This is a genomic window from Burkholderia sp. BCC1640, assembly GCF_902833125.1.
Classification (GTDB): domain Bacteria; phylum Pseudomonadota; class Gammaproteobacteria; order Burkholderiales; family Burkholderiaceae; genus Burkholderia; species Burkholderia diffusa.
In genome coordinates this window covers 1-112060 of record NZ_CADFEF010000012.1, presented here as the reverse complement: position 1 = coordinate 112060, position 112060 = coordinate 1, and the positions used below count along the sequence as shown (strand labels likewise).

Annotated in this window: 107 protein-coding genes and 11 pseudogenes (1 of these 118 cut by a window edge); 46 read left to right on the top strand and 72 right to left on the bottom strand. The window is 66.7% G+C overall.

All coding sequences use genetic code 11. The features are described from left to right. From HWX25_RS15420 to HWX25_RS15390, 7 genes are all read right to left on the bottom strand, one after another. Positions 1–62 carry the beginning of a hypothetical protein gene (locus HWX25_RS15420; RefSeq protein ID WP_175909001.1) on the bottom strand. 394 nt of this gene lie to the left of the window's left edge, so only the first 62 of its 456 coding nucleotides appear in the window; it begins with the start codon at positions 60–62; the stop codon falls past the left edge of the window. 181 nt (positions 63–243) lie between these two features. Next, on the bottom strand, positions 244–483 hold the full coding sequence (locus HWX25_RS15415; RefSeq protein WP_059452422.1) for a hypothetical protein: 240 nt from the start codon (positions 481–483) through the stop codon (positions 244–246). Further along, entirely contained in the window at positions 467–976 is a 510-nt protein-coding gene (locus HWX25_RS15410; RefSeq protein ID WP_244135254.1) for a hypothetical protein, read from the bottom strand. Before HWX25_RS15410 ends, HWX25_RS15415 begins: the two co-directional genes overlap by 17 nt. Before the next feature lie 90 nt (positions 977–1066). Further along, positions 1067–1516 (bottom strand): CBS domain-containing protein, encoded by a 450-nt coding sequence (locus HWX25_RS15405; protein ID WP_059536698.1) that lies wholly within the window; start codon positions 1514–1516, stop codon positions 1067–1069. A 61-nt stretch (positions 1517–1577) separates the two neighbouring features. Next, the gene (locus tag HWX25_RS33735; protein WP_279610116.1) at positions 1578–1766 is read right to left on the bottom strand and encodes a BON domain-containing protein; all 189 of its coding nucleotides are present in this window, start codon (positions 1764–1766) and stop codon (positions 1578–1580) included. Positions 1767–1832: 66 nt separating this feature from the next. After that, the gene (locus tag HWX25_RS15395) at positions 1833–2240 is read right to left on the bottom strand and encodes a hypothetical protein (protein ID WP_175909000.1); all 408 of its coding nucleotides are present in this window, start codon (positions 2238–2240) and stop codon (positions 1833–1835) included. Positions 2241–2744: 504 nt separating this feature from the next. Then, positions 2745–3266 carry a flavodoxin gene (locus tag HWX25_RS15390; protein WP_175908999.1) on the bottom strand — a complete coding sequence of 174 codons (522 nt, stop codon included), beginning with the start codon at positions 3264–3266 and terminating at the stop codon, positions 2745–2747. A gap of 145 nt (positions 3267–3411) precedes the next feature. Between HWX25_RS15390 and phaZ the strand changes: the two genes are divergently transcribed. Beyond that, entirely contained in the window at positions 3412–4626 is a 1215-nt protein-coding gene (phaZ, locus tag HWX25_RS15385; RefSeq protein ID WP_175908998.1) for a polyhydroxyalkanoate depolymerase, read from the top strand. Between the two features lie 51 nt (positions 4627–4677). Here the strand turns inward: phaZ and ppsA are convergent, their stop codons facing one another. Further along, positions 4678–7089, bottom strand: a complete 2412-nt coding sequence (gene ppsA / locus HWX25_RS15380) for a phosphoenolpyruvate synthase (RefSeq protein ID WP_175908997.1) — start codon at positions 7087–7089, stop codon at positions 4678–4680. Positions 7090–7412: 323 nt separating this feature from the next. After that, complete coding sequence (locus HWX25_RS15375; RefSeq protein WP_151047986.1) at positions 7413–8186, bottom strand: class I SAM-dependent methyltransferase; 774 nt, start codon at positions 8184–8186, stop codon at positions 7413–7415. A gap of 433 nt (positions 8187–8619) precedes the next feature. Here HWX25_RS15375 and HWX25_RS15370 point away from each other — a divergent pair, with 433 nt between their 5' ends. Both HWX25_RS15370 and HWX25_RS15365 read left to right on the top strand, forming a co-directional pair. After that, positions 8620–8940, top strand: a complete 321-nt coding sequence (locus HWX25_RS15370; protein WP_063552892.1) for a hypothetical protein — start codon at positions 8620–8622, stop codon at positions 8938–8940. A gap of 287 nt (positions 8941–9227) precedes the next feature. Beyond that, positions 9228–11417: an ATP-binding protein gene (locus HWX25_RS15365; RefSeq protein WP_175908996.1), complete on the top strand. Its 2190-nt coding sequence runs from the start codon at positions 9228–9230 to the stop codon at positions 11415–11417. A 43-nt stretch (positions 11418–11460) separates the two neighbouring features. Here the strand turns inward: HWX25_RS15365 and HWX25_RS15360 are convergent. Continuing rightward, positions 11461–12149: pseudogene (locus HWX25_RS15360) on the bottom strand (MgtC/SapB family protein). A 425-nt stretch (positions 12150–12574) separates the two neighbouring features. On the opposite strand from HWX25_RS15360, the gene HWX25_RS15355 reads away from it, so the two are divergent. Together HWX25_RS15355 and HWX25_RS15350 are read left to right on the top strand one after the other, a co-directional pair. Beyond that, complete coding sequence (locus HWX25_RS15355; RefSeq protein WP_175908995.1) at positions 12575–12859, top strand: helix-turn-helix transcriptional regulator; 285 nt, start codon at positions 12575–12577, stop codon at positions 12857–12859. Beyond that, positions 12849–14153, top strand: coding sequence for a HipA domain-containing protein (locus HWX25_RS15350; RefSeq protein WP_175908994.1), 1305 nt, complete (start codon positions 12849–12851; stop codon positions 14151–14153). Before HWX25_RS15355 ends, HWX25_RS15350 begins: the two co-directional genes overlap by 11 nt. A gap of 181 nt (positions 14154–14334) precedes the next feature. Here HWX25_RS15350 and HWX25_RS15345 read toward each other — a convergent pair whose 3' ends face one another. Next, on the bottom strand, positions 14335–16026 hold the full coding sequence (locus tag HWX25_RS15345; RefSeq protein WP_175908993.1) for a phage integrase family protein: 1692 nt from the start codon (positions 16024–16026) through the stop codon (positions 14335–14337). A 342-nt stretch (positions 16027–16368) separates the two neighbouring features. Between HWX25_RS15345 and HWX25_RS15340 the strand changes: the two genes are divergently transcribed. Both HWX25_RS15340 and HWX25_RS15335 read left to right on the top strand, forming a co-directional pair. Beyond that, positions 16369–18999, top strand: coding sequence for a glycoside hydrolase family 15 protein (locus HWX25_RS15340; RefSeq protein ID WP_175908992.1), 2631 nt, complete (start codon positions 16369–16371; stop codon positions 18997–18999). Positions 19000–19560: 561 nt separating this feature from the next. After that, positions 19561–21726 (top strand): glycoside hydrolase family 70 protein, encoded by a 2166-nt coding sequence (locus HWX25_RS15335; RefSeq protein ID WP_175908991.1) that lies wholly within the window; start codon positions 19561–19563, stop codon positions 21724–21726. 316 nt (positions 21727–22042) lie between these two features. Here HWX25_RS15335 and HWX25_RS15330 read toward each other — a convergent pair whose 3' ends face one another. Beyond that, on the bottom strand, positions 22043–22219 hold the full coding sequence (locus tag HWX25_RS15330; protein WP_175908990.1) for a hypothetical protein: 177 nt from the start codon (positions 22217–22219) through the stop codon (positions 22043–22045). 180 nt (positions 22220–22399) lie between these two features. Here HWX25_RS15330 and HWX25_RS15325 point away from each other — a divergent pair, with 180 nt between their 5' ends. Next, entirely contained in the window at positions 22400–25381 is a 2982-nt protein-coding gene (locus HWX25_RS15325) for a Tn3 family transposase (protein WP_175890818.1), read from the top strand. Positions 25382–25665: 284 nt separating this feature from the next. Here HWX25_RS15325 and HWX25_RS15320 read toward each other — a convergent pair whose 3' ends face one another. The 5 genes from HWX25_RS15320 to HWX25_RS15300 form a co-directional block, all read right to left on the bottom strand. Next, positions 25666–26088 (bottom strand): ACT domain-containing protein, encoded by a 423-nt coding sequence (locus HWX25_RS15320; protein ID WP_175908989.1) that lies wholly within the window; start codon positions 26086–26088, stop codon positions 25666–25668. A 96-nt stretch (positions 26089–26184) separates the two neighbouring features. Then, on the bottom strand, positions 26185–26664 hold the full coding sequence (locus tag HWX25_RS33445) for a hypothetical protein (protein WP_244138773.1): 480 nt from the start codon (positions 26662–26664) through the stop codon (positions 26185–26187). A gap of 183 nt (positions 26665–26847) precedes the next feature. After that, positions 26848–27069 (bottom strand): hypothetical protein, encoded by a 222-nt coding sequence (locus tag HWX25_RS15310; protein WP_175908988.1) that lies wholly within the window; start codon positions 27067–27069, stop codon positions 26848–26850. Positions 27070–27202: 133 nt separating this feature from the next. After that, positions 27203–27442, bottom strand: a complete 240-nt coding sequence (locus HWX25_RS15305) for an HPr family phosphocarrier protein (protein WP_175908987.1) — start codon at positions 27440–27442, stop codon at positions 27203–27205. 35 nt (positions 27443–27477) lie between these two features. After that, positions 27478–27924, bottom strand: coding sequence for a hypothetical protein (locus tag HWX25_RS15300; RefSeq protein ID WP_175908986.1), 447 nt, complete (start codon positions 27922–27924; stop codon positions 27478–27480). Between the two features lie 206 nt (positions 27925–28130). Here HWX25_RS15300 and HWX25_RS15295 point away from each other — a divergent pair, with 206 nt between their 5' ends. Together HWX25_RS15295 and HWX25_RS15290 are read left to right on the top strand one after the other, a co-directional pair. Beyond that, positions 28131–28445 (top strand): alkylphosphonate utilization protein, encoded by a 315-nt coding sequence (locus HWX25_RS15295; protein ID WP_175908985.1) that lies wholly within the window; start codon positions 28131–28133, stop codon positions 28443–28445. An 88-nt stretch (positions 28446–28533) separates the two neighbouring features. Further along, positions 28534–29370: a spermidine synthase gene (locus tag HWX25_RS15290; protein WP_175908984.1), complete on the top strand. Its 837-nt coding sequence runs from the start codon at positions 28534–28536 to the stop codon at positions 29368–29370. Positions 29371–29383: 13 nt separating this feature from the next. Here HWX25_RS15290 and HWX25_RS15285 read toward each other — a convergent pair whose 3' ends face one another. Both HWX25_RS15285 and HWX25_RS15280 read right to left on the bottom strand, forming a co-directional pair. Then, positions 29384–29581, bottom strand: coding sequence for a ribbon-helix-helix protein, CopG family (locus HWX25_RS15285; RefSeq protein ID WP_059536760.1), 198 nt, complete (start codon positions 29579–29581; stop codon positions 29384–29386). Between the two features lie 109 nt (positions 29582–29690). Beyond that, positions 29691–30458, bottom strand: coding sequence for a YoaK family protein (locus tag HWX25_RS15280; protein WP_175909057.1), 768 nt, complete (start codon positions 30456–30458; stop codon positions 29691–29693). 246 nt (positions 30459–30704) lie between these two features. On the opposite strand from HWX25_RS15280, the gene hyfB reads away from it, so the two are divergent. The 6 genes from hyfB to HWX25_RS15250 are packed head-to-tail and all read left to right on the top strand — an operon-like array spanning position 30705 to position 37852. Continuing rightward, positions 30705–32711 (top strand): hydrogenase 4 subunit B, encoded by a 2007-nt coding sequence (gene hyfB, locus HWX25_RS15275; protein WP_175908983.1) that lies wholly within the window; start codon positions 30705–30707, stop codon positions 32709–32711. Continuing rightward, the gene (locus tag HWX25_RS15270; protein WP_059816879.1) at positions 32705–33655 is read left to right on the top strand and encodes an NADH-quinone oxidoreductase subunit H; all 951 of its coding nucleotides are present in this window, start codon (positions 32705–32707) and stop codon (positions 33653–33655) included. The genes hyfB and HWX25_RS15270 overlap by 7 nt, the downstream gene beginning before the upstream one ends. Continuing rightward, on the top strand, positions 33656–34315 hold the full coding sequence (locus HWX25_RS15265; RefSeq protein ID WP_175908982.1) for a formate hydrogenlyase: 660 nt from the start codon (positions 33656–33658) through the stop codon (positions 34313–34315). Then, positions 34308–35771, top strand: coding sequence for a hydrogenase 4 subunit F (locus tag HWX25_RS15260; protein WP_175908981.1), 1464 nt, complete (start codon positions 34308–34310; stop codon positions 35769–35771). The genes HWX25_RS15265 and HWX25_RS15260 overlap by 8 nt, the downstream gene beginning before the upstream one ends. Before the next feature lie 3 nt (positions 35772–35774). After that, positions 35775–37337: an NADH-quinone oxidoreductase subunit C gene (locus HWX25_RS15255; protein WP_175908980.1), complete on the top strand. Its 1563-nt coding sequence runs from the start codon at positions 35775–35777 to the stop codon at positions 37335–37337. Beyond that, the gene (locus HWX25_RS15250; protein WP_059816890.1) at positions 37337–37852 is read left to right on the top strand and encodes a formate hydrogenlyase; all 516 of its coding nucleotides are present in this window, start codon (positions 37337–37339) and stop codon (positions 37850–37852) included. The genes HWX25_RS15255 and HWX25_RS15250 overlap by 1 nt, the downstream gene beginning before the upstream one ends. Positions 37853–37924: 72 nt before the next feature. Here the strand turns inward: HWX25_RS15250 and HWX25_RS15245 are convergent, their stop codons facing one another. Then, a complete protein-coding gene (locus tag HWX25_RS15245; protein ID WP_059511443.1) occupies positions 37925–38137 on the bottom strand; it encodes a DUF2909 domain-containing protein in 213 nt (70 codons plus the stop codon). Next, positions 38134–38484 carry a hypothetical protein gene (locus HWX25_RS15240; RefSeq protein ID WP_175908979.1) on the bottom strand — a complete coding sequence of 117 codons (351 nt, stop codon included), beginning with the start codon at positions 38482–38484 and terminating at the stop codon, positions 38134–38136. The genes HWX25_RS15245 and HWX25_RS15240 overlap by 4 nt, the downstream gene beginning before the upstream one ends. 420 nt (positions 38485–38904) lie before the next feature. Here HWX25_RS15240 and HWX25_RS15235 point away from each other — a divergent pair, with 420 nt between their 5' ends. Next, entirely contained in the window at positions 38905–39090 is a 186-nt protein-coding gene (locus tag HWX25_RS15235; protein WP_059452402.1) for a ribbon-helix-helix protein, CopG family, read from the top strand. 35 nt (positions 39091–39125) lie between these two features. On the opposite strand, the gene HWX25_RS15230 is transcribed toward HWX25_RS15235, so the two are convergent. Continuing rightward, positions 39126–39962 (bottom strand): hypothetical protein, encoded by an 837-nt coding sequence (locus HWX25_RS15230; protein ID WP_059693000.1) that lies wholly within the window; start codon positions 39960–39962, stop codon positions 39126–39128. A gap of 46 nt (positions 39963–40008) precedes the next feature. After that, positions 40009–40353 (bottom strand): zinc ribbon domain-containing protein YjdM, encoded by a 345-nt coding sequence (locus HWX25_RS15225; RefSeq protein ID WP_031401187.1) that lies wholly within the window; start codon positions 40351–40353, stop codon positions 40009–40011. Between the two features lie 367 nt (positions 40354–40720). Between HWX25_RS15225 and HWX25_RS15220 the strand changes: the two genes are divergently transcribed. From HWX25_RS15220 to HWX25_RS15210, 3 genes are all read left to right on the top strand, one after another. Next, positions 40721–40984, top strand: coding sequence for an HPr family phosphocarrier protein (locus tag HWX25_RS15220; RefSeq protein ID WP_059536796.1), 264 nt, complete (start codon positions 40721–40723; stop codon positions 40982–40984). A 65-nt stretch (positions 40985–41049) separates the two neighbouring features. Then, on the top strand, positions 41050–41271 hold the full coding sequence (locus HWX25_RS15215; RefSeq protein WP_059536799.1) for a hypothetical protein: 222 nt from the start codon (positions 41050–41052) through the stop codon (positions 41269–41271). 197 nt (positions 41272–41468) lie between these two features. Then, positions 41469–42023, top strand: a complete 555-nt coding sequence (locus HWX25_RS15210) for a GNAT family N-acetyltransferase (protein ID WP_244135252.1) — start codon at positions 41469–41471, stop codon at positions 42021–42023. A 24-nt stretch (positions 42024–42047) separates the two neighbouring features. On the opposite strand, the pseudogene HWX25_RS15205 reads toward HWX25_RS15210, so the two are convergent. Beyond that, a pseudogene (locus HWX25_RS15205) lies at positions 42048–42686 on the bottom strand (TolC family protein); the annotation flags it as partial. Positions 42687–42714: 28 nt separating this feature from the next. Then, the gene (locus HWX25_RS15200; RefSeq protein WP_175908977.1) at positions 42715–43197 is read right to left on the bottom strand and encodes a BON domain-containing protein; all 483 of its coding nucleotides are present in this window, start codon (positions 43195–43197) and stop codon (positions 42715–42717) included. Positions 43198–43776: 579 nt separating this feature from the next. Here HWX25_RS15200 and HWX25_RS15195 point away from each other — a divergent pair. Then, the gene (locus HWX25_RS15195; protein WP_175908976.1) at positions 43777–45603 is read left to right on the top strand and encodes a thiamine pyrophosphate-requiring protein; all 1827 of its coding nucleotides are present in this window, start codon (positions 43777–43779) and stop codon (positions 45601–45603) included. 74 nt (positions 45604–45677) lie between these two features. Here the strand turns inward: HWX25_RS15195 and HWX25_RS15190 are convergent, their stop codons facing one another. Continuing rightward, positions 45678–47456: a glycoside hydrolase family 15 protein gene (locus HWX25_RS15190; protein ID WP_175908975.1), complete on the bottom strand. Its 1779-nt coding sequence runs from the start codon at positions 47454–47456 to the stop codon at positions 45678–45680. A gap of 22 nt (positions 47457–47478) precedes the next feature. After that, positions 47479–47574: pseudogene (locus tag HWX25_RS15185) on the bottom strand (SDR family NAD(P)-dependent oxidoreductase); the annotation flags it as partial. A 281-nt stretch (positions 47575–47855) separates the two neighbouring features. On the opposite strand from HWX25_RS15185, the gene coxB reads away from it, so the two are divergent. Genes coxB through HWX25_RS15165 form a run of 4 tightly spaced genes read left to right on the top strand, consistent with a single transcriptional unit; the run spans position 47856 to position 53560 of the window. After that, positions 47856–48905 (top strand): cytochrome c oxidase subunit II, encoded by a 1050-nt coding sequence (coxB, locus tag HWX25_RS15180; RefSeq protein WP_244138772.1) that lies wholly within the window; start codon positions 47856–47858, stop codon positions 48903–48905. Positions 48906–48918: 13 nt separating this feature from the next. Next, positions 48919–51555, top strand: a complete 2637-nt coding sequence (ctaD, locus tag HWX25_RS15175) for a cytochrome c oxidase subunit I (protein WP_175908974.1) — start codon at positions 48919–48921, stop codon at positions 51553–51555. Next, positions 51552–51953: a hypothetical protein gene (locus tag HWX25_RS15170; RefSeq protein WP_059692974.1), complete on the top strand. Its 402-nt coding sequence runs from the start codon at positions 51552–51554 to the stop codon at positions 51951–51953. The genes ctaD and HWX25_RS15170 overlap by 4 nt, the downstream gene beginning before the upstream one ends. After that, the gene (locus tag HWX25_RS15165) at positions 51944–53560 is read left to right on the top strand and encodes a cytochrome c (RefSeq protein ID WP_175908973.1); all 1617 of its coding nucleotides are present in this window, start codon (positions 51944–51946) and stop codon (positions 53558–53560) included. Before HWX25_RS15170 ends, HWX25_RS15165 begins: the two co-directional genes overlap by 10 nt. A gap of 73 nt (positions 53561–53633) precedes the next feature. On the opposite strand, the gene HWX25_RS15160 is transcribed toward HWX25_RS15165, so the two are convergent. The 10 genes from HWX25_RS15160 to HWX25_RS15115 form a co-directional block, all read right to left on the bottom strand. After that, complete coding sequence (locus tag HWX25_RS15160) at positions 53634–54032, bottom strand: RidA family protein (RefSeq protein ID WP_059693185.1); 399 nt, start codon at positions 54030–54032, stop codon at positions 53634–53636. Between the two features lie 115 nt (positions 54033–54147). Continuing rightward, positions 54148–54918: a benzoate diol dehydrogenase BenD gene (gene benD / locus HWX25_RS15155; RefSeq protein WP_175908972.1), complete on the bottom strand. Its 771-nt coding sequence runs from the start codon at positions 54916–54918 to the stop codon at positions 54148–54150. Positions 54919–54920: 2 nt separating this feature from the next. Beyond that, complete coding sequence (gene benC, locus HWX25_RS15150; RefSeq protein WP_175908971.1) at positions 54921–55943, bottom strand: benzoate 1,2-dioxygenase electron transfer component BenC; 1023 nt, start codon at positions 55941–55943, stop codon at positions 54921–54923. Between the two features lie 39 nt (positions 55944–55982). Further along, on the bottom strand, positions 55983–56471 hold the full coding sequence (benB, locus tag HWX25_RS15145; protein ID WP_059700832.1) for a benzoate 1,2-dioxygenase small subunit: 489 nt from the start codon (positions 56469–56471) through the stop codon (positions 55983–55985). After that, entirely contained in the window at positions 56468–57826 is a 1359-nt protein-coding gene (locus tag HWX25_RS15140; protein ID WP_175908970.1) for a Rieske 2Fe-2S domain-containing protein, read from the bottom strand. The genes benB and HWX25_RS15140 overlap by 4 nt, the downstream gene beginning before the upstream one ends. Positions 57827–57950: 124 nt before the next feature. Then, complete coding sequence (gene catA / locus HWX25_RS15135; protein WP_175908969.1) at positions 57951–58895, bottom strand: catechol 1,2-dioxygenase; 945 nt, start codon at positions 58893–58895, stop codon at positions 57951–57953. 73 nt (positions 58896–58968) lie between these two features. Continuing rightward, positions 58969–59259, bottom strand: coding sequence for a muconolactone Delta-isomerase (catC, locus tag HWX25_RS15130; RefSeq protein ID WP_175908968.1), 291 nt, complete (start codon positions 59257–59259; stop codon positions 58969–58971). Between the two features lie 45 nt (positions 59260–59304). Further along, on the bottom strand, positions 59305–60441 hold the full coding sequence (locus HWX25_RS15125) for a muconate/chloromuconate family cycloisomerase (protein WP_175908967.1): 1137 nt from the start codon (positions 60439–60441) through the stop codon (positions 59305–59307). A 319-nt stretch (positions 60442–60760) separates the two neighbouring features. Beyond that, positions 60761–62287 (bottom strand): CYTH and CHAD domain-containing protein, encoded by a 1527-nt coding sequence (locus tag HWX25_RS15120; protein ID WP_175908966.1) that lies wholly within the window; start codon positions 62285–62287, stop codon positions 60761–60763. Between the two features lie 139 nt (positions 62288–62426). After that, entirely contained in the window at positions 62427–63611 is a 1185-nt protein-coding gene (locus HWX25_RS15115; RefSeq protein ID WP_175908965.1) for a sugar transporter, read from the bottom strand. A gap of 189 nt (positions 63612–63800) precedes the next feature. Here HWX25_RS15115 and HWX25_RS15110 point away from each other — a divergent pair, with 189 nt between their 5' ends. Then, positions 63801–64475 (top strand): HAD family hydrolase, encoded by a 675-nt coding sequence (locus HWX25_RS15110; protein WP_044843419.1) that lies wholly within the window; start codon positions 63801–63803, stop codon positions 64473–64475. Positions 64476–64577: 102 nt separating this feature from the next. Here HWX25_RS15110 and HWX25_RS15105 read toward each other — a convergent pair whose 3' ends face one another. Next, the gene (locus tag HWX25_RS15105) at positions 64578–64820 is read right to left on the bottom strand and encodes a DUF6566 family protein (RefSeq protein WP_175908964.1); all 243 of its coding nucleotides are present in this window, start codon (positions 64818–64820) and stop codon (positions 64578–64580) included. A 178-nt stretch (positions 64821–64998) separates the two neighbouring features. Between HWX25_RS15105 and HWX25_RS15100 the strand changes: the two genes are divergently transcribed. The 4 genes and pseudogenes from HWX25_RS15100 (at position 64999) to HWX25_RS15085 (ending at position 67655) form a co-directional block, all read left to right on the top strand. Beyond that, positions 64999–65694, top strand: coding sequence for an MgtC/SapB family protein (locus tag HWX25_RS15100; RefSeq protein WP_059536892.1), 696 nt, complete (start codon positions 64999–65001; stop codon positions 65692–65694). After that, positions 65691–66029, top strand: a complete 339-nt coding sequence (locus HWX25_RS15095) for a hypothetical protein (RefSeq protein WP_175908963.1) — start codon at positions 65691–65693, stop codon at positions 66027–66029. The genes HWX25_RS15100 and HWX25_RS15095 overlap by 4 nt, the downstream gene beginning before the upstream one ends. Continuing rightward, positions 66026–66718, top strand: a pseudogene (locus HWX25_RS15090) (hypothetical protein); the annotation flags it as partial. The gene HWX25_RS15095 and the pseudogene HWX25_RS15090, both read left to right, overlap by 4 nt. Positions 66719–67025: 307 nt before the next feature. Then, entirely contained in the window at positions 67026–67655 is a 630-nt protein-coding gene (locus HWX25_RS15085) for a hypothetical protein (protein ID WP_347879255.1), read from the top strand. Positions 67656–67737: 82 nt separating this feature from the next. Here the strand turns inward: HWX25_RS15085 and arsH are convergent, their stop codons facing one another. From arsH to HWX25_RS15065, 4 genes are all read right to left on the bottom strand, one after another. Next, positions 67738–68460: an arsenical resistance protein ArsH gene (gene arsH, locus HWX25_RS15080; RefSeq protein WP_059536933.1), complete on the bottom strand. Its 723-nt coding sequence runs from the start codon at positions 68458–68460 to the stop codon at positions 67738–67740. Positions 68461–68480: 20 nt separating this feature from the next. Beyond that, positions 68481–69551, bottom strand: a complete 1071-nt coding sequence (gene arsB / locus HWX25_RS15075; RefSeq protein WP_175908962.1) for an ACR3 family arsenite efflux transporter — start codon at positions 69549–69551, stop codon at positions 68481–68483. A gap of 66 nt (positions 69552–69617) precedes the next feature. After that, positions 69618–70112: an arsenate reductase ArsC gene (locus tag HWX25_RS15070; RefSeq protein ID WP_059700817.1), complete on the bottom strand. Its 495-nt coding sequence runs from the start codon at positions 70110–70112 to the stop codon at positions 69618–69620. A 22-nt stretch (positions 70113–70134) separates the two neighbouring features. Beyond that, positions 70135–70470: a metalloregulator ArsR/SmtB family transcription factor gene (locus HWX25_RS15065; protein ID WP_175908961.1), complete on the bottom strand. Its 336-nt coding sequence runs from the start codon at positions 70468–70470 to the stop codon at positions 70135–70137. A 162-nt stretch (positions 70471–70632) separates the two neighbouring features. Here HWX25_RS15065 and HWX25_RS15060 point away from each other — a divergent pair, with 162 nt between their 5' ends. After that, positions 70633–71844: an MBL fold metallo-hydrolase gene (locus HWX25_RS15060; RefSeq protein WP_175908960.1), complete on the top strand. Its 1212-nt coding sequence runs from the start codon at positions 70633–70635 to the stop codon at positions 71842–71844. A 39-nt stretch (positions 71845–71883) separates the two neighbouring features. Here HWX25_RS15060 and HWX25_RS15055 read toward each other — a convergent pair whose 3' ends face one another. Continuing rightward, positions 71884–72135, bottom strand: coding sequence for a hypothetical protein (locus HWX25_RS15055; protein WP_175908959.1), 252 nt, complete (start codon positions 72133–72135; stop codon positions 71884–71886). A gap of 118 nt (positions 72136–72253) precedes the next feature. Here HWX25_RS15055 and HWX25_RS15050 point away from each other — a divergent pair, with 118 nt between their 5' ends. Then, the gene (locus HWX25_RS15050; RefSeq protein ID WP_175908958.1) at positions 72254–73504 is read left to right on the top strand and encodes a phosphatidylserine decarboxylase family protein; all 1251 of its coding nucleotides are present in this window, start codon (positions 72254–72256) and stop codon (positions 73502–73504) included. A gap of 41 nt (positions 73505–73545) precedes the next feature. Here the strand turns inward: HWX25_RS15050 and HWX25_RS15045 are convergent, their stop codons facing one another. The 5 genes from HWX25_RS15045 to HWX25_RS15025 form a co-directional block, all read right to left on the bottom strand. After that, entirely contained in the window at positions 73546–73770 is a 225-nt protein-coding gene (locus HWX25_RS15045; RefSeq protein ID WP_175908957.1) for a hypothetical protein, read from the bottom strand. Between the two features lie 265 nt (positions 73771–74035). Continuing rightward, positions 74036–74377, bottom strand: coding sequence for a DUF1488 domain-containing protein (locus tag HWX25_RS15040; RefSeq protein WP_175908956.1), 342 nt, complete (start codon positions 74375–74377; stop codon positions 74036–74038). Positions 74378–74380: 3 nt separating this feature from the next. Next, positions 74381–74929, bottom strand: a complete 549-nt coding sequence (locus tag HWX25_RS15035) for a type 1 glutamine amidotransferase domain-containing protein (RefSeq protein ID WP_175908955.1) — start codon at positions 74927–74929, stop codon at positions 74381–74383. Between the two features lie 281 nt (positions 74930–75210). Next, a complete protein-coding gene (locus tag HWX25_RS15030; protein WP_175908954.1) occupies positions 75211–75576 on the bottom strand; it encodes a DUF3022 domain-containing protein in 366 nt (121 codons plus the stop codon). 91 nt (positions 75577–75667) lie between these two features. After that, on the bottom strand, positions 75668–76081 hold the full coding sequence (locus HWX25_RS15025) for a hypothetical protein (protein ID WP_175908953.1): 414 nt from the start codon (positions 76079–76081) through the stop codon (positions 75668–75670). 142 nt (positions 76082–76223) lie between these two features. Between HWX25_RS15025 and HWX25_RS15020 the strand changes: the two genes are divergently transcribed. Together HWX25_RS15020 and HWX25_RS15015 are read left to right on the top strand one after the other, a co-directional pair. Next, a complete protein-coding gene (locus tag HWX25_RS15020; protein WP_175908952.1) occupies positions 76224–76592 on the top strand; it encodes a DUF3175 domain-containing protein in 369 nt (122 codons plus the stop codon). Between the two features lie 42 nt (positions 76593–76634). Continuing rightward, positions 76635–78017, top strand: coding sequence for a cation:proton antiporter (locus HWX25_RS15015; protein ID WP_175908951.1), 1383 nt, complete (start codon positions 76635–76637; stop codon positions 78015–78017). On the opposite strand, the pseudogene ligD reads toward HWX25_RS15015, so the two are convergent. The 10 genes and pseudogenes from ligD to HWX25_RS14965 all read right to left on the bottom strand — a co-directional run bounded on the left by ligD (position 77957) and on the right by HWX25_RS14965 (position 86071). Continuing rightward, positions 77957–80759 (bottom strand): annotated as a pseudogene (gene ligD, locus HWX25_RS15010) (DNA ligase D). The gene HWX25_RS15015 and the pseudogene ligD overlap by 61 nt on opposite strands. A gap of 24 nt (positions 80760–80783) precedes the next feature. Next, complete coding sequence (locus HWX25_RS15005; protein WP_175908950.1) at positions 80784–81809, bottom strand: Ku protein; 1026 nt, start codon at positions 81807–81809, stop codon at positions 80784–80786. A 273-nt stretch (positions 81810–82082) separates the two neighbouring features. Further along, positions 82083–82469: a DUF3022 domain-containing protein gene (locus HWX25_RS15000; RefSeq protein WP_175908949.1), complete on the bottom strand. Its 387-nt coding sequence runs from the start codon at positions 82467–82469 to the stop codon at positions 82083–82085. Next, a complete protein-coding gene (locus HWX25_RS14995; RefSeq protein WP_081052496.1) occupies positions 82466–82627 on the bottom strand; it encodes a DUF1328 domain-containing protein in 162 nt (53 codons plus the stop codon). The genes HWX25_RS15000 and HWX25_RS14995 overlap by 4 nt, the downstream gene beginning before the upstream one ends. Before the next feature lie 53 nt (positions 82628–82680). Continuing rightward, the gene (locus tag HWX25_RS14990) at positions 82681–82869 is read right to left on the bottom strand and encodes a DUF3008 family protein (protein ID WP_059536983.1); all 189 of its coding nucleotides are present in this window, start codon (positions 82867–82869) and stop codon (positions 82681–82683) included. 80 nt (positions 82870–82949) lie between these two features. Continuing rightward, entirely contained in the window at positions 82950–84383 is a 1434-nt protein-coding gene (locus HWX25_RS14985; RefSeq protein ID WP_175908948.1) for an RNA polymerase factor sigma-54, read from the bottom strand. Between the two features lie 238 nt (positions 84384–84621). Then, positions 84622–84933 (bottom strand): hypothetical protein, encoded by a 312-nt coding sequence (locus tag HWX25_RS14980; protein ID WP_059536989.1) that lies wholly within the window; start codon positions 84931–84933, stop codon positions 84622–84624. Between the two features lie 49 nt (positions 84934–84982). Then, positions 84983–85294 (bottom strand): hypothetical protein, encoded by a 312-nt coding sequence (locus tag HWX25_RS14975; RefSeq protein ID WP_059536992.1) that lies wholly within the window; start codon positions 85292–85294, stop codon positions 84983–84985. Next, positions 85291–85560 (bottom strand): hypothetical protein, encoded by a 270-nt coding sequence (locus HWX25_RS14970; protein WP_175908947.1) that lies wholly within the window; start codon positions 85558–85560, stop codon positions 85291–85293. The genes HWX25_RS14975 and HWX25_RS14970 overlap by 4 nt, the downstream gene beginning before the upstream one ends. Before the next feature lie 208 nt (positions 85561–85768). Next, positions 85769–86071 (bottom strand): hypothetical protein, encoded by a 303-nt coding sequence (locus tag HWX25_RS14965; protein WP_175908946.1) that lies wholly within the window; start codon positions 86069–86071, stop codon positions 85769–85771. A gap of 154 nt (positions 86072–86225) precedes the next feature. On the opposite strand from HWX25_RS14965, the gene HWX25_RS14960 reads away from it, so the two are divergent. The 5 genes from HWX25_RS14960 (at position 86226) to HWX25_RS14940 (ending at position 89986) form a co-directional block, all read left to right on the top strand. Then, positions 86226–86480 carry a hypothetical protein gene (locus HWX25_RS14960; protein ID WP_175908945.1) on the top strand — a complete coding sequence of 85 codons (255 nt, stop codon included), beginning with the start codon at positions 86226–86228 and terminating at the stop codon, positions 86478–86480. An 88-nt stretch (positions 86481–86568) separates the two neighbouring features. Further along, positions 86569–87000 (top strand): CBS domain-containing protein, encoded by a 432-nt coding sequence (locus HWX25_RS14955; protein ID WP_059537001.1) that lies wholly within the window; start codon positions 86569–86571, stop codon positions 86998–87000. Between the two features lie 91 nt (positions 87001–87091). Then, positions 87092–87574 carry a PRC-barrel domain-containing protein gene (locus HWX25_RS14950; protein WP_059537005.1) on the top strand — a complete coding sequence of 161 codons (483 nt, stop codon included), beginning with the start codon at positions 87092–87094 and terminating at the stop codon, positions 87572–87574. Positions 87575–87856: 282 nt separating this feature from the next. Next, a complete protein-coding gene (locus HWX25_RS14945; RefSeq protein ID WP_059537009.1) occupies positions 87857–89152 on the top strand; it encodes an MFS transporter in 1296 nt (431 codons plus the stop codon). 51 nt (positions 89153–89203) lie between these two features. Next, complete coding sequence (locus tag HWX25_RS14940) at positions 89204–89986, top strand: substrate-binding domain-containing protein (RefSeq protein ID WP_175909055.1); 783 nt, start codon at positions 89204–89206, stop codon at positions 89984–89986. A gap of 24 nt (positions 89987–90010) precedes the next feature. On the opposite strand, the pseudogene dctA reads toward HWX25_RS14940, so the two are convergent. Then, positions 90011–91342, bottom strand: a pseudogene (gene dctA / locus HWX25_RS14935) (C4-dicarboxylate transporter DctA). A gap of 43 nt (positions 91343–91385) precedes the next feature. Further along, on the bottom strand, positions 91386–92309 hold the full coding sequence (locus tag HWX25_RS14930) for a LysR family transcriptional regulator (RefSeq protein WP_059700805.1): 924 nt from the start codon (positions 92307–92309) through the stop codon (positions 91386–91388). A 459-nt stretch (positions 92310–92768) separates the two neighbouring features. On the opposite strand from HWX25_RS14930, the pseudogene HWX25_RS14925 reads away from it, so the two are divergent. Then, positions 92769–93374: pseudogene (locus HWX25_RS14925) on the top strand (NAD-dependent epimerase/dehydratase family protein); the annotation flags it as partial. A gap of 41 nt (positions 93375–93415) precedes the next feature. On the opposite strand, the gene HWX25_RS14920 reads toward HWX25_RS14925, so the two are convergent. The 3 genes from HWX25_RS14920 to HWX25_RS33730 all read right to left on the bottom strand — a co-directional run bounded on the left by HWX25_RS14920 (position 93416) and on the right by HWX25_RS33730 (position 97640). Further along, positions 93416–95722 carry an ATP-binding protein gene (locus HWX25_RS14920; RefSeq protein WP_175908944.1) on the bottom strand — a complete coding sequence of 769 codons (2307 nt, stop codon included), beginning with the start codon at positions 95720–95722 and terminating at the stop codon, positions 93416–93418. Positions 95723–95921: 199 nt separating this feature from the next. Continuing rightward, positions 95922–97289, bottom strand: coding sequence for a sigma-54 dependent transcriptional regulator (locus tag HWX25_RS14915; protein ID WP_175908943.1), 1368 nt, complete (start codon positions 97287–97289; stop codon positions 95922–95924). A gap of 228 nt (positions 97290–97517) precedes the next feature. After that, the gene (locus tag HWX25_RS33730) at positions 97518–97640 is read right to left on the bottom strand and encodes a hypothetical protein (protein ID WP_257127630.1); all 123 of its coding nucleotides are present in this window, start codon (positions 97638–97640) and stop codon (positions 97518–97520) included. Here HWX25_RS33730 and HWX25_RS14910 point away from each other — a divergent pair. Then, a pseudogene (locus HWX25_RS14910) lies at positions 97639–97979 on the top strand (sigma 54-interacting transcriptional regulator); the annotation flags it as partial. The gene HWX25_RS33730 and the pseudogene HWX25_RS14910 overlap by 2 nt on opposite strands. Here HWX25_RS14910 and HWX25_RS14905 read toward each other — a convergent pair. The 6 genes and pseudogenes from HWX25_RS14905 to HWX25_RS14880 all read right to left on the bottom strand — a co-directional run. Further along, positions 97964–98385 (bottom strand): annotated as a pseudogene (locus HWX25_RS14905) (glycosyltransferase family 1 protein); the annotation flags it as partial. The pseudogenes HWX25_RS14910 and HWX25_RS14905 sit on opposite strands and share 16 nt — an antisense overlap. Continuing rightward, positions 98375–98537 (bottom strand): annotated as a pseudogene (locus HWX25_RS14900) (glycosyltransferase family 9 protein); the annotation flags it as partial. The pseudogenes HWX25_RS14900 and HWX25_RS14905, both read right to left, overlap by 11 nt. Continuing rightward, a pseudogene (locus tag HWX25_RS14895) lies at positions 98533–98868 on the bottom strand (alcohol dehydrogenase catalytic domain-containing protein); the annotation flags it as partial. The pseudogenes HWX25_RS14895 and HWX25_RS14900, both read right to left, overlap by 5 nt. 259 nt (positions 98869–99127) lie before the next feature. Then, positions 99128–100663, bottom strand: a complete 1536-nt coding sequence (locus HWX25_RS14890; RefSeq protein WP_175908942.1) for an FAD-dependent oxidoreductase — start codon at positions 100661–100663, stop codon at positions 99128–99130. 359 nt (positions 100664–101022) lie between these two features. Beyond that, complete coding sequence (locus HWX25_RS14885) at positions 101023–101475, bottom strand: phosphate-starvation-inducible PsiE family protein (protein ID WP_175908941.1); 453 nt, start codon at positions 101473–101475, stop codon at positions 101023–101025. Continuing rightward, a complete protein-coding gene (locus HWX25_RS14880) occupies positions 101472–101777 on the bottom strand; it encodes a LysR family transcriptional regulator (protein WP_175908940.1) in 306 nt (101 codons plus the stop codon). Before HWX25_RS14880 ends, HWX25_RS14885 begins: the two co-directional genes overlap by 4 nt. Before the next feature lie 412 nt (positions 101778–102189). Here HWX25_RS14880 and HWX25_RS14875 point away from each other — a divergent pair, with 412 nt between their 5' ends. The 4 genes from HWX25_RS14875 (at position 102190) to HWX25_RS14860 (ending at position 107213) form a co-directional block, all read left to right on the top strand. Then, complete coding sequence (locus tag HWX25_RS14875; RefSeq protein WP_175908939.1) at positions 102190–103263, top strand: Dyp-type peroxidase; 1074 nt, start codon at positions 102190–102192, stop codon at positions 103261–103263. Further along, entirely contained in the window at positions 103256–104071 is an 816-nt protein-coding gene (locus tag HWX25_RS14870; RefSeq protein WP_175908938.1) for a family 1 encapsulin nanocompartment shell protein, read from the top strand. Before HWX25_RS14875 ends, HWX25_RS14870 begins: the two co-directional genes overlap by 8 nt. A gap of 100 nt (positions 104072–104171) precedes the next feature. Next, positions 104172–104441 (top strand): hypothetical protein, encoded by a 270-nt coding sequence (locus HWX25_RS14865; RefSeq protein WP_059537134.1) that lies wholly within the window; start codon positions 104172–104174, stop codon positions 104439–104441. 492 nt (positions 104442–104933) lie between these two features. Further along, positions 104934–107213, top strand: a complete 2280-nt coding sequence (locus HWX25_RS14860; RefSeq protein ID WP_175908937.1) for an FdhF/YdeP family oxidoreductase — start codon at positions 104934–104936, stop codon at positions 107211–107213. Positions 107214–107358: 145 nt separating this feature from the next. Here HWX25_RS14860 and HWX25_RS14855 read toward each other — a convergent pair whose 3' ends face one another. Beyond that, complete coding sequence (locus HWX25_RS14855) at positions 107359–108780, bottom strand: cytosine permease (protein ID WP_059700782.1); 1422 nt, start codon at positions 108778–108780, stop codon at positions 107359–107361. Between the two features lie 324 nt (positions 108781–109104). Between HWX25_RS14855 and HWX25_RS14850 the strand changes: the two genes are divergently transcribed. Next, positions 109105–110028 carry a LysR family transcriptional regulator gene (locus HWX25_RS14850; protein WP_059537143.1) on the top strand — a complete coding sequence of 308 codons (924 nt, stop codon included), beginning with the start codon at positions 109105–109107 and terminating at the stop codon, positions 110026–110028. A gap of 68 nt (positions 110029–110096) precedes the next feature. On the opposite strand, the gene argE is transcribed toward HWX25_RS14850, so the two are convergent. Together argE and HWX25_RS14840 are read right to left on the bottom strand one after the other, a co-directional pair. Next, the gene (argE, locus tag HWX25_RS14845; RefSeq protein ID WP_175908936.1) at positions 110097–111260 is read right to left on the bottom strand and encodes an acetylornithine deacetylase; all 1164 of its coding nucleotides are present in this window, start codon (positions 111258–111260) and stop codon (positions 110097–110099) included. Beyond that, on the bottom strand, positions 111253–111930 hold the full coding sequence (locus HWX25_RS14840) for a DUF1028 domain-containing protein (RefSeq protein ID WP_059817090.1): 678 nt from the start codon (positions 111928–111930) through the stop codon (positions 111253–111255). Before HWX25_RS14840 ends, argE begins: the two co-directional genes overlap by 8 nt. Positions 111931–112060: the final 130 nt, after the last annotated feature.

Genomic DNA, 112060 nt, shown 5'->3' with positions numbered 1-112060 from the left:
GGCACGCAGCACGCGGCCGCGCACACGACGAGCAAGCGGCATGCGCGTCTGAGCCTGTTCATGGTCGTCATTCTTCGCGGAGATGCGATCCATCGTATTGAGGCCGCGCCGCGCAGCTTTGACCGGGATCAACGCATGCCCGCGGCCCGGCGGGACGCCGGCGACGCGGCAATCGGAGGCTTCAGGTCATGCCGTGCTCGCCGGTTCGCATGCGGCGCAGATGACGGTAAGCAACGCCGTCCATCAGTACGTGAACGTGTCCGATTTCTTCATCTCGACCCACGTCATTCCGCTTCGCAACCCCTCCAGCGCTGCCTCGCGTTCGGTCGCGAATACCCGGTGATGCGGGAACACATGCTCGCACTTGCAGTCGGGCGAGCGGACCGTCACGTGGACACGGCAGCGGTACCCGCCGGTCTCGACGCCAACCGTTTCGATCGCCACGGTCCAGTCCGCCTCGTTCAATTCACCGGAAATCGTCATGATTACCCCTTTCCTCGCCGTGCGAGCGCATGCCGCTCCCATCATCAGTCGCGCCACGCCGCGAGCCGCGATGGCGATCTCCGGCCCGCCGCCTGAAGAGCCATATCGGGCCGGCGACGAGGCCCAGGATCGCCGCCCACAGCAGAAGCACGTAGCCGAACAATTGCCAGAATTCGCCGACCCGCTGCTGCAGGATCCATGTGCGGTACGACGCGACGTCGCTCGCGGCATCCGGATACGACGCGCGATAAACGAACAGCGGCAGGCAGACGTCCTGTTCGGGGATCGGTGTCGTCAGCATCGACCCGGCCGGCCGAGCACCCACGCGCCCGCATTCCGGCGCGGTCATGCCGGCCACGACACCGGTGCTCACCGGATGGTCGTGGATCGCGCCGAGCCACGTCGTCGCGCTCGACAGCAGCAGGCAGAGACCGATTGCGCCGAGCCACCGGCGCATCCGGTTGCGCGGGTCGGTGTGCCGGCCGCGTGTCATGGATTCGCGCGCGTCCGGAGGGCGCGTCGCACCGACATCGAGACCGCCGCTGCGCCATGCGCGGCGCGACGGAAGCTGGAATCGACCGGATCAGCCACGCTGCTTCTCCTCGAAATACGGCTGGCGGGCCGCCACGAGCCGCAACTCGTCGAGCAGCGCCGCGGCCGCGCGCAGCAGATCGTCGAGCGAGACGATGCCGACCAGTTCGCCGTCGCCGCCGACGACCGGTAATCGACGGACGCCGTGCTGGCGCATCCGCTTCGCGAGGAGCCAGATGTCGTCGTCGACGTTCGCGGTCGCGACGGGCGCCGACATGATGTCACCGACGAACAGCGAGCCGGCCTGCGCATCGGGGCTGACCACCGTCAGCACGATGTCGCGATCGGTCACCACACCGACCGGCACGCATCGCCCCTCCTGTTCGCGCACGACGATCAGATCGCCGGCGTGCGCGTCGCGCATCATTTCCGCCGCCTCGACGACGGTTGCTTGTGCCGAACACGTGGCAACATCGCGGGTACAGAGCATCGCGGCATTCATGTTCGTTCTCCCGGCCGGGGCGAGGCGGAACATCGATCGATGTCCGCCGCCGCCCGAACCATCATGCAACGGTAAGTTGATCGACCACGTCGCGCACGCCCGCCGCCGACCATGCGGCATCGAAGGCAAGCCGCCGTTCGCCCGGCGAGCCCACCTGGCCGGTCAACGTCACGATGCGTTTGTACGCTTTCACGCCGATGCGCACCACGTCGATCGACGGGTCCCGCTCGCTGTCGCCAGTCATGGCCATCGACTCCGATTCGCAATCGATGAAAGCAACGGTAATTCCCGCGGCGCCGCGTGGAATTGATACAGGTCAGCGCACGGCGTGGTGCACCATCCCGGCCGAGGCCTCCGCCGCGATCGTGCGACACGCAATCGTGACGTCGACATTGCGCCCTCGCCTGGCGCGATCGCGTGTGGCGAGCCGCAACACCATCTGACGGCCGTCGGCCGACAGGCGGGCAGCCGCTTCCGCAAGCGGCGCCGAATCCAGCCGAACGAGACCGCGATCGACGAGGCAGCGCAAGTCGGCGGGGTCGCCCTGCGGGCGCATCGGCTCGCTGGCGAGCACCATCAGGATCGCGATTTCGTGGGGGCTCAGCAGCCGGTCGCCATCGGCGTCGATCGGCTGCTGCAGGTGAGGCGCGACTGCAGGCAGTGCCGATGCTTCGGAACGGGAAATGATCTGGCGATTCGACGTGTTCGTGAACAAGAGGGGCATGTTGATGTCCGTATCATGAACGTGAAGACGTAGACGGCACGCGGCATGTCAATCGTGGTCGAGTTCGACATGCGAGAACGTCGATATTCGCTCCTGCCGGGCAATCGTTCTTGATGCAGGTCATCCTGCTGGCGCGCGAGCAATCGAAACGGTCGCTGATTCGTCTGACCCAATGCCATCGAGGTACCGACGCGCTCGCGGCGCGAGACCAGGCCGGATTGCTGCCCGGTTTTTCATGTGGAATTTTTCGTTCACCCGGTGCGGCACGATCTCGTTCAATCCGGCACTGCGAATCATTTTCTTCAATCGTTGTTGCTCGACGAGCCGCTCGATCGCGATGCGCTCGCCGAGCTCGTGTGCGCGTGGCGGTTCGCAGACAATCCTTGGGGGCTGGACACGGTATGTCGCGTCGCTCGGCGCCGGGATCCCGTGGTTCGGCCAGGGCGTGGGACCGGCATCGACGTCAGCGCGGCACGCACTTCGCCGGTCGTGTGACGTTGCCCGTTACGCGCTCATGCGCCGTTCGCGGTCGGCAAGCCGGTGAGCGATCGACCGTGCGAAATGGGCGAGCTTCCCGGCGGCCAGGCCGCGACCGATATCGCGTCCGGAAATCGCGCACGTCTCGATCGGCGTCTGCCGCGCCAGCGCCTGCATCTGCCCGAATGCTGTCAGGTCGCCGCGCTGGCCCATCGTGCAGAAGAATGCGGTCGCGCGCAGTTCGCTCCCGTGCCGCGCGAGCCAGGTCGAAACCGGCGTCGATGCACGACCCGCCCAGACCGGCGTGCCTATCACGACCACATCGTATGCGGACGGCGAACAGGCCGTCGGCCGGAGGTCCGCGGCACGATCGCGGATCACGTCAGCGAGCGAACGCAGGAAACCGACGGCCCCCGCCCGCCGCCGATCGTCGACTTCCTGAAGCCGTTCGCAATCCGCGTCGAGTTCCGTGGCAAGCCGGCGTGCAATCGCCGCCGTCGTTTCACTGCGCGAGTAGAAAACGACGAGCATGCGTCGAGACGTGTCCATATTCCACTCCGTGCATCCGTCCGGGATCCGTAGACCAGCTTATGCACCGCCGATCGGGGCGACGCTGATGCAGGTCAAACCGTCGCGGCACGTTCGGGCGACAGTAGGCTTGTTCGAATTTCCCGCGATTTTCCGCCCATGTGCCATGTGGTATGACCTGATCGAACAGCAACGGCAATGGTTGCGAACGTGGGAAGCGGCGGCGCGCTTCACGTGCGGTCTCTGGCCCGATGTCGCGTCGTCGTGCTACGCCGACCTGTGCGAACCCCTGCTCGACCTGCATGCCGATGCGCCACGGTTCGCCATCGATTCGGTCGACGTGGACGGCCGTCGCATCGACGTCGACGAAACGATCGTCGCGCACACGCCGTTTTGCACGTTGCGCCGCTTCTCGCGCCCGGGTGCGCGACGCGTGATCCTGCTTTGCGTGCCGCTGGCCGGCCATGCGGCCGTGATGATGCGGGAGACGGTCGAGACGCTGCTTGTCGACGGCGACGTGTGCATCACCGACTGGATCGATGCGCGCGATGTGCCGTGCGACGCGGGTCGATTCGGCCTCGACGAATATGTGTCGATGCTCGACCGCTTCATCGATACCCTGCTGGCGGACGCGCGTCCGGTGCACGTCGTCGCGGTCTGTCAGGCGACGTTTCCGTCGCTTGGCGCCATCGCGCTGCGCGCGCAACGCGACGCCGCGCTGCCGGCGAGCCTGACGTTGATCGGCGGCCCGCTCGATGCCCGCATCAATCCGAGTGCGCTCGGAACCGCGGCCCGCTCGCATTCGCTCGACTGGTGTCGCGCCACGCTGATCGATACGGTGCCGCATGGCTTCGCCGGATGCGGACGACAGGTATTTCCGGCCTATCTGCAGCGCGCCGAGATCGCGCTCACCTACCCGCAACACTACATGGCGCTGGTCAATGGCTATCGGCAAGCGGTGTCGAGCGGCGACGCCGACGCACTCGCAACCGCCCGCCGGGCGCTCCGCGAATACCTGACGCTTCTCGATATGCCGGCCGAATACTTCCTCGATACGGTCGACATCGTTTTCCAGCGCGCATGCCTGGCAAACCGAACGTGGCACGTCCACGGCCAGCGGGTCGAGCCCGCCGCGCTGCGCTCGATCGGGTTGCTGACCGTCGAAGGCAAATGCGATGCCGTCACCGGTGCCGGCCAGACTCATGCCGCGCTGGCGATGTGCAGCGGTCTCGAAGCGAATGCGCGGCAACGCGTCGACATCGACGATTGCGATCACTACGGACTCTTTACCGGCGATCACTGGCGCACCGACGTGCATCCTGTACTGCAGGCGGCGTTCGCCCGCGCCGAACACGGCCGGGCCCGCTCGTGCGCAGCGTGATGCGCCGTCCGCCTGGCCCGGTATGGTCGTCGAACAACCATCCGACACTGTTCAACCCGGCGACGCACGCTCGCCTGGCGCGGCATTTTCCGCGGCGGCCACGCGCCGCTTGACCGCAATAAAGCTGTCGGGGCTGACGGAAACCGAGTCGATGCCGCACGCGACGAGAAAATCGGCGAATTCCGGATGATCGCTCGGCGCCTGGCCGCACAGGCCAACCTTGGCCCCGGCGTTGCGGGCGGACTCGATCACGCGGGCGATCATCCACTTCACGGCTTCGTTCTGTTCGTCGAACAACCCGGCCAGTTCCGCCGAATCGCGATCGACGCCGAGCGTCAATTGGGTCAGATCGTTGCTTCCGATCGAGAAGCCGTCGAAGCGCTGCGCAAACTGGCTCGCCAGAATGACGTTCGACGGGATTTCGCACATCACGTAGATCTGCAATCCGTCTTCGCCGCGCTTCAGGCCGTTGGCGGCCAGGACCTCGAGCACGCGGTCCGCCTCGTCGAGCGTCCGGCAGAACGGGATCATCACGACGACGTTCCTGAATCCCATGTCGTTTCGCAGTCGCGCGATCGCCCGGCATTCGAGCCCGAATCCGTCACGGTAGCGCGGCGAATAGTAGCGTGACGCGCCGCGAAATCCGAGCATCGGATTTTCTTCCTGCGGTTCGAACTGCGCACCACCGACCAGATGCGCGTACTCGTTCGTCTTGAAGTCGCTCATGCGCACGATCACCGGCGCGGGATGACAGACCGCCGCGATACGCGCGAGGCCATGCGCCAACCGGTCGACGAAATAGTTCGACGGGTCGTCGTACCCCGACGTCAGCGCAGCGATCTCGCGCTTCGCATGCGCGTCGGTCAGCGCATCGTAGTGGGCCAGCGCCATCGGGTGAACCTTGATATGGTTGCTGATCACGAACTCCATGCGCGCGAGCCCGATTCCGTCGGCGGGCAGTCGCCACCATCTGAACGCCGCGGCCGGATTCGCGAGATTCAGCATGACCTGCGTGCGGGTGGCCGGCAGATCGGTCAGGTCGATCGCCTCCACGTGGTATTGCGCGATGCCTTCGTACACGAACCCGGCCTCGCCCTCCGCGCACGATACCGTCACTTCCTGTTGATCGTGCAGCATGCGGGTCGCGTTGCCGGTGCCGACGATGGCCGGCAATCCCAGCTCGCGGCTCACGATCGCGGCATGCGACGTGCGGCCGCCATGATCGGTGACGATCGCCGCCGCGCGGCGCATCACCGGCAGCCAGTCGGGATCGGTCGTGTGCGTCACCAGTACCGCGCCGTCGACGAATCGCCCCATGTCGTGCGGACTGTCGATCACGCACACGCTGCCGGCCGCGATCGCCTCGCCGACACTGACGCCGGTGAGCAGCTTGCGGCCGGTCTGACCAAGTTGGTAGGTCTTGATGGCGCTGGCTTCGCGCCGGGACTGCACCGTTTCAGGACGTGCCTGCACGACGAACAGTTCGCCGCTTATGCCGTCCTTTGCCCACTCGATATCCATCGGCTGGCCATAATGCGCCTCGATCGCGCAGGCCCACTTCGCAAGCGCCAGGATGTCGCGGTCCGCCAGCACGAAAGTGGCACGCTCGGCTTTCGAGGTCGGCACGTTGCGGGTCGGTGCATGCTCGTCGCGCGCATAGATCAGCTTGCATGCCTTGCCGCCGAGCGTCTTGCCGATGACAGGCGTGCACGCCGGATCGCCGAGCAATGGCTTGAACACCTCGTATTCGTCGGGGTCGACGGTGCCCTGCACGACATTCTCGCCAAGCCCCCACGCCGCGCTGATCAGCACCACCTTGTCGAATCCGGTTTCCGTGTCGAGCGAAAACATCACGCCGGACGCGCCGAGGTCCGAACGCACCATCCGCTGCACGCCGACCGACAGCGCGACGCGCAGGTGATCGAAGCCCTTTTCTTCGCGGTAGGCGATCGCGCGGTCGGTGAACAGCGACGCATAGCACCGGCGGCACGCCGCGAGCAGCGCATGTTCGCCGCGCACGTTCAGGTAGGTTTCCTGCTGGCCCGCGAAGCTCGCGTCGGGAAGATCCTCGGCGGTCGCGCTCGAGCGCACGGCGACATCGACGTCGTCTCCGCCGGCCTGTCGGCACAGTTGCCGATACGCATTCCGGATCGCGTCGGCGATGTCGTCGGGCCAGTCTCCGTGGAGGATCGCCTGCCGGATCGACGCACCGGCGTCGGCGAGCGCCATCTTGCGTGCGCCGAACGCCTCGAGCGTGCTGCCGATGACTTGCCTCAATCCGTTCGCATCGATGAATCGCCAGTACGCATCCGCGGTCGACGCGAACCCGGGTGGCACGCTTACACCCTGTGCAGACAGGTTGCCGATCAATTCGCCCAGCGATGCGTTCTTGCCGCCGACGCGTGCCACGTCGCCGCGCCGCAGGTCGTCGAACCAGACGACGTGTGCTTTCCCGTGATCCATGACGAGCCCTCCGATGGTCGCGGCCCCGAGTGACATGCGACAGGCGCGGTCCGGCATTGGCCGGCGCGGTCGGCCGAACACGGTCATCGTGGCCCGACACTTCAGCCTCTCTCGTGACCTGCATCAAGAACGGAGGCCGACGCGCGAACGGCGCTGCGTCGCCGGGCGGCATTCGCACTGGAAGCCGCGAACCAGGTCGGTTTCACGCCTGCGGGGCCAGGTGCGTCGGTGCGGATATCCGGCTCGCGATGAGGGTTCGCTTCCGGAGCAATGGCGTCACGGAATCCTGGCGCCCGATGACGCGGGTGACCGAGCCACCCGCCTCACTGAAAGAACTTCGAAAGCCACCCCGGCGCCGCCGCACGATCGAAAACCACGTGCAATTCCGGGCTGAACGAGCCGAATTCGAGCCCGTGCTGAGTCGCCAGCAGCGTCAGCGCCTGGCTCGTGTAGAACGAAATATGCCCGTTGCGCGGCACGCAATACCACCATTGCTCGATCCCGCGCGCAAGGATCTCCGGCGTGATCAGGGACGTCTGAAACAGCAGTGCCCCGGCAGGCCCCCTGTAGCGGATGATGTCGGCGAACAGGCTTCGGGGATCCGGATGATGCTCGAAGACTTCGAACGACAGGATCGCATCGAACTGCCCCTGCGGCGCGACGGGATGGCTGAACGGATCGTACGAGGTCACATCCGCGAACCCGCGCGCGGACAGCTTCTTTTCCAGCAGCCCGAGCCCCGAGCCGAAATCAAGAATGCGGTTCTCCCGCATCGACGGAAAGCTCGTGCAGATCAGGTCGGCGTGCTGCTGCGGACGATGCTCGAGATACTCGGGATCGTGGCGCGCGTAGTCGTCGTTGTACACGTGACGCGCGAAATCGTCATGCGTCCAGTGGTCGAAGGCCGGCGTGCACGTGAAGCCGCACTGCCTGCACGCGTAGTAGTAGATCGGCACGCCGACGAACGGATCGACTTTTTTCCCGGCAATCATGTCCGCGCCGCAACGCGAGAAATCGACCACGCCGCAGATGTCCGCGTCGGCACCGCACACCTTGCAGGCGATCGTCGCCGGATGATTGGTCAGATGTTCAATCATGTTGCAGTCCCCTGGTTGGTTTCAAGCGCGCCGGCCGCGAAATTGATTGGCAATGCTTCGCGACTGAACGCGCGCTGTCGAATCGTATTCGGATCGTATTCGGATCGGGTTTTCGGGCCAGAGCGGTGTGCGGTCGGGTCCTTGTCGTTAGCTGACCGCCGCCGCTCAGGCCGGCCGACGCGCGGCGCCGGCGTACCGCGTCGCGTCGCGCGCCGAGCTTGCGAAGCCCGACTTGTACCACGGCGCGACCGTCCCGTGCCGCGCACGATACCCGGTTTCCGTCGAACATTTGTTAAATAGCTTGAATGGCCGACAACCGGTCGACAATTTGCCTTAACATCCGGCCACACGATCGACCGAGGCCTCCAACAACGGTCGCCCTTTTCAACCGCGCGCAAACGGGCGCGGCTTTCATTCGAACGGACGAACGACCATGTTCCAGTCACCGGGAGACTCCTTCGTCGGCGGATCGCTGCTCGGCCTGTGCGTCGAGGTGCCGCTCGCCGTGCTCGTTTCGCTGATGATGCATGGCGTCGACTGGAACGGGCCGCGTATCGCGATGCTCGTCGCGACACCGGTGCTGATTGCATGCACCGTGCTGCTGACCCGTCCGGTGGCATTCAGCACGGTATGGAAGCACAAGCGCTCGCCGTTCGAGCTGGACGACAATGTGCGCGCATCCATCTACGGCCGGCTGACCGGCATCGCGCTCGGCCTGGTGTTCGGCATCATGGTCGCGACGACGTTTTCCTGATGACAGGCTTTCACGCGTAACGCGTACCATCGAGCCCCCTCCACCGCGCCATCCCGATCGCGCATCCGTCCTGCAATCCGCGGCAGAATTTACAAACGCAGCGTCACCCGGCGCCGCCCGCGCGTGCCGGGCTCATGCCGCACGGCCGTCGGGCGTGGGGACGCGCGCGGCACGCGGCTTGCTCGCGTCGGCCCGGATATGGCCGCGGCACGGAATCGCCGGCCGCCAACGGCATTGCCTGGTCGTGAGCTATGAAAACTACGCCTCCCCTGCTGGAATCGACACCGATGCGGGCCGATCACTTCGTCCAGTTCTACGAGTCCGATGCGCAGCTCGTGTCGGAAGTCGCACTGTTCGCGGCTGAGGCGCTGCGCGCGGGCGGCAGCGCGATCGTGATCGCGCGACCCGATTGCCTTGCGGCGGTGCACGAACGCCTGCGTACGCTCGATGCGTCGATCGGCGACGCGGCCCGCGAGCGCATCTTCATGTCGAGCGCGCAGACGCTGCTCGACAGCTTCATGGACGGCGACCTCCCCGACCCCGCGCGCTTTCGCCGCTCGATCGGTACGATCGTCGAAGCGGCGATCCGCGCCGGCCGCCCCGTGCATGCGTTCGGCGAGATGGTCGCGCTGCTGTGCGCGCAGCAGCGGTACGCCGGTGCGCTGCGGCTCGAAGCGCTATGGAACGAACTGGTCGAGCAACACCGCTTCTCGCTTTACTGCGGCTATCCGGTCGACGTGTTTCCCAGCACCGAGCAGTCGGAGACGTTCCGCCATGTCTGCGCGCTGCATCGCCGCATCCTGCCCACCGCATCGCTGCCCAACGACGAAAACGAGTTGCACCTGACGCTGGCGCTGTCGCAACAGCGCTCGCGCGCGCTGAGCGACGAGATCCGCCGTCGCGAGGACGCCGAACAGCAACGCAACGGTGTTCTGATGCACGCGCCGTTGCCGATCGCGCTGCTGTCGGGCGCCGCGCACCGGATCGTGCTCGCGAATCACCGCTTCTCGGCGCTGTGCGGCCGGACCGACATCGTCGACCAGCCGCTGACGGCCGTGCTGCCCGGCGGCGATACGCCGGCGATCGTGCGCGCGCTCGAAACCGCCCGCGCGCACGGCCGCTCGACGACGATCGCCGAGCACCGCGACCGTCCCGAGCCGGACGGGGCCCGCGTGTATCGGCTGCATTTCAATCCGCAGCCGCTTGCCGACGGGCTTGGCGTGATCGTCAGCGCGGTCGAGGTGACCGAGCACGTCGCCGCGCGCGAGAAGCTCGTCGCCGCGAATGCCGAACGCGACCGGCTGCTCGGCGAACTGCGCGACGCGAATCAGGCGAAGGACCAGTTTCTCGCGGTGCTCGGCCATGAGCTGTGCAATCCGCTGACGCCGATCTCGCTCGCGCTGGAGCTGATCCGCAACCGCGACGGCCACGCGACGCCGAACGAGATCGCGATCATCCAGCGGCAGCTCGATCACATGGTCCGGCTGATCGACGACCTGCTCGACGTGTCGCGCATCACGCGCGGCAAGATCACGCTGAAGAAGGAAGTCGTGCAACTCGCCGACATCGTCGACCATGCGGTCGAGGTCGCGAGCCCGCTGCTCGAGCAGCGCCGTCACCGCCTGCATGTCGACGCCGATCCGGACGCACGCTGCCACGGCGACCCGGTGCGGCTGTCGCAGGTCATCGCGAACCTGCTGACCAACGCGGCGAAATACACGCTGCCGGGCGGCGACATCACGGTGCGCACGGCCCACGGTTCAGACGGCACCGCGCTCGTCGAGGTATGCGACAACGGCGCCGGCATTCCGCGCGACCGCCTCGACAGCATCTTCGAGCCGTTCTACCGGCTCGACGGAGACGCGAAGCAGGCGCACGGCGGCCTCGGTATCGGCCTCGCGCTCGTGCGCAGTCTGGTGACCCTGCACGGCGGCACGGTGCGCGCGGACAGCGCCGGACCCGGCTGCGGCAGCACGTTTACGATCTCGCTGCCCGAGTACCGGCCGAAAGCCGTGGCGATCGCCGCGCCGCAGCCGCCGCTCGGCATCCGCGACATGGCGCCGGGCCGCACCGGCCGGCGCGTGATGCTGGTCGACGACAACGAGGATGCCGCGTCGACGCTCGCGCAATGGCTGCGCGAGGCCGACCACGAAGTCGCCGTCGTGCACGACCCGGTGACCGCGCTGGCCGCGTACCGCGCTTACCGTCCCGACGTCGCGATCCTCGACATCGGTCTGCCGGTGATGGACGGCTACGAGCTGCTGAGGCGGCTGAAGGCGATCAACGAAGTCACGCCGTGCATCTTTCTCGCGCTGACCGGCTATGGCCGCAACGCGGATCGCGAACGTTGTCTCGCGACCGGGTTTCTGCAGCATTTCGTGAAACCGGTCGACCCGGCCGCGCTTCATCTCGCGATGAGCCCGCCCGGAACGAACGGCGATGCGCACGACGGCCCCGAGCCGGAAGCCGGACGCTGAACGGGGCACGCGCCCAGCTGACGCTCGGAAAGCACCGTGCGGCTCAGTTCTCCGCGGAACAGCGGATCGAAGTCAGGTCTGCCAATTCGGCGATCCGGATCAGTTGAGGCAGCATCGCATCGACGTTGGTCGGTTCGCGCCACGTTACGAGCAGTTCCTCCTCGCGCACGGCACGCGCGTGCGGCACGCGAAGCCTGCGTCCCGCAGCCCGGTCGTCAGGCGGTCGCGCGTCGGCGAGCCGAGTTCGTATTCGATCGTGAGCAGTGCTGTCCTGACGCTCCGCACGCGCTGCTCGACCAACCGCAGCTGCCACACGACCAGGAGTCCAAGCACGAGCCCGAGCGCGCCAAGCGACAACTGGCCGCCGCCGATGCACAGACCGACCACCGTCACGAACCACAGCGTCGCGGCCGTGGTGACGCCTGATACGAGGCCGTCGCGATGGAGAATCGCGCCGCCGCCGATGAAGCCCATCCCGGTCAGGATGCCGAGCGGCAGGCGCATCAGGTCGAGCACCGAGAACGCGCCCTCCGGCTTGCCGGCCTGCAGCAGCAATGCATTGACCTGAAGCATCGACAGGCATGCGGCAAGGCAGACGAGGATCGTCGTGCGCAGCCCGGCCGTCTTGCCGGATTCGCTGCGATCGAGGCCGATCAGCCCGCCCGCGACCAGCGCGAGGGCGATCCTGACGAGGACCGCATCCCACTGAAGTACGACCGGCATCGGCTCCATGCGCGCCTCCATTCAAGTCCGTCATGCGCGACGCGTCGCGGTGCGGCCGCGGACGGCGCTTGCGGGGCGCAAGGTTCGGGCCCGATCTGTTTGCGGAACGACGGCCGGGCGGCGCAGGCCGTCGATGACGAACGTTGGCTCGCTGACCGTGACCGTCGCCGGCCCCCCTGCGTCCTCGCCGGCCTGGCCGGTCACCTGCGCCTGCGCATGCGATCAGCGCAACGCCGAGCCCTCCTTTTCGTATTCGACTGGATACGGCGATGTTTTCAACATACGGCGCCACGAGCTTCGGTTCCCGATCAGGTACGAAATGGCGTCTCAAGTCATTTTCCCGCACCTCCGTTCCTGTGCGGATACGAAATGATGCCTCAGCCGACCAGTTGTGCAATACTGTTCCCGATCAGATACGAAGCACGGAGAACGTCATGTCGGAATCCCAGTCCGTCGACACGATCGGCGCGCTCGCACACCTCATCCGCGCGGCGAGGCTCCAGCAGGGGTTCACGCGCGACGAACTCGCGAACGCGACCGGGCTGTCGCCGAAATTCATCAGCCAGGTGGAAGCCGGAAAGCCGACCGCGCAAATCGGCAAGGTCATGATGCTGCTCGGCGAACTGGGCGTGCGCCTGTACGCCGAGTCGTCGGTCGAGATTACGGAAGCCACCGCGCTGAAGGCCGCGCAACGCCGCAGGAGCAGCCATGGCAGCTAGAACGCTGATCGCCTCCGCCAACGGCGAGCGCATGGGCACGCTGACCGACGACAAAGGCATCTGGTCGTTCGCGTACGACCCGCAATGGCTCGCATCCCCGACCGCCTATCCGCTGTCGCCGGCGTTCGCGCTGCGCGCGGGCACCTTCACCGATACGTCGACCGATCGCCCGGTCCAGTGGTTCTTCGACAACCTGCTGCCGGAGGAAGGCATGCGCACGTCGCTCGCGCGCGAGGCAAAGGTCGATGCCGCCGACGCGTGGGGCCTGCTCGCGTACTTCGGGCGCGAATCGGCCGGCGCGCTGACGCTGCTGGCCGACGGTGAACAGGAAGCACCCGGCAGCCTGCAGCCGCTGCCGCTCGACGAGCTCGAACGCCGGATCCAGGCGATGCCCGAGCGCGCGCTGACGGCCACCGCGCCCAAGCGCATGTCGGCGGCCGGCGCGCAGCAGAAGCTGCTGGTGGTGCTGCGCGGCGACGCACCCGACTACGCGCTGTACGAGCCGGTCGGCAGCGAGCCGTCGATGCACCTGCTCAAGCCGGACATGCGCGCGGCCGGCTACCCGCACTCGGCGATCAACGAATTCTTCTGCATGAAGCTCGCGAAGACGATGGGGCTCGACGTGCCCGACGTGCACTTCCTGCGCGCGCCGTCGGCGTGCTACGTGATCGACCGGTTCGACCGCGACGTCGCGTCGGCGCCGGCCGGGCGCGTGCATACGATCGACGCGATGCAGTTGCTCAACTACGACCGCGGCTTCAAGTACCAGCGCGCGAACGCGCAGGAGCTTGCCCGTGCGATCGACCGCACCAGCACGCGCGCGCTGGCGCGTCTGTCGGTGTTCCGCTGGACCGTGTTCAACGTGGTGGTCGGCAATGCCGATGCGCACCTGAAGAACCTGTCGTTCTTCGTCGACGCGCGCGGTTATCGGCTCGCGCCGTTCTACGACATCGTCAGCACGGTCGTGTATCACACGCCGACGCACCGGCCCGACCATCGCGGCGATCATTGGCCGCACTGCGAACTGACGATGCCGCTCGGCACCGCGACGCGGTTCGTCGATATCGATGCGGATGCGCTGATCGCGTTCGGACAGGCAATCGGGCTCAGGGACAAGGCGGCGGCCAGCGAGCTGCGGCGTTTTCTCGAACCGCTCGATCGCCACGTCGCGCAGACGCTCGATGACGTGCGGGCAATCGCCCGCCCGGACGCCGGGGAGACGCGGTTGCTGAATTCGATCGCGGCGATGCCGATCGCCGAGATGGAACGCGCGCTTCGGTCGACGGGTGATTGAACAGAGATGCGCGGGCGGCGGTGTCCGCCCTGCATCCTGCTCGATCTCTTCCGGGACTTCGACGCCCGCGCGTTGCGCACCTCAATGAGGGTCGGCCGGGATTCGTGAAATTTTCGCCAAAATGGCCCTATCCTACTGATCTATATGGGGAATTTCATCCCTCGTTGGAGGCGGGCATACGTTAGACCTTGCGTGCCTCAAACGCCTGATCGAACTGCCGCGCTCGCCGGACCTCATCGCTATGCAGGTAGGTCGACGTCGTCGATATCGACGCATGACGGAGATTGTCGCGCACCATGATCAGTTCGGCGCCGCGGGCCAGCGCGTGCGTTGCGTGCGTGTGGCGCATCCAGTGCGGGCTCGCGAGGCGCAGTTTCTCGGCCATCGCTGGCCGTTCGTCTTGGATCACGTCGGCCGCCAGCCGGAAGAATCGCCGCAGCACGCGCCAGAGCCGCGTGCTCTCGATGCCGGCGCCATCCTCCTCAAGGTTTGCGACCAGCGGTGTGGCCGGGTTCCAGCGAGACGGCGTGACCGGCAGCCCACGCTGTACGAGAGACTGATCCAGCGCCGTTCGCGCCAGCGCAGGCAACGCCACCTTGCCGCGTTTGCCACCCTTGCCGATCACGTGCAGCCAGTGATCGCCATGTTCGTCGCGCCGGATGTCGCCGAGCGTGGCGCCGACGAACTCGCTGGCGCGCAAGCCGGTCGCGTAACCAAAGTCGAGCAGGAAGCGCAGGCGTTGGGCGGCCGGTGCGCCCCAGCCATACGACCATTCCAGCCCGTCGGCAAGTGCACGGATCAACAGCCACTCGCCCTCGGTGAAGCCGCGCGTGACATCCAGCCCCGTGTGTGACGCCGCGCCGCGCACCTTGACGCCCGCAAACGGATTCGCCATCACGTAGCGCTGCTCGACCAGCCACCGGAACATCGCCGATAGGACCGTGAGCGCATACCCTGTCGACCGTGCCGACAGTGAGCCACTGAACGGCCGCCACTTGACACTTTGCCGCGGCCGCGACGGTCCGACCCAACGCTCACGCGGCGTTGGCCGCCGCAAGAAGCCGCGGTAGGCGATCGCATCGTCGGTCGTCAGCGATGACAACGCCCGGCCGCGTTCGACAATCGCCCACAGGATTAGCCGCTCGGCCTCTTTTCGATAGGCGCGCTGGGTAGCCGCCGACTCGTGCAGCGATAGCCACGACTGGATCGCTTCATAGTCGTTCGATGCGCTCAGCAGGCAGGCGGCCTGCGGTGCCCGGAACTGCCCATTTGAGCCGTCGACCTCGTGCGGCACGCGAATCTGCTCCCACGGCACGATGATGCCGGACGGAGTCGCCGCGATCAACGCGCGCGCCCGTTCGGTCAGCGCTGGGTGTGCGGCGAAGAACGCTTCGACCTGTCGTGCGCCGTTGACGCCGAGGCCGTCGATCACCGACCACCAGCGGCGGCGTCGCGGAATCCGCACGGTGAGGTCCGCGAGCGTTCGGATACCGTGGGCCTGCAGGGCTGCCACGATGCGCGGCGGCAACCATGTGTCAATCTGGTCCGATATGTGTGGCTCGGGCACAGGGAGGTGGCGCAGCGCGTCGATGGCCCGGGCAACGATGTCCGCCACCGCTTTCGAAGGACGGTCGACGAACGCGGCAGCCAAGTCTTCGCGATGACGAGCTCGCGCAAACGTGACGAGTCGCCGGCGGATGCGGCCGAGGATTCCGCGCGATGACGCTCCTGCTTCCCGGCGATCACCGAGATAGCGTGCAACGGCGGTCCGCGCGTCCATGCCGGCGTACCAGGCTCGCAGTGCGGCGAGCTCCGCTTCGTTCGGGAAGTCGGAGCCGGTGTCGTCGACGGGAAGGGTCTTACGCGTTTTCATGATCGCCAGTTTATACGCTTTTCGATGATGGTCAGATAATAAGTCTTATCTGTCCGTCATCGTTCAAATGATAACGACTGCCTTTCCGTCGATACTGTCAGGCAACCGTACGGTCGCTATCGGCGGGCGCCTATGACGGAGTCGCGCGCTCGACATCGATGGGTTGTAATGGAAATTAAATCTAAACTACATTTCCAATGTAGCTTGACTACATTCATGTCGATTGCTAACGTTTGCGTGCGCCGTGCGCCGTGCGCCGTGCGCCGTGCGCCGTGCGCCGTGCGCCGTGCGCCGTGCGCCGTGCGGCTCCAACCACGACTGTGAGAGGAGACATAGCAGATCATGCGATTCGACAATCTTTTGCGATCTGCGACCGCGATCGCGGTGGCGACACTGCCTCTTATTGCCTTCGCCTCCACGTCCGGCGAAGCGTTTGGCAACCCCGGCGTCACAGCCACGCGCGCGCCCGCCCAGAAATCATTCCTGGGAACGGCGGTGAATGCGAACGCGTCGCAAGTCTACTTCACGGGTTATCGAGGGATTGTGTCCGAGGTGTACTACCCCGTCCTTGACACGCCTGATTCGGTTGATCTGCAATTCCTTGTCGGCGATCGCGCCGGGACCTACATTGACGAAGAAAAGCGCCAGACATACACGGCTGCGCAATCCGATCCGCATACGATGAGCTGGCGAGTCACGACCGGCAATGCCACCCACAACTGGCGGATCGTGAAAACTGTCTTCACCGATCCCTCGCGCAACGCGTTGATTGAACGCGTCACGTTCCAGGCGCTGAACGGCACCCGACTGAGCGATCACAACCTGTATCTGCTGTTCAAGCCAAGCCTGGACAATTCCGGCATGGGGAACTCCGCATATACCGCCACGGCGGGCAACGGCAAGACGATGCTGATTGCCAACCGCAACACGCGCTACTCTGCGCTTGCCACATCGTTGCCATGGAAAAAGCAGGACGGCGTTGAGATGGTGTCGAACGGCTTCGTCGGCAAAAGCGACGGCTGGACGGACTTGCTAGGCGGCACATCGCCAGACCGGCAAATGAACTGGACGTATTCGTCGGCAACCAATGGCAACGTCGCTCAAATGGGCTGGCTCGACTTCGGGGCGCGGACCGACACGGCGATATCGTTCGATATCGCGCTGGCCTTCGATAGCACATCGGTCGGCAATGCGATGGCGACGGCGAACGGCACGCTCGGGGACGACCTCGAGCGGTTGCGCGCACAGTATGACGAGAGCTGGCACACGTATGCGGCAGGCCTGTCGACGCTGGGCAATGCCGCCGACAACGAATACTATCTGGCCGCCATGACGCTCAAAGCCATGCAGGACAAGAGCAACGGCGCGATGATCGCCGGCATCGGCACGCCTTGGGGCGAAACCCAGACCGACGCCAACAGCGGCGGGTACCATCTGGTCTGGTCGCGCGACCTATTCAAGTTTGCCAATGCGCTGATCACTGCCGGGGACACCGCCACGCCCACGTCGGTTGTCAACTATCTTTTCAAGACACTACAGCAGAAAGCCGACTGCGGAGTCGCCGAGTACAACGCACCGGGCTGCCCGCAAGGATACAGCCGCATCGGTCGGTTTCCACAGAATGCCTGGGTCAGTGGATGGCAATACTGGCAAGGCACTCAAATGGACGAGCAGGCCATGCCGATTCTGCTTGCATGGCGCCTCGGCGCGGCGGTGTACAACCCTCTTTGGCCGAATATTCGCCTGACTGCTGACTATCTGGCCGCCAAAGGGCCGTGGACGTTCCAGGACCGCTGGGAAGAGAATTCCGGCTACTCGCCTTCGACTATTGCCGCGGAAATTGCCGGCCTCGTCGCGGCTGCGCAAATTGCGCGGGACAACGGCGACTCGATCCGTGCAGGCAATTATCTGGCAACCGCCGATTACTGGCAGCAGAACGTGACCGCATGGACCTACACGAACACGGGCTCGTATGGCAACGGTCATTACTACGTCCGCATCAACCCGGCCAACATGAGTGGAACGGGGAGCGGGCCGCAAGTCTACAACCCCGCCAGCTATCCGGATTCAGGGCAAGTATTTACGATCGGCAACGGCGGTGGTGTGCATGACGAACGCGCAGTCGTCGATGGCGGCTTTCTTGAGCTCGTGCGCATGGGTGTCAAACGCGCGAACGATCCGACCATCGTCGCAACGCTCGGCGCATACGACTCGGTCGTGAAGCAGACGATCGACGGACAGCGTCCCGCATGGTTCCGCTACAACTTCGACGGCTATGGTGAACACAACGACGGCAGCAATTATGACGGCACCGGCGTAGGCCGATTGTGGCCGATCTTCACCGCGGAACGCGGCATGTATTCGATCGCAAGCAGCGGCAGCGGCGCGGCCGGCAGCCCATATCTGAATGCGATCCGTTCGTTCGCGACGCGAGAAGGCTTCATTCCGGAGCAGGTCTGGCCCAATAGCGCCGCGTTGCCCGGAAACTGGCAAGTCGTGACCCCGTCGTCGTACACGGCAGGGACGCCAACCAAGTCAATGGCCCCGTTGAACTGGGCGATGGGTGAATACATCAGCCTGCTTGCGTCGACTCAGGCCGGAAAGGTGGTCGATATTCCGTCTGCGGTCTGCGCACGCTACAGCAATTGCGTCATTCCGCCGCCCGCCGGTCAAGTCGCGGTTGCGGTCAACGTCACCGCCAGCACGCAGCCCGGACAGTATATGTACGTGACAGGCAATGCCGACGCACTCGGCAACTGGAACACGAACCTTGGACTGCCCGTTGACCCGTCGCGCTATCCGGTCTGGAGCAATACCGTCAACCTGCGCGGAAACACGCCGATTCAGTACAAATACTATCGAAAGAACGGCGATGGCAGCGTGACGTGGGAAAACCTTCCAGGCAGTCGCAACCGCGTGGTGACGCCCCCTGAGGCAGGCTCCGTGACGTTGAACGACAAGGTCAACTGGTGATGCCTTGCGAGCGTCGTGATGCCCGTGCGCCAATACGGCGGCAGGCGCCAATTCACTCCTGTCGGAGAATCGCGACTACGACGGTCGCCATGAACTTGAATCGAGAGTTAAATCCGGAATTAATTTCCGACTAAATTTCCGGCTAGAATTTATGGCGGCATTTATTTCCGGACTCGACGCGTCCGGCACAACACCAGAGCTGCCACGAGGCGGCGGTGTGAGCCGCCGGCGAATCAATATTTGAACGATAAATCCAATTGCAATTTCCAAATCAATTCAATTGTTTGACACAAAATTAGAGGTATGATTCTATTCGTCAATCAGATTTGAACCATCCGACATTCAATCTGCTCGCGAAAGGATATCGAAACGACGTTCCTTCCGAGCGCCATCCGATTCATACAACAACAGTCGATTCCGACGAGGAACAGAGAGGCGACACAGGGCCGCTGTTCGGGCATGCCCCACTCCGGACAGCGCGGCCACGGCTCGCAATTTCTCGATGCGCGGCCTGTGCCACAGCGTGATGGAAAATCGTCGTATACATGATTAGGAAAACGTATGATTCGCACTTCGAAGAAAGTCATTGCGGTTGCTGTCGGACTTATTGCATCGGCTACTGCCTCCGCAGGAGATGCAACTGCACCGATCTTTGTATCAAACGCCATGCTGGACAAGCATGTGATTTATCAGGATTTCGCCTTCTATCAGCCTTACGACGGAACCGTCTACAAGACGCTTGCACGGCAAGCACCGGAACTCCGTAATCTCGGCATCACGGACGTCTGGTTTGCGCCTCCGTATCGCGCGTTGAACGACGGGCGATTCAGTGAAGGCTACGCAGTGATCGACCGCTACGATCTTGGCGAATTCCCGCAGGGGCGCGGCAACGCCATCGCGACGAAATATGGAACCGGTGCCCAACTTCGTGAGGCGATCGAAAGCATGCACCGGCAGCGCATCAATGCAATAGCCGACATTGTCCCGAACCAGATGTTCTTCTCGCAACGCGAAGTGGCGAGCGTAACGGCAGTCGACATTTTTGGAAATCCGACCAATCCGTCCGCCAGCAATGTGTTGTACCCGGGGTATTCGAAGGGCGGCGGTCTTGGTCAGAAGCAATACGGTGTGATCAAGCAGTGGCAGGCGAAGTATGAAAACGGCACGTCGCCGCAGGCACTTGGCATCGATCGCATCATGGTCGACGGCGCCGGCGCGCCGTACCGCTACTACGGGCCAGGCGATGCCCGAAACCATCTTCCGGCATGGCTCGCGGCGACCGATGCGGCACGTGTCGGTGCGCTCAACACGATCGATACCTATCTATCGGTCGACGGATATTACGCGGCGCAAAGCGCGGCCACGGCTGTTCCGGTGTACCGACCGTATCTGCTTTACTATGTCGACCCGCGTCGCGACGCGACAGTTCAGCCCTACCTGTCGTACATGCGCGCACATGGCTTCCCGGGCAATAGTGATGACGCCGTGCGACAGAGCATCATCAACGGCAATACCGACGCCGTGACGAAGGCGACCAACGACTACCTTGCGCTGCAGCCGGGCTATTCGGCGACATCGGAAGCAGGTGCGGCGGCATTCCGCTTCAACAAGCCAAGTAACGCGGACGTCAACAAGAACGTTCTCCAATATGAATTCCTGCTCGGTTCCGACATCGACAACAGCAACGCCACCGTGCAGACCGAGACGCTGAACTGGCAGCGGTTCCTGCTCGACAAGTATGGTTTTGACGGGTTCCGATTCGATGCAGCCGGCCACTACAACACGGACATCCTGAGGCAGTCGGCGGAATTGATGTCGGGACGCTACGGCCACGACATGAACAATCACTTGAGCGTGATCGAATCGTACGTCGATCCCCAGATCGCCTTTGAGAACAGCAACGGGAACGGCCAACTGGCCTACGACGGCACTCTTTATTACACGATGTACAACGCCCTGGAACAGGCGAACCCGGGGGGGCCGCTCAGCGATATCTTCGCGAAGTCGATCGTCGGGCAGGCCCGCTTCGGTGCCGGCAGGGCCATTCCGAACTGGTCGTTCGTCACGAACCACGACCAGGAGCACAACGTGATCGAGAAGATCCCGGTGCCGCCGACGCAGAAGGCCGGGTACACGCCGGACGCGGCAATTCAGCTCGCACAAATGTCGATCTACGACAACGATCGAAAACAAGCTGTCAAGCAATACGCCCCCTACAACGTGCCCTCCGCCTATGCCGTGCTTCTGACGAACAAGGACACGGTGCCTACTGTCTTCTACGGCGACCTCTATGAGAGCGACAAGGCATACGTGTCGACGAAGACGCCGTATTACGACGCGATCACGCGACTGCTCAAGATCCGCCAGAAATTCGTGGCGGGCGCGCAGGTGGTGACGTATTACAAGACGAACACATCGCCGTCCGTAGCCGGACAAGATCTGCTCGCAAGTGTGCGCGTCGGGACGGATCGAGGAACAGGCGTCGCAACCGTGATCGGCAACAATCCGGCGACGGATGCAACGATTCGCGTCGACATGGGTCTGCAGCACGCCAACCAGACCTTCACCAACATGTTCGGACAGTGGCCTGAACGCCTCCAGACCGATGGACGCGGCGTGCTTACCGTACATGTCACTGGATCCTCGACACCGCAAGTGCGCGGCTATCTCGGCGTCTGGGTGCCGACTTCGGAGGGCGAGGGTTCGATGATGGGTTACGCAAGCTGATAGGCGTGGCTCAATGACGAGCCGCCGCGGCGCGGTCCTTCGATCGCGTCGCGGCGGCTCGAAAGACATCAGAGGGCACACTACACGAGCCGGAGCCGGCCGAAACGAGCGAGGGTCTCGCGAAACACGTCGAAGCGACCGTCCTGGCGGTCGCGCATTATCACCCAGATACTCACATCGGCAACAGTCGACGGAACTTGCATCGCCTCGCCAGAGACATTGGACTCAGGCTGCGTCTATGGCCCGTCAAACGGGCCAGCCAGTCCCGTCGCCAGGTGATGGAGGATGACGTCGACATGTGTACGCAACGACTCGATCACGACGCCCAGATCCCCCCATCTTTCATCGCTTGATCGATCTCGTCGATGATCAAGCTGAATGTGGCTCTCAGCGACTGCTCGAGAATCTTGGCGACCGGCGCTGACAGCGCGCCTTCGCTTCGCTCGACCAGCGCGAGCGCCACGGCCAGGGTTTCTCGCTCGACGATCTCCAAGCTGTCGGTGCTGCAGGATCGGATTCGTGCGCTGGGCGATGAACTGTCTCAGGGCACCATCGACCAGATCTTAGGCATGAGCTATGCCGACCCGCGCCGTGGCGTATTGTCGGGGTGCCTCAATCTGCTGAGATCCCGATCGGCCAGCACTGCAAGGACTGCCTGGACCGAGGAGCATCGATGACCAACATTCACGAACCCGCGTACCCGATACTCCCGGCGGAACTGGACGAGGCGGAATTGCGAACGGTCTACACGCCCAGCGCGGCGGAGATCCGGTTCGTCTTCGGCCAGTTCCGGCAGGCGCCTACGCGCGTGCTGATCCTAGCGCAACTGAAGCTGCTGCAGCGTCTAGGGTACATACCGGTCATCTCGGACGTGCCGCCGCCCATCATCGAACACGTGTGCGCCGTGCTTGGCGTCCGCCCGCTGCTGCGCACAACCCTCGTGCGCTACGACCGCTCGGGCAGCAAGTCCCGGCACCAGAAGATTCTCCGCGTGTTCGTCCGGATTTTCCCTGTCGACAGCACCGTCCACGCCTGGCTGGCCGATATCGCCGCGCACGCGGCCCGGACCAAGGCGGAATTGCCCGACATTATCAACGTAATGCTGGAAGAATTGGTTCGGCGCCGCTACGAACTGCCGCCGCTCGCGACACTCACCCGGATTGCCGGCTATGCCCGTAGTCAGCTCCATGAATCGATTTACCGTGCCTTCGTCGACTCTCTCGATGATGATTTGAAGGCCCGCGTTGACGCGCTGTTGCTGGCCAGGCGCGGCCGAACACAGTGGGACGAACTCAAGCGCGAACCGAAGCGGCCCGGGCCGCGGGAGATCGCAAGTTTCCTCGAGCACATTCAGGCCATGAACGCGTTGGCGGAGGGCTTGCCGCCTGTGCCGAGTATGCTGTCAGTTGCGAAGCGCATGCAGTTTGTCACCGAGGCACGCGCGCTTGACGTGCACGAAATGCGGGCACTCAAACCCGCCAAGCGCTACACGCTCGCGCTGCTATTCATGCTCGCGCAACGCCAGAAAGCGCTCGACGACGTCGCAGAGATTTTCATCAAAACTGTGCGCAACCTCGAGCACACCGCCAAGCTGCGACTCCAGCAGTACCAACTCGCGCACGCCGACCAGTTGCAGTCGCTCGTCAGCCAGTTCCGCGACGTCCTGAACGTGCTGCAGGATGACGAAACGCCTGCGGCCATGCGCATCGCACAGATGCGTGCCGCATTGAACAACGATCCAGACACTGTCCTGATCCGCTGCAACGAGCATATCGCGCAGGCTGGCAATCACATCTTTCCATTCCTGCTCGCGCCGTATAAAAACCTGCGCTCGTTGTTGTTCCAGTGCGTCGAACAACTCTCGATGAAGCCCAGCTCGCAGGACGACGCATTGCTTCGGGCACTCGAGTGGATCAAGCAACTGCGTACGTCGCGACGCGAATATCTGTTGCTAAGCGATGGCGATCTCGCGCAATTGCCGCTCGACTGGCTCCCGGAGAAGTGGGAACGATGCGTGTTGCCGGATGGCCGAGCGGCGCGTCTGATGCACCGGAAGTATTTTGAGCTCTGCGTGTTCAGCCAAGTCATGCGGGAACTCAATTCCGGCGACATTTTTGTCGAAGGCAGCGTTCAATATGACGATCCCCGCGAACACCAGGTGTCGTGGGACGAATTCCGAGAGGAATTGCCGCGCTACAGCGAGCTTGTCGACTTCCCAGTCGACAGCCGTGCCTTCGTCCAGCAACTGAAGGACGAGCTCGGCGCGCTGGCCGACAAGGTAGAAGCAGGCTTCCCGGAAAACGACCACGTTGAGATTGGCGCGCAGGGCCTTATCCTCCATCGGCTCGAGAAGAAACCCGACCCGCCCAACCGAACCCTGATCGACCAAGCGGTAACCGCTTCAATGCGACCGGTCAGCATCCTGGATATCCTCACCGAAACCGAGCAATGGCTCGACTTGCACCGACTCTTCGGGCCGCTCTCGGGATTCGAGGCAAAGGTCGACGACCCGCGCAAACGCTTCATCACGACGTTGTTCTGCTACGGCTGTAACCTTGGGCCGACGCAAACCGCGCGCTCGGTCAAGAATCTCAGTCGAAAGCAGGTCGCGTGGCTGAATCTGAAGCACGTCACCGAGGAGCGACTCGACAAGGCGATCGTCAAGGTGATCAACGCGTATAACCAGTTCGCGTTGCCGAAATTCTGGGGTTCGGGCAAACGGGTGTCGGCCGACGGCACGAAGTGGAATCTGTACGAGCAGAACCTGCTGTCGGAATATCACATCCGCTATGGCGGCTACGGCGGGATCGGCTACTACCACGTGTCCGACATGTACATTGCGCTGTTCAGCCACTTCATCCCGTGCGGCGTGCACGAGGCGGTGTATATCCTCGACGGCCTGATCAAGAACGCCTCCGACGTACAGCCGGACACCGTGCATGGAGACACGCATGCGCAGAGCGCGCCCGTGTTCGCACTCGCGCATCTGCTCGGGATCAATCTTATGCCTCGGATCCGGGACATCAAGGAACTGGTATTCTACAAGGCCGACCGGCGCCGGCGCTACAAGAACATCGAATCGCTGTTCCGGGCGAGCATCGATTGGGGGCTGATCGAGCGGCACTTCCCCGACATGCTGCGCGTCGCGGTCTCGATCAAGGCGGGACGGATGACGCCGTCGACGATCCTGCGTCGCCTCGGTTCCGAGAGCGTCAAGAACAAGCTGTACTTCGCCTTCCGCGAACTCGGCCGCGTGATCCGCACGATGTTCCTGCTGCGCTATATCGACGATCCGGAGATGCGCCAAACCATCCACTCGGCAACGAACAAGAGCGAGCAGTTCAACGACTTCGCGAAGTGGCTGATGTTTGGTGGCGAAGTAATCGCCGAAAATATCCGGCACGAGCAACGCAAGGTCATCAAATACAACCAGCTCGTCGCGAATATGGTGATTCTGTACAACGTCCAGTGGATGTCGCGCAAGCTCAAGGCAATGCAGGACAAGGGCCTGCCGATCGACGCCGAGGTGTTGCAGGCGCTCTCGCCATATCGACGTGAGCACATCAATCGGCTCGGCTCCTATCTGCTGGATCTCCAGCGGCGGGCAGCGCCGCTCGACCCAAGCATTGATTTCTCTTTAAAATCAGTCGCATAAGGTCATTTTGGCGAAAATCTCACGAATCCCGGCCGCCCCTCTCAATATCTCAGCGCCACCGCTCCCGGCCGAACGTGCCAAGCGGCGATTTCAATAGCGAAGTTCATTCGCATTGACACCATCGGGATAAGTTTTCTTATCACAATGCATCTAATTTACTTCAAAACTCGACCGTGAATGATTACCGTCGAGCTATTCAATCCCTCCTGCCCTCGCACTGAACTTGCCGCACATGGCACGACGGAGCGCGAAGGCACGAAGAGGCACCGGGAGACAACGGCTAGTCAAGCCCTTTGCAAAACGGCCATCGCCCGCTCGGCGTCGGCCAGCGAGTCGAGCGCGAGATAAGCAATGAACTGCGAGCCGAGCACGGCAGCGGATACGCCGCGAAGATTGATCCCGTCGTCCGACAGCTTCTGAGTCAGCTCCGCGATGATCCCCGCTTGGTCCAGTCCCATCACACGGATGGAGTGAAGGCCTGAAGTGGCATTGAATCCCGCCTGCGTGGCAGCACGGATCTCCTTGTCTCCCTGCAGCGGCGCGACAAATACGACCCCTTTGCCTGGTGCTTCCGGTGAGCGCCGGGCGACAACGAATTGCAAATCCGCGCCAGCATCCCGCAACGCGTTCAACACGCGTGCAAGACCGCCCGGCTTGTCCTCGATGGTGGCCGCCCAAACGTCAACGCGTTCGACGAACAGTTCCATGGCCCCTCCAGAAAATCGGATCTCGATGAAGACAATCTATGTCGCGCATGACCGGCGAGCAAGGCCGCTTACGCGAGGGGCGGCATGCGCGTTTGTCTAGGAATCCGATGATTTTTTTGATTGGGGGCGCAACGCGAGCATGACGGCCTGCCGATGCCGCCATTGAAGCAGTTCGTCGCGGAACTCATCGGATGATTGTCCGGCCGTTACCCGCAATGTTCCGGATTGAAAGGTTCTCGCTGCGCGCCAGAACGGTCGGACTTCCGGTAGATCGTCGATGGCGGTGATAGGCAACTGGTACGTTCGATGCAAATACGACAGGAAGGCAAGGCCATAGCCGCGGCGTCTCATTGACGCGAGAATTTCCAGTTGATGAACGTAGACCCGATCGGTTCGAGGCGCCAGACTGTATGTCGCCGCGCCGACGGTACCGCCGGACGCCTCCAGGATCGCGACTTCCCAGCCCGAATGCAGGGCACCGTCGACGCCCAGATCGATCGGCCTGGATTGAAAACGAACCACCGGAAGCCGGCGAAATTTGCGCCGAACAAAAAGGGACCGCAGGAAGGAAAGCACGTTCAGCCTTTTGTCATGTCCGCAGCGATACGTTCTTCATCTTCGCGCGCGACAGCAATCCGCAGCCGTGCACTGCCGCGCTGGCGCTTTCCGTATCAGACGCAACCGCCCACAACATGAACGACTCCGCTTGGATGTTTGAATCAACGCGACCGTGCGATTCCCGAGCGACGTCGACAAGCACTATTTCCGATTTTTCAGGAACGTCTGCCCGGCTGCCGTAATCGAAACGCTTCCTCGACCGTTCGTCGGAAAGCGCACGAATCCAGCGCCAATGAGCTCTCGCGTAATAGACCAGCCAAGCGCGGGTGTATCGCGACCATAACGAATATCGGCAAGGCGCTCGAGCGCCCAGATCGCGGAGGCCGAGATAGTTTGAACCGTCGAAGTTTCCTTGTCGCTCATGGCGTCTCCAAAGATTTGATCATGGTCAAGGGTGCTGCATGTCTCGAGCTCAAATGTGGCAAGACACGCACTCAGGCGTGTCCAGTCGCATCTGACGCCGACCTCGATGTGTACGGAGGACATCTCACGGCCTTCAAAGCCCAGCGAAACGAAGTCGCTTGCAAATACAGGAAAGAACTTGCGCGGGCATACCGCGACGCACCTGAAGCGATGAAACCGCCATGCCGTCCTTTGTATTCCCGCGACGCCCGTTCGCGATCAACAGGATGTCGCTGTCGAAACGGCGCGCCGTGTCCACGAGCACATCAAGGACGGAGTTCGCACCGTCCAGGCTCCATGCTGAACCCATTTCGAAATGGACGACGGTTGCCATGTTCCTCGCGCGTGCCGTGAGACAGCTCCTGGTATTCAGTGGGACGGGGCGACCTGGCATGCCATCAAAAACGCTTGGAACTCGATTTCCCATGCCGCATCGCGCACGTCGATCTCGAAACCGGCGAGACGCTTCATCTCGCTGCTCAGATACACGGCATTGAGCAATCGAGGAGGTACACCCTGCGCAAAACAGCAGCCATCTGCATCGAGAAGCAGACGCGGGTGGTGCCGGAACCGCGCACTGGCCACCGAGATCGGATCCATCACATGCCGAGCCGATTCCCTCGGATAAACGAAGGCCAGATGGATACCGGCAGCCGCGAGCCGTTCAGCCGCATCATGGAAGCGGTGAACCATCTGGAAGCCGCGCTCGCCACCGCGTCCGACACCCACGACGACAAGCCCTCTGCTTCCCGCGACCTCCGGCAGGAATACGGGCCGCCGATCGGGCAGCAGTAGCACCCCATCCAGATCGAACATGTCGACTACCTCCGCGAATCCGCCCGCAACTCCGGCGATCGGCGGCAAGATACGATTATAAGACAGCAATAAACAAATGTGTATCGCATTATAATGCTGCGCACATCAAACTTTGAGCTGGACGCACCCGCGGGCTGACTGCACGATGGCAACCTCGGTGATGAAAATGCACGCCCGTTTTCCCCTGCCGCTCCCGAATCTGACAAATGAAAGTCGCAATGAACGCTGCCCCGGACGGCTCGCTGACCGTGCGCTGCGGTCACGAAAGGCCGGCCGGCGCCAGCACCGAATCCATAGACGAATCGGTAGAACGCGTGGTCAAGGATGTGAACGGCACCGCTCTGTCGGACGGCGATTCCGTCGTGTCGATCGAAGACTTGTGCGTGAAGGGTTCGTCGATCACGTTGAAGATGGGCCCCGAGGTCAAGAGCATCCGTCTCGTCGGCGGCGATCACAACGGCGACCGCAAGACCGACATGGGCGGCGTCATGCTCAACGCGGGCTTTCTCAAGAAAACGTGACGTCGCGCGCTCACCGACGGCGAACCCGCTTGTCGTTGCCGTTCGCTGCACGCGCCCCCAACAACTTGCCTACCCGGATCGATCGAGCATGGAGCATGACCGAACATCCTGCGATGCGTTCGTCGAATTTCTGTCGACCCCGCTGAATGACGGGCGACCGTACGTACTGGAAACGCAGCACGCCATCTCGCTGCACTTCGATCACCAGGCCACCCAAAGCTTCATGTCGCTTCGCACGCCCGACAAACTGGCGCTCGGCTATACGCGAACCATGATGGGATGTTTGCTGCTACACCCGGCCGCCGAACATATATGCATGATCGGGCTCGGCGGCGGCTCCTTGGCAAAGTACTGTTATCGGCATCTGCCCGCCGTGACCATCGATGCGGTCGAAATCAATCCGGAAGTCATCGCGCTACGCGACGTGTTCAGGATTCCTGCGGACGACTCTCGATTCAAGGTGATTTGTGCAGATGGCGCGGAGTACGTGACGCGGGCGGATGTCCACACCGACGTGATCCTGCTGGATGCCTTCGTCGCGGAAGGCATGCCGAGCCGGTGTGCGGATATCGCGTTCTTTACCGCCTGTCGCGAGCGATTGAGCGATTCCGGAGTGCTCGCGATCAATCTGGCGGACGACGACCCGTCGCTGCCCGCTCACATCGCGCGCCTGGGCTGCGTGTTCGGCCCTTCGTACGCGGTTGTCCGCTGCGACGACGACAGCAATTACGTCGCTTTCGCCTGGAAAGGGCCGCTTCGGTTGCCATCGAGGCGAGTGCTGTTCGAACGCGCACGCTCGTTCGCGTTTGCCGGCGAACTCAAGCTGTCGTCAACCGCTCGGCGCATGAAGGAAGGAAAGCGCCTCGATCCAAAGCGCTTGATCTGGCATGCGCAGGGGCATGCATACTGGGAAATCGACGTCTAGCCGGCTTGCGAACTCAGCCCGCGCTTCGCTTCACCCGCTTGCCGAGTGTGCTTTTCGTCTTGTAGCTCACGCCGTGTTCCTCGAGATACTCGCGAATCAACTGCCGCACGACTTGCGAGGGTGTGAGGTCCTGCTCCGCGCAGAGCATGTCGAACGCTTCTTTCTTGGCGGGATCGATCAGGATGGTCAAGCGTGCGGTTTTCGTTTCCATTACAGGACAGAGTCGGCGAATATGCTAATCCAATTATAATGCACCGGCCCTTGCCACCAGCACCGGAAAACATTCGTCACACACGTGTTGGTCCCGCTCGGCGACCTGCTCACGACCTGCGGTCGAGCCGATAGAGATATTCAAGCACGTCGTCGACAACGGGCACGATCGCCAGCGTGACGAGCACCGCGGCAAGCGGCACGGTCGACACGTAGCCGACATGCTTGAAGCCGATTGCGCCGGCCAGCCCCCCGACGAAGAACGACGCCAGCATCGTTCCGTGAATCCTGAGCTTCGCGCGGTTCGCGATCACCGCCTGCGCGTGCACGTCTGCATTCGAGCGATTCCAGTAAAAGAGTTTGCCGAGTTCGATGCCGAGGTCCGTCACGATGCCCGTCATGTGCGTCGTGCGGATTTCCGCTCCCGACAGCTTTGTGATCATCGCGTTTTGCAGCCCCATGATGAAGCACAGCAGGATGACCGTGACCGGCATGAAGAACGCTTCCCACAGCGCGAGATGGCTGCCGAGCAGCCCGAACAGGAGTAGCAGCGCGGCTTCGACCAGCAACGGCAGCACATACTGACTCTGCAGGCCGCGGCGCCGCCCCCAGTTGACGAGCACCGCCGAGCAGCCAGCGCCCACCAGAAACGACGCGAGCGAACCCACTCCGGCCAGCACGAGCCGGATGTCGCCGAGCGCCGTCTGATCCGCAATCGCCGACACGATCCCGCTCATGTGGGACGTGTATTGCTTGACCGCAAGGAAACCGCCGGCATTGGTTGCTCCGGCAACAAAGGCAAGCGAAAACCCGAGCTGGCGGTTCGCGGCCGCGCTACGGTGTTTTCCCGTCAGGCCTCGGAAGTACTGCGCTGGCATAGGATCTTCCCTCATTCGCCCGGATCGGGGGACAACGACGCCCTGGGCGGAACCCGGAACGCCGCGACAAACCGCCACGGGCGCCCGTTCCATCCGAGGATTGATGAGACTTTAATGATAACGACATTATCATACCTTGTTATCCGGATTGGTCTTTCGGTGTCATAATGCGGGCAGGAATACGTCGCGGGAGAGGCGGCCATTCCGACCACCTCGTCCAACCCGAGCGTACTGGAGACATTCCGGATGGCACCCGTGCCGGTCGTCCACTTCGTCCTGCTGGCCGTGGCCGCGTGGCTCGCGGTCGGCACGCTGGGGCTCGGGGCGCTGCGTCGCACGCGGCTCGTGGCCCACGGCCTCTTTCCGCTCGGCGCGTTGGTCGGACTGTTCGCCGCCGCGGCGGGCCTCGCCGGCATCTTTGCCGAACCGTCTGCCGCCGTGCTGCCGATCGGGCTTCCCGGCCTGCCCTTTCATCTGCGTCTCGACCGCATGTCCGGCTATTTCCTGTTCGTGCTGGGCCTCGTCAGCACGGGGATCGGCGCGTTTTCAGCCGGCTATTTCCGCAAGGGCGAAGGATCCGCACCCGGGTTGATCTGCTTCGAATACCACGTCTGCGTCGCAAGCATCGCACTGGTGTTGATCGCGGACGACGCATATGTATTCATGGTCGCCTGGGAGACGCTGACGCTGTCCGCGACGTTTCTCGTGATGACCAATCACCGGATCGGCGAGATCCGCCGTGCGGGATATCTGTATTTCCTGATCTCGCACGTCGGCGCGCTCGCGCTGCTGCTCTGCTTCGGCATTCTGCAGGCGCGCACCGGCGACTACACCTTCGCCAACCTGCGCGCGCAGTCGCTGGATACCTTCTCCGCATCGTTCGCCTTCCTGTTCGCGCTCGTCGGGTTCGGCGCGAAGGCCGGCATCTTCCCGCTGCATGTGTGGCTGCCGGAGGCCCATCCCGCGGCACCGTCACCCGTCTCGGCGCTCCTCAGCGGATTCGTGTTGAAAGTTGGTCTGTACGGCCTGCTGCGCACCCTGTTCGACCTGTTGCACGTGCAGATCGCATGGTGGGGCGTGCTGCTGCTCGTGCTTGGCATCAGCACCGCGCTGCTGGGCGTGGTGTTCAGCACCATCCAGACCGACATGAAACGCCTGCTCGCCTATTCGTCGATCGACAACGTCGGCCTGATGATCGTCGCGCTTGGTCTTGCCGTGCTGTTTCGCGCATACGGGATGACGAGCCTGTCCGCGCTCGCGCTGACCGCGATGCTCTATCAAATCGTCGCGCACGCGGCATTCAAGAGCTTGCTGTTCCTGGGCACGGGCGCCGTGCTCCACGCCACCGGCGAGCGTAACCTCGGCAAGCTCGGCGGGCTGATTCGCTTCATGCCCTGGACCGCATGGGCGGTGCTCGCGGGTGTCGCGGCGAGCGCGGGCTTGCCGCCGCTCAGCGGTTTCGCGGCCGAATGGCTGTTGCTGCAGAGTTTCCTGTTCGCGCCAGGCTTGCCGGATTCGGTGCTCGCCATGACCGTGCCGATCGCCGCCGCGCTGATCGCCATGTCAGCCGCGCTGGCCGGCTACACGATGGTCAAGTTCTTCGGCATCGTGTTCCTCGGGCAACCGAGAGAAGCGAAGCTGAACCGCGCCCGCGATGCGAACACGTGGGAACGGCTCGCGTTCTGCTGGTTCGCGACCGCCAGCGTGCTGCTCGGGCTGATGCCGCCGCAGTTCGTCAAGCTGCTGGATCGCGTCACGCACACGCTGGTCGGCGCCGGCGTCGGCGCGGACAATCACGGCTGGCTGCTGTTCGCGCCCATATCGGCCGCTCGCGCGAGCTACATGCCGGCGGCGTTCATGCTGTTCTTCATCGCCTGCTGCGGACTCGCGTGGGTGCTGGTGCGGCGTTTTTATCACGGCCGGCTGCGACGCGCGGCGCCGTGGGGCTGCGGCTTCCCGTTCACGACCGCGCGAATGCAGGATACGGCGGAAGGATTCGGGCAACCGATCCGCGAAATCTTCGCACCGCTGCTTCACATCGAGCGGCAATTGCCGTCGCCATTCGACGCACAGCCTGCCTACCGGGTGTCGGTGACCGATCGCACCTGGTCCGCGCTCTACTTGCGCATCGCGGCACTGACGCAACGCATCGCCGACTGGGCGGGCCGCCTGCAGACGGGCAAGATCGCGGTTTACCTGACATACAGTTTCGTCGTGCTGATCGTGCTTCTGATGCTGGTGAGACGATGGTAACCCTGTCCGGCGTCATCTCGCAGACTCTCGAAATCGTGATAGCGATCGCGGCCGCGCCATTGCTCACGGGCTGGGTCAACCAATGCCGCGCCTGGCTTCAGAACCGGCGTGCGCCGTCCATCTGGCAACCGTACCGGATGCTCCACAAGCTGTTCAACAAGGAATCGGTCATCGCGCACGGCGCGAGCCCCGTGTTCCGCGGCGCGCCCTATGTCGTCTGGGCCGCCATGACGCTCGCGTGCGCGATCGTGCCAACCCTGTCGACCGAGTTGCCGCTGTCGCCCGCCGCCGACGCAATCGCGCTCGTCGGCCTGTTTGCGCTCGCGCGCGTCACGCTGTCGCTTGCGGCGATGGACGTCGGCACGGCATTCGGCACGCTCGGCGCCCGCCGCGAAATGCTGATCGGCTTCCTCGCGGAGCCGGCACTGCTCATGGTGCTCCTGTCAGCCTCGCTGATTACGCAGTCGACGCTGCTGACGAGCATCGTCGCGACACTCGGCCGCGGCGAGCTCACGATCTATCCGAGCCTGGCGTTCGCCGGCATCGCGTTCACGCTGGTCGCGCTGGCCGAAAATGCGCGGCTGCCGGTCGACAATCCGACCACTCATCTCGAACTCACGATGATCCACGAGGCGCTGATCCTCGAATATTCGGGACGGCACCTTGCCTTGATGGAGTGGGCGGCAAGCCTAAAGCTGTTCGCGTATTCGTGCATCGGCCTCGCGTTGTTCGTACCGTGGGGCATCGCGAATGCGGGCGATCCGGTTGCGCTGCTGCTGGCCGTGCCGGTGCTCTTCGTCAAACTGGCGGCAGGCGGCGCCACGCTCGCCGTGGTCGAAACGGCCAACGCGAAGATGCGCATCTTCCGGGTACCGGAATTCCTGGCGACCGCCTTCCTGCTGGCCGTGATCGGCATGCTCGTCCATCTGCTGCTGGGAGCATGAATGCACGCCTACGCGACACAACTGATCAATTTCCTCGCGGCCGTGCTGCTGATGCTGTCGTTCGCGATGCTGAGCCAGCGCAGGATCCTGTCCCTGATCCATCTGTATACGCTGCAGGGTGTCGCGCTCGTGTCGGCGAACCTGATCCTCGGCTTCGTCACGGACGACGTGCACCTCTACGTGTCCGCCGGACTGACGCTCGTGCTGAAGGTCGGCGTGATCCCGTGGTTCCTGTATCGGCTCGTTCGCAGGCTCGACGTCAAGACCGACGTCGAGCCGCTCATCAATATCCCGACCACGCTGCTGATCGGCATCGTGCTCGTCATCATCGCGTTCAATGTCGCGGCACCGATCAGCCAGCTCGCGACATCGGTCGCACGCGGCACGCTCGGCATTGCGCTCGCGTGCGTGCTGCTGTCTTTCATGGCGATGATCACGCGCGCGAAGGCCATTCCGCAGGTGATCGGCTTTCTGTCGATGGAAAACGGGTTGTTCTTCGCGGCGGCGGCCGCGACCAACGGCATGCCGATGATTGTCGAGCTCGGCATCGGGCTCGACGTGCTGATTGGGATCCTGATCCTGGGCGTCTTCATGTTCCAGATTCGCGAGCAGTTCGACAGCCTGGACATCCATCACCTCGAGAAACTCAAAGATGAATGACGCCCACGTCGTGCTCGCCGTGCTCGGCCTGCCGCTCGCGGGAGCGGCGTGCCTTGCCTGCGTGCGGCCGAGCCGGGTCGCGCGCCATCTGAACGTCGGCTTCAGCTTCCTGACGTTCGCGGCGACGGTGGTGCTTGCCGCGCGCACCGTCGAGCACGGCCCGTCGTTCGCATTCGGACGCGCGTTTTTCGTCGATCCGCTCAACGTCTATCTCGTGGCGCTCACGGCGTTCGTCGGCTGGACGACTTCGCTGTTTTCCCGGCCCTACATGCAGATCGAGGAAGCCCGCGGCCGGATGACCGCCGCGCGCATGCGGCTCTATCACAGCATGTATCAGCTCTTCATGTTCGCGATGCTGCTCGCGCTGCTGACCGACAACGTCGGCGTGCTGTGGGTCGCGATGGAAGCCGCAACGCTCGCCACCGTGTTGCTCGTCAGTGTCTACCGCACCGCCGCGAGCCTCGAAGCCGCATGGAAATACTTCATCCTGTGCGGCGTCGGCATCGCCCAGGCGCTGTTCGGCACGATCCTGCTGTATCTTGCCGCGAGCCGGCAACTGACCGACGGCGACGCGCTGTTGTGGACGAGCCTGGCCGCGATCAGGACGCAGCTCGATCCGACGATCGTGTCGATCGCCTTCGTGTTTCTGCTGGTCGGCTACGGCACCAAGGTCGGCCTCGTGCCGATGCATAGCTGGCTGCCGGACGCGCACGCCGAAGGTCCGACGCCGATTTCGGCGGTGCTGTCCGGCCTGTTGCTGAACGTCGCGCTGTATGCGGTGCTGCGCTGCAAGGTGCTGGCCGACGGCGCGCTCAGCAACGGCCTGCCTGGGCGATTGCTGGTCGGGTTCGGGCTCGTGTCGGTCCTGATCGCGTCGTTCTCGCTGTTCCGGCAGAAGGACGTGAAGCGCCTGTTCTCGTACTCGTCGATCGAGCATATGGGCCTGATGACGTTCGCGTTCGGGCTCGGCGGCCCGATCGCGACGTTCGCCGGGTTGCTGCACATGACGGTCCATTCCCTCGTCAAGTCGGCGATCTTCTTCGCGGTCGGTCATGCCGCGCAGAAGGCCGGCACGCAGGCGATCGACGGCATTCGCGGGCTGCTGCAGGTCAGCCCGACGGTCGGCTGGGCATTGATGCTTGGCGCACTTGCCATTCTCGGGCTGCCGCCGTTCGGCGTGTTCGCGAGCGAATTCCTGATCCTGACGACGGCGATGAACGCGCTTCCGTGGACCGCGCCGTTGCTGCTGCTCGGGCTCGCCGTCGCGTTCGCGGCGATCTTCGCGCGCGTGCAGCGGATGGTGTTCGGCGAAACGACGACGGCGACGCCGCTCGAACACCGGCCGGCGCTGCTGCCGGTGTTCGTGCATCTGGGGCTCGGCCTGATGCTGGGTCTGTACGTGCCGCCTTATCTGGCGATGTGGTATCGCCAGGCTGCAACGATGCTGGCGGGATAAGCGATGCGACTCGACTTGATTCAGGCGGACGGCTCGACTCGCCTCGGGCACGAAGCAGGCCAGGTTCCGGCTACCGTGGTTGACGTCGACGAAGCGCGATGGCTCGACATCGCGCATGCCGCGCGGACGGAGCGAAGCCGGCTCGTCGCGATGTGGGGCGGCGAAACGCCCGAGCGCGAATTTTCAGTCAACGCGGCTTACGAATGCGACGACGGCGTCCTGTGGGTGCGTCTCGCGACCGGGCCGGAACCGCGTGCCGACGGCGACTATCCCGATCTGGCGGGCGTGTTTCCCGCCGCAACGCGCATGCAGCGCGCGATTTTCGACCTGACCGGCCTGCGCGAGCGCGATGCGCGCGACACGCGGCCGTGGCTCAATCACGGCAACTGGCCTAGCGACTACTTTCCGCTGCAGAAGCGGGCGACCGGAATCGAGCGATTCGAATCGAACGAAGCGGATTATCCGTTCGTGCAGGTTGCCGGCGACGGCGTGCACGAAATCGCGGTCGGGCCGATTCACGCCGGCATCATCGAGCCGGGCCATTTCCGGTTTTCGGTCGTCGGCGAGAAGGTGCTGCGGCTCGAGGAGCGGCTCGGCTATGCGCATCGCGGCGTCGAACGGTTGTTCGAACGGACGGCCGCGTCGAACGGCCATCGCGTTGCGGGCCGCGTCGCTGGCGATTCGACCATTGCGTTCTCGTGGGCCTATTGCATGGCGCTCGAGCAGGCGTGCGGCACAGCCGTGCCGGCGCGTGCGCTGGTTCTGCGCGCCCTCCTGCTCGAACGCGAGCGCATCGCCAATCACCTCGGTGACCTCGGCGCGCTCGGCAACGACGCCGGATTCGCGTTCGGTCTCGCGCAGTTCTCGCGGCTCAAGGAGAACTGGGTGCGGACCAACGACGGGATCTTCGGGCATCGATACCTGATGGATCGAATCGTGCCGGGCGGGCTGGCCGTCGACATTTATCCCGAGGATGCGGCGGCGCTCACCGAACAGTGCGAACGCATCGCACGCGAAGTACACGTGATGCGGAAGATCTACGAGGACCAGTCCGGGCTGCAGGACCGGTTTCTCGGTACCGGCCGATTGAATGCCGACGTCGTCGCGCATTTCGGCGTGCGCGGCATGGCCGCCCGCGCCAGCGGCCAGACATTCGACGTGCGCGCGAACCTGCGGCCGGCCCCTTACGGCGACCTAGCCGTCAAGGCGGCGAGCGATCCGCGTGGCGACGTCGCCGCGCGGGTCGCCGTGCGGTTTGCCGAAATCGACGAATCGTTGCGCCTGATGGGCGAACTGCTGGCGATTCTCCCGGACGGGCCGATCGCCACCACCGTCACGCCCGCGGCGGCGCCATCCAGGGGAATCGGCTGGGTGGAGGGCTGGCGCGGCGACGTGTTCGTCGCGCTCGAGACGGCGTCGGGCGATGCCATCGCGCGCTGCCATTGCCACGATCCGTCCTGGCAGAACTGGCCGGCACTCGAGCACGCGATCATCGGCAACATCGTTCCCGATTTCCCGTTGATCAATAAATCGTTCAACCTGAACTACGCGGGGCACGATCTCTGATGTGGCAACTCATCCGTCAATTCGCGCGCACCGAATTTCCCGACGAGCCCGTGCCGACCGCCGAAGCCGCCTGGCGACACGAGGCACAGCAGATTCGTCAGGACATTCTCGACCTCCTCGGCCGCGCGTTGTGCATCCGGCAAATCGATGCGGGTTCATGCAACGGCTGCGAACTGGAGATCCATGCACTGAACAACCCGTACTACAACATCGAAGGGCTCGGGATCAAATTCGTCGCCAGCCCGCGCCATGCGGACCTGCTGCTCGTGACCGGCCCCGTCACGCTGAACATGAAGGCAGCCGTACTTGCCGCGTACGAGGCGACGCCGGCGCCGAAGCTGGTCGTCGCAGCCGGCGAGTGCGCGTGCACGGGCGGCATCTTTGCCGACAGCTATGCGGTGTGCGGTCCCGTTTCGTCGGTGCTGCCCGTCGATGTGACGATTCCTGGATGTCCACCGCCGCCGATCGATCTGCTGCGCGGCATTTTGACGGCCTGCCGATCGCGCGGAGACTGAAACGGATGCCAGTGGCGATCCTTCAGCCGGCGATAGCTCGTGTGCTGCGGCGGCGAGGTCGAATGCCGCGCATCACCGCCCGATCGGCAGCCCGGTCGGCTCGATCCACCCGAGCCGGTATGCGATCAGCAGCGACAGGAACAGCGTGATCGACAGCCCGACGCGCGCCGCGAGCGACCACGCCATCCGCTTGCTGCCGCCCCGGTCGTGATTCATGAAATACAGTGCGAAAACCAGGCTTCCGATAATCATCACGAAAGCCACCGAAACCAGCGCAATCTTCATTGTTGATGTTCCTCCAGGCCGGAATCGGCCTTCAGCAGTGCTGCCAGTCTTTGCCGCTCGGCAGCGACGTCGGCGACACCCGACGCCGGCCAGTCCAGCGCCACGCCATTACCCAGCGAATCGCGTACGAGCGTCTTGTAACGCCGGTCGCTGATACGGCCCTGCTCCATCGCTTCCGCGATTTCATGTCGAAACGGTAGCGGAAAGCTCGCGTATCCGCGCGACAGCGCCGCATATTGGCGTGCGTCGACCTCTTTCGACGACGGCACGACCGCCCACATCACGACGGCCACGATGGCTGCGAAAGGAATCGCCGTGTAGCGGAGAACGAACTTGATCGGGGTCATGAGGCGAATAGCGAAGTGGGCTGTGCAGTAAAGGCGAAGTGACGACCGGGCAGCACCGCAGTGACGGTGCACGCACGCCGCGTGGAAACGGAAGCAGCCGGATCATCGGCCGCGCGGACGACGGAGCCGCTCGGGCAAGCCGAAGCCGGCAGCCCCGGTCGATATTGTACTTAAAGCCCAATACAACCAGCAGCACATGATAATCTTGTTATCATCTTTTCCATATGATTCGAGCAATTCGAGGCTTCCGGGCGCCGGCCGGCGCGGCCACCTCGCACCGGCGACCGGCATCGTAACCGATCACGCGGCTCGTACACCGGCGTTGAACCGGTGCACGACCCGGCATGACACATCCGGATATGGCGCCGAAAGCGGATGGATTATAATTTGATTAACATATCGACCACCCCTGCCATCCCGATGGAAACGAAAACCGCCCGCCTGACCGTACTGATCGATCCCGCCAAGAAAGAAGCATTCGAAATGCTCTGCGCCGAGCAGGACCTCACACCGTCGCAAGTCGTGCGTCAGTTGATCCGCGAGTATCTCGACAAACACGGCGTCACGTACAAGACCAAAAGCGCGCTCGGCAAGCGAGTGAAGTAAGGGATGAAGTAGGCGCGGTCAAACCTGCGGCGCCGTCAGGCGCAGATTTCCCATCGTGAATGTTCGCGCGCGCGCCAGACGAGCCGCGCGGGATCGATGCGCTCCCCCGCCTTCATGCGCCGAGCGGTGGACGACAGCTTGAGCGCGCCCGCCGAGCCGAATCCCAGCGCGCGCTCGAGCAGGATGCGCAGCGACGGCAACGGGTTGCCGTTCTTCCACGCGAACGCAATGAAGTTGTTGTCGTCGCCGCACGGCACCAGCGCACACGAATCGTCGAACACCGCGCGCAGTTGCTCGAGATGTCGCGGCAACGCCGGATCATCGTCCATGAAGTTGATCGCGAGCACGCCCGTTTCGCTCAGCCGCGCACGGCACGCATCGAGAAACGCGGTGCCCGTGCAGCGGCCCGGCATGCCGTCGGCGACGAATGCGTCATGCAGGATCACGTCCGCCTGGACATCCGGCCGTTCGACGTAGTCGGCGCCGTCCGCGCAGATTACCGCGAAGCGCGCGTCGTCTTCTGGAATCCTGAACACGTCGCGCAGCGCGATCACGTCGGGATTGATCTCGACCGCGTCGATCGCCGTGTCGGGCAAGTGCCGATAGCAGTACTTCGCCAGCGATCCACCGCCGAGCCCGATCATGCAGATACGCGCGGGCGCCGGCTGCAGCAGCAGGAAACCCATCATCACGCGCGTATAGCCGAGTTCGAGCCTCACCGGATCCTTCAGCGACATGAAGCTCTGCGTGCCGAAGTGGTCGAAGTGCAGCGACACCGCGTGCTTGGTCTCGAGCACGAACGGACGGCCGTCGTTCAACGGCGCCGCCAGGAACTGCAGGAACGCATCATAGGAAATTCGATCCTCGCTCATGCTCGACAGGCCCGGTTGATCGGAGAGTCGCTCGTACCGCGTGCGGTCATACCTTCTTCAGGTAGCAGGCCTTCAGCATGAAGCCGCCCATGTCGGTCTTGCAATCGACTTCGTGATCGCCGCCGACGAGACGGATGCTCTTCACCTTGGTGCCCATCTTCAGCGTGATCGACGAACCCTTCACGCGCAAGTCCTTGATCAGCACGACCGAATCGCCGTCCGACAGCACGTTGCCATTCGCGTCCTTGACGACGTCGCCTGCCGGTTCGTCTCCCGCTTCGGCGCCGGCGCCGGCCGACCATTCATGGCCGCAGTCCGCGCACACGGTCAGCGTGCCATCCGGGTAGGTGTTTTCCATCGCGCATTGCGGGCAGGCGGGGGCGGCGTTCATTGCAGCTTCCATTCGGTGGGAGTTCAGGTCAATCGATAAAAAAATACCGGACACGCAGGCGCGTGGCCGGACCGCGCGCCGTACGGCCACGTCGAAAAATCGACCGGGCAGCGCGTCGCGCACACGACATTATAATGCAATACACATAAACACGTTGCCGTATTATAATCGTCAACTTTCGATCGTTCGCCGGACTTGATGGCGGTTTCGCTGAGGATGTCGACATGTTCGAGATGAATGATGCACCGATGCCTGGTGTACAACACCCGACGCCCCGTGGGGAAACCGCGCTCGGCGCGGTCCTGCCGTGGCGCCGGCCGGCCGTTGCACGGCATTCCGGCAACTTTCCCCAAGGCTGATCCGCATCGTGGCAACCGTCGTCTACGTTGAAATCGGCCCCGCCTGGAACCGCAACCGTGCGATCGCGGCGCGTGACGCGATCGTCGCGGCGGCACACCGCTTCGAAAGCGACATCCTGCTGCTCGCCAACGGGCTCAGCGGCAGCGCGAAGGACGCGACGGCCATCGCGGCACTACAGATGCATGGCGGCACGTCCGCGCAGGTGCTCGCCACCGGCCCCGACGAGGACGCCGCGCTCCAGGCGCTGCTGCCGTTGCTGCAGGCGGGCTGACGCTGCGTCGCCCGATCCCACGGCCTCGTGCCGTTCACCCTGAATCACCACTCTCCGAGGAAGCGATGAACGACAACGTCACGTCCAACACCCCCAACCTGTCGGCCTCCGCGATCTGGGCGCTCGAGCGCCTCGCCGATGTGCGCTACGGCCGCGATGCGCCGGCGCTTGGCTGGTCGGTCGAACAGGAACTCGTCGGCGCGGGCTTCGTCAGCCATGCCGCGAACGGCCGATCCGGTGCGTCGATCACCGCGCACGGGCGCAGTTTCCTGAAAAGCCGCAAGTAGAAACCGCCCGGCACGGGCGCGATGCCGCCACGCGGCCGCCAGCCCGTGCCGCAATCATCGGACGATGGCAAGCCGGACGATGCGATCGCATTCCCCGCCGCACCCGGGGATTTGCGGCCGCGCCGCGGTTTCCGCGGTATCGTACGGGGCCCGAGCGCGACGCACCGCGCCGCCTTCCTTTCCTCATGGAACGCCCGATGACACTCAGCGCCCTGCCGCCCGTCACGTCCCCGCCGGTTCTCGACACCCCCCGCCTGATTCTCGAAGGCCACCCGCTCGGCGACTTCGACGCGCTCGCCGCGATGTGGACCGAGCCGACCGTCGTCGCACACATCTTCAACGGCAAGCCGTCGGCGCCGCGCGATTCGTGGATGCGGCTGCTCGCGTATCGCGGGCTGTGGCCGCTGCTCGGCTACGGCTACTGGGCGATTCGCGAGAAGACGTCGGGCCGCTACGTCGGCGATCTCGGTTTCGCCGACTTCCGTCGCGCGGTCGAGCCGTCGATTCGCGGCGTGCCGGAAGCCGGCTGGGCGCTCGCGAGCTGGGCGCACGGCAAGGGCTACGCGACCGAGGCGTTGTCGCATGCGCTCGGCTGGCTCGATGCGCAGCACCGGTTCGAGCGCAGCGTGTGCCTGATCGCGCCGACCAACGTCGCGTCGATCCGCGTCGCGCAGAAGGCCGGGTATGCCGATCCGGTGCGGATTCGCTTCAACGACGCCGATTCGCTGCTGTTTTCGCGTGCGTGCCGGTAAGCGCGATGTCGCGCACCGGCCGCTTCATCGCGACCAAGGTGCGTGGGCCGTCTGCGCCGGCGGCGATGTCGCCCCGAGCGTAGCCGCTTCCCGCGCCGGGCCGGTCCTCTGCCATCCGCCGCCCAGCGCCTTGTAGAGCGCGACCAGATCGGTCGTCGTCTGCAACGCGCCCTGCACCGCCTGCTGCCGCCCCTCCGACCCTTGCCGCTCGGCGTCGAGCACGTCGAGAAACGGCGAGGCGACAACCCCTTCCGGTAACGATCGCGCGCGAGTTCCAGCGCGCTCCGCTCGGCCTTCCCCGCATCGTCGAGCGCGGCTGCGCGCGTCTGGTCGGTGGGATACACGGCCAGCGCGTTGTTGACGTCGCGCAGTCGCCGCATGCAGTTCGGCCTCCGCGCGGCGGATGTCGGGCCGCCGGCGCGCGAGCGTCGACGGCAGTCCGACCGGCACGGCAGGCGGCACGCCCGGCAATGCGCGCGACACGTCGAGCCAGTCGTCGAGTGCACCCGGCGCCCCCCCGACCAGCGCGGCGAACCCGGTGCGCCGAGGCGGTCGACGACGCTGGTCGATGCCCTGTTCCTCGACGATGCCTTTCAGGCCCAACTGCTCGCGCTGGTAGCTCGCGCTCGCGCGCACGTTGAGCAAACCCTGCGCAGCCGCCGCGCCCGCCGGCGCGCGGCCGATGCCGACGTCAGTGCATCGGGCCGCCGGACGGCGCCTTGTATTCGCTACGCGCGCCCATCGCGTCCTCGACGGTCTGCACGCCGCGCAGCGCGGCCACACCGTCGACGACGGCGTGCCGTTCCGCTTCTTCCACCTGCCCGCTCAGGCGCACATGCCCGTGCTCGACGGTCACGTCGACGTCGCGCGGATGCCCGGCCAGATGACCCAGCGCGGCACGTACGCGTTCGGTGACCTGGGCGTCGTTCGCGTCGCCCGCGAGCCAGTCGGCGCGCAGTCCCGCGATCGCGCCGCGCGCATGGTCGGCCGCGCGCTTCGCCTGCGTATTTGCGTAGTCGACCACGCCGTGCCGGCCCGCAGCGGCCTTGTCCCGCAGGTACGCGCGCCGCCGCCGGCCCGATGCCGGATCGAGGAAGTACATCGCCGCCGCGCCGCACGCGACGGCCACCGCGAGATTCAACAACGGATTGATCGAGCGAGTTCTGGAAGTCATGGGAGCACCGTAGTCGATACCCGGAACCGCCGGGCTTCGTCGACACGGGCAGCATGTGCCGTTCCTCACCGCGACAGTGCCGCCGCGGCGGTGCGCGCCCGCCCGCGCGGCATCCGGAGCGCGTGCCCCTCTGCAGCCGTGCGATCGAAATGACAAGCGCTTGAAAATTCCGCGTTCGGCGAGCGCCGTCGGCAACGGGGACGCCGGGCGTGAAAGCCGGTGCGAACGTCGTTGACGTGCCCGGAACGACGCGGTACCGGGCCCGGCCGTCCCCTGCAAGCGCAGTTGATGCATGAGCGTCGGGCAACACGGCGCCGTTGCGTCGCGGGCGCGAGCGCGATTGACCGTTAGTTGCGATCTAGAGATCGCGCGTCCGGGTCTCGCACGTCGTCGATCGTCGGTGCCGCGAAAAGCGCCATCGTTGCGCGCCGGATTGCCTGCCTTTGCCCGCAGCGCCTGCGTTCACCACCCGTGCCTGATGCGGCCGCGCGGCACATGCCTTGCGCGACGCCCGGCAGCGCCGCGCACGACAATCGCCTGCGCGGCTCATCGGCTCTTCCCGAACCAAGGAGAAACGGCATGGCGACAGTGGCGGATTTCATCGTCGAACGGCTGTACGACTGGGGCGTGCGCCGCGTGTACGGCTACCCGGGCGACGGCATCAACGGCTTCTTCGGCGCGCTCGGCCGGGCGGATGGCAAGATCGAATTCATCCAGGCGCGCCACGAGGAGATGGCGGCCTTCATGGCGTCGGCACATGCAAAATTTACAGGCGAGCTCGGCGTATGCGTCGCGACCTCGGGCCCCGGCGCCTCGCACCTCGTGACCGGCCTCTACGACGCGCGGCTCGATCACATGCCGGTGCTCGCGATCGTCGGCCAGCAGGCGCGCGCGGCGCTCGGCGGCCACTATCAGCAGGAAGTCGACCTGCCGGCGCTGTTCAAGGACGTTGCGGGCGCATTCGTCCAGCTTGCCGTCGTGCCGGGCCAGGTGCGCCATCTGGTCGACCGCGCGGTGCGCATCGCGCTCGGCGCGCGCACGGTGACCGCGCTGGTGCTGCCGAACGACCTGCAGGAACTCGACTACGCGCCGCCGAAGCGCGCGCACGGCACCGTGCACTCGGGGGTCGGCTACACGCCGCCGAAGGTGGTGCCCTACGCCGACGACCTGCAGCGCGCGGCCGACGTGCTCAATGCCGGCAAGAAGGTCGCGATGCTGGTCGGCGCGGGCGCGCTGCACGCGACCGACGAGGTGATCGCGGTGGCCGACCGGCTCGGCGCGGGCGCCGCGAAAGCACTGCTCGGCAAGGCCGCGCTGCCGGACGACCTGCCGTGGGTCACAGGCTCCATCGGGCTGCTCGGCACGAAGCCAAGCTACGAACTGATGACCGAATGCGACACGCTGCTCGTCGTCGGCTCGTGCTTCCCGTACTCGGAATTCCTGCCGAAGGAAGGCCAGGCGCGCGGCGTGCAGATCGACCTGAAGGCCGACATGCTGAGCCTGCGCTACCCGATGGAGGTCAATCTCGTCGGCGACAGCGCCGAGACGTTGCGCGCGCTGCTGCCGCTGTTGAAGGAACGGCACGACACGAGTTGGCGCGACCAGATCGCGAAATGGAACGCGGACTGGCACGAGACGCTGGCCGCGCGCGCGGCCGCAAAGGCGAGCGCCGGGCGCGGCGTGAATCCGCAGCGCGCATTCACCGAGCTGTCGCCACGGTTGCCCGACGACGTGATCCTGACGAGCGATTCGGGCTCCTGCGCGAACTGGTATGCGCGCGACCTGATGATGCGACGCGGGATGATGGGTTCGCTGTCGGGCGGGCTCGCGTCGATGGGCGCGGCCGTGCCGTATGCGATCGCCGCGAAGTTCGCGTACCCGGTGCGCCCGGTGATCGCAATGGTCGGCGACGGCGCGATGCAGATGAACAACATGGCCGAGCTGATCACGGTCGCGAAGTACTGGCGGCAATGGCCCGACCCGCGCTGGATCTGCATGGTGCTCAACAACGAGGATCTGAACCAGGTTACGTGGGAACAGCGCGTGATGGAAGGCGATCCGAAGCTCGACGCTTCGCAGCAAATTCCGAACGTGCCGTACTACCGCTTCGCGACGCTGCTCGGGCTGAAGGGCATCTACGTCGACGATCCGGAACAGCTCGGCGCTGCATGGGACGAAGCGCTCGCGTCGGACCGTCCGGTCGTGCTCGAGGTCAAGAGCGATCCGGAAGTGCCGCCGCTGCCGCCGCACGTGACGCTGCAGCAGGCGAAGCATTTTGCCGAAACGTTGGTGAAGGGCGACCCGCGCGAAGCGAACGTGATCGTCGAGACCGCGCGGCAGGTGCTATCGGCCGTGCTGCCGGGCAACGGCGAGCGCGGCGGCAAGGGAGGCAAGCACGAGTCGTAGCACTTGACGGGCGGGACGACACGAAGCGTGCGTCGTGCCGTGCTGCCCCGTCGCGTGCGGCGCGGTGCTGCACGTCAGCCGGTATCGACGTCGTCTCGCCAGTCGCCCTCCAGCGCGATCGCCGCGTTGACCAGCCCGACCTGCGCAAGCGTGAACGGAAAATTCCCGCACATGCGCCGCGCCTTCACGTCGTACTCTTCCGACAGCAGCCCGACGTCGTTGCGCAGGGCCAGCAGCCGCTCGAACAGCGCGTGCGCGTCGGCGTCGCGGCCCTGCATCTGGTAAACCTGCGCGAGCCAGAAGCCGGCCGCGACGAACGCACCCTCGTTGCCTTCGCAACCATCCTTGAAACGCGGCGGGCGATAACGGAACGGCAGGCCGTCCTCGACCAGTTCGCGCTCGATCGCGGCGACCGTCGCCGCGACGCGTGGATCCGACGCATCGAGCATCCCCGTCAGCGGAATCAGCAGCAGGCTCACGTCGAGCCCGTCGCCATCGTAGCGGTCGACGAAGCGGCCGAGTTTCGGGTGATAGCCACGGGCGAGCACATCCGCGTGCACGGTGTCGGCCCAGCGCCGCCACTCCTCGAGTGGCGCGTGATGGCCGAACGCGCGCGCGGAACGATACGCACTTTCGACGGCCGCCCATACCATCACCTTCGACGACGTAAACGGGTGCCGGCCGCTGCGCACCTCCCAGATCCCCTCGTCCGGCTCGCGCCAGATCGTCGCGAGATGGTCGAGCAGCCGCCGCTCGAGCGTCCACGCATCGTCGTCGGGCGGCAGCCCGTGCCGGCGCGCCTGGTACAGCGCGGCCAGCACCTCGCCGTAGACGTCCAGCTGCAGTTGTTCGGCCGCCGCGTTGCCGAAGCGCACCGGCCGCGCGCCTTCGTAACCGGCCAGGTGAGCGGCCGACCATTCGTCCGCGCGCCGGCCGCCGTCGGCCGCGTACAGCACCTGCAATTGCGCGGGATGATCGGCGATCGCGCGCACCAGCCAGTCTCGCCAGCGCGCGGCCTCCTCGCGATAGCCGCAGCGCACCAGCGCGCGCAGCGTGAAGCTCGCGTCGCGCAGCCAGCAGAACCGGTAATCCCAGTTGCGCACGCCGCCGAAGCGTTCGGGCAGCGAGCTCGTCGGCGCCGCGACGATGCCGCCGGTGCGCACGCTCGACAACAGCTTCACCGTGATCAGTGCGCGCTCGATCGCGTCGCGATACGGGCCTTGCGCCGCATTGCACTTCGACCAGACGCGCCAGAACGCCTGCGTGTCGCGCAACGACGCGTACGGGTCCGGCAACGACGGCGGCCGGTCGTACGAACGCGCGTAGCTGATGCAGAAATCCGCGCGCTCGCCCGCGGCGATTCGCGGCGCGCCGACGAGCCGGTCGTCCCGCACGTCGAGGTGCACGTCGGTATCGAGCCACATCGCGTCGCCGCCCGTCATCATTCGCCAGCGCCGGCCGAGACGGCGGCACCACGGCAACGCGTGGCCGTAGTCGAAGCGCACGCCGAGATCGACGTCGAGCTCGACCGTGCCGCGCTCGCCGCGCACGCTGCGGATGACGCACGGGTCGCGCGCATCCCAGCTCATCCAGTCGATCATGATCACACAGCCCGACGACGTCTCGAACGTCGTTTCGAGCACCGCCGTGCCGGGCAGGTAGCGGCGCGTCACGCGCGCATCCGGCTCGCGCGGCGCGATACGGAAACGGCCGTTGTCGGGCGTGCCGACGAGTGCGGCAAAGCATGGCGGCGAGTCGAAGTCCGGCCAACACAGCCAGTCGATGCTGCCGTCGAGCGCGACGAGCGCGGCGCTGCGGCCATCGCCGATCAGTGCGTAATCCTCGATTCTCATCGCGCTCACCGGTTCAACCCGCCGCGAGCAGCGCGACGTTCGCGCCGCGCCGTGCAAACGCATGGGCGGTCGCGCGGCCGACGCCGGCGCTCGCACCGGTGATCGCGACGGTGTTCACGGTCGATTCCTCCGGTTTTCTCGCGGTGGGCGGCACGCGGCCGGGACCTACCCCGAGCGGCCTGCCAGAACACGATCGAGGTAGCAAGCGATGTGCCGCGCACCGTGCCGCGGGCGCGCCGTGAACCGTCGCCAAATTTACAAGCCGGCTGTAACGCGCAGCCCGTTGCATAGGCAATGCCCAGGCCGAGATGCTGACGCGGCGCACGCACAGAAATTGCTCCGCCGCGAACGGTTGTCGAACGGCTGTCGTCACGCCGCCGAATCCGAAAAGGAGCCCTGTTGCCCGTCCCGCCACCCGAGAAAGCGCCCCGTATCGTTCGCCTCGCCGCGACCGCGTGCCTCGCCGCCCCCATGGCCGCCGTGCGCGCCGCCAGCGAGCCCGACGCACCGGCCGGGCCGCTGCCGCTCGCTTACGTCGCGCATGCGGCGGGCCCGGCTGCCCGGCCGGTGTTCGTGCTCGGCTGGGCGCTGCTCGCGCTGTGCACGTTCGTGTGCATCGCGATCGCGGTGCTGCTGCTGATCGCGATGTTTCGCCGCCGCACGCATGCAGGCGGCGGCCACGACAGCGGGCTGGCGATCGTCACGGTCGGCTCCGCGATCTCGATCGTGCTGCTGTTCGGCGCGCTCGTGTACATGCTGCGCGTGCTGGGCGCGGTGGCGTCGCCGCCGCATCCACCGGCGCTCACGATCGTCGTGACCGCGCACGACTGGTGGTGGGCTGCCCGCTATCCGGACGACGCGGGCGGCACCGCGTTCGTCACCGCGAACGAACTCCACATCCCGGTCGGCGAACCCGTCGCGCTCGAACTGAAAAGCGCGGACGTGATCCATGCGTTCTGGGTCCCGCAACTGGCCGGCAAGACGCAGACGATTCCCGGCCAGACGAATCATCAGTGGCTGCAGGCCGACCGGCCGGGCGTATACCGCGGACAGTGCTCACAGTACTGCGGTGCGCAGCACGCGCACATGGCGTTCGAGGTCGTGGCCGAGCCGCCCGCGGCGTTTCGCGCGTGGCTCGCCGCGCAGCGGCAGCCGGCGCCCGCACCCGCCGTCGGCGCCGAGCGGCGTGGCCGGCACGTGTTCGATGCGCGCTGCGCGGGTTGCCACACGGTGCGCGGCACCGACGCGGCCGGCGACGCGGGCCCCGACCTGTCGCATCTCGGGTCGCGCCGGCTGCTCGCGGCCGGCACGCTCGACAACACGCCCGACAACCTGCGGCGCTGGATCGCGCATGCGCAGCAGATCAAGCCGCAGACGCTGATGCCGTCGTTCGCGCTCGCGCCGCGCGACGCCGACGATCTCGCCGCCTATCTCGCAACGCTGCACTGAACGGAGAATGACGATGGCCGTTGCCCGCGACACGCCCGCTCCGCTCAGCCGCGTGCCCGACCTCGGCGAAGCGCCGCCGGGCTCCACGCACGAGCGCGAACTGGCCGCGCTGTGGGAATCGGATCCCGGCTGGCGCGGCTGGCTCGGCACGGTCGACCACAAGCGCATCGGGCTGCGCTACATCGTCACCGCGTTCGCGTTCCTGCTGCTCGGCGGCGTCGAGGCGCTCGCGATGCGCATCCAGCTCGCGCGGCCGAATGCGACGGTGCTCACGCCCGCGCAGTACGACTCGCTGTTCACGATGCACGGCGTCACGATGATCTTCCTGTACGCGCTGCCGGTGCTGTCCGGCTTCGCGAACTATCTGTGGCCGCTGATGCTTGGCTCGCGCGACATGGCGTTCCCGAGGCTGAACGCGTTCTCGTACTGGGCGTTCCTGTTCGCCGGCCTGTTCCTGTATGCGAGCTTTCCGCTCGGCGCCGTGCCGGACGGCGGCTGGTTCAACTACGTGCCGCTCACGTCGCTCGATTACAGTGCCGGTGCGAACATCGACATCTACGCGCTCGGCATGATCCTGCTCGGCATCTCGACGACCGGCGGCGCCGCGAACTTCGTCGTCACGCTGCTGCGGATGCGCGCGCACGGGATGTCGATCGACCGGCTGCCGATCATCGTGTGGGGCACGCTCACCGCATCGGTGGCGAACCTCGTCGCGGTGCCGTCCGTCAGCCTCGCGTTCCTGCTGCTGTGGCTCGACCGCAATGCCGGCACGCACTTCTTCGACGTCGCGAACGGCGGGCGGCCGCTGTTGTGGCAGCACCTGTTCTGGATGTTCGCGCACCCGTGGGTCTACGTGGTCGTGCTGCCCGCGATGGGAATCGTGTCGGACGCGCTGCCGACTTTCTGCCGACGGCCGCTCGTCGCGTACGAGGCCGTCGCGGTATCGACGGTCGCGACGATGCTGATCGGCTTCGAGGTGTGGGTCCACCACATGTTCGCGACCGGCATCGCGCCGCTCGCGCTTGCGTTCTTCGGCGCGGCGAGCATGCTGATCTCGATCCCGAGCGCGGTCGCGGTGTTCGCGTGGCTCGCAACGATCTGGACGGGCCGTCCGGTGTTCCGCACGCCGTTCCTGTATTTCGCGGGATTCGTGCTGATGTTCGTGATCGGCGGCGTATCCGGCGTGATGACGGCCGCGGTGCCGCTCGACTGGCAGCTGACCGATACGTATTTCGTCGTCGCGCACCTGCACTACGTGCTGCTCGGCATCAACGTGTTCCCGGTGCTCGGCGGGCTCACGTACTGGTTCCCGAAATTCACCGGGCGGATGATGAACGAACGCTTCGGCAAGCTGACGTTCTGGATCGTGCTGGTCGGCTTCAACCTCGGCTTCTTCCCGATGCACGTCTCCGGGCTGCTCGGGATGCCGCGCCGCATCTACACCTACCCGTCCGGGATGGGCTGGGACACGTCGAACCTGCTGACGACGATCGGCTCGTTCGTGTTCGGCATCGGAATCGTGATGTTCGTCGTCAACGCGCTCGTCAGCGCGCGGCGCGGCGCGCGCGCCGCTGAGAATCCGTGGGGCGCCGCCGGGCTCGAATGGTCGGTCGCGTCGCCGACGCCCGTCTACAACTTCGCGGTGCTGCCGCTCGTCGCGTCGCGGCACCCGCTGTGGGAAACGCGCGAGGATCCGATGCGCACCAGCATGCGCATCGGCTACCGGCTCGCCGACGGGCGCGAGGCGCTCGCGGTCACGCCGCTCGCGGCAAAACCGAGCGCGATCCTGAAGATGCCCGACGACAGCTGCGTGCCGTTCGTGCTCGCGCTGCTCGCGACCGCCGTGTTCGCTGCGATGCTGGCGCGCTCGCCGACGCTCGTGTGCGCGGCCGTCGCCGGTTGCGCGATCGGGACCGCCGTGTGGCTGTGGCCGCGCCGCACGCTCGGGCAGCGTGAGCACCTGCCCGCCCGCGACACCACCCAGGCACCGGCAGCGGCCGGCCGGCATCCGGCCGAACCGCGCTCGGCGACCGCGCCGTCCGGTGCGCCGGTCGCGTGCGTCGAACCGCTGCCGGTCGGCAGTTGCGGCGAACGCGCGGGCGGCTGGTGGGGCGTCATCACGCTGATCGTGACCGAGGCCGGCCTGTTCGGCTACCTGCTGTTCTGCTATTTCTACCTGCAGTCGCAATCGGACGCGCCATGGCCGCCCGACGGGATGCCGAAGATCGCGCTCGCGGCCGGCAATACCGTCGTGCTGCTGTCGAGCAGCGTGTTCGTGTGGCTCGCCGAGCGTGCGGTGCGAGCCGACCGGCGCCTGCGCGCGGCGGCCGCGCTCGCCGTCGCGCTGCTGCTCGGCGTCGCGTTCGCGCTCGTTCAACTGCACGAGTGGCGCGACCATCCGTACGGACCGACCGCGCATCTGTACGGCAGCCTTTACTTCACGATCACCGGCTTCCACCTCGCGCACGTGGCGGCCGGTCTCGTCATCCTCGCGCTGCTCGCCGGGTGGACCGCCGCCGGTTTCTTCGGCCGCGAACGGCGCGTCGCGCTGACGGTCGGCGGGCTCTACTGGCACTTCGTCGACATCGTATGGCTGTTCATCTTCACCGCGTTGTACGTATCGCCGTACTGGCTCAGGAGCGCGGGATGAACGGCGCGCGACGCTCATGGACACCCCTGCTCGCAATCGCGGCCGGCCTGGTCGGCGCGCCCGCGCTGTGGTTCGCGCAGATGCTGGCATCCGAGACGCTCGCGTCGACCGCATGCTATCCGCTCGGCGTCGCGCAGGCCGTGCCGCGTTGGGCGCACGTCGGCGTGTGGCTCGCGTTGATCGCCGCATGCGCGTTCGCGCTGGCGACGGCGTTCGCCGCCTGGCTCGTGCGCACGTGGCAACGCCGGCACGACGCGAACGTGCAGGCCGCGACGCGCGACGACAGCACGCGGTTCCTCGCGCGCTGCGGGATGCTCGCCGCGCTCGGGTTCGTGATCGGTCTCGTGTTCACGGGAATCGTCACCGCTTTCGTGGGGCCGTGCAGCCCATGGCGCTGATCTCGTTCGCGTCGTTCGTCGTTTCAGGCCGCCGCACGGGCGTCGCGCTCGCCGTGTGCGCCGCGCTAGGCGCATGCGACATGCATCAGGACGACCACGCGGCGCCCGCCGGCGATCTAGCCGAAGCCGCGTCTCCGGCGGAAGCGCCCGAGCCTGCGTCGGGCTGGCGTTTCGTGCGGATACGCGCGCCGGCAGCCGATGCCGGCGCGTCGATGTCGGACCGGGTAAACCGCGATCCGCGGCTGGCGCAGCGGCGAGACACGGCGGCCGAACAGGCTTCGGCTACGCCGTCGGACGCTTCATCGGCTTCGCCCCCGGCATCGGCGTTGTCCGCCTCACCCGCATCGTCCGCATCGGCAGCTTCCGCCGCCCGCCGCCCTGTGATTGCCGCCGCGGCCGCAAGCGCCGATGCCGCGACGATCGCGCGCGGCCGCTATCTCGCGCTCGCCGGCGACTGCGCCGCCTGCCACGATGCCGCCGACCACACGCCATACGCCGGCGGCCAGCCGGTCAATTCGCCGTTCGGGCCGATCTATGCACCGAACATCACGCCCGACACGGCGCACGGGATCGGCAACGACACGCTGCGCCAGTTCGACGATGCGTTGCGGCGCGGCGTGCGCGCGGACGGCAGCCGGCTGTATCCTGCGATGCCCTACCCGTCGTTCGCGCGCCTGTCCGACGACGACGTGCGCGCGTTGTATGCGTATTTCATGCGTGGTGTCGCGCCGTCGGCGAACGCGGTAAAAAACACGCGGCTGCCGTTTCCGTTCAACCAGCGCTGGGCGCTCGGGCTGTGGAGCGTGGCGTTCGCGAACCGCGACCGGTTCGTGCCGCAGTCGTCGCGATCGGCGGAATGGAATCGCGGCGCGTATCTCGTGCAGGGGCTCGGCCACTGCGGCGCATGCCACACGCCGCGCGGCCCGGCCTACAACGAGCGCGGCTACGACGAAAGCAGCCCCGCGTTTCTCACGGGCGGCATCAACGATCACTGGTTCGCACCGAACCTCACCGGCGCGGACGCGGACGGCCTCGGCCGCTGGACGGCCGACGATCTCGCCGCATTCCTGCGCAGCGGCCACGCGGTGCGCGGCGCGGTGTTCGGCGCGATGGCGCCCGTCGTCGGCGAAAGCACCGCGCTGCTGACGGATGCGGATCGTCACGCGATCGCCGTGTACCTCAAATCGTTGCCCGCGCAACCGACCGCCGCGACGAATCCGCTCGGCGTCGGCGTCCCGCGGCTGACCGCGGCGGGGCCGCGCCCGGAGGGCGGCCAGCAGGCGCCGGGGGCCGGCGTATATGCGGGATTCTGTGCGCGCTGCCACGGCGCGGAAGGTGCGGGGGTACCCGATCGCGGGCCGCCGCTCGCCGGAAATTCGGCCGCGCTCGCGGCCGATCCGACCAGCGCGATCCGGATCGTCGTCGAAGGCGCTCGGCCGGCGCCCGGCGCGCACGGGCCGGTGCAGCGGATGCCGGCGATGCGCGGCGCGCTGACGAGCAGCGAGATCGCCGCGGTGGTCAGCTATGTGCGCGGCGCGTGGGGAAATCGCGCCGCGCCGGTGTCGGAGCAGGACGTGAGGCGGTTGCGGGCGGCAATCCGGCGGTAGACGGGCCGGACGTCGGCATCCGATACGCGCCGCAAGCGGTCGGACCGTGTCGTCTCGCCAGCAGCGGCCGCGACTATCCCTGCAGCACGGCAACCGCCTTGATTTCGACGATATAACCGGGCGCCCCGCCGAGCATGTGCGCGCCGACCGCGGTCCACGCAGGCCGCGGATGCGCATGGAGATAGCGGTCGCGCACGGCCATGAACAGCGGCAGGTCGCGCATGTCGGTATGGAAGGTCGTCAGGTCGACCACGTCGTCGAGCGATGCGCCGGCCGCCTCGAGCACGACCTTGAGGTTCTCGAACGCCTGCACGATCTGCGCTTCGCGTTCTTCGACCAGTTGCATCGCCGCGTCGCGGCCGATCTGGCCGGACACGTACACGGTATCGCCGACCTTGATCGCCGGCGCATAGCCGATTTTTTCGTACACGGCTTCCATTCCGGCGGGGATGATCGCTTCGCGTTGGCGCATGAGTGTCTCCGTGGCCGGGCTTTCCGCACCGGCCGGTTGTTCGATGGTCATCGCGCGCACGCCTGACCGGAGCGCGCGCATGTCTGAAGCTGCTGGCGAACAGGCCGCCCGCCGCTCAACCTGTATCGCCGCCCGCGACCGGCAGCACCGTGCCGGTGATGTAACTCGCCTCGTCCGACGCGAGGAACAGGATCGGCGCGATCTGCTCATCGAGCGTGCCGTAACGCTTGAAGAACGTCGAGTCGGTCACCTGCCGCACCGCTTCGGCCATCCATGCCTGTTCCTGCGCGTTGTCGCCGGCCGCATTGCGCGGCACGCGGCGCGGCGGCGCCGTGGTGCCGCCCGGCGCGGTCGCGACCACGCGGATGCCGTGCTCCGCGTATTCCATCGCGAGCGCCGCCGTCAGCGCATTAACACCGCCTTTCGCGGCCGAATACGGCACGCGGCGAATGCCGCGCGTCGCGTTCGACGACACGTTCACGATCGTGCCGCCGCCCCCGGCCAGCAAATGCGGCAGCACGGCGTGGCAACTGTAGAGCGTCGGCATCAGCGAGCGGCGGATTTCCGCGTCGATCTGCTCGGGCTCGAACTCGGCGAACGGCCGCATCCGGATCGCGCCGCCGACACCGTTGATCAGCACGTCGATCCGGCCGAACGTCGCGACCGCGCACGCCATCGCCGCGCGCGCGCCGTCGTAGGTCTCGAGATCCGCGACGAATCCGGCCGTGTTGCCGCCCGGCGCCTCGGCGGCCACCTCCGCCACGAAGTCCGCGCGATCGACGAACAGCACGCGGCCGCCCTCTGCCGCCGCGCGCAGCGCGACGCCGCGGCCGATGCCCTGCGCCGCGCCGGTGACGACGACGACCTTTCCGGAGAATCGTTGCATGATCACGCCGCCTTTGCCGTCACGTTCGGGGTGAACTTCTCGTAGTGGAAGCTGTTCGGCTTCACGCCTGCGTCGTCGAAGTACTGGCGCACCGCGTCGACCATCGGCGGCGGTCCGCACAGGTAGACGTCCACGTCGCCGTCGTTCAACGCATCGGCCGGAATGTGCTGCGTGACCCAGCCCTTGCGCGGATGGTTCGACGCCGCATCGGCAACGACCGTCGCAAAGCTGAAGTTCGGCAACTTCGCCGCATACGCTTCGATCGCATCGACCAGCACCAGGTCGAGATCGCGCGTCACGCCGTAGACCAGATGCACCTTCTGCCGCGAGCCGCTGCGCGCGAGCACCTCGAGCATCGACAGGAACGGCGCGAGGCCCGTGCCGCCCGCGAGGAACAGCAGCGGCCGCGCCACATCGCGCAGGTAGAAGCTGCCGAGCGGCCCGTTCAGTTCGAGCGTGTCGCCGGGTTTCGCCGATTCGAGCCACGTGCTCATCACGCCGCCGGGAATCTTCTTGATCAGGAATCCGATCTTCGTGTCGCCCGGCGCGGACGAGAACGAATACGACCGGTGCTGGCCGCTGCCCGGCACGCCGATGTTCACGTATTGGCCGGGCAGGAACACGGGAGCGGCCGCATCGACGTCGAGTTCGAGCACGATCGCCGCGTCGTGATGCGGCTCGACCTTCGTGACCGTCGCGGCGAACGCGCTGTGGCCCGTCTTGCACGCGAACGACGAGCTCGGCACCGCGATCACGCAATCGCTTTGCGGCACCATCTGGCACGTCAGCACGAGGCCGCCGTCCTTCTCGTCCTCGGTGAGCGCGTCGTCGATGTAATCGTCGCCGAGGTCATAGCTGCCGCTCTCCGCGCGGCACTTGCAGGTGCCGCACACGCCGTCGGAACAGTCCATCGGCAGGTTGATCTTTGCGCGGAACGCGGCGTCGAGCACCTTCTCGCCGGCCTTGCAGTCGATGAAGCGGGTGACCCCGTCCTCGAAGTTCAGTGCAATCTTGTAGGTGGACATGACATCGTCTCCCTGTGTTACGTGTCGAATCGATCGGCGTCAGACGTGGTACACGTCGAGCACCTGCCGGATGTAGTCGTTCTTCAGCACGATCTTCTTGTTCGAGATTAGCCATGCGTCGCCCGAGCGGCGCAACGTGACGAACATCGTGCCGAAGAAGTGGTCGGTCACGCGGTAGCGGTGGTTCAGCGTGTGGAAGTTGTAGCGCACGTCCACCTCGCCGTCGCGCTCGGCCAGCACCTCGACGTTCGTCACGTTGTGGCTGGTGCGCGGCTCAGGCGTCGACGCGCCGCTGCGCTCGGTCTTGATCCGGAACACGCGATCCTCGAGGCCGCCGCGATCCGCGTAGTACATCAGCGAGATCTGGCTGCGCGGATCGTCGGTCGGCCGGTCGTCGTCGTCCCACGCGGGCATCCAGTACGTGACGTCTTCCGTGTAGCAGGTCAGCCACTCGTCCCACTCGCGGTCGTCGAGCAGGCGCGCTTCGCGATACAGCGCCGCGCAAATGGTCCGGTAATCGATGTTCATGCTTCCACCTCCCCGCGTTCCTTCTTCAGTGCATCGCGCATCACGTGCACCCAGTGTTCGTGCTGGCACACGAACAGCCCTTCGTCCTCGCTGCGCTCGCCCGACATGCGCGGGTTCAGCCCCATCCTTTTCGCGTTCTCGTCCGGCCCGTCGATCCATAGCGGCGCGCCGCGGGACAGGTCGTTCCACATCGCCGTGATGCCCGCATAGCCGGCCTGGCATGCGCGGAACTCCTCGAGGTCGTCGGCCGTGCCCATTCCCGTCACGTTGAAGAAGTCCTCGTACTGGCGAATGCGCGTCGTGCGGTCGGCTTCGCTCTCGCCCTTCGGCGCGAAACAGAAGATGCTGACTTCGGTCTTGTCGACGCCGAGTGGACGCACCACGCGGATCTGCGTGCTGAACTGGTCCATCAGGAACACGTTCGGGTACACGCACAGGTTGCGCGTCTGGTTCACGATGAAGTCGGCCTGCACGTCGCCGACGCGCGCCTTGATCTCGTCGCGGTGCTGGTACACGGGCCGCACCTCGGGGTTCATCGTCTTGGTCCACAGCAAGATGTGGCCATTGTCGAAGCCGTACACGCCCGCGACCGACTTGCTCCAGCTGTTCGCGTCGACGGCCTTGGTGCCGTCTTCCTTGCGGCGGCCCATCGTCGCCGCGTAGTTCCAGTGCACGGTGCTCACGTGATAGCCGTCGCAGCCGTTCTCCATCTGCATCTTCCAGTTGCCTTCGTAGATGTAGGAGGAATTGCCGCGCAGCACTTCGAGCCCGTTCGGCGCCTGGTCGACGATCTGGTCGATGATCACGCGCGCCTCGCCGAGATAGTCCTCGAGCGGCAGCACGTCGTCGCGGAGGCTGCCGAACAGGAAGCCGCGATAGTTCTGGAAGCGCGCGACCTTCTTCAGGTCGTGCGAGCCGTGCGTGTTGAACTGCACCGGATACTCGGTCGTCTTCTCGTCCTTCACCTTCAGCAGCTTGCCGGTGTTCGAGAAGGTCCAGCCGTGGAACGGGCACGTGAAGCTGCCCTTGTTGCCGTGCTTGCGGCGGCACAGCATCGCGCCCTTGTGCGCGCACGCATTGATCACCGCGTGCAGCTCGCCGGTCTTGTCGCGCGTGATGACGATCGGCTGGCGGCCGATCCACGTCGTGTAGTAATCGTTGTTGTTCGGGATCTGGCTTTCGTGCGCGAGGTACACCCAGTTGCCCTCGAAGATGTGCTTCATCTCGAGCTCGTACAGCGCCTCGTTCGTGAAGATGTCGCGGCGGCAGCGGAAAACGCCGGCCTCCTTGTCGTCCTGCACGGCGGTGGCGAGCAGGTGGTCCAGTTCGGTGGTGTGGTCGATCGTGGCGGACATGTTGGTTCCTCCTGTGCGCGTGCCGGGTCCTGCAAGCACGCTCGCATCGGTATCGATTGAATCTCGCGGGGACCCGGCCGGCGGCGGCGCAGGCGCGCCGCCGTGCCGTCGGGCCGTCGGGCCGTTATGCCGTGGCGGAAGCGCGCAGGCGTTCGACGATCTGGTTGTCCTTGCCCTCGACACGCGGCGTCAGGACGACGTTGAACTCGATGTCCTGGTAGGCGTCGGCCTTCAGCCCGAGCGCGACGCCGCCGGTCTTGCCGGTGACGGGCGGAATCAGCTCCTCGCGCGTCGCATACGCGAAGTCGTCCCAGATCAGCGGGTCGCCGTCGATATTGAACTGCGTCGTCAGCTTGCGGTGGCCGTCGCTGGTCACGAAGAAATGCACGTGCGCCGGGCGGTTGCCGTGACGGCCGAGGCGGTCGAGCAGCTGCTGCGTCGCGCCCTGCGGCGGGCAGCCGTAGCCGACCGGCATCAGCGTGCGGAATTCGTACTTGCCGTCCGCGCCCGTCTTCACCGCGCCGCGCAGGTTGAAATCGCTCTGCGCGCCGGTCGGGTCGAAGTGCGAGTAGAAGCCGTGCGAGTTCGCGTGCCAGCACTCGACCAGCGCGCCGGCCACCGGCTTGCCGTCGAGCCCCGTGACCGTGCCGTGGATCACGAGCGGGCCCGCGCCTTCGTCGGCGTCGATGTCGATCTTCGCGACGCCGTCGCGCACCGGCGCGCCGCCGACGTACAGCGGGCCTTCGATCGTACGCGGCGTGCCGCCGTCGAGCCCGATCGCCTCGTCCTCCGCGTCCATCCGGATGTCGAGATACTTCTCGAGACCAAGGCCGGCCGCGAGCAGCGCCGCCTCGCCGTCCTGACCGAGCTTGTTCAGATAGTTCACGCCGGCCCACACTTCGTCGGGCGTGATGTCGAGATCGTCGATCGCCTTGAACAGGTCGCCGAGCAGCCGCAGCACGACCTGCCGCGTGCGCGCGTCGCCGCCGTTGGTGCCGTTGCCGCCCGCGTTCGACGCGGCCTTCAGCAGATCCTGCACTTCCTTGGTTTCGAATACTTTGACGCTCATGATGGTGTCTCCACGTGTATTTTGGGGAAAGGTGACCCGGTGCCCGCCGTTGCGGAAGAGGCGGCTCCGTGGCTCAAACGTCGCCGTCGTGTACCGACGACGGGTGGCGACACAACGGCGTCACCGAAATCTTCATGTACGGGAACAGCGGCAACCCGGTCAGGATCTCGTGCAGCTCGGCGTTGCCGGATACGTCGAACACGCTGTAGTTCGCGTATTCGCCGGCGATGCGCCAGATGTGGCGCCACTTGCCGCTGCGCTGCAGGTCCTGCGAATACGCCTTCTCGCGGGTCTTGATCTCGTCGGCCACGCTGGCCGGCATGTCGGCCGGGAGGTTGACGTCCATGCGTACGTGGAAAAGCATCGTGATGTCCTGGTGCGTGATCGGGTTGTCGCGGGTTGTCGCGGGTCAGCGGGAGACTTTCGTCAGCCCGTCGCGGGTGAAACGCGCGACCTTCGCTTCGTCGAGCTCGATGCCGAGGCCCGGGCCGCTCGGCACGGTCAGTTCGAAATCGCTGTAGTCAAGCGGGGTCGTGAGAATCTCTTCGGTAATCAGTAGCGGTCCGAACAGTTCGGTGCCCCACTGCAGGTTCGCGAAGCTCGCGAACAGATGCGCGGACGCGACCGTGCTGAACGCGCCTTCGAGCATCGTGCCGCCGTACAGCTCGATGCCGGCCGCGTCCGCGATCGCCGCGACGCGCTGCGCCGCGAAGAGGCCGCCGCTCTGCTCGATCTTGATCGCGAACACGTCCGCGCCGTGATGCTTCGCGATCTCGAACGCGCTGTCCGGGCCCTGCAGGATTTCATCGGCCATCAGCGCGACCGGGAAGCGGCGCATCAGCCGTGCGAGCGCCGCGGCCGACGCGACCGGCTGCTCGACCAGTTCGCAGCCGGCATCGGCGAGCGCCGGAATCGCGCGCGCGGCCTGCGTTTCGCTCCACGCCATGTTCACGTCGACGCGCACCGATGCGCGCTCGCCGACCGCCCGCTTGATCTCGGCCACGTGCCGGATGTCCGCGTCGAGCGCCTTCGCGCCGATCTTCAGCTTGAACACGTTGTGGCGGCGCAGGTCGAGCATCCGCTCGGCTTCGGCGATATCGGTCGCCGTGTTGCCTGATGCGAGCGTCCACGCGACCGGCAGGCGATCCCGCCGGCGGCCGCCGAGCATCTCGCTGACCGGCACGCCGAGGCGCTTGCCGTGCGCGTCGAGCAGCGCGGTTTCGAGCGCGCTCTTCGCGAAGTGATTGACCTTCGCGAGCTTGCCGAGGAACGCCATCAGCGTCTGGATGCGCGTCGCGTCCTTGCCGATGATGGCCGGCGCGAGGTATGCGTCGATCGCGAGTTTCATTGCTTCCGGGCTTTCCGGGCCGTAGGCCATTCCGGCGATCGTCGTGCCTTCGCCGGTGCCCGTCACGCCGTCGCTGCAGGTCACCTTCACCAGCATCAGCGTCTGGCCGTGCATCGTGGCGACCGACAGCTTGTGCGGACGGATCGTCGGCAGGTCGACGAGGCGGGTTTCAATGCGTTCGATGGTGACGGGAGACATGGGGCACGCTGCGTGTGGGGAGTTCATGGAACGGATTTATACGCGGCGGCGAAATGGACCGTCCAATACTTTTGGTCTCGCTTTTTGATACCTGGGAGGTATCGTAATTCGGCGCGATTCGCGAAATATTGCACTGCGCCATACCATTTTTGTCTGGTTGGCGTGGCGGAAAGGCTTGATGGGAGGCGCGAAACGGGTTTCCGGGGCGCGGCCTGACGAGCGATGAAATGCGCGGGGCCGGCGACGGGCGACGTCGGCGGAAATCGAGGTCCGGGCGGGCGGATCAGGGTTTTCCTGATGCGAATGCGGTGTGGCCGGATCAGTGCGGTGGCGAAAGACGCTTGAAGCGCTTCCACAGCTTCTTCATCGTCGGACGATCGGCAGCCACGCGGTCGGCCAGGAAACCGCGCGCAAAGGCCGCGCCCGGCGCGGCGGCGGGCGCCGTGCGAGGCAGCGCCTTCAGAAGCTGCTCCGCGACCACGGCATCGTTGCGCCAGCCCAGATCGTCCTGAAGCGCGGTCAGCGCGTCGACGTAGGGCCGGACGGTCCGCCTGGAACAGAGCGACGCGAAGAATTCCGTCGCGTATCGGACTTTCTTCGCCGCGATGCGGGCGCGGTGACGACGGCGATCGTCGAGATCGGCCAGCCCCTTGCCACGTTCGATCAGCTTGCGATGCCGCCGACGCAGAACATCCGTGGCAAACCGCCTCGCCGGCCGACCGATCGCCGCGCGCTGTTCGTCGGACATCCCCGCTCGCCAGCCCTGTCGGCTCAACCACGACGCGAGTTGCAGCGCGAGCCGCGTGTAGCGAACCGATTCGACCGCGGCGGCCGCGCGCTGCCGGTTCCTGACCGCAATCTTCTCGCAAGCGTCGCGGGCCGCACGAACCTCGTCCGGATGGCCGTTCGCGCCGGCCTGTTCGAGCGTCGATCCCGCGAGCACTTCCCAGTCCCGCGCGGTGCCCAGCTCCGACGCGATCCAGCGCAGTTCGTCGTCAAGGCCGGGAAACGCGGGAACCGCTTTCTCGAACAGGTCGAGAGCGGAGCGCAAACGACGCAGCCCCACACGCATCTGATGCACGCACGACGGGTCGTGACCGGACGCGACGCCGCGTTCGTTCGCGTTGACCTGGTCCAGGCAGTTGCGCGCGATACGGCAGAACGCGTCTTCGATCGAATCGCGTTTCTTCAGTTGCACCGGCCGCGCCTTGACGGCCGCGCGGTGCTCGCCGACGAGGAGCCCGTAGCCGAGATCGGCCTTGCTCTCGCGATCGATTCGCAATGGCACGATGTCGAGCATGGCCAGCGCGACGCCGTACAGGCTTTCCGGCTCGCCCCGCTTCAGCTCCAGTTCGACGGCGGCGATCGGGACCGAACCCGACTCCGCTTCCACGGTACCTTTGTCGAGCGCGACCTCGAGCTCATCTCCGGACGGCAGGCGCAGCGGAAAGACCGTCCGCCTGATCCGCGTGATGAACACCGGCTCGAGCTGGCCGGCCGTCGCCTCGTCGCGGACGAGCCTGCCGCAATCGCTGTCGTCAGGTATGCGTTCCCGCAGCGGCGCGAGATCGGGGACGTCGCCATCGACGGGCGTTTCGAACTCGTTCCTGTCGAACAGTCCGGCCTGCGACGCCCCGTCCAGCTTCAGCGTCTGAACCCTGTCGTCGCCGGTCGCGCGCACCCGCAGCGAAGCGGCGCACCGGTGCACGCCGAGCGCGGGCGTATCGAAATAGGTGCTCGTCAGCAGTTGCGATGCGCTGGCGCGCCCGGATTGCGCGAGCAACGGCGCGCGACGCAGCTTGTCGAGATCCTTTGCGGAAATCCGCAGTTTCAACTCCCGTTCCATGGCGCCTCCGAGGTGCGTGTCCTTGTTTCAGGCTACACCCGATCGGTCGTGCCGGCGGTCATGCGTGCGCCGCGGGACGCGAAACTGCGGCAGCGCGATGCGACGGGGATCCGGCGCGACGGGCCCCACCGACGGCGGATTACGCCATCGCCCGCCGCTCATGCAGCCGCAACGCGGCCCACGCGATCCCGGCAGAGACGATCCCGACCACCCCGCCGAACGTGCCGATCCACGGCAGGCCGAAATCCCCGGCGATATGGTTGCCGAGCAGCGCGCCGGCACCGATGCCGACGTTGTACAGCCCGGAAAAGATCGACACCGCGAGATCGGTCGCCTCGGGCGCGAGCTTCAGCACCCACGCCTGCATCGCGAGCCCGAAGCAGACGATCGCGCCGCCCCACACCAGCGTGTGAACCGACAGCGTGACGATGTTCAGCGCGCTCGGGAACAGGATCAGCAGACACGCCGACAGCGCGATGATCGACGCGAGCAGGAAATCGGCCGGCCGTTCCGGAAACACGCGGTTGAAGCAGACCGCGGCCGGCATGCCGGCGACGCCGAACAGGATCAGCACGTAGGTAATCCGGCTGCTGCTCGCATGATTGACGCTCTGCACGAACGGCTCGATGTACGTGTACGACGTGAAATGCGCGGACACGACCAGCACGGTGATCGCATACAGCGATACCAGCGCCGGCTTCCTGAGAAACATGCCGATGCTGGACAGCGATCCGGCGCCCTGGCTCGGCAGCGCCGGCAACGTCATGCGCAGCATCAGCAGCGCGACGGCCGCCGCGCCGCCGATCACGAGGAACGTCACGCGCCAGCCGAGCGCCTCGCCGATCACGCGCCCGAGCGGAATGCCGGCAACCATCGCGATCGCCGTGCCCATCGCGAGCAGGCTCAATGCGCGGCTTTTGCGGTCGCTCGGCGCGAGCCGCACGGCCAGCGGGACGGAAATCGACCAGAACACCGCATGCGCGCACGCGATGCCGAGCCGGCCGATCATCAGCACCGTGAAATTCCACGCGACGCCGGTGACGACATGGCTGCCGATGAACACCAGCAGCGCGCAGCTCAGCAGCTTGCGCCGCTCGACGTGGCGCGTGACGAACGTCAACGGCAGCGACACGACCGCGACGGCCCACGCGTAGATCGTCAGCATCAGGCCGACGTCGGTCGGCTGCATCCGCAGGCTGTCGCCGATCGCGCTCAGCAGCGCGACGGGCACGAATTCGGTGGTGTTGAAGATGAAGGCAGTGAGTGCCAGGGCCAGGACGCCCCACCACGACTGTTCGGAACTGACGGCGTCCGGAGTTGCCATACGGGAATTCGACGAGGGTTGGGGGCGCGTGCGGCGCGGGCAGCCGGCCCGGCGCATCGGCGCGATTGTACCAGCGGCAAATGACACGTCGCCGCCGGGACATGGCGATGACACGGCCGCGCGTCGATAATGCGTCGAAGGCCTTTTCGCGGACGATTCGCCCGAATATCATCGGGCCAGGAGATTCACATGCGCATTGAAACGTCGTTTCTGTTCGATCTCGACGGCACGCTCGTCGACAGTGTCTACCAGCACGTGCTCGCGTGGAAGGAAGCGCTCGATGCCGAGGGCATCGAGCTGTCGGTGTGGCGCATCCATCGCAAAATCGGGATGAGCGGCGGCCTGTTCCTGAACCAGTTGCTGCGCGAGACGGCCGGCGACATCGACGCCGAGCGCGTCGAACGGCTCGCGCGGCTGCATGCGGCCGCGTACCAGCGGCTGCGCGCGCAGGTCCGGCCGCTGCCAGGCGCGCGCGAGCTGCTGGCCGCGCTGTCGAACGCGGGCATCCGCTGGGCGATCGCGACCAGCGGGCGGATGGAAACGGCCGCCATCAACCTCGAGGCGCTCGGCGTCGATCCGGCGAAGAACGTGGTCGTCACGCGCGATCAGGTCAAGTATGCGAAGCCGGATCCCGATCTGTTCCTGACGGCCGCCGCGAAGCTGAACGTGCCGATCGAGCATACGGTGGTGGTCGGCGACAGCATCTGGGACATGCTCGCCGCGAGCCGCTGCCGCGCGCTGGGCGTCGGGCTGCTGTCGGGCGGTTACGGCAGCGACGAGCTGGAACGCGCGGGCGCGCTGCGCGTGTACGACGATCCGGCGGATTTGCTGTGGCACCTCGACGAGATCGCGGCGCGGCCGTGATGCCCGAATCGTCCGCCTGACCCGCGGCGCCGGCCTTCCGGCGCCACCTTCGTCGGCGCGTCGCGCCGCGTGCACGCATCCGGCCGCGCCGGTCGGGTCGGATCAATCGTCGTCGACGCGCTTGTCGACCAGATAACGCCCGCGCTCGACGCCCGCGCGCAGCGCCTCGTCCTCCGTCTTCCATTCCAGGCCGTCCGGCCCCGGCACGTAGAGCTCGATGCGCGCGCCGTCGACATACACCTGCACTTCGTCATCCCACGCGCCGCGCGCGTTGCGCCGCGCCCAGACGCGAATCTCGTGGCCGCGATACGGGTCGCGCACCTGTGCGTCCTGTTGATGCTGCATGCTGGCCCCCTGTGCTTATCTGCGATGGCGATGCAAAAAATGCGCGCCGCACGATCGCCGCGCGCGCCGTCGGCCCCCCGCGCACAAGCCGTGCCCGCTGTCCGGCCGCCCGGCACGCACCTTGCGTCCCTTTTGCGCACGGACCGCTCCGGAACGCCAGACAAAAAGGGAGGCCACGATGATCGGCCATTTGGAACTCCTCGGACGCCTGCTGCTCGCCGCGCTGCTCGGCAGCGTGGTCGGGCTCGAACGCGAACGGCTCAACTGGGCCGCCGGCCTGCGCACGCACATGCTGGTGTGCGTCGGCTCGGCGCTCGTGATGCTCGTCTCCACCTTCGGCTTCGAAGACGTGCGCGGGCAAAACGGCGTCGTGCTCGATCCGTCGCGGGTGGCGGCGCAGGTGGTCTCGGGCATCGGCTTTCTCGGCGCCGGCTCGATCCTGCTGCGCGGTGAAGTCGTGCGCGGACTGACGACGGCCGCGAGCCTCTGGGCGGTGGCCGGCGTCGGCCTCGCGGCGGGTGGCGGCATGTACGTCGGGTCGATCGGCGCGACGGCGATCGTGCTCGCGATCCTCGCGGGCGTGAAGCCGATCGAGCGCCGCTTCATCGCGCAGCGGCAGCAGCGCACGCTGCGGCTCGTCGTCGAGCGCGGCGGCCTGACGCTCGGCACGCTGCACGACACGCTCGGCACCGGCCGCGTGCGCGTGAAGCGGTTCATCGTCCAGCAGTCCGACGACGATCCGGATACCGACGACATCTCGGTGTCGTTCTCGCGCACGAGCGGCGCGGAATTTGCGGCGATCTGCGAAGCGCTGCAAGGCATCGCCGGCGTGCGGACCTGCAGTCCCGACACCTCGTCAAGGAGTTTCGCGTGACCCAGACCGAACTGCTCTCCTACCTCGTGACGAGTCAGCTGGCCGCGCGCATGCGCAGCGGCACATGGCTCACGACCAGCCAGGTGGTCGGCGCGCTGCGCGCATGGCTCGCGTGCCGTCACGCCGAATGCGGCTGGCTCGACCGGATCCGGATCGCGAACGCATCCACCACGATCGCGCAAGGCATCTACGAGATCGCGGCCGCTTACGGCGATCCCGACAGCGGCGAACGCATCCGGATCGACGCCGATTCGCCGGCACTGCTGGCGCTGCGCGCGCGTTGCGATGCGCTGCTGCAACGCATCGACGGCGACCCGGACGTCGATGCCCGATGATCGTGCCGGACCGCATGCCGCGCACCGCATTCGCGACGGCAGGCCCCGACGACGCGGTTGCCGCCCCCTCGCACACGGACGAGCCGGCAAGACACGGGCTGCTCGAATGCGGTCGCAACTGCGACACGATCCGCGATGCGGACCGCTTCGCGATGCTGGTGGACGGCGACGCATATTTCGCGACGCTGCGCGCCGCGCTGCGGCGAGCGCGCCACACCGTCTTCATCGTCGGCTGGGACGTCGACAGCCAGATGCATCTGTCGCCCGCCGACGCCGGCGACGGCCTGCCCGACACGCTCGCCGCATTCCTGCGCGCGCTCGCGGCCGCGCGGCACAACCTGCGCATCTACGTGCTCGCGTGGGACTTCGCGATGATCTACGCGCTGGAGCGCGACTGGCCCCCCGTCTATCGCGCCGCGTGGCGTGCGCACCGCGGCATCCGCTTCCGGCTCGACGACACGCATCCGCGCGGCGCGTCGCATCACCAGAAGCTCGTCGTGATCGACGACAGGCTCGCGTTCGTCGGCGGGCTCGACCTGACGCGCGAACGCTGGGATACGCCCGCGCACGCGGCCGACGACCCGCGCCGTCGCGATGCACGCGGGATGCCGTACGGCCCGTTTCACGACGTGCAGGCGATGTTCGACGGCGACGCGGCCGCCGCGATCGGCGAGGATGCGCGCGCGCGGCTCGCGGTGTTGAGCGAAGTGCCGGACCTGTGGCGCACGGTGTCGCGCGGCTGGTCCGCGTTGAACCTGCCTCGGCGCGGCGGCGCACATCGCGATCTTGCCTGGACGCCGGGGCCTTCCGCGGAGGCGATGCTGTACCAGACGCTCGTCGGCTGCTGGCCGCCCGGGCTCGCGCCGGACGATACGGCCGGACTCGCGGCGCGAGGCGAAACGGCACACGGACTGGCTCGCGCCAGACGCGGACTACGAGCGCGCTTGCGAGGCGTTCGTCCGCGCGATCCTGACGCCGCACGGCACGGGCGATTTCGTGCATCGACTGCATGCGTTCGTCGCGCTGCTCGCGCCGGCCGGCGTCGTCAACAGTCTCGCGCAGGCGGCGTTGCGGATGGCGGTGCCGGGTGTGCCCGATCTGTATCAAGGTACCGAGTCATGGGATCACTCGCTCGTCGACCCGGACAACCGGCGCGACGTGCCGTTTGCGAAGCTGGCGGCCGAGCGGGTCGACGAGCCGGTCGCCGCGTACCTGCGCGACTGGCCCGACGCGCGGGTGAAGCGCGCGCTCGTCGAGCGGATGCTCGCGTTGCGCACGCGCTGGCCGGCGACGTTTACAGACGGCGCGTACGTGCCGCTGCGCGTGCGCGGAAAACTCGGGCGGCATGCGGTGGCGTTCGCGCGCTGCGACGAAGCGGCGACGGTCGTGGTCGCGGTGACGCGGCTCGCGTGCCGGCTGCTCGGCGAAGCGCCGGCGCTGCCGCGCGTGGAACCACGGGAATGGGACGATACGGCCGTGGTCGTGCCGCGCGCCGCCGGCGAGCGGTGGATCGACTGGCTGAACGACGGAAGCGAAGTCGCGGCGCCGGGCGGCGTGATTCGGCTCGATCGCTGTCTGGCCGCATTGCCGGTTGCGGTGCTCGTCGCGGCACGCGTTCGGGATTGAGTCGGTCCGGATCGGCGTGGATCGTGCTTGCGGCGCTGCCGGTATCGATTGCGACTCGCGAGACGACGTACACACCGCGACTTCAAATCGCCCGCTGATTCACCCGCTTCGACAATGCCTCCGCGCTCTCCTTGCGCTCGCTGTACCGGTCGACCAGATACGGACCGATATCGCGCGTCAGCAGCGTGAACTTCACCAGTTCCTCCATCACGTCGACCACGCGATCGAAATAGGCCGACGGCTTCATCCGCCCCGCTTCGTCGAATTCCATGAACGCCTTCGCCACCGACGACTGATTCGGGATCGTCAGCATGCGCATCCAGCGCCCGAGCACGCGCATCTGGTTCACCGCGTTGAACGACTGCGAGCCGCCGCTGACCTGCATCACCGCGAGCGTCTTGCCCTGCGTCGGCCGCACGGCGCCGACCGACAGCGGAATCCAGTCAATCTGCGACTTCATGATGCCGGTCATCGCGCCGTGTCGTTCCGGCGAGCACCACACCATCCCTTCCGACCACAGCACCAGTTCGCGCAGCTCGACGACCTTCGGGTGGCTCTCCGGCGCATCGTCGGGCAACGGCAGGCCGCTCGGATTGAACACGCGCACCTCGGCACCCATCGCCGTGAGCAGACGCTCGGCCTCCTCGACCAGCAGGCGGCTGAACGAACGCTCGCGCAGCGAACCGTACAGCAGCAGGAAACGCGGCGGATGCGTGGACGGCGACGCCGGCCGCAAGCGGCTCGCGTCCGGGACGCGGAAGAGTTCGGGGTCGAGTTGCGGCAGGTCGGTCAGTCGGTCGGTCATGGATGGATTCCGTGGTTGGCTCAAGCGCGCTCGTACCAGCCCTTCGACCGGTTCACGATGCGCACCACCAGCAGCATGATCGGCACCTCGATCAGCACGCCGACGACGGTCGCAAGCGCCGCGCCGGAGTGAAAACCGAACAGGCTGATCGCGGCCGCGACGGCGAGCTCGAAGAAATTGGATGCGCCGATCAGCGCGGACGGGCACGCGACGTTGTGCTTCTCGCCCACCGCGCGGTTGAGCCAGTATGCGAGCGCCGCGTTGAAGAACACCTGGATCAGGATCGGCACCGCGAGCAGCGCGATCACCAGCGGCTGCTTCAGGATCGCCTCGCCCTGGAACGCGAACAGCAGCACGAGCGTCGCGAGCAGCGCGGCGATCGACCACGGGCCGATCCTCGCCATCGCGGCGTCGAACGCCGCCTGTCCGCTCCGCAGCAGCCGCTTGCGCCAGAGCTGCGCGAGGATCACCGGAATCACGATGTAGAGCAGCACCGACGTGAGCAGCGTCGCCCACGGCACGGTAATCGCGGACATCCCCAGCAGCAGCCCGACCAGCGGCGCGAACGCGATCACCATGATGCTGTCGTTCAGCGCGACCTGCGACAGCGTGAACAGCGGATCGCCGCCCGTCAGCCGGCTCCACACGAACACCATCGCCGTGCACGGCGCGGCGGCCAGCAGGATCAGGCCGGCGACGTAGCTGTCGATCTGGTCCGCCGGCAGCATCGGCGCGAACAGCTGGCGGATGAACAGCCAGCCGAGGAAGGCCATCGAGAACGGCTTGACGAGCCAGTTCACGGCGAGCGTGACGCCGATCCCCTTCACGTGCTGCCGCACTTCATGCAGTGCGCCGAAGTCGACCTTCACCAGCATCGGAATAATCATCACCCAGATCAGCACCCCGACCGGCAGGTTCACCTGCGCGTACTCGATGCGGCCGATCCGCTGGAACAGGCCGGGCAGCACCTGGCCGAGCGCGATGCCGGCGACGATGCACAGCGCGACCCAGACCGTCAGGTAGCGTTCGAAGAAATTGATCGCCGGCTTCGCGGCGGCGTTGCAAGGCGGGATGGTGTTGGACGTATTCATCGGACAGGATTCGATGCTGGAAAAACGCACGGGGCACACGAGTTCGCGCGTGCCCCGTGCGGGCGCTCAGTTCCGCGAGATGTCGGTCAACGCCGCCTGGAGTTCCGCGTCGCTCAACCGGTCGAGCGGCAACGCCAGCAGTTGCAGCATCCGGTAACCGATCGCCTCGCGCGTCAGTTCGAACGCGAGCCGCTTGCCTGCATCGCCGCCCTCGGCGTTCGACGGATCGGCGTAGCCCCAGTGCACTTTCACCGGGCTGCCGGGCCAGTACGGGCAAGCCTCCGCGGCCGCGCTGTCGCATACCGTGATGACGATGCGCATCCGCGGCGCGCCGTCGCCGACGAATTCGTCCCAGCTCTTGCTGCGGTATCCGGTGACGTCGACGCCCGCGCGCGTCAGCGCGTCCAGCGCGAACGGATTGAGCCGCCCGCTCGGCGCGCTGCCGGCGCTGTAGGCGCGCACGTCGCGGCCGAGTTTCGCGGCCCAGTGATTGAGCATGCCCTCCGCGAGCACGCTGCGGGCGGAGTTGTGGGTGCAGAGGATCAGGACGTTGGTGGTCATCGGCGGGTGCGTGGACGTGTGCTTACGTTGGGTCGGAGCAGGAGGTCGAACAGGCGGGGGCCGGCGCGCACGGATTGCCGCCGCAGCAGTTCTCGGTCAGGTAGCCGATCAGCCCGTTCATCGTCGCGAAGTTCGCGCAATAGAACACGAAGCGGCCTTCCTGGCGGCTCGTGACGAGCTGCGCGTGGGCCAGTTCCTTCAGATGAAAAGACAGCGAGGATGGCGGCACGTCGAGCAGCGTCGCGATTTGCCCGGCAGGCAGGCCTGACGGGCCGGCCTGCACGAGCGCGCGGAATACGGCGAGGCGCGATTCGTGCGCGAGGGCCGACAGGGCGGCGATGGTCTGGTTCGTTTCCATTTTTCGATAATACTCGAAATATGGAAACGATGAGGCGAGTTCTTGTTTCCTCATCGGCCGATTCGTGCCGAACAAGAAATAGACGATCAACAGGCAGGCCATTTGTAACCGCCGATGTTTCATTTAATCTGTGCGCACTCAACTTCCGTCAGGAGCCTCTCCATGTCGATCCGTCGTCTGATTTCTTCCCTGTTCGCCGCCGCTGCGATGTTCGGGGCCGCGTCCACCAGCTTCGCCGGGCCGCTGGCCATCGATGTCTACAATCCCGGCGCCAAGGGAATCTTCCCGGTGTCGTCCGAGATCGTCTCGGGCAAGACCGAGGCCATCCTGATCGACGCGCAATTCCAGCGCAACGATGCGCAGGCGCTCGTGAACCGGATCAAGGCGAGCGGCAAGACGCTCAAGGCGATCTACGTGAGCCACGGCGATCCCGATTATTACTTCGGACTGGACACCATCCACGCGGCATTCCCGGACGCGAAGATCGTCGCGACGCCGCAGACCGTCGCCGCGATCGAGGCCAGCAAGGACGGCAAGCTCGCGTACTGGGGCCCCATCCTCAAGGACAATGCGCCTGGTTCGGTGATCGTGCCGCAGCCGCTCGACGGCGATACGTTGCGCGTCGACGGACAGCCGCTGCGAATCGTCGGGCTCGACGGCCCGTCGCCCGATCGCACATTCGTCTGGATTCCTTCCGAACGGACCGTGGTGGGCGGCATCCCCGTTGCCGCGAACATCCATGTGTGGATGGCCGACACGCAGACGCTGCTGTCGCACGCGAACTGGCTCGCGACACTCGACCGGATCGACGCGCTGAAGCCGGCGCGGGTCGTGCCCGGCCACTTCCTGGCGAATCGGGATGGCAGCCGGCCGTTCACGACCGGCGTCGCGTTCACGCGGGGCTATCTGACGGCATTCGACCAGGAAACGACGCGCGCGACGGATTCGGCCGCGCTGATCGCCGCGATGGACGCGCGCTATCCGGGTCTTGGCGCAAAGCCATCGCTCGAGCTGAGCGCGAAGGTCGCGAAGGGTGAAATGCAGTGGCCCGCGCCAGCACCGTTTCCGGCGGCAGGCAAGACCGTGCGCGTGCAATTCGGCGATACCGCATTCGACCTGCGCTTCAAGGACGAAAAGACGATGTCGTTCGTCGGCACGGCCGGCCAGTTCAAGGGCGTGACGGATACGGTGCAATACACCGCGCGCGAGATTCGTCCGCAAGTGTACATGGTGTATTGGCATGAGCCCGGCACCGGTTCGAACGTCGTGCACGTGGAGGATTTCGAGCACGGCACCGTGAACACGAACATCGCGCTGAAGGACGGGCAGTTCCTGCATATGTCCGGTACGCTGAAGCTCGTCGGTCAGAAGTGACCGGACGCGGCTGTATCGCTTCCGGCCCTCGTCACGGCATCACGACCACTCTTCCGGCGGCATCGCGCCGCCGTCGTCCTCCCAATGCGGCTCGCCGGTCTCGTGATCGCGGCTCGGCGCCACAGGGCCGTTCCTGCCACCGCGTTCGGCCCGCCGCGCATCGTTACGTGACGTCGACGCGCGCACCCGTGCCCGCGTGCGGGTCGGCGCCACGGTCCGCTGTTCGCCGCTGCGGCGCTCGTCGGTCGACGCCGCATCGTTCGTCTGTCGCACATTCGAAGCTGCGCTCATGTGTCCTCTCCTGTGTCAGTGAAAGCATCCGTCGCCCGAGCGCAGCAATTTCGGTGCCGCGCATCGGGCAAGCGCCTTGCTACCTTCGTTCGTATCGCAATCCTTGCCGGAGGTGAGCATGCCGACCGATCCCAGCACGTCGCCCGCCACGCGCCATCGCCTCGGCGAATGGATGGCCCGCGAGGAATCGCACATGGCCGCATACCGCGAGGGAATCGCGAACGACGCACGCGCGCATGCAGGCGAACGGCTGCGCACGCCGGCCGTGCAGGAACTCGCACGGCTGTTCGACGACGACGCGGTGCTGCGCATGAGCCTGACCCGCGCGATCGACGAGGCACGCGAAGCGGGCCGCACGCTCGGCTACGCATCGATCGGCGAACTGATGACGGTGATCGATCACCTGATGACCTACACGCCGCCATTCAGCGAAACGAGCCTGATCGTGTGCCCGCTGAACGCGTTCCTCGACTGGCCGATGTGCATGCCGTCGGGCCACGCGGTGTTTCGCGACGCGGCGGTCAACGCGCACCTGAAGCAGGTGCTGAACGTGTGGTGCGATTTCCTCGGCGGCCCGCATTCGCGCGCGCATCTCGACACGTCGCCGCCCGACGGCTGGTTCTGCGACGAAGCGCGCAAGCGCCTCGGCCTGTCGCAATTCCAGTATCGCGAGGACCAGCCACACTGGGGCTTCGACTCGTGGAACGACTTCTTCACGCGACGCTTTCGCGCGGGCGCGCGGCCGGTCGCGGCGCCGGACGATGCGCACGTGATCGTCAGCGCATGCGAGGCCGCGCCGTATCACACCGCGTCGAACGTGAAGATCCGCGACACGTTCTGGGTCAAGGGCCAGCCTTACTCGCTGCGCGACATCTTCACGCCCGCGCGGCTGCCGCTCGCCGAACGGTTCGTCGGCGGCGATCTGTACCAGGCGTATCTGAGCGCGTACAACTATCATCGCTGGCACGCGCCCGTGCGCGGCACCGTCACGCATGCGTACCGGGTCGATGGCACCTACTATTCGGTCGCCGAGGCCGAAGGCCCGGACCCGGCCGGCCTCAACGATTCGCAGGGCTACATGACGGCCGTCGCCGCGCGCGCGATCGTCGCGATCGACTGCGACGATCCCGGGATCGGAACCTTCGCGGCCGTGTTCGTCGGAATGGGCGACGTCTCGTCCTGCATCGTCGAAGTCGTGCCGGGGCAACGCGTGAACAAGGGGGACGAGATCGGCTATTTCCAGTACGGCGGCTCGACCTGCTGCCTGCTGTTCGAGACCGGCGTGATCGACCGCTTCCCGTTCGCGCCGCCGTTCGACGGCGATACACCGGTCGTACAGGTCAACGCGCCGGTCGCGATCGCACGCTGAACCGCGCGCCGGCCACGCGTGCGGGTGTCATGCATCGCGTGTCACGCGTCGAGATCGCCGGCGTCGCGGCCGTCGTGCCGCTGCACGCACCGGACGACGCTCAACCCGTCGGCGGTCAAGGCCGGGCGACTCGTGCCCGATGCGTCCGGGCACATCACGATCAACTGTCGTTCGACCAGCGCGACGATGTCCTCGCGGTCCGTCTGGATCTGTTCCGGTGCGCGATGCACCAGGAACAGCGCGGCAAATTCATGGGCGGTCAGCATGCTCGTTTCCCCGTTGTGACGGCTTCGCACGATGCAGCGGCGGCATCGCGGCGACGCACGGCGCGAAACGTGCGCCGGCGACGAGAGAAGCATGCAGGGAGCGTGCCAGATTGTGGGACGCGGTCGCCCCCGTGCGCGACTGGCGCGCGGCGCGATGTGTCACCGCAAACCGCGTGATGGCCGCTGCAAAGTTTTCAATGGTGTGTAAGCGAGCATGCGCACGGTGCGCCGGCCGGCCCGCGCCGGCATTCCGCAGCCGCGCGGATCACGACTTCCTCGAACGAAACAGCCCGGCCCGCGCCGTTTTGCCCGCCGCCTTGTCGCGCACGCGGAAATAGCCGCTGTGCAGTTCGACGCCGCCCTCGCCGTCCGCGAGCACTTCCTCGCACGCGGCCTCGATGCGCGCACGGCCGCGCTCGAACGCGTCGCGCAGGTCGGCTTCGAGCGCGGAGCTGGCGCCGAAATGGTCCTCGAGCGCCTCGACCGTGATCGCGCACGTGAGCGGCTTCCCGTCGAACTCGACGACGAAGCGCATCTGCAGCGCCGCACCGTCGAACTCGGGCGGCGCGTCGGTCAACGTCACGTGATGGACGGAATCGGCCGGCATCGCTCAGCCTCCCCGCGACGCGAGACACTGCACCAGCGCGCCGTTGAATGCGGGCAGATCGTCGGGCTTGCGGCTCGTGATCAGGTTGCCGTCCCGCACGACCTCCTGGTCGACCCACTTGCCGCCCGCGTTGCGGATGTCGTCCTGCAGGCTCGGCCAGCTCGTCATCGTGCGGCCGTCCACCAGCCCGGACGATACGAGCAGCCAGCCGCCGTGACAGATCGCGGCGATCGGCTTGCCCGCACCGACCGCCGCCGTCACGAATTCGCGCGCGGCCGGCAGCATCCGGATCGCGTCGCCGTTGACGACGCCACCCGGCAGCACGACCGCGTCGTAGTCGCCTTCGCGCGCGTCGTCGAACGTACGGTCGACCTTCACGCGATCGCCCTTGTCGACGTGCCTGAGCCCCTGGATCTCGCCGCGCTTCTGCGAAATCACGTCGACCTGCGCGCCTTCGGCCTCGAGCGCGCGCTGCGGCTCGACGAGTTCTACTTCCTCGAAGCCGTCGACCGCGAGTATCGCCACCTTGCAATGGTCCAGCTTGCCGATCATGGAGCGCCTCCCTGTTGATGTTGCGGCACCCGTCGTGCCGTTCTCATCGCGCAGCAATTTGCGTGCCGCGCGTACGATCGCGTCGATGGGGCGCGACCCGCAATCGCCGGGCGGCCTCACGCACGCGCGCCGCGGCGTGACGCGTGCGGGCCGGCGTCACGCCGCCCCGCGCGGCCTCTGCAAAGATTTCAACAGGATGTAATGCGACTGCCGGCGACTGCCGTCCGGCGCCGTCATGCAAGGGCCGCGCCCGTGCGCGGGTCGCCATCGGCCCGACACGCTCACTGCAAGTGACGCGCCGCATCGAGCATCGCGTCGGTCAGCTCGACCGTCAGCGTCAGGTCCTCGGTAACGTCGGGCAGCGTGTCGAGCGTGGCCTGCACGGCATCGTGCAGCATTGCGTGCACGCGCATCCGCGCGCCGTCGTCGAGATCCGCATAGCGCTCCATCGTGTCGCAGTCGAGTGCGAGCACCACGGCGTGCCGCGCGGTATCGGGCGGCGCATCGGACGCCAGGGCCCAGGCCGCATGAAACGTGATCCTGCCGGTCTCGACGTCGAGATGCACCGTCGTATCGAGATCGTCGGTATCGACCGCGTCGGTGTCCAGGTCGTCGTCGTCGAGCGAGATCCGTGAATTCGATTGCATGATGTCCTCCTGCGTGGTGGCGGTGTGCCGGCCCCGCGGCCGACGCCCGCCATCGCGCCGCGCCGGTCGCGCCGGCGCGACACCGTGATCGTCAATAGCCGCTGGAACCCGCGCCGCCCGTACCGCCTGCGCCGCCGCCCGCGCCCGTCGCGCCCGCCCCCGCGCTGCCGCCGCCATTGGCACCGCCCGTGCTGCCGCTGCCGCCGGTGCCGGCACCGCTCGGGCCGCCAGGCTTGGCACGCACTTGCGGGCGCGCGTGCGAACGCATGGCGCGCGGCTCCTGCATACGGGTCGCGGGCGGCGGCGCCGCCGTGTTGCCATTCGACATGCCGCCGCCGGCGCCCTGTGACGATGTGTCCGGCGGCGACAGGATCGGCGCGCCGGTGCCCTCGTCGGAACGCTGCGAATTCTGTGCCCACGCGGCCGGTGCGGCCGCGACGAGTGCGACGGCCGCGCACGCAAGGAACCGGCGCGCGGCAGATTTCGATTCGAATACTGGCTTCATGAAGCGTTCTCCCTCAATGGAATCGCTGTCGTGGAATTTCCTGCGTCCCTGGTTCAGCAAGGCACGTGCCGTCGGCGACGCGCGGCACGCGATTTGCGCGTTCCACGACCAACCCCATCCCGATCCCGTACGGAGCCCTGTCATGCCTTCAGCTTCAGCTTCAGCTTCCGCTTCCCATCCGCACGGCAAACGCGTGACGCGCCGCCCCGGCCGCGCGCGCAGCAACGATCCGCATCATCGCAAGCGCTGGTCCGCCGACGTCATGAAAAAGAGCGATGCGCTGGACATCGAACCCGCGATCTTCAAGTCCGACGACCCGGGCGAGATCGCGGCGTCGCTCAAGCGCTCCGCCGAACACAGCCGCCGCCGCAAGGCGCCGCCGTTCCAGTCGGCGATGTCGATGCTCAACTTCTATCTGAACCGCGCGGGCCGCAACCTGCCGAAAACACGCCGCGCGACGCTCGAACGCGCGAAGCGGAAACTGCGCGAGGCGTTCGGCCGCAAGCCGTGACGCCCCCCGCTCGCTCCGTATCGACCTGCTCCGCCTGCACGCATGCATGAAACGCTGTGGTATCTGATCGTCGGCGCGGTGCTGATGGGCATGGGCGTCGCGACGTCGGCGCTGCGTCACCTGCCCTGCAGCAGCGCGATGATCTATCTCGCGCTCGGCGTCGCACTCGGCCCGTCCGGGGCCGGGCTCCTGCATCTCGACATCGAACGCGACGCGCCGCTGTTGCGCGAGATCGTCGAAGTCGCGCTGCTGGTGTCGCTGTTCGCGATCGGGCTGAGGCTGCGCTTGCCGCTGTCCGACACGTTGTGGCTCGTGCCCTGCCGCCTCGGCCTGCTCGCGATGATCGTCACCGTGCCGCTGCTCGCCGGCTGCGCGGTGCTGACGCTCGGGCTCGGCTGGGGTCCCGCGCTGCTGCTCGCGGCGATCCTCGCGCCAACCGACCCGGTGCTCGCGCACGACGTGCAGGTGCACGATCCCGGCGACCGCGACCTGGTGCGCTTCGCGCTGTCCGGCGAAGGCGGGCTGAACGACGGCATCGCGCTGCCGTTCGCGCTCGCGGGCCTCGCGCTGTGCGGCGCGCCCGACACGCCGCACGCGCGGCCGGCGCTGACGGGCGCGTTCGCGCTGGCCGCGCTGTGGGGCATCGCGGGCGCGGCCGCGATCGGCGGCGTGCTCGGCGCGGCCGCCACCAAGGCGATCGGCTGGCTGCGCACCCGCCACGCGCAGGCGCTCGGGTTCGAAGGCTTCTTCGCGCTCGCGCTGATCGTGCTGTCGTTCGGCGCCGCGCAGCTCGCGAATACGTTCGGCTTCATCGCGACGTTCGCCGCGGGCGTCGCGATGCGCCGCGTCGAGCATCGCGCGAGCGGCGACCGGCGCCCGCGCGAAGTGATCGGCCGGATCGATTCGGAAGACGTGGTCGCGACCGAGAAGCATCCGGAGAAGGTGCACGCGTTCATGACCGAATCGGTGCTGGACTTCACGATCGAGCTCGAACGGATCGCCGAGGCACTCATCATGACGATGATCGGCAGCGTGCTCGCGACGCTGTCGGCGCCGCTCGTGACGTGTGGCGCAATCGGTCTTGCCCTCATGCTGTTCGTGGCCGTGCGGCCCTTCGCCGTGCTGCTGTCGCTGACCGGCTCGCACGCGACGCACGCGCAGCGGCGGCTGATGGCGTGGTTCGGGATACGCGGAATCGGCTCGTTCTATTACCTGCTGTTCGCGCTCGAACACGGGCCGTCCAGCGCGGTGCGCCCGCTCGCGGCGCCGGTGCTGGTCGTCGTGTCGGCGTCGGTGATCGCGCACGGCATCTCCGCGACGCCGCTGATGGACTGGTATTACCGCCTGCAGCAACGCCGGCGACGTCACGACGCGTCGAGCCGCGCGCGCATCTGCGCGGAGATGCGCCGCCGCGTCTCGTCGTAGCCTTCCCACGGATCGCGCGCGAGCCGTTCGTGCAGCGTGTCGATCGTCCATTGCGCGCCGCCCGTCGTATCGGGCACCTCGTCCCAGCGCAGCGGCACCGACACGCCCATCCCGGGCCGCGCACGCGCCGAGTACGCCGCGATCGTGCTCGCGCCGCGGCCGTTGCGCAGGTAATCGATGAAGATCTTGCCGCGACGATGACGCGGGCCCATCGTCGCGGTGAAACGGTCGGGCAGCGCGCTCGCGACGTGTTGCGCGACGGCGCGCGAGAAGTCCTTCACGTCGTCCCATCCGAGGTGCCGCGTGATCGGCACGACCACATGCAGCCCCTTGCCGCCGCTCGTCTTGCAGAACGACGCGAGCCCCAGTTCGTCGAGCAGCCCGCGCACGAGTTGCGCGGCCTCGATCATCGCGCTCCACGGCAGCGCGGGATCAGGATCGAGATCGAACACGATCCGGTCGGGCCGCTCGATGTTCGACGCGTGCGCGTTCCACGTATGCAGTTCGATCGTGCCCATCTGCGCGGCGCCGAGCAGCGCATCGACGCTGTCGAGCGACAGCAGCGGACCATGCCCCGGATCGAGCCCGGCATGTTGCGTGACGAACGGAATCTCGCGGCGTTCCGCGTGCTTCTGGAAGAACAGCTCGCCGGCGATGTCGCCGGGCGCGCGCACGAGCGACACGGGTCGCCCCTTCAGGTCCGGCAGCAGCCACGGCGCGACCCATTGCCAGTAGCGCGCGAGATCGATCTTGCGCGTGCCGCTTTGCGGGTCGAGCACACGGTCGGGATGGGTGATGCGCACGCGGCCGAGCTGATCCGGGCCTGCATCGTTGCCGGCCGTGCGGGTGGATGACCGTGAACGCGCGTGGTGTTCGCGGCCATTCGCTTCATGAGCCGCGTGCGACGCGTGCTTGCGGGGATGTTTGTCGTCGTGCGTGGTTCGCTGTCGATCCATCGTCATCTCCGTTTCCGCATTTTCCGTCTGTTTCGGCACTTCGCGGACGATCTGCGTGGCCGGCTTGTCTTCGCGCAGCGCGATGAACGCGGCCTGCCGCACGATGCCGTCGCCGGTCCACTCCGCGAATTCGCATTCGGCGACGAGCGTCGGTTCGATCCAGTGCACGCGCGTGCGCGTGCGTTCGCGCGGCGGCGGATCGAACGGCGGCGTGTCGCGCTCGTGCTTGCGCAGGATCGCGGCAAGCCGGTCGAGCATGCGCGCGTCGAAGCCTGTGCCGACCCGGCCGACATAGCGCAGCGGTGTCGGCCCGCGCCGCCGCTTGCCGGCCGGCGCCGGTTCGTGCACGCCGAGCAGCAGCGCGCCGAAGCCGTGGCGGCTGCCCGACGGCTCGGTATAGCCGCCGATCACGAACTCCTGTCGGCGTCGGCATTTGAGCTTGATCCATGCAGGCGAACGTCCGGCCCGGTAGCGCGAGTCCGCGCGCTTGCCGATCAGCCCTTCCAGGCCCGTATCGCATGCGCTTGCGATCAGCGACGCGACGTCGTCGCCGAGATCGGGCGAAAAGCGCAGTCGCGCGGGGTCGCTGTCGGCCAGCAGCGGTTCGAGCAGCGCGCGGCGTGCGGTGAGCGGCGCGTCGCGCAGGTCGTAACCGTCAAGGAAGGGCAAATCGAATACGAACAGCGTGACCGCATCCGAGCGCCCCGCGCCGAGGGCGTTCTGCAGCGCCTGGAAATCGGGGAGGCCGTGCGCGCCGAGCACGACGGCCTCGCCGTCGAGCCATGCGTCGTCGACGTCGAGCGCGGCGAGCGCATCGCGTTGCGCGCGCAGCTTCGCGGTCCAGTCGCGGCCTTCGCGCGTCATCAGCTTCACATGCCGGCGTGTGCCCTTGCCCGCGATACGCGCGAGGATCCGGTAGCCATCGAACTTCAGTTCGTAGCGCCAGTCGCCCTGCGCGGACGGGCCGTCGACCAGCGTCGCGAGTTGCGGCGCGACGCGCTCGGGCAACGGCGCGCGCACCGCGCCTTCGATCCCGGAGGGATCGGCCGGCGGGCGTTTACGATCGTCGTGTTCGTCGTGCCGCGCGCCACGTGCATCGCGTTTCGCGGCCTTGTCGCCGCGGCCGCGCGGCGTCCGGCGCGCATGCTTCGATCCGTCGGCCGAATCCGCGCGCGTCGCAGACGCAGCCCCATCATGCACACTCCCCGGCCGCTCGCCGACGACGTCGAATTCGTCCGCGTCGCGCGCGTCGTCGTCGCGCTCCTTGATCAGCAGCCACTGCTCCTGTCGCCCCTGCTGGCGCCCGCTGCGCACGAGCGCCCAGCCGCCGTGCAGCTTTTCGCCGTCGAGCCGGAACGTGAGCTTGCCCGCGCGATAGCCGTCGCGTGCCTGCGCGAGGCCGCCGTCGGGCGTCCACGTGCCTTCGTCCCATACGACGACCGACCCCGCGCCGTAATGCCCGGCCGGAATCTCGCCTTCGGACGACGCATATTCGAGCGGATGATCCTCGACATGCACGGCGAGACGCTTCACCGACGGATCGAAGCTCGGCCCCTTCGGCACGGCCCACGACTTCAGCGTGCCGTCGAGTTCGAGTCGGAAGTCGTAGTGCAATCGCCGCACATGATGCTCCTGGATTACGAAGCGCAGCGGATGGCCGGTGCCCGCGCGCGCGCCGGGCAGGTGCCGCATCCGCCTTCGCACGCCGACGCCCGTGCGCGCCTTCCGGTTCCGGCGTCGCGCCGAAGTGGCGTTTGCGGCGATAGGGATCGAGCTTGCCGGGCATCGCATCACCTCGCTTCGCGCGGCGTCATGCGGCTTGCTTGCGGCGCGCGGTGGCCTTCTTCACCGCATGCTCGCCGTGCGCGGCACGTTTCGCGGCCGGCCGTTTCGCCGCCGCGGTTTTCGTGGCCGCGCCCTTCGCCGCGGTTTTTGAAGCCGGCTTGCGGCGCCCGCCGCCGCGCGACGATGAAGATGCCTCATCCGTATTCGCGTCCTCGTCGTCGCCCCCATCGCGCAGATCCGCCGCACGCGCCCCGCCGCCGCCCTTCAGGCTGCGCTTCAGCAGCTCGGTCAGGTCGACCACGTTGGTCGCCGTGCGGCCCGTCTGCGCAGGCCGTTCCTCGATCTCCTCGATCTTGCCCGCGCGCACCTTGCGCTCGACCAGCTCGAGGATGTCGTCGCGGAACGTGTCGTGATACTCGTCGGGCGTCCACTTGCCGGCCATGTCGTCGATCAGCTTCTTCGCCATGGCGAGCTCGCGCGCGGTCACGCCCGCGCCCTTCGCGTCGTCGGCCGGCACCGACAGTTCGTCGAGCGGCCGCAACTCCTCCTGCCAGCGCAGCGTATCGAGCGCGAGCAGCGGCCCGACCGGAATCAGCGCGCCGAGATGCTGTCGGTCGCGCATCACGACCAGCTCGATGCCGATCTTGCCGCTGTCCTTCAATGCATCGCGCAGCAGCGCATAGACCTTCTCGCCCTTGCGGTCCGGCACGAGGTAGTACGGCGTGTCGAGATAGAGAAACGACACGGCGTCCTCGTCGACGAAGGTCAGGATGTCGACGGTCTGCGTCGATTCGGGGTTCGCCGCGCGGATTTCGTCGTCGGTCAGCACGACGTAGCGTTCCTTCTCGTATTCGTAGCCGCGCACGATGTCCTCGCGCGTGACTTCCTTGCCGGTGCGCTTGTTGATCTGCCGGTAGCCGACCGGATCCATCGAGCGCTTGTCGAGCAGCCGGAACGACGGCTTCACGGTGCGCGTCGCGGGAAACAGCTGCACGGGCACGTGAACGAGCCCGAAGCTGATCGCGCCTTTCCAGATCATCCGCGGTGCCATGCCTGTCCTCCTTGCCGCTCGCACGCCCGCCTGGCGAACCGGCTTCCCCGTGCGACGTTCCGCGAGGCGGCGCGATTGCGCCCCGTCGGGTTGCGGTCGATTGCCGGATCGGGGAGATTCGTCATGCGCGCATCCTCGCATCGGTTCGGTGATGGACGGCGGCGTGCGGGGCCGCGTCGCGGCGCACACGCAGCCGTCACGGGAAACGGACGCGCCGCGCGGCGCGCGCCGCGGCGGCCCGCTACGGTGTCGCGACGGGCTGCTGCCGCGACGTCAGGGCGCGCGCAGCGCGCGATCCAGTTCGTCGCGCGTCACGTCGAGCGCGACGCTGCATTCGATCTCGGCGTCCTCGACACGCGGTTTCTGTTCGTCCACCGCGCGCCGCGCCATGTCGCACACATGCGTCCGGACGCGCAACCGGTCGGCCGTACCGAGCGATGCATAGCGCGTGAGCACGTCGGGATCGAAACGCAGGTCGACCGCGCAGCGCCATTGACGTGCATCGTCCTCGGACGGCACGCGCACCCACGACACCTGGATCGTCAGCCGCCCCGACGCGTCGTCCGCATGCACGACGACGGTCGACTGCGACGGAAAGCCGTTCGCGAGCGCATGCTCGAGTTCCGCGATGCGCTGCGAACGGTCGGGGGCGATCGTCATCGGCGCACGACGCCCAGCAGCAGCGTGACCAGGAAGATCACGACGAAGATGTAGAACAGGATCTTCGCGATCTCGGCCGCGCCGGCCGCGATGCCGCCGAAGCCGAACAAGGCGGCGACGAGCGCGATGATGAAGAAGATGATGGCGTATCGAAGCATGAATGCCTCCTGCAGTCCTGAATAACGAATCGTCGACGCGTGTCGCCACACGATCAAGAATCGTGCTTGTGCCGGGGTTTGCCGTGGGCCGGCGTCGAAGCCATTTTTTCGAGTTCCTTCTCGCTCATCGACTTGGCCATCGACTTCGCAGGCGGCTTCAGGTCCTTCATCTTGGTGTCACCGCGCTTGGCCGACAGGGCGGCTCCCGCGGCGCGCTGCTGGGCCTGGGACTTGGCTGGCATGGTTTCCCTCCTCTCGGTGGTGGTACGCGCGGACACCGCAGATCGCAGGTCGCGGGCCGCGCGCGGTTCGGACGGTATCGTCACGCGGCGTCGCGCCGGCGCAGTTCAGCGGGCGGAATCTTCATCGCCTGGCGATACTTGGTCACCGTGCGACGCGCAAGAAGGATGCCGCGCCCCGCGAGATTCTGCGCGAGCGCGACGTCCGACAGCGGATCGGTATGGCGCTCGGCCGCGATCATGTCGCGGATCAGCACCTTCGCGGCCGACGCCGAGCACACGCCCTTGCCGGCCGCTTCCAGCTTGCGCGGGAAGAAATGCTTGAACTCGAACGTGCCGTGCGGCGTGGCCATGTATTTGTTGCCCGTCGCGCGCGACACGGTCGATTCGTGCAGGTCGAGTTCCTCGGCGATGTCGCGCAGCACGAGCGGCTTCATCGCGATCTCGCCGTAGCGGAAGAAATCGCGCTGCCGCGCGACGATGCATTCGCCGACGCGCTGGATCGTGTCGAAGCGCTTCTGCACGTTGCGAATCAGCCAGCGCGCTTCCTGCAACTGCTGGCCGAGCGGCGAATCGCGCTCGCCGCTCGACTGCGCGAACAAGGTCGCGTAGCGCTCGTGCAATCGCGCACGCGGCAGCACGGCCGGGTTGATCGTCACGATCCATTCGTCGCGCACCTGGCGCACGATCACGTCGGGTATCACGTAGTCGCCGCGCGTGCTGCCGTAGTGATTGCCGGGACGCGGATCGAGCGTGCGCACCAGCGCGCACGCGGCCTGCATCGTCGGCTGGCTGCAGCCCAGGCGTCGCTGGATTTCCGCCGTCTCGCGCCGCGCGAGCCGTTCGAGGTGCTCGCGCGCGATCGCCTTCGCCTCCGCGAGCGCCGGCGTGCCGGCCGGAATCGCATCGAGTTGCAGCACCAGGCATTCGGACACCGAACGCGCGGCGATGCCGGGGCGGTCCAGCATCTGCACGAGCCGCAGCGCGACCGCGAGATCCTGTTCCGACAGCAGCAACGCCGGATCGGCCGCGACCAGCAGCTCGGCCAGTTCCTGACGCAGGTAGCCGTCCTCGTCGAGCGCATCGATCACGATGCGCGCGGCCTCGCGGTCGCGCTTGCTCAGCGGATAAAGGCGCAGTGCATCGTGCAATTGCTGGTGCAGCGACGGCTCGGCCGCCATCCACTCGCCGGGCGACAGGTCGCTCGCGTCGTCGGCCTGGCGGCTCGTGCCGCGCGGCGCCGGAGCGGCCGTATACGACACCTCGCCGTCAGGCGGACGCACGTCCTCGCGCTCGGGCGGCGGCTCGGGCGGCGCGGCTTCGGCGGTGGGTTCGGGCGCGTCGGCGGCGGCTTCGTCGTCGCCCTGGCCATCTTCGAGAAACGGATTCGAGTCGAGCGCCGGCCGCAATTCCTGCTGGAATTCGAGCGAAGACAACTGCAGCAGGCGAAGCGACTGCTGAAGTCTCGGCGTGAGTGCCAGATGCTGTCGCATCTGGAGCGCAAGCGTGACGGACATCGATGCCCTCCTGACGGTGTGCGGAATTGCGTTCACACGCATTCACGCAGCTTCCATGCCAAGGCGGCGAAGCACCGTCCGGCGCGGCTCTCGCGGGTTCGCACCCCGCCTGCGGCAGCTCCGGGTGCCGACTTTTCTACAAGCGCCGGCAAGTTAGGGGCACGGAATTCGCGCCGGGCGGACGCACCGGCGGCGCGCCGGCTTATCCGCGTGCGGCCGCCGCGCGCCGTTCCGCGCGTCAGTACTGCATCGGCGGCGGCGTGCCCGGCATCGTCCGGTCGCCCTGCACACCGTTCGGCCCCGGCGGCGGCACGTCGGCCGGTTCACCGCCCGCCGCGCCCGCCGGCAGCGTGTTGTACGGCGACGGACGCGTGTCGTAGCGCGTATTCGCGTCCGGCATCGTCGTGGTCGGCGACGCACCATGGCCGTCCGGCGGCGCCGGCGGCGCGCCGTGCGCGCCGTAGGGACCCTGCGGTTGCGTGCACGCGCCCAGCGCACACGCGGCGGCGAACGCACAGGCGCCGATACGCATCGTCTGGATCGGTTTCATCGGAATCCTCCGTTGAGTCGGCGGCAGGGGCCGGCCGTGGCGACACGGCTCAGAGCCGGTTGAAATGGAAATCGCCGGCATATGCGGTGGGCGCGCGGCGCGCCATCATCATGTCGAATTCGGCGGCGACACGGGCCAGCGCACCGCGTTGCCGCTCGGTACCGGCCTGCTCGAGCGCCGTGAATGCGTCGGCGTCGAAGGTGACGGTCAACGACGCCGGATGGCCATCGACACGAAAGCCGAAATGCAATGCGCCGGCCGGCTGCTCCTCGACATGGAACGGCATCGCGCGCGCCTCGAAATGGCGGCCGAGCGTCTCGGCCACGTCGCGCAGCATGCCGGGTTTCACGCGAATGCTCATCGTGGCCCCTCCTTGAATCGGATGAACGCCACCGGCGGCACGCCCGTCGGCGGCACGTGGATCGGCGGCTCACGCGTCGGCGGCTCGCGTTCCGGTGGCGGCTGCTCCGGCGGATCGCCTTCCGGATCGTGATACGGCTCGGGCGTGCCGGGCGGCAGGTCGTCCGGCGGGGGCGGTTCGGGGTCGGGCTCGACGTCGGGAATCACCGGCTCGGGCCGATGCAGCGACTGAGCGGGATTTCGGACGACATCTCGGTTCATGGGCATGCGTTCGTTGTGCTGTCGTGACGGCATCGGATTGCGGCACGTTCGCCGCTCGATGCGCTACGCACTCGGTGGCCGCAAGCCGCGTGCCGGTCATTCGTGCCGCATTTCGCTTGTCGACGCGCCGCCCCGCAAGCTGACATGCAACCCGCCACGCGGCGCGACGTGCATTCGCTACACCGCGCGCTGCAATTCTTTCAAGGCCATCGCGTTACCCGTCGTACGCGGCCATCACGAGCCACAACTCGTGGTCGTCGTCGCGCACCCGCGCGGCGAGCGCATACGAATCGGCCGGCTCGCACGCGCGCTGCAGCGCGAAGCGCGCCGGCTCGGTCGAGCCGAAGGTCTCGTCGAGCGGCCGCACGTCGGCCTTGCCTTCGAACATGCGGCGATCGGGCCGGTAAATCAGCGGCTCCTGTTTCCATGTGATGAAGTGACTCTTCACCGACTCGAACCCTCCGCCGCAGACGTTGACTTCATAGCGCACTCCCGGCCGCCGTTTCGGAATCTTCATCGTGCCCTCCCGTTCGATGTGCGTGTGCATGCGGCGCGTGGCGCCGCGTGTTGTCGTCGTTGCTACCGACATGGCAAGTCGCGTGCCGCCGCCATGCAGCGGGCACGGCCGTTGCGCGATGAGCGCCTCAACGTCACCGACACGGAGGCATGCCATGAAGGATTCGACCCGTTCCGGCCGCGACGCGCCGACGCACGAACCGCATCCCGATCCGTCGCCGCCGCTGAAGGACCAGGACCACACGAAAACGCGCCACTCCGAGCGGCATATCGACAAGCAGCTGGAGGACACGTTCCCCGCGAGCGATCCGCCGGCGACCGGCGGCGTCACGCGCATCGAGCCCGACACGCCGCCGGGCACGCACGACGACGGCCCGTGGCAGAACCCGGCCAAGCGCCGCGACGAATGACCGTCGGCGATTCGACGAACACGCGTGCCGAACGGCACGCCGCTTGCTGACTCGTACGGCCCGGACTCAAACCTGCAAGGAGGACTTCATGCATCGCGTCAACGAAATCATGTCGCAGGACGTCGTGCGCATCGCGCCGACCGACTCGATCCGTCATGCGGCGCAACTGATGGAGCGCTACGACATCGGCGCGCTGCCCGTGTGCGACAACAACCGGCTGATCGGCATGGTCACGGACCGCGACCTCGCGGTGCGCGCGATCTCGGCCGGCAAGCCGCCGGAGACGCGGATCCACGAAGTTGCGTCGGGCCCGATCGAATGGTGTTTCGAGGACGATTCGCTGGACGAGATCCAGCACTACATGGCCGACGCGCAACTGCGCCGCCTGCCCGTCGTCGATCACGACAAGCGCCTCGTCGGCATGCTGTCGCTCGCGGACATCGCGACACGCACGGCCGGCCCCGCGCGCGACGACGTCGCGAACACGCTCGAAGGCGTGTCGCAACCGAAGCGTACGTGACGGGGCGATCCTCGCCCCGCCCGACAACCCCGCGCGACCCGCAGGGCCCATCCCGGGCACGGTCGCGCTCCACGCAACCAGGAGGACAACCATGCAGACTTCCGATCGAGGACAGACGCGCATCATCGGCAAGGGCGCCGCGACGGCGGCCGGCCCGGGTCCCGACGTGATGGCGGCCGACACGCTGGAAGGCGACAAGGTCTACACGACCGACGGCGACGACGTCGGCAAGATCAAGGACATCATGCTCGACGTGCGCTCGGGCCGCGTCGCGTACGCCGTGCTGTCGAGCGGCGGCGTGCTCGGCATCGGCGACAAGCTGCTCGCGATCCCGTGGAGCGCGCTCACGCTCGATACCGAACGCAAGTGTTTCCTGCTGTCGGTGTCGTCGGAGCGGATCCGCAACGCGCCGGGCTTCGACAAGGATCACTGGCCGGCGATGGCCGACCCGCAATGGGCCGAGCCGCTGCACGAGTTCTACGGCAGCGCGCCGTACTGGAGCGCGGGCGACGAGCTCGGGCTCACCGATCCGACCGAGGAACTGAACGATCCTCGCACGCGCGGGCGGCACTGACCGTTCGTGATTTGCCGGTGGTTCAGGCGACAGGCCCCGCGAATGCGGGGCTTTTTTTGGCTTTTTGACGAATCCCTGAGCCGGCCCGATCCACTGAGGCCGGCGTCGCCGGCCGCCGTCCGTGCATGCGTCCGGCGCGCCGCGCCGCCTGATTGATAACCATACGACATCAATCCTTCCAAAAATCGCACTTATCGTTTGTCCGTCTCCGGGCGAATATTGCCGAAACGACAATCGACCGCTCCCCCGGCGCATTCTTCCCGATTTCCTGGAGACACTCTGATGCACCCCTCGCCCAGCCTTCCGACCGCACGGTCGAAGGCCGCCGCGGTATTCCGCGTGACGGCCGGCAACTTCCTCGAGCAGTTCGACTTCTTCCTGTTCGGCTTCTACGCAACCCAGATTTCCGCCGTATTCTTTCCCGCCGCAAGCGAGTTTGCGTCGCTGATGATGACCTTCGCCGTCTTCGGCGCCGGCTTCCTGATGCGGCCGCTGGGCGCGATCGTGCTGGGTGCGTACATCGACGACGTGGGCCGCCGCAAGGGCCTGATCGTCACGCTGGCGATCATGGCGAGCGGCACGATCCTGATCGCGTTCGTGCCGGGCTACGCGACGATCGGCCTGCTCGCGCCCGTGCTCGTGCTGGTCGGGCGCCTGCTGCAGGGCTTTTCGGCGGGTGCAGAACTCGGCGGCGTGTCGGTCTATCTCGCCGAGATGGCCACGCCCGGCCGCAAGGGCTTCTACACGAGCTGGCAGTCCGCCAGCCAGCAGGTCGCGATCGTCGTCGCGGCCGGCCTCGGCTTCGCGCTCAATCAATGGCTGAGCACGTCGGCCATCGCCTCGTGGGGCTGGCGCGTGCCGTTCTTCGTCGGCTGCATGATCGTGCCGTTCATCTTCATGCTGCGCCGCAATCTCGAGGAAACGCAGGCGTTCAAGGCCCGCAAGCATCGTCCGGGCATGAAGGAAGTGTTCGGGACGCTGGCGCGGAACTGGGGCGTCGTGATCGCCGGCATGATGCTGGTCGCGATGACCACCACGAGCTTCTACCTCATCACGGTCTACGCGCCGACCTTCGGCAAGACGGTCCTGCACCTGAGCACGGCCGACAGCCTGCTCGTCACGCTGTGCGTCGGCGTGTCGAACTTCGTGTGGCTGCCGATCGGCGGCGCCCTGTCCGATCGCATCGGCCGCCGGCCGCTGCTCGTCGGCATGACGCTGCTCGCGATCGCCACCGCCTACCCGGCGCTGTCCCTGCTCGCGCATGCGCCGTCGTTCGTCAACATGCTGCTCGTGCTGCTTTGGCTGTCGTTCATGTACGGGATCTACAACGGTGCGATGGTCGTCGCCCTGACCGAAGTGATGCCCGTCGAGGTGCGCGTGGCGGGTTTCTCGCTCGCGTACAGCCTCGCCACGGCCGTGTTCGGCGGCTTTACGCCGGCCATCTCGACGGCGCTCATTCACATGACCGGCGACAAGGCCGCGCCCGGTTACTGGATGAGCCTCGCCGCGGTGTGCGCGCTGCTCGCGACGTTTGCCCTGTATCGCCGGCAGACGGCCACGCTGACGCCGGCGCACTGAAGCCTCACGCAGAACGACCCGTCCCGACTCCACATGTCCAAGACCACGACCATGAAGAACCTGCTCCTGAAACTCTGCGCGACCGCGCTCGTCGCCACCTCGGCGGTCGCCGCGAACGTGCAGGCCGCCGACCTGCACGTGATGAGCTCGGGCGGCTTCACCGCCGCCTATAAGCTGCTCGGCCCGCAGTTCGCGTCCCGCTCGGGCAACACGCTCGAAACCGCACTCGGCCCGTCGATGGGCAAGTCGCCTGAAGCGATTCCGAACCGGCTCGCGCGCGGCGAGCCGGCGGACGTCGTGATCATGGTCGGCTATGCGCTCGACGATCTGATCAAGCAAGGCAAGGTCAAAGCCGGATCGCGCGTCGAGCTGGCCGATTCGCGCATCGGCATGGTCGTGCGCGACGGCGCGGCGAAACCCGACATCAGCACGGCCGAAGGCCTCAAGCAGGTTCTGCTGCATGCGAAGTCGATCGCCTACTCCGACAGCGCGAGCGGTGTCTACATCGAGCGCGAGTTGTTCAAAAAGCTCGGCATCGAGGACCAGGTGAAATCGAAAGCGGCCATGATCCCGCGGATCCCGGTCGCATCCGTGGTCGCGAACGGCGACTACGAGATCGGCTTTCAGCAGGTGAGCGAACTGCTGCCCGTGAAGGGCGCGACCTTCGTCGGGAAGATTCCCGAATCGCTGCAGTCGGTTACGCGCTTCGCGGCCGGCATCCCGGTCGGCGCGCAGCACCCGCAGGAAGCGAAGGCACTTCTCGACTATCTCGCGTCGCCGGACGTGCAGGCCGAAGTGAAATCGACCGGGCTGGATTCCGTCTCCGCACACTGAGCACGACCGACGGGAAGGTGCGCGTCAGACCGCCTTCCCGTCGGGCCCGGCGCCGGCCTCCGCACCATCGGCGCCATCGGCGCCATTCGGGCCAGCCGGCCCGGTCCCGTTCAGCATCCGCGCGAGACGCGCGCGATCGCACGCCCCTTCCCGCATCGAAACGAAGATCACCGCGCACGCGTTGCTGATCACGCTCGTCAGCGCCCGCGCCTCGGACATGAAGCGATCGATGCCGACCAGAAGCGCGACGCCGGCAACCGGCAGGTCGGGCATCACGGCGAGCGTCGCGACGAGCGCGACGAGCCCGCTGCCGGACACGCCGGCCGCGCCCTTCGACGTCAGCAGCATGACGGCCAGCATCGCGGCGATCTGCGGCGCGGAAAGCGGCACATCGCACGCATGGGCGATGAACAACGCGGCGAGCGTCAGATAGATCGCGGTGCCGTCCAGGTTGAACGAGTAACCGGCCGGCAGCACGAGCCCCACGACGCCCTTGTCGCAACCGAGCGACTCCAGCTTGACGATCAGCCGCGGCAATACCGGCTCCGTCGACGAAGTCGCGAGGACGATCAGCAACTCCTCGCGGATGTAGCGCAACAGCCGCCACAACGCGAAACCGTGCAGCCGCGCGAGCGGCGCGAGCACCAGCGCGACGAACAACGCGCAGGCCACGTAGAACGACGCCATCAGCCACGCGAGCGAGCCGACCGAGCCGATGCCGAAGCGCCCCACCGTGAAGGCCATCGCGCCGAATGCGCCGAGCGGGGCGAGCCGCATGATCATCGCGAGCACGAGAAACACGATCTGCGCGACGCCGTCGATCAGCGCCAGCACGGGCCGCCCGGCCTGCGGATACGCGTTCAGCGAAAAACCGAACAGCAGCGACAGCAGCAGCACGGGCAGCACCTCGCCCTGCTGGAACGCGCCGAGCATCGTATCCGGGATCACGCTCAGCGCGAACTCGACGAGGCCGCGCGGTTGCGCATGCTGCGCGTATTGCGCCAGGACGCTCGCGTCGAGATGGCGCACGTCGACGTGCATGCCGGCGCCGGGGCGCAGCACGAACGCGGTGACGAGCCCGAATGCGAGCGCGGCGGCGGTCAGCAGATAGAACAGCACCAGCGCGCGGACGATCGTGCGTCCGATGGCCTGCCCGTTCGCGAGCGACGTGATGCCGGAGACGATCGTGCAGAACACGATCGGCGCGATCATCATCCGCACGAGAGCGACGAATGCATCGCTGAGCGGTTTGAGCGCCGCGCCGGCCGACGGCTAGAAGTGGCCGACGCTCACGCCGAGCGCCATCGCCAGCAGAACCTGCACGTAAAGCGAACGAAGCGGTCTTGCCAGCCTCATGCTGCGGTCTTCCTCGATGTTCCGGTCGTATTCGTCACGTGCATTACTTCGATGCATCGCTGCGCGTCGCACCGCCGCGCCTGGCGTCGATGACCGCCCGGTGAAACTCCTCCGCGGCGGGCGTCAGCGGGCGTCCGCGCCGTTTCACGATGCCCACCCGGCGCTTGACCGAAGGTTCGACGAGGGGCACGCTCGTGAGCAGCGGATGGTCGTGTCCGGGCATCGCCATCGACGGCACCGCGGCGACGCCGAGCCCCGCTTCGACCAGCCCGAGCATGGTCGTCACGTGGCGCGTCTCGCACACGCTCGGCGCGCGCGGCGCGACGCTCGTCAGTGCCTGGTCGAGCAACAGACGGTTGCCGGACGTCTTGTCCACGGACACGTACTCGTATTCGTAAAGTTCGTTCCAGGTCACGCGCTTCTTGCGCGCGAGCGGATGATCGCGCCGGCACGCGGCAACGAATCGCTCCTGCAGCAGCAGCTTGAACTCGACCTCGGACTCCTGGCTGCCCATGAAGCTCACGCCGAAATCGGCCTCTCCGCTGATGACGGCGCTCAGCACCTCGTTCGCGCTCGCATCCAGCAGCTTGACCCTGATGCGCGGAAAGCGGCGATGATAGCTCGCGATCACGTTCGGCAGGAAATAGTAGGCCACCGACGGCACGCACGCGATCGTCACGTGACCGAGGCGGCTCGACGAAACGTCGCGGATGCCGAGCAGCGCCGCGTCGAGATCGTCCAGCAGTTGCTCGGCGCTCGGCGCGAACACGCGGCCGACCGTCGTCAGCGTGACGCTGCGCGTCGTGCGCTCGAACAGACGCACGCCGAGCGCTTCCTCCAGTTTGTCGATCCGGCGACTCAACGCGGGCTGCGAAATGCTGATCGCCTCGGCGGCCTTGCGGAAGCTTCCCAGCTCCACCACCGCGCGAAACGCCTGCAAGTCGGTCAAATCGAAGTTGATTCCCACGGGTCTGGTCTCCGCATCTCGAATGCCGCGTATTGTGCACGATTCGGAGAAGCACACCCAGCCGGGACATGCCCAACCGCGACGCTCCGGGCGCGCCGGCATGCCGCGTGCGGCGGGCGAATGCGCGCGGCAGGACGACGCCCGATACCGTTTTACAAGCGCCGTGTACGGCCCCAGATCGGCCACACTCGATCGCTCGCGGCGGCTCTCGCCTGTCGCCGGATGCTGTCCCGACGCGAACTACGCCGCATGTCGACTGCATGCAGCATGCCGGTTGCTGCACGAACTGCACAGCATCGATCTGGGAGCCGCCGATGTGCACACCGCCGATGTTCCGACTCGCCCGGATCTTCCCCCCGCTTGCCATCCACCGTCGTGCGCACGTCGACGCGCGCGCGGCGCACCGTGCGCTGGCCGCGCGAGAACAGCGTGGCCGCGACGTGATCGAACAGGCGCGGCGCGTGCTACGACGAACGCAAGCGCTGCGTGGAAACGCTGTTCATGGATTATCACCGCCAGTACGGTGTCGATGTCCGGATCGCGCGGATCTTCAACACATATGGCCCGCGCATGCATCCGGCCGACGGGCGCGTCGTCTCCAACTTCATCACGCAGGCGCTGGCCGGCAAGCCGCTGACCGTCTACGGCGACGGCAAGCAGACGCGCTCGTTCTGCAATGTCGACGACATGGTCGATGCGCTGGTCCGGTTGATGGACGAACCGGGCGACGCATGCGAGCCCGTGAACCTCGGCAGCGACGACGAGATCGCGATGATCGACATCGCGTGCGAGGTCGTGAGGATCGTCGACACGACGGTCGCGATCGAATTCTGTCCGCTGCCGTCCGACGATCCGCGCCAGCGGCGGCCCGATCTCGACGCCGCGCACCGGCGCCTCGGCTGGCGCGCGACGACACCGCTCGCGAGTGGGCTCGCGCATACCGCGCGGGATTTCATCCATCGGCAGGTCGTGCATCACACGCCGGGCGACCTCGTGCGCAGCACGCAGATCGCATCGCACATGCTCGCGCAGATCAGCACACGAAACCGGCCGGCGGCGACCTGAGCAGGACGGCGTGACGCGCGACGGCCCGTACCCGTCGCACGTCAGCGGTCGCGCGTCGTCATGCTCGCGATCTTGTGCGCCAGCTCGCGAACGTCGACCGGCTTGCACAGATAGCCGTCGAAACCCGCTTCGAGCGCGCGGCGCTCGTCGGCGAGGCCGGCGTGTGCGGTCACGGCGAGCACTCGCATATCGGGCGGGGTGCCGCCGTTCGCGGCGCCGCTGCGCAACGCGTCGAGCAGCCAGAAGCCGTCACCGTCGGACATCGCGAGATCGGACAGCACGACGGTCGGCTTCACGTCCGCGACGATCGCAAGCGCGTCGCGGCCCGACGACGCGATGGCGACGGTCGCGCCGAGCGTGCCCAGTGCGGCGGTCAGGCTCGCGCGTGTGGTGGCGTCGTCGTCGACGATCAGGATGCGCTGCGAGTCGAGCATCAGCGGATCGAGCAACCCGTCGTGCTGCGCGATGCCCCACGCCATTGCCCCCACCGGCTGCCAGCCTGCCGGCAACGTCACGGTGAACGTGGCGCCGCGATCGCGGCCCGCGCTTTCGACGCGGACCGTGCCGCCGTGCAGTTCGGCGATATGCCTCACGATCGAAAGACCAAGACCGAGCCCGCGCCGCGACGACGCGGGCGAATCGTCCGCGCGGCGGAACATGTCGAACACGTACGGGATGAACTCCGGCGCGATGCCTTGCCCATCGTCGGAGACGGTCAGCGTCGCGTGCGCGGCGTCGCGCGACAGCGTGACCGTCACCGTACCGCCCGCCGGCGTGAACTTCAGCGCGTTCGACACGAGATTCGACAGCATTTGCCGCAAGCGCTCCGCGTCGCCCGACACCACGCATGCCGGCGCGGCGCAGTCGAATCCGAGCGCGATGCCGGCCGACGACGCGGCCGTCTGGAGTGCGTTCGTCGCATCGGCGAACAGCCGCACCACGTCCACCGGCATCGCCTCGATCCGCAGCTTGCCGGTCGCGAGCGACGATGCGTCGAGGATGTCGCCGACCATGCGCGTGAGCGAACGCGCGCTGCGGTCGATCGCGTCGATCGCCTGCTGCTGCAATGCGTCGTCGCGCGAATTGCGCAGCACCTCGACCCAGCCGTAGATCACGTTCAGTGGCGTGCGCAGTTCGTGCGATACGGTCGCGAGCAGTTCGTCCTTCAGACGGTTCGACGTGTCGGCCTGGTCGCGCGCGTCGCGCGCGCCTTGCAGCGAACGGTGCGCGCGCAGGTCGCGGCGGCGCTGTGTGCCGGTCTCGCGCAGCGTCAGCGACAGCGCGACGCAGCGGCGCGCGTCGCCTTTCACCGGGCATGCGGATACCGTCGCGCGAAAGCGCCGGCCGTCGCGGCGCACGCACAGCAGCTCGAGCGGGCCGACCGGTTCGCGCAACGCGTCGAACGTCTCGGCCAGCGGGTTGCGCGCCAGCCAGCGCATCGCGACCAGCGTTTCGAGCGGCCGCCCGCACGCGTCGTCCTCGCCGTACCCGAAGATCCGCTGCGCGGCCGGGTTCCAGCTCACGATCCGGCCGTGGCTGTCGACCCCGATGATCGCGTCCGGCGATGCCTCGACGACCGCGAGCTGCAACCGCGACTTGTCGGTGAGCACGCGCGCCATGCCGCCATCGCGCAACAGCAGCACCGCGCCGTCGATGTTGCCGTCCGCATCGGCGATCGGCGACGCCGCCTCGACGATCGGCACTGGCCGGCTGTCGTCGGCGCCGTGCAGCCAGTGCCGGTCGGACAACGCATGCGCGCCGCCGAGCGCACGGTCGAGCGGCGTCGTCTGCACGCGCCGGCCGTCGTGATCGAACTCGCGCAGCACGTCGCGCACGGGTCGACCTGCCGCCTCGTCCAGGCCGCAACCGGCCAGTTCGGCCGCCGCCTCATTCAGGTAAGTCACCTGGCCTTTCGCATCGGTCGCGATCACGCCGTGCGGCAGCGCCTGCAGCACGGCATCGAGCTGCCGCCGCGCGTCGGCTTCCCGCTGGCGCGCGAGCTCGTTCGTGAGGCGCGCGTGGCGAAGCATCGCCGTCACCGCGCACACCAGCGCCCCGACCAGCAAGAAGGTGCCGAGCCGCACGAGGCGGGCCGGCAACGGTTCCGTATAGGCGCCGGGATCGGACAGGAACAGCGTCCAGACCAGCAGCCCGCTCGCCGCGGTCGACAGGATCCCGAACAGGAACGACGTCGCCCACGCGGCGCCGGCCAGCATCGGGTAGTACAGGACGAGCGACAGGTTGACGCCGCCGAAGCGGATCGCCAGCGCCTGCAGCACGGTCGCGATCGCGACGAGCATCACGACGGTGGCGTAATTTCCGGCCTGCGGCCGTGCAAAATCAATCATCGGACACGCTCCTGCCGGCGAACCGGCGGAGAACGGCCATGCGCGAACGAACGAGCACGTTACATGCTCGGCCGCGTGTGGTGAGCCGGGAGACCTTCACGCCATGACTGCTCCGACGGGCCGGCTCGACATCTCGCCTCATCTCGACGACGCCGTCTTCGGTTGCGGGCGCACGCGCATGAGCATGTCCTGCACGACATCAGGAATCCGGTTTCTCCACTTCGTCTTCCAGTTGCGCGAGCCGGTTGTAGATCGTCTTCAGGCTGACGTCGAGCACCTCCGCCGCCTGCGCCTTCACGCCGCCGCATCGCGCGATCGTGCCGAGAATCAGCTTGCGGTCGACTTCCTCGAGCGGCGTGCCGAACGGCACCGTCACGCGCTCCTCGTTCGAGTCGACCATGTTCGACAGTTCTTCCATGATCGGCGGCGGCAGCGTATCGATCACATCAGCGTCGCTGAAGATGCTCGCGCGCTGCACGAAGTTGCGCAGCTCGCGCACGTTGCCGGGCCACGCGTAAGTCTTCAGCGCTTCGCGCGCGGCCGGCGCGAAGCGCAGGTTGCGGCCGCTTTCCTCGTTGTAGCGCTGCAGGAATGCATCGGCGAGCATCGGGATGTCGTCGCCGCGCTCGCGCAGCGACGGCAGCGGAATCGGAAACACGTTGATCCGGTGATAGAGGTCGGGCCGCAGCTTGCCTTCCGCCATCGCACCTTCCGGATCGCGGTTGGTCGCCGCGACGATGCGCACGTCGACATCGATCTCGCGCGTCGAGCCGAGCCGCGTGAGCCGCCCGGTTTCCAGCACGCGCAGCAGCTTGACCTGCGATTCGACCGGCATCTCGGTGATTTCGTCGAGGAACAGCGTGCCGCCATCCGCGCGCTCGAAGAAGCCCTTGTGCTGCCGCTCGGCGCCGGTGAAGCTGCCGCGGTCGTGGCCGAACATCTCGCTCTCGACAAGGTTCGCCGCGATCGCGCCGCAGTTCACCGCGAGGAACGGGCCGCGGCGGCGCAGGCTCAAATCGTGAACCGTCTGCGCGGCGAGTTCCTTGCCCGTGCCCGACTCGCCGGTGAGCAGCACCGACGCTTCGGTACGCGCGACGCGACCGATCGCATCGTAGACGGCCTGCATCGCGGGCGAACTGCCGAGCATCCGGCCAAAGCGGCCAAGACGCTTCAGCTCGGAGCGCAGTTCGGCGATTTCCTCGTGCAGGGCGGTGGTGCGCGGCACGCGTGCGAAGATGCTGTTCAGCCGCTGCATGTTGAGCGGTTTAACCAGATAGTCGCTCGCGCCGCGCCGCAACGCATCGATCGCGGTTTCGAGGCTCGCATGACCGGTGGTCAACACCATTTCGCAATGCGAGCGCTTGGGCAATGCGTCAAAGAGATCCATCCCATTGCCGTCCGGCAGTACGAGGTCGCACAGCACGAGATCAGGGGTATGCGTTGAAACGAGCGTGCGCGCTTCTTCGAGCGTCGCGGCCGTGTCGCAGGCGAGCTGCTGCGCCTGTGCGAGCGTCGCGAGCATCATGCGCGTATCGGCATCGTCTTCGACGATCAGGACATAAGGCATCGAAGCTCCTTGGTGGTGCGGCTCGGGCGCCAAGATCGCCGAAACCGCGGCGGGCATGCGATGCGGGGTACGACGCCGGCATCTGGCGCCACGTCCGCATTGCACACGAATGAGCAGACTAGCTGTCCTGCAATGACAAACGAGTGCTTAGCAGAATAGAAGAAGCACGTCGCGCGATCGCCGCTCATCGAATAAATCTATCCCCCGGCGGCCGAGGCATTGCCAGATTCAATCCGGCAATTCCAGCATAAAAGGTATGATTTCCACATGAAAAAAACGACGCATGACGGTCATTTTTTCATCCAGCCCTCGACGATTTCGGTCAATACTTCCCAGCGCGATATCACTCATGTCGAAATCCGACGATGACGGCACGCGATTGTTCGGCCGCTCGCAAGCGATTCAGAATCTGCTGCTGGAGGTATCGCGCGGCTCATCCACGACATGAGCCCGCGCCGGCGCGGGCCGTTCGTACCCGTCAATTGCGGCGCGATTCCGAAGGACATCGCGGAATCCCATTTGTTCGGACACGAAAAAGGCAGCTTCACCGGCGCCGTTGCACAACATGTGGGCATGTTCGAAGCCGCGCGCGGCGGGACGCTGTTTCTCGACGAAATCGCGGAAATGCCGGCGGGATTGCAGGTGAAATTGCTGCGCACGCTCGAGTCGAACACGATCACGCGCGTCGGCGTGACGCCGCTGTCCCACATCAGCGCGTTGAACGGCGTCACGTGCACCAGCAACACGTTCGGGTCCTGCACCGGGTGCAGCGTGTCGGTCGGATGCTCGCGCGGCGGATCGTGTTCGACGAACAGCGCCGGCAACGCCCGCTGCGCGTCGCTCAGGAGCCGCAACCGGTCGTGCGCGTAGTGATTGTGTGCTGGTACAGCACGCAGTCGAACTCGGTGTCGCGCACGCACTCGACGGGCACCTCATACACGTTGTCGCCCCACGGCAGGTGCCCGACCCGCCCCGCGTAACCGGGCGGATGCTGCGGCTTCGTCACGATGTAGAAATCGTGCGGTGCCTGCGACAGGTAATTCAGATAATTGCCGTGCACGTGCCAGGTGAGCACACGCAACGGCTTACGTGACATGACGTCTCTCCTCCGCGAGCAGTTCGCCCGCACTTTCCATCACGTCGTCGACGCCGATCGCTGCCGCAGGCGACGACAATGCTCGGCGTGCCGAACGCCGCCGCGACATGCGACACGCCCGTGTCGTTGCATAGCACGAGACGCGCGCGGCCCGCCCGGGTTCGCGACGTCGCATTGCGCGGTGTAGCCCGCGCGGCAGTACACGCAGCTGCCGCACGCGATCGTCGACGGAATCAGCCCGCGATCGCCGCGCTTCAGGTTGCGCACGTCGCGCCCGACCGTCTCGACGATGCCGACGCCCTCATGGCCGAGGATCGTGCCCGGCTTCATCCCGCCGAGCGTGCCGCGCACCATGTGCAGGTCGGTGCCGCAGATCGCGCTGGCCGTGAGGCGCACGACCGCGTCGGTCACGTCGGCGACTTCCGGGTCGGGTACCGTATCGATGCGAATATCGCCGATGCCGTGAAATACGACTGCTTTCATGTCAGGCCCTCCTTGTCGAAAGCGGAAACGGTATGGATACCGTCGTGCTGTTCGAGCAAGGCGCACGCCCGTCGGCGAGGGGAACACTGGGCGGTTCGCGTTCGGGTTCGTCGTCGCGAACAGCGTCGCAAACGCATCGACGGCGCAACCGGAGTCGCGGTACACCGGCCTCCGCGCTTGTCGCGACGCTGCAACGACCGTTGCATACGCAACGCGTTGACCATAGCGTGCATCCCTCAACGCACGGTCGCCAGCCCGCTCACGCGTGCGTCGCGCCCTGCTGCTCGAGCGCCGCTTCCGCGCGCAGGCAGTCGAGATCGCGGCCGATCGTCGCGACCGCGAGCCTTGCATTGCCGCGCCAGTACGTCACCGAACCGTCGTGCGCGCGCAGGTCGCCGTCGATCTCGACGCGGTCCCATTGCTCCGCGTGTCCGACATAGCGCACCGTCAGGTCGTAGTGCTGGCTCCAGAAGAACGGCACGGCGTCGAACGGTTGCTGCCGGCCGAGCATGTTGCGCGCCGCGGCGATCCCCTGCCGCTCCGCGACGACCCAGTGCTCGACGCGAATGCGTTCACCCGTCAGCAGATCCGGCCAGCGCGCGATGTCGCCGGCCGCGTAGATGTCCGGCGCGCTCGTCTTCAGGAAACGGTCGACCGTCACGCCGCGATCGACGGCCAGCCCCGCGTCCTGCGCAAGCGCGACGTTCGGATGCACGCCGATGCCGACCAGCACGACATCCGCCGGCAGCACGTCGCCGTTCGACAGCGTGACGCGATCCGGCGCGATCTGCGCGGGCGTCACGCCGAGATGGAAAGCCACGCCGTGCGACTCGTGCAGCGCGCGGATCGTATCGCCGAGCGCGTCGCCGAGCACGCGCGCCATCGGCCGCGCGTCGGGCGCGACCACATCTACGTCGAGCCCGCGCGTGCGCAGCGCGGCGGCCGCTTCGAGGCCGATGAAGCTCGCGCCGACCACGACGCAGCGCCGCGCGGTCTTCAGCTTGCCGATCAGCGCATCGCAATCGGCACGCGAACGCAGCACGCACACGTGTGGAAGATCGGCGCCCGGTACGGTCAGGCGGTTCGGCTCGGCACCAGTGGCGAGCAGCAGCGCGCCGTAGCCGACGCGGCTGCCGTCCGCGAGCTCGACCGCGTGTTGCGCGGGGTCGATCCGCGCGACGCGCGTGCCGCAGCGCACGTCGATGCGCTGGTCGGTATAGAACGACGCGCCGCGCAGCGGCAGCCAGTCGGCTTCGGCCGTGCCGGCCAGATAGTCCTTCGACAGGTTCGGTCGATCGTACGGCGGCTCGCTGTCCGCGCTCAGCAGCGTGATCGCGTGCGGGTAGCCTTCCTGCCGCAGCGTCACGGCCGCCGAGATCGCGGCCGCGCCACCGCCGACGATCACCACCGATTCGGGCAATCCGGGGGCATTCGACACGGGCGGCGACGCGGCAGGCTGCGCGCCGAGCACGACCGCGCGGCCGTCTCGACGTTCGACGCGCCAGCACGTCAGGCCGTCGAGCGCCGGCGCACGCAGCCGTTCGCCGGTGCGCAAGCAGAACGCCGCGTGATGCCACGGGCAGCGAATCGTGTCGCCGACCAGCAGCCCGTCGGCCAGCGGTGCGCCGTAGTGAGGGCATTGCGCGCCCACGGCAAACAGGGCGTCGGCGCGGCGCACCAGCAGCACCGTGTCGTCGCCGACCTGGCCCTCGATCATCGCGCCGTCGGCGATGTCATCGAGCGAAATGCCCTGCGCAAGATCGGGGCGTGAAGACGATGCGTCGCTTCCGGACATGGCGCGGCTCCCGGCTGAGGTAACGATCCCATTATCGGCGTCCTTCCTGAAAAGAGCCGGGATGAACGACCCCGCGGCGCACGCAAACGCGAACCATGGCTCGTACGCGATCCGCAACCGGCGCGGAACGTCATCGACGTTGCGGCGCAACACGCTGGATACGCGTGCGCGGGTGTCAGGTATGCGAAGCAATCCGCATGCCGTGCACGGCGTGCGGCCTGGCGGGCCGCTCTTGAACGGCCAATCCGTGCCGGACACGGCGAGCTTGCCGGTTGCCCCCATTTCAACGATGACGCCGCTATCGATGTGGAATCCTTCGTTCTTCGCCGACAGCGCCGGCGAGACCCGCGCGGGCGGCGTTACCGACGCGGGTGCGCATCTTCCTCGACATCGTCGACTTCCGCCGGAAAACGATGCTGACCGAAACTGAGGATCAGTACGCCCACCGCGAGCAGCACGATCCCGAACGTGGTCATCAGCATTCGCTCGGGGCTGTCGGTGGCGCCGCGCAGGATCAGGTCGCGCGCAAGCGACGTCATCGCGATGAACAGCGGAAAGCGCACCGGCAGCCGGCCGAGCCGCAGGTAGCGCACGTCCATCGCGAGCACTTCGAGATACAGAAACATCAGCAGCAGGTCGGTCAGCGACACCTCGCCCGCGAGCACGACCTTCCACGCTTCCTGCGACATCGCGAACGCGGTCGCGAGACCGATCACGATCAGCCCGGCCAGCTCGGCCGCATGGAGGAAGTGTCCGAAGCGGCGGCGGATGCGCTCGGCGGCCGTATCGGCAGAAACAGTGGACGTATTCAAAACGACGGCCCGTGCAATGGCTTGGATGCCGCGGTCGATACTCCATCGCCACGGCGGATGGTTTCGCGAGGATGAACGGTTGCGCACGCATCTATCTGGGCGGTAGCACTCATGGAACGCGACGCCGGCATCTCGTCGCCCATGCGGTCCGGCAACAACCGGCAGCCGGGATACCGTTCGAGGCAATCGAGCCGCGCGTTCACCTGCGCGTTGCCCAGCATCAGGCTGGACGCCGCGCCGGACACCCCGCCATGCTCGATCACTGCACCGAAAATACGCGTCTCTCCCAGAAGGTTCATCATGATGGTTCTCGTCGGCGGGCGGAGCGAATCCAATCTACTGCACGCGCCACGCCCGCTCAAGAGCACAGCGCCGCGCGCTTCAGGAGTACAGCTGCACGCCCGCTGCGCGAAATCGGACCCCGATCAATCCATTCGAATGACAGTTCGCCGATACGTGTTCCAAAGACCCGCCGAAGCTGCTAGATTGCATGCTCGACGCCGTCACGCGGTGCGGCGAGGTCACGCGCCGGGCGAATGCGCGGCCACCCCTGCCACCGCTTGCGCCCGGGCGGCAGGCCGCCGCCGTGGCCCGTTGCGCGACGCATGCGCAACGAACGTCCTTCATCCGCATGTCACAAAGAGAACAGTCGCATGACACAGTCCAACCGTTCGTCTTCGCGCGCCGCGGCATTCGCGGCCCGTCCGTCCCGACATGACTGACCGGCAGGCCGCGATGCAAACCCTTCCCCCGCTCTCCCAGGCCGTTCACAGTCCGATCACGCGCAGCGCGATCTTCCTCGTCGCAACCGTCAACTCGGGCGCCGACCGCGCCGACACGATCCGCGCGTGGTGCGGCGATATCGCCGCGCTCGTGCGCTCGGTCGGCAAGCGCGTGCCGGGCGGCAACCTGTCCTGCGTGTGCGGCTTCGGCGCCGACGCATGGGATGCGCTGTTCGGCAATCCGCGCCCCGCGTCGCTGCATCCGTTCCGTGAATTCGGCGCCGGCCAGCGTGTCGCGGTCGCGACGCCGGGCGACATCCTGCTGCACATCCGCGCCGAGGCGATGGATCTGTGCTTCGAACTCGCCACCCAACTGCTCGGCGCGCTCGGCGACGCGGTCACGGTCGTCGACGAGGTGCACGGCTTCCGCAACTTCGACCAGCGCGCGATGATCGGTTTCGTCGACGGCACCGAGAACCCGGAAGGCCGCGAGGCGGTCGACTTCACGGTGATCGGCGACGAGGATTCGGCATTCGCGGGCGGCAGCTACGTGATCGTGCAGAAGTACCTGCACGACATGGCCGGCTGGAACGCGCTCGCGGTCGAGACGCAGGAGCGCATCATCGGGCGCACCAAGCTGTCCGACATCGAGCTCGCGCCGGACGTGAAACCGTCGTGCTCGCACAGCTCGCTGACCACGCTCGACGAAGACGGCAAGGAAGTGAAGATCCTGCGCGACAACATGCCGTTCGGGCGCCCCGGCTACGGCGAATTCGGCACCTATTTCATCGGCTACGCGCGCTCGCCGGCGCCGATCGAACAGATGCTCGAGAACATGTTCGTCGGCCGCCCGCCCGGCAACTACGACCGGCTGCTCGACTACAGCCGCGCGGTCACCGGCTCGCTGTTCTTCGTGCCGTCGGCCGACCTGCTCGAAGCGCTCGCCGATCGCGCCGCACCGGCCGCGGACGCCATCGCCTCGCAGCCGGCACCCACCTCGCCCGAGTCGCGCCGTGACGGCTCGCTGAACATCGGATCGCTGAAAGGAGCCAAAGCCCATGAATAACCTGCACCGCGAACTCGCGCCCGTTTCCTCCGCCGCCTGGGAACAGATCGAGGAGGAAGTGGCGCGAACCTTCAAGCGCTCGGTGGCCGGGCGCCGCGTGGTCGACGTCGAGGGCCCGGCCGGCCCCGCGCTGTCGGCCGTCGGCACCGGGCATCTGCGCGAGGTCGCCGCGCCGCGCGAGCAGGTGAGCGCACGGTTGCGCGAAGTGCGTACGATCGTCGAGCTCACGGTGCCGTTCGAATTGAGTCGCGATGCGATCGACAGCGTCGAGCGCGGCGCGCGCGACGCCGACTGGCAGCCGGCGAAGGACGCCGCGCAACGGCTCGCATTCGCGGAAGACGGCGCAATCTTCGACGGCTACCTGGCCGCGGACATCGTCGGCATCCGCGAAGGCACGTCGAACCGCAAGCTCACGCTGCCGGCCGACGTCGGCGCGTACCCGGACGCGATCAGCGACGCGCTGGAAGCACTGCGGCTCGCCGGCGTCGACGGCCCGTACTCGGTCGTGCTCGGTTCGGATGCCTACACGGCGCTGAGCGAAGCGCGCGACCAGGGCTACCCGGTCCTCGGCCACATCAAGCGCATCGTCAGCGGCGAGATCATCTGGGCGCCGGCGATCAGCGGCGGCTGCGTGCTGTCCACCCGCGGCGGCGACTATGAACTTCACCTCGGCGAAGACGTGTCGATCGGCTACACGAGTCACACCGACAAGGTCGTTCGCCTGTACCTGCGCGAAACGTTCACGTTCCTGATGCTGACGAGCGAGGCATCGGTGGCCGTGGCGCCGCAGGCCACCGCGGCGACCTGACGTCCCGCCCGCGCGCGATGCCTGCCGGGCATCGCGTGCACCGGCCGCGTTGCCGGCCGCACGTTCGTCGTCGCCGAACCATCCTGAATGGAGGCGTGAAATGAGCGAATCGAATGACGCATTACAGGCGCTGCAAGCGTCGGTCGACAGCCTGAAGCAGGCCGTCGACGCGAACGCGAGCCGCCACGCCGGCGACACCGCCGTGCTCTTCACCGTGGTAGCGCTAATGCTGGCCGAGCTGCCGCCCGACACCCGCAACCTGATCGAGGATTCATTCTCCGTCTGGGCCAATGATCTGCAGGATGCAGCCCTGTCATCCGCCGTGAAGCAGATCGCACGACAGCGACTTGCGATGACGCTCTCCGACTGACGCCGCTTCGCCGCGATGCGCGCCCACGCGCGCGCATTGCACGCCGCCAACTTTTCGTATCCCGCACGCCGCACCCGCATGCGCGCTCGTCTGTACTCCTTGCGTCTCCCCAGCACATGCATGTGAGGGTGCAATTCACGGCCGGGCCGATGCGGAACTGTGTCTTGTAGGCCCCGGCCCGATTCGCTATTTTGAACGCAGTCGAAGTAATGCGGCGGGCTCCGCGAAGCGCCGGCGTTGCTGGCGTCGAACGCGACCGGTCGCCGTACCGGTGCGTGCTGCGCGAGGGCACGGCCTCGGCATGCGCGCAACCGGTCGCGAAGGCATTCGGCAAGACGTCGTCCGGTGCGAGGATGGACGCGCACTGAAACCCGACGGGCCCGGATGCACGGGCCCGCATGACCGGCTCCGTCCGCGGGCCGGAACCGCCCCACGCCGCGACGCGGCGCAACCCGAGCCACCCCGCAGCGGGTCCGGCTCATGGAGATTCACATGACAAATCGACGCGAAGTGCCAGGCATCAGGAAGTACGATGGGCCCGCCGGCGGTTGGGGCGCGCTTCGCGCGACAGCCGAGGCCGTGCGCACGCAAATGGAAACCATCGAGGCGCCGATCGTGCTGATGCGGACGAATCAGCCCGACGGTTTCGACTGCCCCGGCTGCGCTTGGCCCGACAAGGAACACAAGTCGACGTTCCAGTTCTGCGAGAACGGCGCGAAGGCCGTCACGTGGGAAGCGACGACCAAGCGCGTGACGCCCGAGTTCTTCGCGGCGAACACGGTGTCGTCGCTGCTGCGGCTGTCCGACTACGAGCTGGAGAACATGGGCCGGCTCACGCATCCGCTCGTCTACGATCGCGCGACCGACACGTTCCGCGCAGTCGAATGGGACGACGCATTCGCGCGCATCGGCGAGGTGCTGCGCGCGCTGCCGCCCGAGCAGGTCGAGTTCTATACGTCGGGCCGCGCGTCGAACGAAGCCGCATACCTGTATCAGCTCTTCGCGCGCGAGCTCGGCACCAACAATTTCCCCGACTGCTCGAACATGTGCCACGAGCCGACCAGCGTCGGCCTGCCGCAGTCGATCGGAATCGGCAAGGGCACGGTGTCGCTGGAGGATTTCGACCACTGCGAACTGATCATCTCCATCGGCCACAACCCCGGCACGAACCACCCGCGAATGATGGGCACGCTGCACGAGTGCTCGCGCCGCAACGTGCCGATCATCGTGTTCAACCCGCTGCGCGAGCGCGCGCTCGAACGCTTCGCGGATCCGCAGGACATGATCGAGATGGCGTCGTTCGGCTCGACACGTATCGCTTCGACGTACTATCAGGTCGACGCGGGCGGCGACGCCGCCGCGCTGAAAGGCATCATGAAGGCGCTGCTGCGGCTCGAGGCCGAGCGCGGCGACGTGCTCGACCGTGACTTCATCGCGCAGCACACCGACGGCTTCGACGCGTTCTCCGCCGACCTCCAGGCGACGTCGTGGAACGACATCGAGCGCGCGAGCGGCCTGAGCCAGGCGCAGCTCGAACAGGTCGCGCTCGCCTACGCGAAGTCGAACGCGACGATCGTCACGTATGGGATGGGCGTCACGCAGCACAACAAGGGCACCGCGACCGTGCGCCTGATCGCCGACCTGCTGCTGATGTGCGGCAACTTCGGCAAGCCCGGTGCAGGCATATGCCCGCTGCGCGGCCACTCCAACGTGCAGGGCAACCGCACCGTCGGCATCACCGAGAAGCCGTCGGCCGAATTCCTGCAGAAGATCGAGGACGTGTGCGGCTTCAAGCCGCCCGTGCATCACGGGCACGACGCGGTGCAGGCGATGCAGGCCATGATCGACGGCCAGGCCAAGGCGCTGCTGTGCCTCGGCGGCAACTTCGCGGTCGCGCTGCCCGATCCCGAGCTGTCGTTCCCCGCGATGGCGAAGCTCGATCTGAGCGTGCATCTCGGCACGAAGCTGAACCGCTCGCATCTGCTGGTGGCAAAGGAAAGCTACGTCCTGCCCGTGCTCGGCCGCACCGAGCTCGACATGCAGGCGAGCGGCCGGCAGTCGATCACCGTCGAGGATTCGATGTCGATGGTCCATGCATCGGCCGGCAAGCTCAAGCCGGCGTCCGACCAGTTGCGCTCGGAGCCCGCGATCGTCGCCGGAATCGCGCATGCGACGCTGCCGAACAGCAAGGTCGCATGGCTCGACCTGATCGCCGACTACGACCGCATCCGCGACCTGATCGATCGCACGGTGCCCGGCTTCGAGTCGTTCAACGAACGGATCCGCAGGCCGGGCGGCTTCCGCCTGCCGCTGCCGCCCACCGAGCGCGTGTGGCCCACGCCGACCGGCAAGGCGACTTTCTCGGTCTACAAGGGCGTGAAGGAAGACGCCGACGTGCTCGGCGCAGAGCAGGTGCTGCGGCTGATCACGCTGCGCAGCCACGATCAGTACAACACGACGATCTACGGGCTCGACGACCGCTATCGCGGCGTGTTCGGGCGGCGCGACGTGCTGTTCATGAACGCGGCCGATCTCGCGAAGTACGGGCTCGAACACGGCGACCTCGTCGACGTCGAGACGATCACCGCATCCGGCCGCACGCTGCGTCTCGAGAAGATCACCGCGATCGAATACGACATCGCGCCGGGGTCGGTCGGCGCGTATTACCCGGAAGCGAACGTGCTCGTGCCGCTCGACTACATCGACAAGGAAAGCGGCACGCCGTCGTACAAGTCGGTGCCGGTGCGGGTCGCGCGTTCCGCGGGCGTGTGATTCGCGGAGCGGGCGAGTTTGCAATGTCCGGTACGACATGCCGCGCGCCTGAACCTGCTCGCCGCCCCTCTTCCCCGTCTCCCGGCCGCCGCGTCGCATCCGATGCGGCGGCCGCTTCCTTTCGTCACGTCGAGAGACGATCCGCTTATCGCGCCGCCGACGACGGCAGCTGCGCGCCCGTCTGCCGGCGCCGGTACGCGCTGTCGCGCGTCGCGAGCCAGTAGTACAGCGGCGACGTCAGCGCCAGCCCGACGAGCCACGACAGGTCTGCGCCGCCGAGATGCGCGGGAATCGGGCCCGCATACATCGGCGTGTTCATGAACGGAATCTGCACGGCGATCCCGATCGCATACGCGAGCAGCGCCTGCGGATTGAAGCGGCCGTACACGCCGCCGTCCGCCATGAAGATCGACTGAATGTCGTACTTGCCCTTGTGGATCACGTAGAAGTCGATCAGGTTGATCGCCGTCCACGGCACCAGCACGACGAGCAGCGCGAGCACGAGATCGACGAGATTGCCGACGAAGTTCGTCGACGCGCCGATCGCCGCGTAGCAGCATGCGATGAAGATCACCACCGACACCACCGCGCGCGTCTTCGCGGTCGGAATCCACTTGTACGCGAAGGTCTGCACCGACGTGATGACGGCGAGCACCGCGCCGTACAGGTTCAGCGCGTTGTGGCTGATCACGCTCAGCAGGAACAGCACCAGCATCAGCGGGCCGAGCGGGCCGGTCGCCTGCTTGACCGCATCCATCGTGTCCGCGCCGGCCGGCACCGCGAGCACCGCGACCGCGCCGAAGATGAACGCGAGCGTCGAGCCGATCGTGCAGCCGAGATAGGTCGCCCAGAACGTCGACGCGACGCCGACGTCCTCCGGCAGGTAACGCGAATAGTCAGATACGTACGGCGCGAACGCGATCTGCCACAACGCGGACAGCGACACCGTCGCCAGCCACCCGGCGAAATCGAAGCCGCCGCGCGTGAGGAAATCGGCGGTGCTCACGTGCGACAGGATCATCCAGAAGCCGACCACGATGCCGATGCCGAGCACCCACGTGCCGATCCGGTTCAGGATATGGATGAACCGGTAACCGACGATTCCGATCAGCCCGGATCCCACCGCGCCGATCACGATGCCGACGGGCACCGGCACCGACGACGCGATGCCGTGCACCGACTTGCCGGCCAGCACGATGTTCGATGCGAAGAAGCCGACGTACATCACCGCCGCGATCACCGTGACCAGCAGCGCGCCCCACGAGCCGAACTGCGCGCGGCTCTGGATCATCTGCGGGATGCCCATCTGCGGCCCCTGCGCAGAATGCAGCGCCATCAGCACGCCGCCGACCGCCTGGCCGACGACGATCGCGACGATCGCCCACATCAGGTTCAGGTGAAAGAGCTGCACGCCGAGCGCGCCGGTCACGATCGGCAGCGGCGCGATGTTGCCGCCGAACCAGAGCGTGAACAGGTCGCGCACCTTGCCGTGGCGTTCTGCGGGCGGCACGTAGCCGATCGTGTGTTTCTCTATCATGGGGGACGCGTTGCGGTCCGCGGTCGTCATGGCGAAGTCTCCTGTCCTGCGCGGCGATGCGCGCGTGCCGTGTCAGCCGGCGCGCGCCGAAGCGTGCGCCTGCAATCGGGTCCGGATATGCTGGCGGCGGTTCGCCGCGCGCATGCGCGCTTTTGTCGCGATCCGGATTGGAGACGATGGTGCGCCACGCATGCGGCGCCCGGAAAATACTAAAAATATTTCCGAGACATACGAAAAAGCTCTGCAGCGGAAACGTCGGCGCCGATTTTCTTCAGGTAAGGTGCTACCCGAAACGATGGACCGATTACGCGCTCCGGCGACGCATGTGCGCGGTGCCGAGCATCAGAGGTGCCTGTGGCTCACTACACTTTGCGGCAACTGAAATATTTCGTGACGACGGTGGAATCCGGCAGCGTCGCCGAGGCGTCGCGCCAGCTCTTCATCGCGCAGCCGTCAATCTCCAGCGCGATCAAGGGGCTCGAGGAAAGCTTCGGCGTGAAGCTGTTTATCCGCCATCACGCGCAGGGCGTGTCGCTGACGCCATCCGGCACGCGTTTCTACCGGAAGGCGCAGGAACTGCTGCGCATCGCGCACGAATTCGAACAGAACGCGCTCGCCGACAACGACGTGATCACCGGGCAGATCGACATCGGCTGCTTCGAGACCGTCGCGCCGCTCTATCTGCCGCAACTGATCGCGGGTTTTCGGGAGCGCTATCCGGGCGTCAACATCCGGCTGCGCGACGGCGACCAGCAGGAGCTCGTGCAGGGCCTGACGGCCGGCACCTTCGATCTCGCGTTCCTTTACGACCACGATCTCGACGGTACGATCGAAACCGAGCCGCTGATGCCGCCGCAGCAGCCATACGTGCTGCTGCCGGAGAACCACCGGTTCGCGGGCCAGTCGCACGTATCGCTGCACGACCTCAGCGTCGAGCCGATGATTCTCCTCGACGTGCTGCCGAGCCGCACATACTTCGTCAGCCTGTTTCGCGAGCTCGGGCTCACGCCGAACATCGTGTTCGCTTCGCCGTCGATCGAAATGGTGCGCGGCATGGTCGGCCAGGGATTCGGCTTCTCGCTGCTCGTCACGCGGCCGCACTCCGAATACACGTACGACGGCCGGCGCGTCGTGACGATCGCCCTCAGCGAAACGGTGAGTCCGTCGGGGCTCGTGAGCGCGCGGTTGAAGCGCGGTCAGCTGACGAAGCAGGCGCAGTCGTTCGTCGAGTTCTGCCGCGAGCGGCTGGCGCAGATCGTCGCGGAATCGGCGCGATAGCAACAAAGAAACCGCACGCGCCGCGGAGCGGCAGCGTGCGAGATGCGGCATGCGGCTCCGCGGCCGCATCAGTCCTCTGAAACGAGATGCGTCGCGAGACGCCCCAGCATCGCGTCGCAACCGTGCAGTTGCTCGACCGCGACGAATTCGTCGGGCTTGTGCCCCTGGTCCATGCTGCCCGGCCCGCACACCACGGTCGGAATGCCGGCCTGCCCGAACAGGCCGCCCTCGGTGCCGAACGCGACCGTGCCGAACGCGTCGGAGCCGCTCAGCATCGCGAGCAGCCGCGCGGCTTCGCTGTCCGGCGACGTCGCGAGCCCCGGATACGAACCGAGCGGCTGCAGCTGGATATCGGTATCGGGTTGCACCGCGCGCATCTTCGGCAACAGTTCGGATTCCGCATAATCCTGCAGCTTTCTCGTCACTTCATGTGCGTCGAACGCCGGCAGTGCCCGCACCTCGAAGTCGAATTCGCATTCGGCCGGCACGATGTTCAGCGCGCGGCCGCCCTTGATCAGCCCGGCCTGCACCGTCGAGAACGGCGGATCGAAGCGGCTGTCGTGATGCTCGGGCCGCGCGAGCGCCGCGCCGATCTCGCCGAGCCGGCCGATCAGCTTCGCCGCGTAATCGATCGCGTTGACGCCGAGCGGCGCGTACGCCGAGTGACACGCGGCGCCCTTCACGTGGCAGCGCATCGCGAGCTTGCCCTTGTGACCGAGCACCGGCTTCAGTTCGGTCGGCTCGCCGATCAGACACAGACGCGGCCGGTGCTCGCGCGCGGCCAGCGCATCGAGCATCGGCCGCACACCGAGACAGCCGACTTCCTCGTCATACGAAAACGCGAGATGCACCGGCAGGCGCAGCGGCCGCGCGACGAACGCCGGCACGGCCGCGAGCACCGACGCGATGAAGCCCTTCATGTCGGCCGTGCCGCGCCCGTACAGCCGGCCGTCGCGCTCGGTCAGCCGGAACGGCTCGACCGTCCACGCCTGGCCGTCGACCGGCACCACGTCGGTATGGCCCGACAGCGCGATGCCGCCGCGATCGCGCGGCCCGATTGTCGCGTACAGGCTCGCCTTCGTGCGTTCCGCGTTGTAGAACAGCTCGCTCGAGACGCCGAGGCCGTCGAGGTAATTGCCGATGAATTCGATCATCGCGAGATTTGAATCGCGGCTGACCGTCGCGAAGCCGATCAACCGTTCGAGCAATGCGCGGCTCGACGTGTCACTCATCACCCGGCACTCCGTAGCTCGGCGCGGCAGTCGGGTTCAGCGCGCGTGTCTGGTAATCCTGCATCTGCGGGCGATACGCGCGCCACAGCGCATCGAGCTGCCCGATCGGATCGGCATCGGCCCAGTCGACGCGCAGGTCGACGATCGGCCAGGTCACGTCGCCGACCACCTTCAGTGCCGCCGAATGCACCGGTCCGGCCTCGCCGCCCGCCGCGATCGCCGCGTGCATCGCGGCCAGCAGGCGGTCGGCCAGCAGCCCGGGCGACTGCTCGAACGCACGCGCCATCGCGTCGATCACGCCCGGCGCGGCCAGCAGGTTGCCCGCCGCCACGCATTGCTCGCCCTCAACCGCATGGTGCGTGCCGAGCGCCTCCTTCCCGGTGAAGCACGCGGTCTGCCCCTGCCCGTCGATCACCGTGACCTGCCGGTACTGGCTCCAGCCGTTCGCGCTGAGCGCGCGGTCGAGCGCGGCCGCCGGTGCGAGCTGCCGGTGCTCGATCAGGTCGAGGATCTGCGGGCCGAGCGCCGGCAGCGTGACGTTCTGCGTAGCGACCGCGCCGACGCCGGCGCGCACCCATGGGCAGCGCGCGCCCACCGCGATGCTCGACGAACTGATCGCGATCCCGAGCTGCCCCGTTTCCGGGCAGCGCCCGACGATGGAGAAAGTCATGTCGCCTATATGAACGCGTCCCGTTTGCAACAGTTCTCGTGTGTTCCGACTGACAGGATGGGCTGCAGCTCTATATCCGGCCTTGTTGCAGCCAATACCGCCGCTGCGGGCCCCTATGAAATCTGCTGAC

Excerpts from the sequence above, each read along its gene's own strand:
- HWX25_RS15415 (WP_059452422.1), bottom strand. The coding sequence starts at position 483 with ATGACGATTTCCGGTGAATTGAACGAGGCGGACTGGACCGTGGCGATC.
- HWX25_RS15410 (WP_244135254.1), bottom strand. The coding sequence starts at position 976 with ATGACACGCGGCCGGCACACCGACCCGCGCAACCGGATGCGCCGGTGG.
- HWX25_RS15405 (WP_059536698.1), bottom strand. The coding sequence starts at position 1,516 with ATGAATGCCGCGATGCTCTGTACCCGCGATGTTGCCACGTGTTCGGCA.
- HWX25_RS33735 (WP_279610116.1), bottom strand. The coding sequence starts at position 1,766 with ATGGCCATGACTGGCGACAGCGAGCGGGACCCGTCGATCGACGTGGTG.
- HWX25_RS15395 (WP_175909000.1), bottom strand. The coding sequence starts at position 2,240 with ATGCCCCTCTTGTTCACGAACACGTCGAATCGCCAGATCATTTCCCGT.
- HWX25_RS15390 (WP_175908999.1), bottom strand. The coding sequence starts at position 3,266 with ATGGACACGTCTCGACGCATGCTCGTCGTTTTCTACTCGCGCAGTGAA.
- phaZ (WP_175908998.1), top strand. The coding sequence starts at position 3,412 with ATGTGGTATGACCTGATCGAACAGCAACGGCAATGGTTGCGAACGTGG.
- ppsA (WP_175908997.1), bottom strand. The coding sequence starts at position 7,089 with ATGGATCACGGGAAAGCACACGTCGTCTGGTTCGACGACCTGCGGCGC.
- HWX25_RS15375 (WP_151047986.1), bottom strand. The coding sequence starts at position 8,186 with ATGATTGAACATCTGACCAATCATCCGGCGACGATCGCCTGCAAGGTG.
- HWX25_RS15370 (WP_063552892.1), top strand. The coding sequence starts at position 8,620 with ATGTTCCAGTCACCGGGAGACTCCTTCGTCGGCGGATCGCTGCTCGGC.
- HWX25_RS15365 (WP_175908996.1), top strand. The coding sequence starts at position 9,228 with ATGCGGGCCGATCACTTCGTCCAGTTCTACGAGTCCGATGCGCAGCTC.
- HWX25_RS15355 (WP_175908995.1), top strand. The coding sequence starts at position 12,575 with ATGTCGGAATCCCAGTCCGTCGACACGATCGGCGCGCTCGCACACCTC.
- HWX25_RS15350 (WP_175908994.1), top strand. The coding sequence starts at position 12,849 with ATGGCAGCTAGAACGCTGATCGCCTCCGCCAACGGCGAGCGCATGGGC.
- HWX25_RS15345 (WP_175908993.1), bottom strand. The coding sequence starts at position 16,026 with ATGAAAACGCGTAAGACCCTTCCCGTCGACGACACCGGCTCCGACTTC.
- HWX25_RS15340 (WP_175908992.1), top strand. The coding sequence starts at position 16,369 with ATGCGATTCGACAATCTTTTGCGATCTGCGACCGCGATCGCGGTGGCG.
- HWX25_RS15335 (WP_175908991.1), top strand. The coding sequence starts at position 19,561 with ATGATTCGCACTTCGAAGAAAGTCATTGCGGTTGCTGTCGGACTTATT.
- HWX25_RS15325 (WP_175890818.1), top strand. The coding sequence starts at position 22,400 with ATGACCAACATTCACGAACCCGCGTACCCGATACTCCCGGCGGAACTG.
- HWX25_RS15320 (WP_175908989.1), bottom strand. The coding sequence starts at position 26,088 with ATGGAACTGTTCGTCGAACGCGTTGACGTTTGGGCGGCCACCATCGAG.
- HWX25_RS15310 (WP_175908988.1), bottom strand. The coding sequence starts at position 27,069 with ATGAGCGACAAGGAAACTTCGACGGTTCAAACTATCTCGGCCTCCGCG.
- HWX25_RS15305 (WP_175908987.1), bottom strand. The coding sequence starts at position 27,442 with ATGGCAACCGTCGTCCATTTCGAAATGGGTTCAGCATGGAGCCTGGAC.
- HWX25_RS15300 (WP_175908986.1), bottom strand. The coding sequence starts at position 27,924 with ATGTTCGATCTGGATGGGGTGCTACTGCTGCCCGATCGGCGGCCCGTA.
- HWX25_RS15295 (WP_175908985.1), top strand. The coding sequence starts at position 28,131 with ATGAAAGTCGCAATGAACGCTGCCCCGGACGGCTCGCTGACCGTGCGC.
- HWX25_RS15290 (WP_175908984.1), top strand. The coding sequence starts at position 28,534 with ATGGAGCATGACCGAACATCCTGCGATGCGTTCGTCGAATTTCTGTCG.
- HWX25_RS15285 (WP_059536760.1), bottom strand. The coding sequence starts at position 29,581 with ATGGAAACGAAAACCGCACGCTTGACCATCCTGATCGATCCCGCCAAG.
- HWX25_RS15280 (WP_175909057.1), bottom strand. The coding sequence starts at position 30,458 with ATGCCAGCGCAGTACTTCCGAGGCCTGACGGGAAAACACCGTAGCGCG.
- hyfB (WP_175908983.1), top strand. The coding sequence starts at position 30,705 with ATGGCACCCGTGCCGGTCGTCCACTTCGTCCTGCTGGCCGTGGCCGCG.
- HWX25_RS15270 (WP_059816879.1), top strand. The coding sequence starts at position 32,705 with ATGGTAACCCTGTCCGGCGTCATCTCGCAGACTCTCGAAATCGTGATA.
- HWX25_RS15265 (WP_175908982.1), top strand. The coding sequence starts at position 33,656 with ATGCACGCCTACGCGACACAACTGATCAATTTCCTCGCGGCCGTGCTG.
- HWX25_RS15260 (WP_175908981.1), top strand. The coding sequence starts at position 34,308 with ATGAATGACGCCCACGTCGTGCTCGCCGTGCTCGGCCTGCCGCTCGCG.
- HWX25_RS15255 (WP_175908980.1), top strand. The coding sequence starts at position 35,775 with ATGCGACTCGACTTGATTCAGGCGGACGGCTCGACTCGCCTCGGGCAC.
- HWX25_RS15250 (WP_059816890.1), top strand. The coding sequence starts at position 37,337 with ATGTGGCAACTCATCCGTCAATTCGCGCGCACCGAATTTCCCGACGAG.
- HWX25_RS15245 (WP_059511443.1), bottom strand. The coding sequence starts at position 38,137 with ATGAAGATTGCGCTGGTTTCGGTGGCTTTCGTGATGATTATCGGAAGC.
- HWX25_RS15240 (WP_175908979.1), bottom strand. The coding sequence starts at position 38,484 with ATGACCCCGATCAAGTTCGTTCTCCGCTACACGGCGATTCCTTTCGCA.
- HWX25_RS15235 (WP_059452402.1), top strand. The coding sequence starts at position 38,905 with ATGGAAACGAAAACCGCCCGCCTGACCGTACTGATCGATCCCGCCAAG.
- HWX25_RS15230 (WP_059693000.1), bottom strand. The coding sequence starts at position 39,962 with ATGAGCGAGGATCGAATTTCCTATGATGCGTTCCTGCAGTTCCTGGCG.
- HWX25_RS15225 (WP_031401187.1), bottom strand. The coding sequence starts at position 40,353 with ATGAACGCCGCCCCCGCCTGCCCGCAATGCGCGATGGAAAACACCTAC.
- HWX25_RS15215 (WP_059536799.1), top strand. The coding sequence starts at position 41,050 with ATGAACGACAACGTCACGTCCAACACCCCCAACCTGTCGGCCTCCGCG.
- HWX25_RS15210 (WP_244135252.1), top strand. The coding sequence starts at position 41,469 with ATGACACTCAGCGCCCTGCCGCCCGTCACGTCCCCGCCGGTTCTCGAC.
- HWX25_RS15200 (WP_175908977.1), bottom strand. The coding sequence starts at position 43,197 with ATGACTTCCAGAACTCGCTCGATCAATCCGTTGTTGAATCTCGCGGTG.
- HWX25_RS15195 (WP_175908976.1), top strand. The coding sequence starts at position 43,777 with ATGGCGACAGTGGCGGATTTCATCGTCGAACGGCTGTACGACTGGGGC.
- HWX25_RS15190 (WP_175908975.1), bottom strand. The coding sequence starts at position 47,456 with ATGAGAATCGAGGATTACGCACTGATCGGCGATGGCCGCAGCGCCGCG.
- ctaD (WP_175908974.1), top strand. The coding sequence starts at position 48,919 with ATGGCCGTTGCCCGCGACACGCCCGCTCCGCTCAGCCGCGTGCCCGAC.
- HWX25_RS15170 (WP_059692974.1), top strand. The coding sequence starts at position 51,552 with ATGAACGGCGCGCGACGCTCATGGACACCCCTGCTCGCAATCGCGGCC.
- HWX25_RS15165 (WP_175908973.1), top strand. The coding sequence starts at position 51,944 with ATGGCGCTGATCTCGTTCGCGTCGTTCGTCGTTTCAGGCCGCCGCACG.
- HWX25_RS15160 (WP_059693185.1), bottom strand. The coding sequence starts at position 54,032 with ATGCGCCAACGCGAAGCGATCATCCCCGCCGGAATGGAAGCCGTGTAC.
- benD (WP_175908972.1), bottom strand. The coding sequence starts at position 54,918 with ATGCAACGATTCTCCGGAAAGGTCGTCGTCGTCACCGGCGCGGCGCAG.
- benC (WP_175908971.1), bottom strand. The coding sequence starts at position 55,943 with ATGTCCACCTACAAGATTGCACTGAACTTCGAGGACGGGGTCACCCGC.
- benB (WP_059700832.1), bottom strand. The coding sequence starts at position 56,471 with ATGAACATCGATTACCGGACCATTTGCGCGGCGCTGTATCGCGAAGCG.
- HWX25_RS15140 (WP_175908970.1), bottom strand. The coding sequence starts at position 57,826 with ATGTCCGCCACGATCGACCACACCACCGAACTGGACCACCTGCTCGCC.
- catA (WP_175908969.1), bottom strand. The coding sequence starts at position 58,895 with ATGAGCGTCAAAGTATTCGAAACCAAGGAAGTGCAGGATCTGCTGAAG.
- catC (WP_175908968.1), bottom strand. The coding sequence starts at position 59,259 with ATGCTTTTCCACGTACGCATGGACGTCAACCTCCCGGCCGACATGCCG.
- HWX25_RS15125 (WP_175908967.1), bottom strand. The coding sequence starts at position 60,441 with ATGTCTCCCGTCACCATCGAACGCATTGAAACCCGCCTCGTCGACCTG.
- HWX25_RS15120 (WP_175908966.1), bottom strand. The coding sequence starts at position 62,287 with ATGGAACGGGAGTTGAAACTGCGGATTTCCGCAAAGGATCTCGACAAG.
- HWX25_RS15115 (WP_175908965.1), bottom strand. The coding sequence starts at position 63,611 with ATGGCAACTCCGGACGCCGTCAGTTCCGAACAGTCGTGGTGGGGCGTC.
- HWX25_RS15110 (WP_044843419.1), top strand. The coding sequence starts at position 63,801 with ATGCGCATTGAAACGTCGTTTCTGTTCGATCTCGACGGCACGCTCGTC.
- HWX25_RS15105 (WP_175908964.1), bottom strand. The coding sequence starts at position 64,820 with ATGCAGCATCAACAGGACGCACAGGTGCGCGACCCGTATCGCGGCCAC.
- HWX25_RS15100 (WP_059536892.1), top strand. The coding sequence starts at position 64,999 with ATGATCGGCCATTTGGAACTCCTCGGACGCCTGCTGCTCGCCGCGCTG.
- arsH (WP_059536933.1), bottom strand. The coding sequence starts at position 68,460 with ATGACCGACCGACTGACCGACCTGCCGCAACTCGACCCCGAACTCTTC.
- arsB (WP_175908962.1), bottom strand. The coding sequence starts at position 69,551 with ATGAATACGTCCAACACCATCCCGCCTTGCAACGCCGCCGCGAAGCCG.
- HWX25_RS15070 (WP_059700817.1), bottom strand. The coding sequence starts at position 70,112 with ATGACCACCAACGTCCTGATCCTCTGCACCCACAACTCCGCCCGCAGC.
- HWX25_RS15065 (WP_175908961.1), bottom strand. The coding sequence starts at position 70,470 with ATGGAAACGAACCAGACCATCGCCGCCCTGTCGGCCCTCGCGCACGAA.
- HWX25_RS15060 (WP_175908960.1), top strand. The coding sequence starts at position 70,633 with ATGTCGATCCGTCGTCTGATTTCTTCCCTGTTCGCCGCCGCTGCGATG.
- HWX25_RS15055 (WP_175908959.1), bottom strand. The coding sequence starts at position 72,135 with ATGAGCGCAGCTTCGAATGTGCGACAGACGAACGATGCGGCGTCGACC.
- HWX25_RS15050 (WP_175908958.1), top strand. The coding sequence starts at position 72,254 with ATGCCGACCGATCCCAGCACGTCGCCCGCCACGCGCCATCGCCTCGGC.
- HWX25_RS15045 (WP_175908957.1), bottom strand. The coding sequence starts at position 73,770 with ATGCTGACCGCCCATGAATTTGCCGCGCTGTTCCTGGTGCATCGCGCA.
- HWX25_RS15040 (WP_175908956.1), bottom strand. The coding sequence starts at position 74,377 with ATGCCGGCCGATTCCGTCCATCACGTGACGTTGACCGACGCGCCGCCC.
- HWX25_RS15035 (WP_175908955.1), bottom strand. The coding sequence starts at position 74,929 with ATGATCGGCAAGCTGGACCATTGCAAGGTGGCGATACTCGCGGTCGAC.
- HWX25_RS15030 (WP_175908954.1), bottom strand. The coding sequence starts at position 75,576 with ATGCAATCGAATTCACGGATCTCGCTCGACGACGACGACCTGGACACC.
- HWX25_RS15025 (WP_175908953.1), bottom strand. The coding sequence starts at position 76,081 with ATGAAGCCAGTATTCGAATCGAAATCTGCCGCGCGCCGGTTCCTTGCG.
- HWX25_RS15020 (WP_175908952.1), top strand. The coding sequence starts at position 76,224 with ATGCCTTCAGCTTCAGCTTCAGCTTCCGCTTCCCATCCGCACGGCAAA.
- HWX25_RS15015 (WP_175908951.1), top strand. The coding sequence starts at position 76,635 with ATGCATGAAACGCTGTGGTATCTGATCGTCGGCGCGGTGCTGATGGGC.
- HWX25_RS15005 (WP_175908950.1), bottom strand. The coding sequence starts at position 81,809 with ATGGCACCGCGGATGATCTGGAAAGGCGCGATCAGCTTCGGGCTCGTT.
- HWX25_RS15000 (WP_175908949.1), bottom strand. The coding sequence starts at position 82,469 with ATGACGATCGCCCCCGACCGTTCGCAGCGCATCGCGGAACTCGAGCAT.
- HWX25_RS14995 (WP_081052496.1), bottom strand. The coding sequence starts at position 82,627 with ATGCTTCGATACGCCATCATCTTCTTCATCATCGCGCTCGTCGCCGCC.
- HWX25_RS14990 (WP_059536983.1), bottom strand. The coding sequence starts at position 82,869 with ATGCCAGCCAAGTCCCAGGCCCAGCAGCGCGCCGCGGGAGCCGCCCTG.
- HWX25_RS14985 (WP_175908948.1), bottom strand. The coding sequence starts at position 84,383 with ATGTCCGTCACGCTTGCGCTCCAGATGCGACAGCATCTGGCACTCACG.
- HWX25_RS14980 (WP_059536989.1), bottom strand. The coding sequence starts at position 84,933 with ATGAAACCGATCCAGACGATGCGTATCGGCGCCTGTGCGTTCGCCGCC.
- HWX25_RS14975 (WP_059536992.1), bottom strand. The coding sequence starts at position 85,294 with ATGAGCATTCGCGTGAAACCCGGCATGCTGCGCGACGTGGCCGAGACG.
- HWX25_RS14970 (WP_175908947.1), bottom strand. The coding sequence starts at position 85,560 with ATGCCCATGAACCGAGATGTCGTCCGAAATCCCGCTCAGTCGCTGCAT.
- HWX25_RS14965 (WP_175908946.1), bottom strand. The coding sequence starts at position 86,071 with ATGAAGATTCCGAAACGGCGGCCGGGAGTGCGCTATGAAGTCAACGTC.
- HWX25_RS14960 (WP_175908945.1), top strand. The coding sequence starts at position 86,226 with ATGAAGGATTCGACCCGTTCCGGCCGCGACGCGCCGACGCACGAACCG.
- HWX25_RS14955 (WP_059537001.1), top strand. The coding sequence starts at position 86,569 with ATGCATCGCGTCAACGAAATCATGTCGCAGGACGTCGTGCGCATCGCG.
- HWX25_RS14950 (WP_059537005.1), top strand. The coding sequence starts at position 87,092 with ATGCAGACTTCCGATCGAGGACAGACGCGCATCATCGGCAAGGGCGCC.
- HWX25_RS14945 (WP_059537009.1), top strand. The coding sequence starts at position 87,857 with ATGCACCCCTCGCCCAGCCTTCCGACCGCACGGTCGAAGGCCGCCGCG.
- HWX25_RS14940 (WP_175909055.1), top strand. The coding sequence starts at position 89,204 with ATGAAGAACCTGCTCCTGAAACTCTGCGCGACCGCGCTCGTCGCCACC.
- HWX25_RS14920 (WP_175908944.1), bottom strand. The coding sequence starts at position 95,722 with ATGATTGATTTTGCACGGCCGCAGGCCGGAAATTACGCCACCGTCGTG.
- HWX25_RS14915 (WP_175908943.1), bottom strand. The coding sequence starts at position 97,289 with ATGCCTTATGTCCTGATCGTCGAAGACGATGCCGATACGCGCATGATG.
- HWX25_RS33730 (WP_257127630.1), bottom strand. The coding sequence starts at position 97,640 with ATGAGTGATATCGCGCTGGGAAGTATTGACCGAAATCGTCGAGGGCTG.
- HWX25_RS14890 (WP_175908942.1), bottom strand. The coding sequence starts at position 100,663 with ATGTCCGGAAGCGACGCATCGTCTTCACGCCCCGATCTTGCGCAGGGC.
- HWX25_RS14880 (WP_175908940.1), bottom strand. The coding sequence starts at position 101,777 with ATGATGAACCTTCTGGGAGAGACGCGTATTTTCGGTGCAGTGATCGAG.
- HWX25_RS14875 (WP_175908939.1), top strand. The coding sequence starts at position 102,190 with ATGACTGACCGGCAGGCCGCGATGCAAACCCTTCCCCCGCTCTCCCAG.
- HWX25_RS14870 (WP_175908938.1), top strand. The coding sequence starts at position 103,256 with ATGAATAACCTGCACCGCGAACTCGCGCCCGTTTCCTCCGCCGCCTGG.
- HWX25_RS14865 (WP_059537134.1), top strand. The coding sequence starts at position 104,172 with ATGAGCGAATCGAATGACGCATTACAGGCGCTGCAAGCGTCGGTCGAC.
- HWX25_RS14860 (WP_175908937.1), top strand. The coding sequence starts at position 104,934 with ATGACAAATCGACGCGAAGTGCCAGGCATCAGGAAGTACGATGGGCCC.
- HWX25_RS14855 (WP_059700782.1), bottom strand. The coding sequence starts at position 108,780 with ATGACGACCGCGGACCGCAACGCGTCCCCCATGATAGAGAAACACACG.
- argE (WP_175908936.1), bottom strand. The coding sequence starts at position 111,260 with ATGAGTGACACGTCGAGCCGCGCATTGCTCGAACGGTTGATCGGCTTC.
- HWX25_RS14840 (WP_059817090.1), bottom strand. The coding sequence starts at position 111,930 with ATGACTTTCTCCATCGTCGGGCGCTGCCCGGAAACGGGGCAGCTCGGG.